Source organism: Pantoea sp. T14 (assembly GCF_036663535.1).
Classification (GTDB): Bacteria; Pseudomonadota; Gammaproteobacteria; order Enterobacterales; family Enterobacteriaceae; genus Pantoea; species Pantoea phytostimulans.
In genome coordinates this window covers 230,686-346,028 of the sequence record NZ_JAWUEB010000024.1, presented here as the reverse complement: position 1 = coordinate 346,028, position 115,343 = coordinate 230,686, and the positions used below count along the sequence as shown (strand labels likewise).

The window sequence follows — 115,343 nt, the reverse complement described above, 5'->3', positions numbered from 1 at the left end:
ACTGGAGTTTCGCGGACGGCGAAGCGCAATATCTGACCGGTAAACTGTAACCTCTTCCAGCGCCTCACTGACGGTGTTTTGTGATCGCCGTCAGTGCAAATCACATCAACTTTAAACCGCCGTTAAACCATTTCCTCTTCCACTCCACAATTCTGATCGGATGTGTTGCAGCCGTGTGACAGCCAAGATAGATTGTCGAAAAAACTATTATGAAAATGACCGATTGCGCAAGGCGCTGCGTACTCACCTGAAGAGAGGAATTGACGTTGTCCGAATTAGTGTCAGTCGTGTTGTTTCTGGCCGCTATTGCAATTTATTCCACTAAAGCCGGGCGAAATAAATTTTGGTTCATTGTTGTCCTGTTATTGCTTGTTCTGTTTGTGGTGCTCAACGCCACCCTTTATGCCAGCAACTATTTTACCGGCGACGGCATCAATGATGCGGTGCTCTATACGCTGACCAACAGCCTGACCGGCGCCGGTATCAGCAAATATGTCGTGCCCGCTATCGGGCTGATTATTGTGCTGTTTTCACTCTTTTGCCTGTTGTCGTGGCTGCTGCGTCGTCGTGCGCGTCCCCACAACTTCGGCTGGAGCCTATTGGCCTTTATCTGCGCTGTGGGTTCTGTGCAAACCACGCCCGCTTTTCGTCAGGTCGCTTCGCTGATCGCTTCCCATACCCAGCAAGCGAATTCAGATTTTGAAAACTTTTATAAAGTGCCTAAAAACCGTATCGACCATCCTAAACTCAATGTGGTCTATATCTACGGTGAAAGTTTGGAGCGCACCTATTTTGATGAGCAGGCTTTTCCGGGGCTGGCACCAGAACTCAGCCGTGAAAAAGAACAGAGCATCGACTTCAGCAATACCGAACAGCTGCCTGGCACCGATTACACCATCGCAGGCATGGTTTCATCGCAATGCGGCATTCCGCTGTTCGCGCCTTTCGACGGTAACGCGTCAGCTTCGCTTTCCAGCTTTTATCCGCAAAACGTTTGCCTGGGCGACATCCTGAAAAATTCCGGCTACGAAAACTGGTTTATTCAGGGCGCAGATCTACGCTTTGCCGGTAAAGATGTTTTCCTGACATCCCACGGTTTTAGCCCTGCCAATATGTATGGTTCGCAAGAACTTAAAAGCCGCGTTGCCGATCCCACTTATCGTAATAACTGGGGATATTACGATGACACGGTGATGGATGAAGTGTTTGAGAAATATGAAGAGCTATCACGTCAACAGAAACGCTTCGCGCTGTTTACGCTGACGGTAGACACACATCATCCCGACGGATTTATTTCGCGTAGCTGCCAACGCAAGAGCTACAGCTTTGACGGGAAACCCAACCAATCTTTCAGTGCCGTTGCCTGTTCACAAGAACATGTAGCGCGCCTGATTGAACGCATCAAAGCGTCACCCTGGTTCAAAAATACGGTGATTGTGGTGACATCTGATCATCTGGCGATGAACAACACCGCGCATCAATATTTGGTAAAACAACCGCGCCGTGACCTCTACATGATTATTCGCGGCGACCAACCGCAAGCTGAAGTGATCGAGACTAAACGCAGCACCATGGATAACGGCGCGACGCTGCTGGATATATTGGGCGGAGATAACGCTATCGGTTTGGGTCGCAGCAACCTTTCTTCTATCTCTCTTTCAACCCAGTTTGATGATTTGAAGAGCAAAGTACTGAGCTGGAAGCCCGATATCATTCAACTGTGGAATTTCCCTAAGAAAATGGACAGTTTCACCATTGATACAGCGAAAAACTCTTTCAGCTTTTCCGGTACCACCTTCAAATTACCGATTCTGTTTCGCGTAAACGATAAGCACGTTGAGCCGATGCCAGAAGGGGAATATTCAGCACCGCTGCGTTATCAGCTGGCCGATTTTGTCTCAACGGATAAATTTGTTTGGGTCGATCGCTGCTTTAAAATGGCGCGTTTATGGAAACCCGAACTGGCACTCTCCACCGATTATTGTCTGGCGATGGGGCAAATGGGCGGTCAACCCACCGTGACGCGGATTGATAAACCGCAGTGGAAGAGCAAAGTGCAATTTCCAGCAAGCACCACCAGCGATGCACAATATCAACGTAACCTCGCGCAGATTCGCGTGCTGGATAATGATATTCGCTATCAGGCCGATCGCTTTTTATTAACCGTACCGGGTGCACCTAACAGCGTAAAAAGCTTTAGCGGTATCTCGCGCCCGGAAAGCTGGGGACGCTGGTCGAATGCCAATCTCGCGCCGGAAGTGAAAATTGAGTATGTCGATCCACTGCCGCAGAAGTTTGATCTGGTGATCACCGCACGCGCCTTTGGCCCAAACGTACATCGTCCTATTCCCGTGCGTGTCGGCGATCAGCAGCAGCTGCTGACCTTAGGTGAAGAATTCTCCACCACCACGCTGCATTTTGATAATCCCAACGGCAGCCATAATTTGATTATTGTGCCACCGGAACCGCAATTGAGTAACATCGGCAATATCACCGGCCAGGATCCACGTAAGTTAGGCATCGGTATGGTGGATATCAAAATAGTGCCGCAGGGTTAACCTTAAACTTCCGCATTTTGGGCACAACGCAAAATTGATGTGCCGCAGCTGAATGTCGATGTCGCTGGGCTGAAAAACGGTAGACGTTGGGTAAAACGGTTACTGATGGTCATGGCCACCACCCTGGTGATGGCCATGACGTACATTTTTACCTGACGGCATGACGTTCCGTGAAGATGCTCATTAACGGCGCAGCGCCTCCAGCTTCTCGCGCTGCTCTCCTTGCGGCGTAAAGTTTTCGCTATGCAACCAGCGTTCAAAGCCGATTTTCACCTGCGGCCATTCGCCGTCAATGATTGAGAACCAGCAGGTGTCACGCGTGCGGCCTTTGTAAACAATCGCCTGACGGAATTCCCCTTCATAGCGGAATCCCAACCGCGCCGCCGCACGGCGTGAAGGGGCGTTGCAGCTGTCGCATTTCCATTCATAACGACGATAACCGAGCTGCTCAAAGGCATAGTGCATCAATAGGTAATGCGCTTCGGTCGCCATTCGCGTCTGCTTTAATAACGGTGAAAACGCGACATGGCCCACTTCAATTACGCCATGCTGAGGCTCGATGCGCATCAGCGCCAGGCTGCCGACTGCCCTTTCCGTTTGCAGGTCAATCACCGTGAAATGCAGCGGATCGCGGCTGCTTTCCATCTGCGCTGCACTCTCCAGCCAAGCCTGCTTATGGGTAAATGGGCCGACAAACATGTATGTCCAGTCGCGGCCATCTTCGGCCAGCGAATAGGCTTCAAACAGCGCATCGGCATGCTTTGCCACGCTAAACGGCTCAAGACGACATGATTGACCGATAAAAATTTCACGCTGCGGATAAGGCCGTTCCTGCCAGTCCAAAGACTGGCCAACGGGTTGACCATATTGATTCGTATGCTGTGACATGCTGCCTCCCGATTGAGATGATGAAAGCAGATTGCCACTTTGCTGGTCGCTTAAAAAGCGCCACAATGGTGGAAAATGATGGATCCACGGAGCGCCTGTTGTCGTCTTATATTTCCTCGTTGCTGTTTGCTCCCCTCACGGCTAAAGATGTCACGCTGCAGCAACAGCTTTATCAGCGGATTAAACAGGCTATTCTCAGTGGTCAGCTTCCTGCTGGCACCCGATTACCGGCCACACGCCAACTGGCCAACGAGCTGCAAGTTTCGCGTAATACGGTGATCAATGTCTGGACACATTTGCAGGCAGAAGGTTATGTGCTGAGCGATCGGCAAGGCAGCCGCGTTAGCCCCATGGTATCGCCTCACATACTCAACTCCGCTGACCTGCCCGCTTCTTTGCCGTTGGCCAATCGCCTGACATCGTTGCATTCCAGCCATCGCATCAACAGCGAAGAATACCCGCTGCGAGCGGGCGTGCCAGCGTTAAGCCATTTTCCATTTCCTGCATGGCGTCGAGCGTTAAACCGCGTGCTAAGCCAAACGCCGCACCGCCTGCTGGGTTATGGCGATCCGCTTGGAGAAAGCGCGCTGCGTGAGGCTTTAGCGCAGCATCTGAGTATGACGCGTGGCGTGCGCTGCACGGCGGAGCAGATTGTGATCACCGAAGGCGCGCAGCAGGCTTTATCGCTCTGCGTCACGCTACTGACTAATCCCGGTGAAACCGGCTGGGTTGAAGATCCGGGTTATCGCGGTGCCAAAGCCGCGATGCATGCTGGTGACCTTAATGTCATCCCGATTGCCGTTGATGCACAAGGTCTCGCGCCAGAGGAGCGTCACTGGCAAAACGTTCCGCCACGGCTGATTTACACATCGCCAACGCATCAATATCCGCTCGGTGTGGTGATGAGTGCGGCACGACGTTTGGCGCTGATTGCTGCTGCGCAACAGCATCAGGCATGGATTATCGAGGATGATTACGATGGCGATTATCACCATCGCGGCGAGCCGATTGCTGCCATGCAAGGCATGAGAGAGCGCGCCCCGGTAATTTATCTCGGCTCGTTCAGCAAAACATTGTTTCCTGCTTTGCGGCTCGGTTTTATGGTGCTACCCGCACATCTGCTTTCACGCATCCGGCCTGCGTTGCACGAATTACTGCGGGGCGGCAATCGGCTGGAACAGCAGGCGTTAGCGCGCTTTATAACATGTGGCGACTTCAGCCGTCATTTAAGCAAAATGCGCCGGTTGTATCGTCAACGTCAGGCCAAATTGCGCACCGAATTGCAACGCATACTGGGCGAAAACGTTGTGTTGTTGGGTGGCGACAGCGGCATGCATTTAGTCCTACAGCTTCAAGAAAATCAAGATGATGTGGCGCTGGCCGCTGCACTCTGGCAGGCAGGTTTTGCCCCGGCTGCGCTCTCGACGTTTTATCTTGCTGATCCCAAACAACAGGGATTGGTATTGGGCTACGGCAATACCAGCGACACGCAGATCGTTGCAGGTGCGCAGCAAGTGGGCCGTTTACTGCGCTGAGTACAGCCAACTGTACTGGCAACGCGGCACGTCTCACATTCTTGTACGCCATTGTTTGCCCAAAGCGGTCTGGCGCGATGAATTTGAAATAGCTCACATTTCTCCATTAACGAAAACACAACACTGCTCTCCAGATCCTTAGACTGGAGTCCAGTATGTTGGAAGTGACGCCTGTTCCGGCGCTTACGCGCGCCATCGCTATTCTCAACTTTATTGCGCAACACGGGCCATGCAGCGCTGCCGAGATCATTGAGGCATTGGCGCTGCCAAAAAGCAGCGCTTATCTGTTGTTTGCTGAACTCAAAAAACAGCGCTTGATCACGGTTGATCGTAACGATCATTACTGTTTGTGGACGCGGCTGGTGGAGTTTGCGGGTCATGCGCTTGAGCACATGGATATTCGCGATATTGCCCGTCCGCGCCTGACGCGTTTAATGCAGGAAACCAACCTGCTGTGCCATCTCGGCATCATTGATAGCGGTCACGCCTGTTACATCCTCAAACTTGAATCTGCCGCCACCATCAGCGTGCGTTCGCACGAAGGAAAAAGCCTGTCGCTGTATCGCTCCGGTATTGGCAAGTGCTTGCTGGCCTGGCAACCGGCCGAAGAGCAGGCGCGCATCATTGAATCGCTGCGCTTTGTTGCCGTTACGCCCACCTCCTTACGCAGCGCAGATGCCTTGTATACCGAACTGGCTCGCATTCGCCGTCAGGGTTGGAGCTTTGATAATGGTGAAGATTTTCCTGATGTGCGCTGCGTTGCTGCGCCGATTTTTGACGCCCGTCAGCAGTTGGTCGCCGCGATTTCGTTAGTCGGTACGCGTTTAGAGATTGACGACGACAAGCGCGATTACCTCGCGGGCCTGGCTATTGCCTGCGCTCGCGATATTTCTCGTTTGCTGGGCTGGCGCAGCCCAGCGGAAAAACACGCCTCATAACTCGGAGAACATTATGTCCCTACCTAAAATAAAAACGGTTCGCGCTTATTTTGTTGGCGGAGCAACGGCTGAGAAAGCTGCGGCTGGCGGCGATTATCACGATCAGGGTGCTAACCACTGGATTGACGATCATGTCGCCACGCCAATGAGCAAATACAAACAGTATGAGCAGTCACGCCAGTCGTTTGGCATCAATGTGCTCGGTACGTTAGTGGTGGAAGTGGAAGCGGAGAATGGTCAAACCGGTTTTGCGATCACCACTGGCGGTGAAATGGGCTGTTTCATTGTCGAAAATCACCTGAATCGCTTCATTGAAGGACGCTGCGTCAGCGACATTAAACTGATCCACGATCAGATGATGAACGCGACGATGTACTACGCCGGTTCCGGCGGTGTGGTGATGAATACGATTTCCTGCGTGGATTTAGCGCTGTGGGATCTGTTTGGCAACGTCACCAATCTGCCGGTTTATCAGTTGCTCGGCGGCGCGGTGCGTGATGAGTTGCAATTTTACGCGACCGGCGCACGTCCCGATCTGGCGCAAAAAATGGGGTTCATCGGCGGGAAAATGGCGGTGCAATGGGGACCGCACGACGGCGACGAAGGCATTCGCAAAGAGGTTGCACGCATCGCCCACTATCGCGAAAGCTGCGGTCCTGATTTCTGGCTAATGCTGGATTGCTGGATGAGTCAGGACGTCAATTTCGCCACCAAACTGGCGCACGCCTGCGCGCCCTACAACGTTAAATGGCTGGAAGAGTGTTTACCGCCGCAGCAGTTTGAAGGCTACGCGCAGCTTAAACGCCAGGCACCGCCAGGCATGCTGATTACCAGCGGTGAACATCACGGCACGCTGCAATCGTTCCGCACGCTAGCGGACACCGGCATCGATATTTTGCAGCCTGATGTTGGCTGGTGTGGTGGCTTGACCACGCTGGTTGAAGTCGCCGCGCTGGCTAAATCGCGTGGACAGCTGGTGGTGCCACACGGATCGTCAGTCTATTCGCATCATGCCGTCATCACGTTTACCAATAGCCCGTTCAGTGAATTCCTGATGACCAGCCCCGATTGCAGCACGCTGCGTCCGCAGTTCGATCCTCTGCTGATCAACGAACCCGTCCCTGAAAACGGTCGGTTGCATAAATCTGCGCTGGATAAACCCGGTTTCGGCGTTGAGCTGAACCGCGATGGCCTGAAGCGCCCTTACCATCATTAATAGCTTCGGCTGCGATCGGCGATCGCAGCCGGGTTCATGAGGATCATTCCGATGAATACACCGGTGCAAAGTGCGTTGAAAAGCGCAGTGAAGAAAAATCGCGCCCGCCTCATTCCGTTCATGTTGATGCTCTACGTGTTGGCGTTTCTCGATCGCGCCAATATCGGCTTTGCTAAAGAGGCGTACCAGCTGGATACCGGCCTGAGCAACGAAGCCTACGCTTTAGGGGCCGGTATTTTCTTTGTGATTTACGCGCTGCTTGGCGTGCCCGCTAATTTGCTGATGCGCCGCTTTGGCGCGCGCAGTTGGATTGGCGGCACCACCTTACTGTGGGGCTTTCTCTCTGCGTCGATGGCTTTTGCCGATACCGAAGCAAAATTTCTGCTGGTGCGTACCTTGCTTGGCGCAGCAGAAGCGGGCTTCTTTCCAGGCATGATCTATCTGACGTCACAGTGGTTTCCACAACAACAGCGCGCCAGCGTGATGGGATTATTTTACATGGGAGCGCCGCTGGCTTTAACGCTGGGGTCGCCGCTCTCCGGTGCGCTGCTTGAAATGCACGGTTTCCTCGGCCATCCCGGCTGGTTCTGGATGTTTATCATTGAAGGTTTGCTGGCGGTCGCGGCGGGTATTTTCACCTTCGGTTATCTCGACAACACGCCTGCCGAAGCACGCTTTCTAAGCACAGCCGAAAAACAAGCTTTGCAGCAGCAACTCATCACTGAAGAGCAGCAAAAACCCACGGCGCACCTGCGCGATGCGCTACGTAATGGCCGCGTTTGGCAGCTGGCCATCATCTACATGACCATCCAGATCGCAGTATATGGATTGATCTTCTTTCTGCCTTCTCAGGTCGCCGCCCTGCTTGGCACCAAAGTGGGCTTTACAGCTTCACTGGTTGCGGCAATTCCGTGGATCGCCGCATTGTTCGGTACCTGGCTGATTCCCCGTTATTCCGACCGCAGCGGCGAGCGGCGTCGCGTCGCGGCCTTTACCTTGCTGGCCGCGGCATTGGGCATTGGCATTTCAGGTCTGGTTTCGCCGCTGCTGGCGATGATTGCGCTTAGCGTAGCGGCGGTGGGTTTTATCGCCGTACAGCCGGTGTTCTGGACCATGCCAACCCAATTGTTATCGGGTACCGCACTGGCAGCAGGTATCGGCTTCGTCAACCTGTTTGGTGCCGTGGGCGGCTTCCTCGCCCCGCTGATTCGCGTAAATGCGGAAATAGCGTTCAGCAGCAGCAGCGCCGGATTGCTGGCGTTGGCGCTGATCGCGGCAATAGGTTCAATGCTTATTCTCAGCCTGAAGGTCGGACGCAGCGCGCCGCAACCTCAGCAGGCAAGTCATTAATACAGGAGGCAACATGCAGGATCCATTACACAATCCCTTTAAAGCCGGGCTGGCCAGGGGTGAAACGCAGATTGGTTTATGGCTCAGCAGCACGTCGTCTTATCTGGCTGAGATCGCTGCCACCAGCGGTTATGACTGGTTATTAGTGGATGGTGAGCACGCGCCCAATACCGTGCAGGACCTTTATCATCAGCTCCAGGCAATTGCGCCCTATCGCAGCCAACCGGTGATTCGCCCGGTGGAGTTTCAAACCGCGCTGATCAAACAGGTTTTAGATATTGGGGCGCGCACCTTGCTGGTACCAATGATCGACACCGCCGAGCAGGCGCGCGCGCTGGTCGCGGCTACGCGTTACCCGCCGCTGGGTACGCGCGGCGTAGGAGCCGGCGTTGCACGTGCGGCGCGCTGGGGCCGGGTGGAGAATTACATGGCGCGTGCCAATGATGAGCTCTGCCTGCTGATTCAGGCTGAGAGCAAAACGGCAATTGAGAATCTGGACGCTCTGCTCGAAGTAGAAGGCGTTGATGGCATCTTTATCGGTCCAGCGGATTTGTCGGCGTCACTGGGTCATCCCGATAATGCCGATCATCCCGAGGTGCAAATGCTCATTGAGCAAAGCATCAGGCGCATACGTCGTGCCGGTAAAGCCGCAGGCTTTCTGGCGGTGAATATTGCGATGGCGGAGCGGGCAATCAGCTGGGGTGCGAATTTTGTCGCCGTCGGCGTCGATACCATGCTCTACACCTCGGCGCTGGACAGTCGCTTAGCGCATTTCAAAAGCGGCACCCCGTCAGCGACTAAATCGAGTTATTAAGCTTTGGCGCGGCAATGGATTGCCGCACCATTAATTCTGCCTCAAAGCGTGGCATCGGTCCGGGCGATTCGCCGCGAATCTCAGCAATCAAGCGCCGTGCCGCTTCGCGTCCCATTTCATACACCGGTTGCGCCACCACCGTCAGCGGCGGTGTCACCACTTCGCTCCACGGGAAGTTATCGTACATCATGAAGGAAACATCCTGTGGGATACGCAGCCCGCGCCGCGTGATTTCTCGCAGCAGCCACATCGCTACCACGCTGTCAGACGCAATCAGTGCGCTGGGCGGCTGTGGTCGCTGCCATAATGCATCAACGATACGCGCAATCTGCTTTTCATCCTGCGCATTCACCTGCACCAATCCCGGATCAAACGGCAATTCCGCTTCAGCAAACGCCTGCATCATGCCGCCCACACGCTGCGCCACCGGTGTTAAACCGAAATCAGCCGATTCCTGATAGTCCCGATCCAGTTCCATACTGGTGACGTAGGCTATTTGCTGATGTCCAACGCTGATCAACTGCTGTGTTGCTTGTCGAGCAACACCGGTAAATTCGCAGCAAATCGCTTCAATATCTAAACCAATGACAGCACGATCAAACAATTTAAGTGCCCGGCCTTCTGCCAGAACCTGCATTAAATGGCTGTTCTTCTGCTGGTCCGAACAGCTAGGCGCAACAATAATGCCGTCCACCTGCTTTTCCAGCATCACGCGAACCGCTTCCTGCTCGGCCAGCGATTTTTCATCGCTGTTGCTCAACAGCAGATGGAAGCCCGCCAGACGCGCAACATCGGCCATGCCGCGCAGCGCCAGACCAAAATGCGGGTTTTCGATATCACCCACAATCACGCCAATGGTGTTGGAGCGCCCGGTATTCATGCTGCGCGCCAATTCATTGGGCCGATACCCTAACTGCGACGCCGCGCTGTTGACACGATCCTGAACCTCATCACTGACCGCGCCATAACCGCCAAGCGCCCGCGCTGCCTGCGCTTTTGAAACATTTGCTGCCCGTGCCACATCAGCCACGGTTGGTGCTTTTGAACGCGATTTCAGGTTGGTCATAATTATTTCGAATCACAAGTTGATGACAGGAAGATTGACGTTGAAAAAAGGCTGTGCTTAAACTCATTCTAACCCCTTGAGACCGGTCTCACAATGACAACGTCATCAAGGTGTCACTTATGTTGAGACCGGTCTCAAAAATAAATTTCCGGCTCAACTGTCTCTGATGTTTAACCTGCAAAACGGATGAGCTATGAAATCGCAAATGACTCTGAGCAAACTGCTCTGCACCTCCATCGCCCTGTGTTCGCTTTCGTTCAGCACGCTGGCGGCGTCAACCGCCAATCCTTACGGCTTGATTGAACCCGGCCATCTGCGTGTTGCCAGCGTGGGGGATTCCAAGCCTTACACCTTCACCGACGCCAGCGGTCAGTTCACCGGCTTCGACGTCGAATTCTTCAAAAACGTGGCCCATCGCATGGGGATCGATAACGTCGATTTTATTGGTCAGGACTTCTCGGCAATCATGCCAGCCGTGGCTAACGGGCAATATGATGCGGCGGTAGCGGCTATCGGCATTACGCCGGCACGGGAAAAAACCGTGGATTTCTCGACCGGATATCTTGCCGGTTATCTTACGGTGCTTACCCGCAGCGACAGCGGCGTAAAGAACGTGGAGACGTTAGCTAAACGCCGTCTGGGTGTGATTCAAGGCACTTTGCAGGAAAACTACGCGGCACAGCATTTCACCCAAAGCGATCTGGTGCGTTTTCCCGATAACAACGCCGCAATCTCTGCGCTGAACAACGGCACGCTTGATGCCGTATTCCTTGATTACGAAGCGGCCAAAAGCTATGCCGATCGCTTCAAACTGGTTTCTGCCGCCGACATTCCCTCGTTTGATGCGCCCGCTGGCGTCGCCATCGCCAAAGGTAAACCTGAATTCAAAGCCGCGCTGGATAAGGCCATCAAAGCCGCGATGCAGGATGGCACCTGGAAACAGCTTTACCAGAAATGGTTCCCTGGCTCGCCAATGCCAAAACAATATCTACCCGACGGCCAGTCTTAACGCAGACGCTTAGCGTTTTGCGCCAACCTCATCCGTACTGACTGGAGAATGGCGATGGATCTTTTCACAATTCTTTCTCGCACCTTTTTCGATTTTCCTTCGATGATGGAGGTGCTGCCGCAACTGCTGGCGACGGGCCTGGTGAACACGTTGATCATCTCGCTTGCCGCTACGCTGCTCGGCACGCTGTTTGGCTTGCTGCTGGCGCTGATGGGCATTTCGCCCTCACGCTGGCTGCGTATACCCGCTCGTCTTTACACCGATCTGTTTCGCGGCCTGCCCTCCATTCTGACCATTCTGCTGATTGGTCAAGGCCTGGCGCGTTTCAGCTATCAGCTGTTTGGCCCTACGCCCTACCCGCTTGGCATTTTTGCGCTCAGCCTGATTGCCAGCGCTTATATGGGTGAAATTTTCCGTTCCGGTATTCAAAGCGTTGAGCGCGGCCAAATGGAAGCCTGTCGTGCACTGGGCATGAGTTATGGACGCGCGATGCGACTGGTCGTGATCCCACAAGGGATTCGCCGCGTGCTGCCCGCTATCGTGAACCAGTTCATTGCCATCATTAAAGATTCGTCACTGGTTTATCTGCTGGGTTTGATGACCAACCAGCGCGAGCTGTTCCGCGTGGGCCAGGATGCAGCAGTACTCACCGGCAACCTTTCACCGCTGATGCTGGCTGGCCTGTTTTATCTGGTGATTACCGTGCCGCTTACCCACATGGTGAACTATGTCGATGTGCGCTATCGCACCGGCCGCCGCCGTCTTAGCGCACCGCAAAGTGGGTTAAAAGAGGTGGACGAAGTGCAAAAGCTGCCCAATAACACACTGGCGACCAATCCATTAATCAGCGATCGGGGGCAATGATGAGCCAAACACGTCTCGCCGAGCAGCCTGCTCAGGCCAACTGGCATGGCGCCAGCCTGGAATTGCGTGACCTCACACTGGCTTACGGGCCGATCGACGTCCTGCGCGGTGTCTCGCTGAAGATCGCGCCTGGCACCACCACCTGCATTATTGGACCATCCGGCTCGGGTAAATCGACGCTGCTGCGAGGAATCAACCGGCTGCATGAACCCAAGTCGGGCGATGTATTTCTGGCGGATCGATCGGTGCTGCGTGACAAGCCCGACGCGTTAAGGCTGCGCATCGGCATGGTTTTTCAGCACTTCAATCTGTTCCCGGATCACAGCGCGCTGGAAAACGTGGCGCTGGCACCGTGGAAAGTCAAAGGGCTGCCGAAAGCGCAGGCGTTTGCGATTGCCCGCCAGCGGCTGGAGGAAGTGGGATTAGGCCCGCGCGCCGATCAACACCCCCGCGATCTCTCTGGCGGACAACAGCAGCGTGTAGCGATTGCCCGTGCGTTAGCGATGGATCCTGAAGTCATGCTGTTTGATGAAGCGACCTCGGCGCTTGATCCCGAATTGGTGAAAGGCGTGCTGACATTGATGGCTGATTTATGTCGCCGCGGCATGACGATGGTGGTGGTCACACATGAGATGGGCTTTGCGCGCAAGGTTGCCGATCAGGTGGTGTTTATGGACGAAGGTGAGATTGTCGAAGCCGGTTCGCCCAGCGCTATTTTTGACGCGCCGCAATCGCCGCGTCTGCAACGTTTTCTTTCGGAAGTGCTGTAATCCTTCCCCACTTTTAAACGTAAGGAACTTAACAATGGCGGTAAAAAACGACATGCACGTCTTGGTGCTGGGTGGCGGTGTATTAGGGGTTTCTAGTGCGTTAGAACTGACAAAGCGCGGTGCGAAAGTCACCTTGTTAACAGAAGCCGCGTTGTGTTCTGGGGCTTCGGGACGTTCGCTGTCGTGGCTAAACTCCGCAGGTGAACGATCGAAGCCTTACCACGCCCTGCGTATGGCGGGTATTGATCGCTATCGTACGCTGTTTGCTGCCGATCCTACACGTGACTGGCTGCGTTTTGATGGCGGCCTTTGCTGGCCTGCCAACGATGTGGCGGGAACACAGGCGCGCCACGCTTACGAAAAAGCGCACGGCTACGATTCGCATTTGATTACGCCCGCTACCGTGGCACAGGTCGATAAAGGTGTCGATCCGCAAGCGATGGCAGAGGAAGCGATTTTTAATCCCGGCGAAGGTTGGGTCAGCTTGCCGCATTTGATCGCGCATCTGTCTGGGCAGTTTCGTGCGCTGGGCGGTGAAATTATTGAGCACGCCGGCAAAGCCAGTGTCATTGCCGAACAAGGTCGCGCGAAAGGAATCCGCTATGATAAAGGCGAAATAGCGGCGGATGCCGTGCTGGTTGCCTGCGGTCCCTGGACGCCAGATGTGGTCGCGCCGCTGGGTGTCACCCTTCCCAACGGATCGCCGGTTTCCATGTTGGTGATTACAGAGGCAAGCGATCAACCGCTAAAAACAGTGCTGAATACCCCGCGCGCGGCGGTGCGGCCCAATCCCGGCAAGCGTTACGCGCTGGATCATGACTGGTATGAAAACGACATCAAACTGCAAGCGGATGGCACTTATCAGATCGAAGAAAGCGTAGTGGCACAACTGGCGCAGGAAGCCAGCAAGCTGCTGCGCGCTGGCACACCACTGAAGGCGGAAAGCTGGAAGCTGGGATTAAAACCGATCCCAGGCGATGGCGATCCCGTGTTGGGTGAGCTGGAGAAAGTGCCGGGCTGTTTTGTGGCGTTTACCCATTCGGGCGCAACGTTGGCATTGATCGTTGGAGAACTGCTGGCGGATGAGATTGTTACCGGAGAGAAGCATCCTATGCTGGCCGCTTTCCGCGCCGAGCGCTTTGGCTAACAAAAGAGCCGGTCATCTCGACCGGCTCTTTTATTTATCCACGGAAGAAAATATCGCCTGATTTACCCATAACAATTTTACCGGTGTCATTGGTAATCAAAATGTAGTTGGCGTTGATGTAAGCCCAATGGGTATTTTCTTGTGGCGCAGGCAGATTACGTTTTTGCCATTCAGTGATAGTGTACGTTTTTTCGGTGTACTGCTGCGGCACGGTATCGCCCACTTTGTACTCTTTGTAATCGATAATGATGGTGGTGAGATCGTAGTTTGGCGTGCCGGTTGGCGCATTCGCATCAGGCTGCGCTGGCGTAGTCGGCGTAATGCCATCATTAGATTGTGAAGACGGTGCTTGTGGCTGTGGTGTTGTGGTATCTGGCTGCGCGGCATTAGCATCTGGCTGCGCGTTGGGATCGGCCTGCTGAATTTGCGGCGGCGGCGGCACGGTGTCAGTGCCTTCATTGGCGGCTTGAGCAGCGGTAACAAGGCTCAATGAGCCAAACAGTAATCCTACTGAAAGAAAAGCGATGTGAGTCCTGCGCATAATGATTTCCACGTTGAATTAGTATGAGTAACAGTAGACCAAGAGATAGACATTCTGTACAGCAACTCAGTTCCCTGCACTTTTCAGCTAAGTGTAAGGAAACGCGACGCTATTCTCCGGCTAGCGCTGATTAACTCGCGCTTTAGCGGCCAAATCCACCAGCAAGGCAATGCCCAGATAATTGCTCCAGTTAAACGCATTCTGTAATACCACAATGGCATTCCCGTTACGTTTATCGTAGCCAATAAAACTGGAATAACCGCCAATATAACCCACCTGATAAGTAATTTTTTGGCCGTCCAGCTCATCGGTTACCCAGGCGATATTTTGTGCCTGAGTACCATACTGATACCAAAGGTGATTTACCGCCTCGAAAGCCTGATTTAAGGCGGGATTATCCGTTGCCGCTAAATGCGCCTGCAAATAAGTAATCAGATCGCGTGCGTTGCTATAAAGGCTGGCCGCCGCCACCATGTTACCTTTGAAATGCCAATCCGGCGTCAGCGTACCGCGGGCAATAAATTTGGGCTGATCGCCTGCGTGGCCCAGCGCACGCCAGGGATAAGCAGCAAGTTGTTCTGGCTTGAAGCTGCTTTGGCTCATCTGTAGCGGGGTGAATATCAGGTTTGATGCCAGCGTCTGAATATCCTGGTGAAAACGGTGCTGCAGGATGTAGCCAAGCAGCGCATAACCGAGATTGGAGTAGTGCGGCACCTGCACTGCGGGTGCGGAGAAATCCGCCAGATATTCCAGCAATGCATCGCTATCAAGGCTGCCATAGAAGTTTTCACCGTTCCCCAGATAGCGCATAAACTGGCGCAGCATCGGCAAATCCATATCCTGACGCGGTAAGCCAGACGTGTGTGTTACCAGCTGCAACAGCGTAATTCGCTGTGCATCTGCGCTTAGCTTCACACTATCTGGCAACAACGCTTTTAGCGTGTCATTCCAATGTAGCTGGCCCTGATTGACCAATTGGATAATGACTTCTGCCGTCACGCCTTTACTTAGCGATCCCAGCGCAAACAGCGTATCAGGGGTGATCGGATAACGGTGCAGATCATCCGTAACGCCAAAAGAATAAAATTGCGCCGGCCCGCCGCGATGGATAATCGCAATGCTGATGCCAGAAACCTGTTTCTCCTGCATGTAATGACGCACGATGTCATCAACGTTTTCATGAAAGGTGTCATGCATGAGATAAACCCGATCACCTACCGGCGCAGAGGTTTGCGACAGCGTGCCGCAGGCAGAAAGCAGGAACGAGCAAAATATCACCGCGAAAAACCGCAGTAACAGGTCGCCCCACAGCGTATTCTGCGCAGTGAGATAGCGGGCAAAAAAGTGCGTCAAACTGTCCATCCTGGTGAAAGCAAAAATGCCCGTTTATCGTTTTTTGGTGAAGAGGTTAGGCGGTCAATAAAACATCGAATGCGGCGCAAGATACCATAAAGCGCAACAGCGCTGTAGCGCGGTTTTGGCGTTAGTTTGCCTGCTGCAGCAAGGCCAACGTTGGCTGCTGCACCCGCTGCAACAAAGTCATCGCCTGCTGTTCTGAACGAATATTGGTGTAACCAATGATCAGGCCATAGCGTTTCTGCGTCTGCATGTACCATGCCGACAAAGAAAACACCTGCAACTGCTGCGCCTGCCAGAGTTCTGCTAGCGCGACATCCTGCGTGCCGCGCCGCAAAAACGCGACAATGTGCATGCCACCATCACTCAGTTCATAGCTGAACGTCTCAGGAAACAGCCGGTTAAGCGCGTCCAGCATCAGGCGGCGGCGCTGCTGATAAAGCGTTCGCATCTTTTTAATGTGCTTGTAAAAGTGTCCCTCGCTGAGAAATTGCGCCAGGATCTTTTGCGGTAGCAGTGACAAGCCCGTTTCTGTGATTTCGCCCAACTCTTTAAAGCGAGAAACGGTCTCTTTTGGCATCACGATATAGCCGATCCGTAGCGCGGGCATCACCGTTTTACTGAAGGTGCCGATGTAGATCACCCGATCGTCATGATCGAGGCTTTTCAGCGCCGGGATCACCTTTTTGGTGTAGTGAAATTCGCCGTCGTAATCATCCTCAATGATCCATGATTGATTCTCTTGCGCCCATCCCAGCAACTGATGTTTACGTGGCAATGAGAGCGTGACTGCCAGCGGGCTATGATGCGTTGGCGTGGTAATCAGGAAACGCGCATCCGCATGATACCGCAGCAGATAATCAACGTTGATCCCCTGACGATCAACCGGCGCATAATGCAGGTTAGCCGCAATACGCTTCAATAATTTCTGACCAAAAAAATAGCCGGGATCTTCAAATATCACCTTATCGCTCGGCTGCGCCAGCACCTGCAGAATCAGCCGTAAATTGGCGCGATAACCGCTGGTGATAAACACCTGCTCTGGCTGACAATCGAGACCACGTGAGATGTTTAGATAACCGGCGATGGCTTCGCGCAGCGGTGCGTAACCGGTTACTGGCTGGTTCGTCATCTCTTCCGGGCGCAGGCTGCGCGCCACTTTGCCGGAAATCAGTAACCATTTTTTCAGCGGAAACTCATCCAGCGAGGGAATACCCAGCCGCATTTCCCCAGGATTATCACGCAATCCGGTTAACTGGTTTAGGCTGCTGTCTGCTAACGGCGCGGATTCTTCGGCTGGCGCTCGTCGCGAGATCACCAGATCGGGATTTACGCGCGTGCCTTTCGCGCCCTGGCTGACCAAATAACCTTCACCGATCAACACGGCGTAGGCCGCTTCAACGGTTTTTCTCGCCACCTTTAACTCTTCAGCCAGCACCCGAATGGCGGGCACTTTGTCGCCCGGCTTCAGCGCGCCCGCCATAATCTGTTGGCGATAGCGCGCGTAGATCTCTTTATAGCCCACGCCTATGTCCTACCTGTTTTCATCAGTTTTGACCCTTTTACCTCAGTCATATCTCGCTAAGATGCCTGCATTCGTTGCGCCATTACCAGCACAACCGTACATCTTGAAGAGGAAAAGTAATGAAACTGCTGCATATCAAAGTCAGTCCTGATCTCGCAGGTTCCGCCTCGCGTACCGCTTCATCTTATTTGGTAGACAAACTCAAGCTGCGCCATCCCGCCTTGGTTGAAACCGTGATTGATCTTTCCCGCGATCCGTTACCGCACCTTGATGCATTCACAATCGGCGCATTCTTTACCCCCGCTGACAGCCGGACCGCAGAACAGTGCGAGGCAATCGCAAAGTCGGATCATCTGGTTGATCAACTGCTGGAAACGGATCTGCTGGTGATCGCATCACCGATGTGGAACCTCGGGTTGCCATCGGTCCTTAAAGCCTGGTTTGACCATATCACCCGCGCTGGGCGCACCTTCGCCTTCACGGCCGAAGGCAGCAAGATTGGCTTGGTGAATAACAAACAGGTTTATTGCGTGGTTGCCAGCGGCAGCGTTTTTGCCCAAGGACCTTTCATACAGGACGATCAGTTCACGCCCTATATTCGCACCGCACTGGCTTATATCGGCATTGACGATGTGAAGTTTATTCGAGTCGACGGCACACACGATCCTGTGAGCCGTCAAACCGCCTTACCTCATGCATTGCAATGCATTGATCATCTGTTTAATTAACTGAGGGCACCATCATGACATCACGTGTAAATCACTTTAAAACGATTCCTGGCTTGGTTAAATCGCTTAGCGACGTCACCCTGGCTTCACATAAAAGCGCCATCGACAGCATGATGAAGCATCTGATTGATATCCGTGCTTCACAGTTAAATGGCTGCACCTTTTGTGTCGATATGCACATCAAACAAGCCAAACTGGACGGCGAACGCGAACTGCGTATTTATCATGTTGCCGTATGGCGTGAATCGCCGTTATTTAGTGCGAAAGAGAAAGCCGCCTTGGCATTAACTGAAGCGCTAACGCGTATTAATGCGCATGGGGTTTCGGATGAACTTTATCACGCCGTGAGCGAGCACTTTTCAGAGGTCGAAATCTCAGAATTAGCGATGGCTATTTCCGTCATCAACAGCTGGAACCGCCTGATGGTGCTTTCACAGATGGAGCCTGGCGCGCTGGATAAAGCCTATGGCCTGGATCGCGCTGATTTAAATTAATCGTTTTATACCCGGTATACTTTAAGCTTGGGTGCAGAGGCGACGCGCCTTGCTGCACCCTTAAGTATGGCGGGTATATACCTGACGTTGAGTGGATAGGCGTGTACACTGCTGCGGTTTTTTCTGATTAATGAAATGCCCGGGAGGCAACCGTATGAAAGAAGGCCCACTGTCCGAGAAAGAGCTGGAATGGCTTGAAGAGATGCTGGAAAAACACGGCAGTGAAGCGTCGATACTGGATGTCTCTGAATTGGACGGCCTGTTGACTGCCGTGCTTTCGGGCCCGACAACGGTTGAACCCAGCGAGTGGCTGGTCGCCATGTGGGGCGGCCAAAAGCATATTCCGAAATGGACCAACGAGCGCGAGATGACGCGCTTTATGGAACTCTGCTTTCAGCACATGAACGACATTGCCGATCGCCTTTCCGAGTTCCCGGAGCAGTTTGAACCGGTATTTGGCATCCGCGAGATGGAAGGTCTGGAATTCACCGTCGTGGAAGAGTGGTGCTTTGGCTACATGCGCGGCGTGGCGCTGACTGACTGGTCTGCCCTGCCACAGGAGCTGCAGCCAGCACTGGATGCCATCGCTCTGCATGGATCTGAAGAGAACCTTGAGAAAATTGATGCGCTGTCGCCAGACGAAATGGAAGCCAGCATTGATGCCATCCGCCCTGCTGCACTGGCGCTGCATGATCACTGGATTTCACAGCCAGAAGCGATTCCAATGGTGCAAAAGCCGATCGTGGCAGATAAGTTGCCAGGCAGGAATGATCCCTGCCCATGCGGCAGCGGGAAAAAGTTTAAGCAGTGTTGTTTGCACTGATTGGATTTGAGAAAGGCTGCCGATGGCAGCCTTTTTATTGGGTTACTCGTCTTATCCTTAAAGCCAATTAAATGCGTGAGCCGGCGGTTATTGTTGGCTTGTCATTATGGAATCGTAGTGGTCTCTTACTTCAGCGCTTCATGCTGATATTGATACTCCACCGGATAGCGTTGACCATCGATCTCTAAGTCCCGCCACGGTTTTTCTACGCTATTGAGCTTGCCCTGCTTTACTGCCTGTTCAAATACCGTATTACTGACCGCCGCTGCAATTACCCCTACTTCGCCCCAACGATCTTGATAATGCGCATACACCACAATCTGATGCTTTTCGCGATTAAAAAGCAGCACTTCAGGTTGCCCGTCGCCATTCAGATCCATCGCCCACACGGTGCAATCTGCCTTGCTAAGCAAGCAGGCGCTAACACGATAATTGTTATTATGGTGTTCCGTTTGCCACCAATCTTCGGGTGGCGAAGCGCTATCTGCCCGCTGCTTGATCCGCTCACGCAGCATTTTACTGCCTGCTTCGGATGCTGCTTTGCTGTGCATATTGCCTTGCCATGCGTACAGCAATCTCGGCTCGGTTAACCATTCTGGATGCTGCTGCAACAGTTTCAGCGCCTGCTGCCCACGTCGCCCGGCGCTGCTGAACATAGAGAGATCATCCTCATCAGCTTTCTGCACCCCTTGTTCGAGTCGCGAAAGCTGGTTATTGATGCTGATACGATAAGGATCGATAACCGGGCTGTGCAGCAACAGCCAGCACAGCGCCGACAGCGCTAACATTGTGGCGGTGAGTTGATCAACGCTGATGCTTTTTTGCCAGGCTTTGCGGCGCAATCCTGTGCAAGCGAAAGTCCAGAGCAGCGCCAACGCCACCATGACTGCTGCCGTTACGCGATCGATCGTCCAGCCATATTGCGCCACACGCAACCCTAAGGTGTAACAGGCTAATCCAGCAAAAACCGGCGCCAGCCATTGCGCCAGCACCACGATTTTGTGCAACCACAGCGGAGAATTTAACGTTTCGTCATCACCAGAACAGACCATTGCCGTCATGATCATCATCGCCACCGCCATGCTGGTAAGCAGCACGGTAGATGAGACTTGCTCAGGAATGATCGCCAGTCCAGTAAAAGGCAGCGACGCCAGGAACAGCAGCGAAACCAGCGCGTGCATCATCAGCATGGCGCGCATCAGCAGAGTGATTAAGCGGCGAAACATCTGGCTGATAATGATTTGCTGACGAGAGAGCACAATCCCGGCAGCGATCACCGCGCCTGTTGCAATTGGCGGGAAAAAGTCATTTTTAAAGAACAGCCATTCAAATATTTTAATGCCGATCAGATTAAACAAGCCGCTCCAGAACACCAGCAGCAGCCACAATACGCCGGTGGCTAATGCGGTGACCAGCAGCGCAAAGCTGTTGCCCCACAGCGCCGCAACGATTGCAGCCGCAGGACGCGGCCCTTTTTTAGTCGTCCAGACTTGCAGTAACGGCATCAGCAAATAAAGCCAGAGCACCGCCACCGAGATAATTCGAATATTGCCGATCGTCTCATTATTCCAGCGCAACCAGCCAGTCATCAAAGCCAAAAATGGCAACACGGCTAACGCTGCCAACCAACTCACCCGCGATCGTATTTGAATAGCCGTGCAGGCAACGACGCTGGAAAAACCAAGCGCGAATACTTTCAGATAGATTTGTGTGGAGTCAGAGAAGATGGTTGTTTCAGCGACGGCCCATAACAAGCCTGCCAGCACGCCAAGCAGAATAATCCCCCAGCGGGTTTGAGATGAGATTGCAGTGGTGCAGTTCATAACAGAGTCCTTTGTTGTGAAGAGCGAAGAAAGGAATCATAACTCTCTTGGAAATATCGTCGCTTGGCTTTTGTTAAAAAGGCGACATCCCTTTGAAAATGCCTCCTTCACTTTATTTGCCACCCTAAATAGCTCACCGCTTTATGCAGGCTTACCCAAGGTGAATTTTCGCAAACATTATGCAAAGCTGTTACGTGTTGCAGTAATTTGGAAGCCGACTCGCAAATCGGCTACGCCACAGGACACGAAACATGCATTTTTATCAGGCCGATCCTTCGCTGGAAAACTACTGGCGCGGCGTTATTCTGTTTGGCAACAACGTTGCTTCGTATAAGTTTGCCCTCGCCCACGCACTTTATGATCTGCACTCGCAGGAAAAAGAACGTATTACGATGGATGAACTGGCGCCCCCGTTTAGCCAGCATTTATGTCGCCATCTCGAACACGCGCCAAAACAAATAACCGTTAGAAGCAGCCAGTTTATTGATGCGTGCAGCCGATTTAATCGCGGTGAAATCAGTGAAGATGACCTGCTCAATGTGACGGTTAAGCGTGGATTTGCCAATGTGATTGATGCCTTTCATAACGTCAACCGTGCTGAAATCGATGTGCGATTCTTCGTCGATGAACGCAAAAGCCATAAAGGAATTCGCCTGACGGATGCATTTTTCAAACTGACTGAAACCCAACAATTCCAAAACCTGATTCATGAAACCGATGCTCGCTGGCGCTTAGTGGAACGTGCATGGGAAATGGGCGTGTCGAGCCATTTGCTGGCGGTAGAATATGACGATACTCAGCAGATATTGTTCACCCGTAAAAACGATCGCCGCGTCGATATCACCAGCTGCCGTAACAGCCTGAATGGCTATCAGAAAGGTCGCTGCTTTTATTGCTTCCGTCCGGTGAGTCTGGCTAGCGGTGACATCGATTTAACCGATGTCGATCATTTCATTCCTTGGTCAGCACGTGATTACGTGGCAAATATTAATGGTGTGTGGAATCTGGTATTGGCCTGCCAAAACTGTAATCGCGGCAAAGAGGGGAAATTTGCACATGTGCCCTCCCAGCTGTTGTTAGAACGATTACATAAGCGTAACGAGTACTTTATTAACAGCCATTTACCGCTGCGTGAAACGCTTATCAAGCAAACCGGTAAAAGCGACATTGCACGCCGCAGCTTTCTCAATACCGCCTGGCAATCTGCTCGCAATAATAAGCTGTTCCATATCTGGCATCCTCAAGCTTGTGGAGATGAACTTTTTTGACCACGCAAGATTTCTATCAGCGCAATGCGCAGCAATTTTTTGATGATACCGTTGCGGTTGAGATGTCTCCGGTTCGTGATCGCTTCACGGCATTGCTGCCTGCCGGGGCGCGAGTTCTGGATGCAGGTTGCGGATCAGGGCGCGACGCAAAAGCATTTTTTGAGTGCGGTTTTGAGGTTGAAGCTTTTGATGCCTCGGCTGAATTAGTGGCGCTAGCGAGTGCTTATAGCGGATTGGCGATCCGGCAGATGCGATTTCAGGATCTGCATGCTGAAGCACGTTACGATGGAATTTGGTGCTGTGCTTCCTTGTTGCATGTGCCTTTGACTGAGCTGCCATCGGTGATGAGAAAAGTAGCAACGGCCCTGAAACCAGGCGGCGTACTTTATGTGTCGTTTAAATATGGCATGGGCGAGCGGGAAAAGCAGGGACGTCAGTTTACGGATATGAATGAGGCTGGGCTAATCAAGTTAGCGCCTGAATTGCAGGTTATCGACGCGTGGACCAGTGAGGACCAGCGACCTGATCGCGTTGAGACGTGGTTGAATGGCTTGCTGAAATCTAAGCTTTGACGTGATTCGGAGGAGCAAAATTCCCGTAAAGACGTTTTGAACAAGCAGTTCAGCAAATGCCTAAGCTGAATTCCAGATACAAAAAAAACACTGATTTAAAAGAAAAAATAGTGTCACAAACTCACGCCCTCCCCCTTATATGCCCCCGCAAATTTTTTGTCAAAATCTTCATAGCTATCCACTTCCTGAGTTCTTTTTATGCACGTTTCAAAGAGACAATAGGCTGATGACGACGATTTTTTCTACTCGCAGAAGCCCATACACTCATTTTCATTTAAAGAAGGTTTTATGACATATCCTTCACACTGCTCACTTAAAACATTTTTGCATTAAAAACAAAAAGTTAATTAAATCCAATCGATATAGAGTGGAATTTAGTGTTCATCAGGGGTTTGCAATTTTTTGGCTTTCATAATCTGGTTCAACATTTCTGCCTTGAAAGTTGCCCCTCTATTACACTGAAGAGTAATTATTCATTTGAGAGGCCATCAGGGATGGATCAGAGTTCTGGCGGTCGACATCGTGCTTTTGATACGGCCATAGTATGGCAAGACCGTAATGATATGGTCAGGCAGGCGCTATTCGTAAGTATTCCCTGGTTCACGTTTGTGAACGTCAGCTTTGCTCTAATAATTTTTTTTCGCAATGTCCTCATCAGCGGTTTTGACCGTTCAATCAGCGACCAGGCAGAAATACTTCCTCTCATTAATGGCATTGCGGTTGGCATCATTGCTTTCTCCTTTTTACTGGCATTTTTTATCTATCGTCTTCCAGCCAGATTTACACCAGTAAGTATGGGTTTGTTGCTGATTCTCAGTTTGATGTGGAGCTACTGCAGCTATCATTTTATCGTCTGGTGGCACCTGCCATTTGCCTGGCCCCTCAGTGTGATCCTTATGCTCACCGCGCTGGCTGCGCTTTATTATCACCCACCTGCTCTTATGCTATTCCTGACCCCGTTATGGTTGACCGCTTTGCTGGCAAGTATGCAACTGAATCAGGGCATCAGCGTGCGATTCTTACTGGTCTGGCTCATCCTCACAACCATTCTCATTTATGGCCGCTATATCCTACAGCGCTGGTTTGATGAAGCCTGGCGTCGTTATCAGGAGAACCGGATGCTTATTGCAATGCTTGATGTTATGGCGCATCAGGATGCACTCACCGGGACAGCAAACCGGCGGTCAATGGAAAACTATCTGGATGACGCTATCCGCCAGGCTTTGCCGTTTGCACTGATCATGCTCGATGTGGACTATTTCAAACGCTACAACGACCATTACGGCCATCAGGCCGGGGATGATTGTCTGGCAAAGGTAGCCGGCGTTTTGAAATCGTCGGTTCGCACGCCGGCAGATCTGGTAGCACGCTACGGAGGGGAAGAGTTTGTGGTCGTGCTGCCAACTGCCTCTCTGGACGAAGCTGCTCTGGTTGCAGAGCGTATCCAGGCGAGTCTGCATGCAACAGCGCTACCGCATCTCGCATCAGAAGTCAGCAATAGAGTCACCGTCAGCATGGGCATTGCTCTTTCAGGCAGCAGTGAGAGTGCTGCCGGAATTATTAACCGAGCTGATAACGCGCTCTACCGGGCAAAGCAGCAGGGTCGTAACCAGTGGGCAAAGCAAAACCCTGCTTAATCCCTATCGCGAACGGTCAGAAGCATCCTGGTTCGCAGGAGGCGTAAACCATTTAGATTTTGTCACGATCACCGGCTGCTCAGGCTGACTGATGAAGTTAGGAGACATGATCTGCACGCCGAATTCGTTGAACACATCCTGTATATGGCCGTGGAGAATACTTCTTACCCCAGCCAGTGATTCTCCCGCCTGAAGCCGGACCTGGAGTTCATACGCCACATACCAGTCCTGCAGCGCCAGCTGGCGCACCAGCGGGGAAATGCTGCGATTAATCCCCGGTGTGCGACTGGCGGCAAGCTCCAGCATCGCTTCAACCTGCCGCCAGGGCGTGTCATAACCAATGGTGACGCTGGTCGTCATGTTAACGCCGTCGCCTTTCAACGTTGCGCTCAGGTTCACAATTCTGCCGCTGACGACAACCGCGTTGGGAACCGTAACCTCGTAGTTCTCGCGGGTCAGAATTTTAGTTGCCAGCATGCCCACCTCGCTGACGACACCCTCATGATCGGCAATCCTGATAACTTCGCCTTTTCGCAGTGCGCGAGAATAGGTCAGCACCAACCCGCTCATAGCATGGTTCATCACGCCTGCCGATCCCAGCGTCAGCATCAGCCCGAAGAAAACGCTTATCCCTTTGAAGGCGAGCGAGTTAGCCCCGGGTAAAAACGGATAAGCCGCCGACAAGGCGAATAACCAGATGACTACGCTGATCAGTTTACGGGTGACGCCAACGGTATCTGGATGCAGGCCCGACAGGTGTAACTGCCCGGTCTCGACTCGCCTGAGCACCAGTCTGAGCAATCGCGTCACCAGCGCCGTTATGAGGAAGATGACGACAACAATCAGCATGCCTGGCAGAGCGGAAAGTATGGCCATGCCCAGGCGTTGCAACAGCCCTAGCGCATAACCTCCCAGCTCCATGCCCCAAATTCGCGTCCAGGGAAACAGCCGCAACACCCAGCTGACCCAGATGTAAAATGACACGAGGAAAGCCGAGATAAGAACAATGGCATACAGCCTTACCTCAATGGGACCGAGAAAGGCGCGCAGTGCGCCAGGAATGATACTTTTCCGCTGAGCACGCCTTACGGCATATATCCGCTTCAGCCAGGCGTAGGAGCGCAGGGCAAACAGGATGAATGCGAGCAGTAACAGAGCACCCAAAAAGCTTTTACCCGCTGAGAGCAGCAGGTAACGCGATGAATACTGCTCAGACAATGATTGTCGAAGTGTGTCCAGACGGAGTCTGACGCGTTCCGCCGCCTGCGCAAGCGTCAGATCATCCCCTTCATCCAGGTCATTCTCAGCGAGCAACATAAAAGGTTTGCCGTTGATAGAAAAAAGCACGACTGGCTGTCGGTAGCGCGTCACATTGTGCATCTCTACCGACTGAGCGAGATCATTATCATTGAGCGAGCGCAATATCGTCACGATTCGCTGGATCCGCTCCTCTGGCGTGGTAAGACCAAATTTTGCCTGCAGCATCACTACTGGCTGATTAAGCAGATATAACGTACGCGCTTTTTCCTGCGCCGAGGGAGCCTGACGCGGCTCCGCGCCAAGCGCATCTTGTAACGTGAAGAACAACAGACAACCGCATATACACATCACCGCTTTAATCATTTTGCCTCCAGAAGCCGTACTTTGCCTGGCGGTAAATCCATCCGTAAGGCAGCCTTCAATGCGTATTATTGAAATTGCCAGGTATACGAAATCAGAAAGCGTGTATCGGGATCGTCCAGATAGGTGTTGTTGTCCATAACGAACGTCAGAAGGTTTACTGAACTGTGCTCATCAAACCGATAACCTGCACCAAGCCCGCCAAAATAACCCCGGTAATTCTCCCCCTTCTCATTTTTTGATCCATAAGAGCCTGCTGCAAAGCCGATCATCGTAATGTCAGGCGTTAGCGGTCGGAGGGTAAAGGCACCAAGATACCCACTGCTGCCGGAGGTGGTGATCGTGCTGAATCCATACTCAGAAGGAATACCATCGGCGAACTGAGGCGCTTTACAGTCAGCTGCATTTCCGGTGCTGCAACCGGTTATCTCACCGGTGTTGTAGGTGTATCCAGCCATTGGGAATATCTGGAAACCGGCAGGTGCGAAGCCGAAATAGCTGAGTGGGACAAAGGTTCCAATGGAATAGTTAGTCTGCGTTGCACCATTGGTATATTCGTTTTTGCCAAAATTAAAGTTAACGATGCCTACCGGAAACAGCCATGATCCGCCCACGCGCCACTCGCTGGCATCACTGTTAACACGTGCGTTCAGTTTTTTTGCCGGGTCCAGCGCGACCGAGCCTGAGAAAGAGAGATTGCTGTCGTCCATGTCATAGGTGTCCGACCACGAGACACCTACTTTGGTCGTCACCTTGGTCGGATCATCATCAAGCTTGTCGCGATTGTCGTTAACTTCTGCGCCAAGCGCCGCCTGGCTTGAAATTAACAGCCAGAAAGACCCACTCCATGCATTCCTTACATGACGCAACATAGTTACCCTCCGGCTAGCGTGCATTTATTCGCGTGACAGCATTTTAACCCTGGGCTCTGCTGGTTACTCCGGGCATTTGACCTGGCTCAGGAAGGTCTGATAACGCTTTTGATTATTTTCGGTCAGCGCTTTTACGGCTGACAGCACGGCAGAATTATCATGGGTGCTGTCCAGAAAGCGTCTCTGCAATTGTTCATCGGTTACCGTCGACGGTATCTGGCACTTGTGGCGCAGGTCATCGGTGATTTTTTGCTGCCTCAGCGCAAAGGCCAGGTTTTCATAGGCGGAGTTAGCCAGTGCTGGCGTTTGTGACAACAGCATCAATACGATCGGTATCAAGTATTTCATTCTTATCTCCCGGCCCGTTTCGGCCCTCTTAAACCCGAATAAATCATTTATTCACTGCTTTGATCCGCGGCGCATTGCGAAGGGTCAAACACTGTTTTCCACTCTTTCTTCATATCGACAATGACCCAACCCTTTTGGGACGCCAGTCTTAGCCCGCTGATAAGCGTTCCACTGGCGGGCGGATGCGCGTCGTAAGCATACTCACGCGCAGCATCGGTGTGATGAACCAGTAAACCAAAGGTTTTGTAGGTCGGATTGGCGGAGGCGTACTGGAGCATCGGCACATCGCCGTCGCTGTTACCGAACGCACCGACCGGACGCCGCCCCATAAAGAGATGGATGGCGACCGGCTTCATCGCTTCATCATCATAAAAGGCGCCGTTCATGGTTTTACGCAGCTGCGTACCGTTATCTGTCAGAGAGAACTCACTCAGCGAAAAGGAGCCGACAACCTGTTCGGGCGGGATGCCATACATTTTTTCGGCGAGTACGCGCATAAAATCGATGCCTCCTCCAGACACAATCCAGGTTTTGAAACCGTTATCCCGCAGATAATCCAGCAGCTGGCGCATCGGCTGATAGCCCAGCTGGTCATAACGGCAGCCGAAACGCGCATGTCGATGATTATCGACCCAGTTGCTAACGCGTTGGCTAAATTCTTCCGTCGTCATGCCGCTATGCGTGAGAGCCATCAACTGCATCAACCCCTTTTTGCCCGACTGCATCACCACTTTCATATCGTTGTTTATTACCGCCTGCACTAAGGCATCGTTATTCCATTCCGGGTGTTGTGGGGCGAGGCGTTTGATTTCATCAATCACGAACTGCAACTGAAACGTCAGCGGCGCTTCCGGCCACAATGTGCCGTCATTATCAAACACCACATAACGCTGACTGACAGGAATGAAGTCTTTGCTATTCGATGAGGTGGTTTCCTTCACCCACGTTTCAATAGCCTGTTTTGCATGACCGCTATTCCAGGCACTGAGCGGATCGTCTGCCGCAAACGCCGAACCAAGATGAGCCGTAATCAGCAATGCCAGCAGGGGTTTTAATTTCATCATTTTTTCCTTTTGGTCGGAATGAGGTCAGGTAGCGGGACAATCCGCCAGTATTCACGCGTGCGCTGAACCAGCCGTTGCAGGCTCTGGCTAAGGAGGCGTCGGAAAAAGAAGCCCAGCAGCAGCAGCGCCAGCACGATCGCCGATCCCATCAGCAACGACTTCCAGTTGGTCGGGGCGCGGGCTTTCAACGCCTGTTCACTGCCAGCCGGACGCGCAGCGGCAATGGTGTAATGCGCACCGGGTAATTCAGCCAGTTGCCACTGATGCTGGCGTGTATCCCACCAACGTAAACGCAACGGTGGGATCACCAGTTCGCCGGACTGAGAGGGCAGATAACGCAGCCGTTCTTCACGCTGTGCGCCGACGATCTCATCTCGCCCTTGCGTCAGGTTGCTGTTTACCGGCGGCAAGCGTTGCGCACTGGAACCGGGAATGGCATACAGCAGTTGCGGGATTTGCACGGCAATCACATCGGTCGCGCGCACTATTACAACGCGCTCAATGACATCACCGACATGTAACTGCTTATCCTCTGAGGCGCGGTAAAGCCGCCATTGCTGCGAGAGTTCAAGCTTGCTGGCTGGCAAGAAACGGTCTGGCTGACGCACATCGGCAGGCCAGCTGACCGACTTCTGCAGCACCGGCAGCGACACCGTTTTCGGCGGCTGATTCGCGGAACGTATCACTACGTCTGTAGCAGGAAAACGCAGCTCGCCCTGATCCCACGCCATCACCTGACGTTCCATGCGGATGCCGCTCCAGCTGATACCGCCGCGATTACGTGTTACCAGTTGGTTGGGCAGCGGCGTGTTAAGCAAGTTACCGTTTTCAATGACCATTTCCGGCCATTGCGGCGGCGGATTAAACCAGCTGTCCGTCCAGAAGGTCACAGCAATCGTTACTGGCTGGCCCGGCACCAGTTGATCAGGAGCAACCAGTTCACGCGTCATGGCCATTTCAGCCCGTACCGGCAGGCTTAGCAGCAACAGCAGACAAACGATAAGTCGCTTCATGGTGCCTCCGCCGGTGTGGAGCGGTAGAGATTTTCCAGCAAACCGCCGGGCGAAAGGGTGAGATTGCTGTACCACTGTTCAGCCGAGGGCGCAGCGCCCGCGATGGGCTTCATATCCAGCTGGTTCACGCCCTGATCGGGCTTGAGATCGTGTTTAATGGCGTCAGGATCTTCATCTTTCTGCTCATGCTGATCGGCCTGGCGGTCGCGTTCTTTTTGCCGCAGCTGCATGATGATATGCGCAATTTTCGCCCGGTTTTGCTGAGCCATTGCCCATTCGGGTCGTAAACTCAGCGCCTGATCGTAGCTGTTCAGCGCCTGCTGCCAGGATTTCTGTTGTGCGTAGCAGTTGCCTATCCACAACAGACTTTCAGGGGTGGCAGGAACCTGACGAAAAGCCCCCAGCGCCGAGACGTAATCCTGCGCGTAATAGAATGCAATCCCCCGCCGCAACGGATCCTGAAAGCGCTGGGCGGCTGCTGCATAGTTACCGTGATTAAAGGCAAATTGTCCCTGCACGTCGGGGCGTATCCAGGCGTCCAGAAGTGCCGCTGAACTGGCGGGAGACCAGATCAGTAAGGGCAACATCACGACAGCCAGGCAGAGCAGCTGCTGTCGCCAGAGCAGTAATAGCATCAGCATTGGGACGACCAACAGATAGCCGCTGTTTTTCCACTGCAAATCTTGCCGGCTGTTCTGCTGCGCCGTCACGCTTTGCTGAATATGTCCGCTGACCGCGCGTAGGTCATCATCTTCGGCAGAGACCAGCGTCACCGGAATGCCGCCATCACGGATTTGCTCAAAGCGCGCGACATTGAGACGCGTATCGATGCCCTGCGACGCCTGCGCTTCCGGCAGTCTGCCGCCGTTTGCCGTGCCTACTACCCAGATCTGAAGAGGCAGATTTTGCTGCCGCAGCCACTCAACGTCCTGCTGTCCTACGTTATCAGCGACCAGTATCAGCGCGCGTGGGGCTTCAGGCGTTGCGGGCAGATTTTTAAGCGCAAGGGCGACCGCCTGACGCAGCCCGGAACCCTCACCCTGTGGCACCAGTGTCGGCTGTTGAGCCGTCAGAAACAGGTTATAAAAATCAGCATCATTGGTCAGCGGCGTAGTAAGCCAGGCATCAGCGCTGTAAACCACTAAACCAAAGTGGCTACCGGGCATTTGCGTCATCAGTGCGGTGATTTTCTGCTGCATGCGCTGATGGCGGTCAGGCGGCACATCCTGCGCCAGCATGCTGAGATCCTGCTGCATGATCACCATCACGTTGTTTTCGGGCGTGAATGCGGCGGGCAAGTCTCGTTGCCAGCTCGGACCGGCTAAAGCCAATACACCCAGGCAAAAGAGCCACGGCAGCACCTGTCGCGCCCGTACACGCTGACCTTTAATCAACGCGGCCGCAAAAGGCTTTTCCATGACACGATGCCAGGCACTTCCTGCATGCTGAGCCAAAAAATAGAGCAGCGGACAGAGCAGCAAACCCAGTAATCGCCAGGGATAGAGGAAATGGAAATCACTCATGCACGTCGCCTCATCATTGTGCTGCTGATGGCAAACAGCAGTAACACGAGTAGCGCAAGGGCTAACGGCCAGACGAACAGCGGACGATGCCAGGATAAGCCCACTGTTTTAACCTGTTCCGGCGTTTGCGCATCAATTTGCTGCCAGACCTGCGCGAGTGCGTCGCGGTTGGTAGCGGCGCGCCAGGCGTTACCGCCGGTTATATGGGCAATGTTATCCAGCAGCGCCGTATCGACTTTATCCTCGCCGCTGCTGTTTACATCGCCAAAGGCGATGGTGTGCACCATAACGTGATGCGCGGCTGCGAGCTGCGCGGCGAGTGTGGGTTGCAGTTGAGAGGCGGTGTCATTGCCATCTGTCAGCAGAATCGCCATTTTTGACGCGTCGGCTTCGAGGCTGTGATCCAGCAGTTTCACCGCCACGCCCAGTGCATCCCCCACCGCAGTTTGCTGACCAATCATGCCCGGTGCCAGCTGGCTGATACGCGCTTGAAGCGCCTGTTTGTCCTCGCTGATCGGCGCAAATGGCCACGCCTGGCTGGCAAAAATCACCAGACCGATGCGATCATTTTTGCGCTGGCTGATAAAAGTGCGCACCGTTTGCTGCACCGCCTGTAAGCGCGTCTGACCATTCTGCCCGTCGTTTTTCTCCATTGAACCGGAAACATCCAGAATCAGCACGATGTTGCGCATGGGTTTTATCACCGTTTTCGGCGGCATCAGGTATTCAGGCCGGGCCAGCGCAGCAATCATTAAAATCCATACTGTCCAGAACAGCAGCCGATGACGCCAACTGGCTTGTGGTGCTGGCGCCGAGAGTTGCAGGGCTTCAGCCAGTTCAGGTAAAAAAGGCACCCTCACCTGTTCACTCGTCGGCTGCTTTGCAGGGATCAGATAATGAGTAATCAGCGGTAAAAACAGCAGCACGCCCACCCATGGCCAGACAAAGTCGATCCGTGATAAAAACTCAGACATGAGGCAGCGTCTCCAGCCAGTGGCGTAACTGCTGTGAGATACGCTGATTGATAGCGCTTTCGAGTTGATTATCTGGCTGACAGTAGCGACGACACATCAGCGCGCGCAGTTCTTCATCCAGCGGGGTCTGCGCCAGAAGTTGTTCCGGCGATTGCCACTGGCTGACCTGGGCGCGAGAGTGTTGCACCAGAAGCACCCGCTTAACCCATGTTATCCAGCCATCTACCTGCTGTTGAGCAAGGTGTTTTCGCGCTTCGCGCCGCCAGCGATTACGACGAAAGCGTGCGAGCCATATCAGCAGGGCAATGAACATCGCCAGTAACAGCATCACGCCGAGCACCGCCCAGCCTGCCGGTAACGGGAACCATGAGGCGGCTGCTGGCAGAGCAGGATGCGCCAGTTCCGGTGTGCTAAACCCTTTTGCCAGCATGCGCATCCTCCTGCTGTAGCTGCGGCAGAACTGCATTACCGGTCACGATAGTTTTCACCGTGATCCCCATTCGCTGTAACCGCCGTTGCTGCTGCGACAGACGCTCGGTTACGCTTTGCTGAATGCGATCGCTGAGGTGAGAAGTGAGATTGAGCGCGGTGCTTACGTCATGGTAATACGCCGCAAGTTGACCGTGCGGCGGCAGGCGGTGATGAAGATCATCAAGCGTGACATAGGCGGTAATTTCGCAGCGGCGACGCAGGTGAGCCAACACCGCATCGCAGCGTGTATCCAGATCGTGAAAATCACTGATGATCCCCAGCCAGCTACCGGAGGGCAGCAGGCGGACAATACGTTGCAACGCGTCTGACAGGGAGACGTTTTGTCGATGGTTTTGCGCATAATGCGCGGGAAGCTGAGCATTCATACGCTGAACGTCAGTAAGAATGGGCATCAGGTTGCGTTTCGGCGCACGGCAGGGATGCAGCGCCAGTTCATCATCACCCAATATCGCGCAGCCCAGTCGATCACCGTCATGCCAGCTTCGCCATGCCAGCAATCCGGCAATGTTTCCAGCGGCGACCGATTTCATCTGCAGGCGCGTACCGAAGTACATGTCCAGACGCTGATCCACAAGGATGAATACGGGTCGTTCGCGCTCCTCATTGTAGAGGCGGATCCACGGTGAGCGGAGGCGCGCTGTGGCCTTCCAGTCAATCAGCCTGACATCATCACCCGGCTGATAGCGACGTAAGCTATCGAAGTTCAGGCCACGTCCCTGCTGGCGGGACACGCGCTCACCGGTTAATGCGCCGGGTGGGATTTGCCCCGGAGGATTATCCAGTCGCTGTGCATCGCCTGCCAGCGCCATCAGGTCAGCCAGTTCAAGCGTCAACGGCTGCGGCATTACGCCACCACTGCGCTAAGAAGCATGGCAATCGCCTGATCGGGCGTGCAGTTGTCAGCGTTTGCCTGATAGCTCAGCAGCAGACGATGGCGCAGCACGGCCGGGGCGATGCGTTGAATATCTTCTGGCAACACCGCATCACGGCCATCCAACCACGCGCAGGCACGACCACAGCGATCCAGGGCAAGCGTGCCGCGCGGGCTGATGCCGAGGCTGATATAACCCGCAAAGACTTCGCTGACCTGATCGGGATGACGCGTCATTTCCACCAGATTGACGATGTACTGCTCTACGGTTGGCGCCACATAAACCGTGGCGATTTCACGCCAGCATTCGGCGATATCCTGTTGGCTTATCAGCAACGGGTCGGTTTCCGGTACAGGGTTTTCATGCTGAGCAGCCTGATATTTTGCCTGCTGCTCAGCGCGCACCAGCTGCATTACCCGCTGTTCATTCTCTTTTGACGGATAATCGACAATCACCTTCATCAGAAAACGGTCAAGCTGGGCTTCAGGTAAGGGCCAGGTACCTTCCTGATCAACCGGGTTTTGTGTCGCCAGCACCATGAATACCCCCGGCAGCGGCCAGGTTTTGCCTGCGACGGTCACGTGACGCTCTTCCATGGCCTCCAGCAGCGCCGACTGCACGCGAGCTGAGGCACGGTTGATCTCATCGGCGAGGATGATATTGCCGAACACCGGGCCGGGGCGGAAACGAAACTGATCTTCTTCCCGTGTGGCATTTTGCTGATAGATTTCGCTGCCGGTAATGTCTGAGGGCAGCAGGTCAGGCGTGAACTGAATACGACGGAATTCGCCTTCGATATGGCGAGCCAGCTCGCGCACCGCACGCGTTTTTGCCAAGCCCGGCAAGCCTTCCAGTAGCACATGACCGTCACACAATAAGGCCACGATCAGCATTCGCACCAGCTCCTGCTGTCCAATCACCTGCTTGTTCATACTGGCTTCCAGCGCCAGCAGCTTTTCACGATTATTCATTATGCAGGTTCCACCGTCTGAGGTTTCAGCAGTGTCGCAATGCCAACCAGAATCGGCTGCGCATAGTTAAAAAAGGCTTTGATACCGGGACAGAGATAATTCATTCCCAGCTCGCCTTCTTCGCTCCTGACGATGCGGTTTTTCGGGCATTCGCCATAACAGAGTTTCAGGTAAGGGCAGCGTTTGCAGGCAGCAGGTAGCGTATCCCGCTTACCTAAACCAAAGGCTTTTTGTCGCTCGGAAAAGGCCATGTGCGCCAGCTTGGTGCTTTGCACATTGCCTAATTTGTATTCGGGATAGACGTAGTGATCGCAGGAAAAAATGTCGCCATTTTTCTCAATCGCCAGACCTTTGCCGCAAAACTCTGAGGTGATGCAAATCTGCGCGGGCATACCCATGGTTTGCGCCACAGCGGTTTCAAACAGATTGACCTGCACCCGACCTAAATCGTTGTTCACCCACTCCTCGAACACAGCAATCAGAAAGCGCCCCCAGTCATCGGGATCCACTGACCAGTCGGTGACAATGGAGTCAAGGTCGCCGGGGCGCGCGCGACGTGAACCGATGACTGGAATGGTGTCGTCGTGCCAGAACTGCGGTGCGGTTTGCTTGAAATCGACCGGCTCAACGCAGGGATTAAACTGGATGTAAGTAGCACCCAGTTCGCGCGTCAGAAAGCGGTAGACCTCCAGCGGGAAGCGCGCATTGGTGCGGTTGACGGTGACTAAGGCGTTGAAGGGAACATGATGGCGCTTTAACGCGGCAACGCCCGCCATCACTTTTTCAAAAGTGGGTTTGCCGCTGCGCGTCACGCGGTAGCGATCGTGTAATTCAGCCGGCCCATCAATGGAAATGCCGACCAGGAAATTGTGCTGACGTAGAAAGCGCGCCCAGCTGTCATTAATCAGAATGCCGTTGGTCTGCAGATCGTTTTCAATGCGCTGACCCGGTTTTTGATATTTCTTTTGCAGCACCACGATTTTTTCGAAGTACTCCAGCCCCATTAACGTGGGTTCGCCGCCTTGCCACGAGAACACCACCTGTTCGCCATCCTGGCTGTCGATGTACTGCCGGATGAAGGTTTCCAGCACCTCATCGCTCATGCCGCTGTGTCTGTCCTGTTCCAGAAGCTGTTCTTTGTGCAGATAAAAACAGTAGTTGCAGTCGATGTTGCAACGCGATCCAGTAGGTTTCGCCATCACATGAAAACGACGCGTGTAAGCAGGCCCTTTCCCACTGAACTTTTCCGCCGTAGGAAGGGGTTTAACCGGCAGGGTTGTACTGTATTTCATGAACGCCTCCTGAAAACCGGGTGAAAAATTTCACCCGGTGGTGTGGTCAGAGCATCAGTTGGTAGCCGGACTGCCTTCCTCAATAAGTTTCGACACATCAGAAACGGTGAATGAGCCCGGTTTCTGACGTGGCGGGAACTCTTTAAAGCTCTGTAGCATTTCAGTGGCATATTTCTGCGCACCGCCCAGCAGGAACAGACGATCATAGAACCAGTGGTTGTAATCCATGCCATCGGTGCCTTTTTCCAGTGGATCGATTTTCAGGTCAAATATCAGCGGTACACGCAGTTTCACGAATGGGTATTTCCATACGTCCATACCTGAACGTTCCTGAATCATAAAGTGCGCTTTCCAGCGACCATAACGCATCGCCAACAGGTCGCCGTCATCACTCCAGTAGAAGAATTCTTTGCGCGGATCCTCCTGAGTTTTACCGGTGATGAAATCAAGTTGGTTATAACCATCCAGATGCACTTTGTAGGTCATGGCACTGGTTTTATAGCCTTTTAGTAACTGCTGTTTAATGTCCGGCACGCCCGCTGCAGCCACCAGCGTTGGGAACCAGTCATTACTGCCGATGATGTCGTTAATTAGCGTTCCGGGTTTAATATGTCCCGGCCATTTCACCATCGCAGGTACGCGGAAGCCGCCTTCCCAGCCTGTATTTTTCTCACCCCGGAACGGTGTGATACCGGCATCGGGCCAGGTGGCCGTCATCGGGCCGTTATCGGTGGTATAAACAACAATGGTGTTGTCTTCTATGCCGAGATCTTTGATTTTCTTCAGCACTTCACCGACGATTTTGTCGTGCTCCACCATACCGTCGGCATAGTCACCTAAACCGGTCACGCCTTTATCGGACGGTTTAATGTGCGTTTTGTTATGCATACGTGTGGTGTTGTACCAGGTGAAGAACGGCTTGTTGGCTTTGACCTGCCGCTCCATAAAGTCGTTGTTCGCCGCCAGCGTTTCCTCGTCGACGGTTTCCATACGCTTGGTATTCAGCGGACCGGTATCCTCAATTTTCCCGTCTGCGCTGGACTTAATGACGCCACGCGGGCCGAATTGCTTCTTATATTCAGGATCTTTCGGGTAATCCGGATTTTCTGGTTCTTCTTCCGCATTCAGGTGATACAGGTTGCCCATAAACTCGTCGAAGCCATGTGCGGTAGGCAGAAACTCATTGCGATCGCCGAGGTGGTTTTTACCGAACTGACCGGTGGCATAACCCAACTGCTTGAGAACGCTGGCAATGGTCGGGTCTTCCTTTTGCAGCCCTTGCGGCGCACCAGGCATGCCGACCTTACTCATCCCGGTGCGGAATGGCATCTGACCGGTAATGAACGAAGAACGGCCAGCCGTGGAACTCTGTTCCGCGTAATAAGAAGTGAACTTGGCACCTTCGGCCGCAATACTGTCGATATTGGGCGTTTGATAGCCCAGCATTCCCTGATTGTAGGTACTGACGTTCCAGTACCCGATGTCATCACCGAATATCACAACGATATTGGGCTTCTGATTATTTTGCTCCGGCGCAGTCGTGGTATTACTTGCCGGGGCTGCATAAGCGCTGGTCGCACAGCAGGCGACAGATAACATTGAGGCGAGCAGCGATTTGCAAAATGGCACTTTTGACATTTCTGTGCTCCAGATAAGTGGACTCTCGTAGGAAAGGCAAAGGGTTCGCCCGCCCGGTCAGATCGTTCGACATTAAGTTATGTGGTGTGCCTCCTTAGTGAGTCGGGTCAGAATGTCCGGCTGTAATTGATGCCAAAAAAGTAGAGAGCAGGATTGTCATAACGCCCTTTAATCAGCGGAGAGGAGACGTGTGAGGAGTCGATGTGCGCGTATTCGAAGGCGCCGCCGATGCTGCTGGCAGGATCAAGTTGATAACGCGCACCCACGCCCCAGCGCCAGGTATCGCCGGACGGCATCGTCAGAGAGGTATCCTGCTGGCTGCGGTAAAAGCTGCTGTCGAAGGCAACGCCGGTATTCAGTGTCCAGTCAGAAGTGAGTTTGAATTGTGTGCCCAGTGCGAGGTGCCAGGTATCACGTAGACGCCCGTTGTCGCCCACCTGATTGCCTGCCACGGTTATTTCACTGTTGCCGTAATCGCTCCAGTCCTGCCATCCCGCATCACCCATTACAGCCCAACGTTCATTCAGCTGATGGAAAAGGCTGAGCATGATCTGCTGCGGGGTATTGACGGTGGCCGCGATGGGTAATGTCCAGGAAGGGGAATTATTGAGCTGGTCAAGCCGGACAGTGTTGTTAACGTTGAAGTGATAATTTGTCCGGCTGGTATAGGTTAATCCGGCACGCGTCTGCGGGTTAAACTGCCACAGCGCACCCACTTTTCCGTTGAGCGCCCAGTCATGGTCGGACAGTTCATCGCCACGAGCGCGCTTTATTTTTAGCAGGCCATAGTTAATACCCACCCCTGCCCCCAGCGAAAATGCATCGTTGAGTTGCCAGGCCAACGCGGGCATCAGGGTAACCGCCAGGAGCGTGCTGTCCTTGATCAGGTTTTCCCCGGCCCAGTCGCCGAAATGCAGGCCGAGGCCGTAGTTGCCATAAAATCCTAATCCGGCACTCACGGTTGGGCTGATCCGTTGCGTGTAAAAAGCGCTGCCGCCGGGAAACCAGCCAATGACATTGCCGGGGCTGTTGCCGCTGAGTTGTGCATCATCGTCCAAGCGGTAAGGGGCATCGCCATACAGTGCCTGCGCACCAACCGTGAGCATTTTATCAGGCAACATTGTCATGCCCGCAGGATTGGTAAAGAGCGTTGAGGCATCCTGCGCACGCGCCGCCTGACCTGCACCGGCCAGACCTATATCATCAGTACCAATTTCATATAGATAAAGTCCACTTGCGCATGCTGATGAGGTATTAAATAAAATGGCCAAAGCTATTATTTTGCGCATGGGACTTTCTCTTAAACAGGGTTAAGAACAGGCGGTCACACTCGTCCAATAATTTTTCAAAAATTCCCAGATCACTAAAGTTAAGACGGATAGTGGTTAGTAGGGAATTTGAATTATCTCTGGCAGCAAAACAAAAAATCATCCAAGTAGAGAAAGGCCCGTGCAGTTTAAGAATTAAACATAACCCGAGGATAAGATTGTTTTATTTACATTTTGATATTTAACTTAGTCACAATTTGAATTTCAGCAACATCAATGTAAGGAATTAGTAAGGCACTTCACAATTCTTTGAATAAAATCAAACTTATGAGCTGACAAGATTCATGAGTACCAAACATCTCTTATTTTCTTGAATTTACAGCATTTATTAATAGGTAATAATTGTTTCATAAATAAAGAGTCGAAATAAAAAAAACTTAAAATCAATCAGTTATAACAAACCGAGTATTTGCTGTTTTTTTCGGAATTTCGCCATTAGGAACATTCTTACTGATGTTAAGAAAATTTGGAGCTGTAAGGGATTTGTAATAAAGAGACAGATCACCTTTAATCCACCATCCATGTATGGTGACATGCTCAGTTAGACTGAATGAATCTCCTACCCCGCAGTAAAAATGCCAGTTGAGTGATAATATTTATTTATTTGCTTTAAACGAAACCTCGGCTAATCATTTCATAGCATTTAAAGATGTCTTTCCTTTCAAATCATAAGGGTGAAATAATGAGAAAAATTTCGGTTAGCATGATAGCTCTGGCCTTAACAACTCTGATGTGCTCATCTGCTTTTGCTGCAAAAGAGATCACTAAAGAAGAGGCAAAACAGTATGAGAAAGTGGGTGAAGTCAGCACAACCAAAGAATACACTGCGCCATCAGATGCTATGAAAGATATTTCACAGAAAGCTGATGAGTTGGGTGGGAAGTATTTTGTCATTACTTCAGGTAACGAAGGTGACAAAATTCGCGGCACTGCGACCGTTTATAAATAGTATTTTGTGATGCCCTGGAATACAGGGCATTAATTCTATTGTGAAAAAGGTATATATGCATATCGCGTCATAGCGACACTGCCCAAACCAGCACCAACAATGACAGAATTGGCAGGCTCTTCACCTTTAATTCCACTGCTAATTGCAGCCCCACCCATAGTGATGGCTGCTGATGATCCAATACCTTTACTCATTGTCAGCGCGAAAGTAACTCCAGCCATAACTGCATCAACATAACTATATGGGTCTTTACCGCTGAGCTGGGCGCCGGTATTAACTCCCACACCTATTGCCGCGTTAAGAGCCATACCTTCTTTAATCGTATTACCCAGTACACTGCTGCCAAATAACAATGGAGCATCACCAATACTCGCATTGGATTTATGGTAGCCCATGTATTCATTATCGACTGGGCCTTACGCATTACTTCAGAATCAGGATTGCGTTTGGTGTAATCCTGGCCGGACAGCATCCCTTTAACCAGTTCCTGCGCAACTGCCGGACCATATTCCTTTTCCATTTCAGATGCATAAATTCGTAGATAACCAGTTAGTTCTGCACGCTCTGTGCTGCTCATCTGGGAAGGATCTTTATAAACTTAGAGACCAACGCATCACTACGTTTATCCGCATTTTCCAGCTTAAGTAGTTCATTGGCAGCGACAAGGGATTTATCGCCCTCTTTGATTTTTTTAACGGCGTTATCAAGTCTGACGGAGAATTTGCACCCAGGAAGTTATTCTCAGCCGCATTTTTCCCGGCCTGCGCGCCCGCAACGGCGTCTGCCGTGCTGTCTCCCGCCAGGCCGCCCGCAAGTCCCGCCGCCAGCGTGCCCAGCACGCTGACCGTTTGCTTTTGCGATTCCGTCAGCTCTTCCGGCCGCACGCCCGGATACAGCTGCTCCGCGATAAGCCGGGCAGCTAGTGCGCCGTTACCCTGCAGTTGTGCGTGCATTGCGCCCACCATCGCGTTTACCGCAACATTAAAGCTGCCTTTGCCGTCTGCAGACCATGCTGCCGATTGCTGCCCGTACCGAACTTATCCATCTCCGCTAGCCGGAGGCGTTGTTATCAATACTTATTTAGAGCTTGCGATAGTAAAAAAACCATAAAATAAAACCTATCAGCACCCCAGAAAGTCCAACTTTAAAATAGCTAAATATTTTTTTAGCAAAAAATGAAAGCACCCCTTCTCCGCCACCAATCCAGAAACCAAGTAAACTGAATGACATTGTAATAATGAACAAGGTAATAAAAAGGACTGAACATAAATAAATTAAAACTATGAAAGATCTATTTCTGCTATTCATTATTGCCCTTTCTTTTTGCTTTTGAGAGCTTCATTCATTGCCTCTGTAAACCCTCCAGAAGCGGCAGCATTCCCCGAATTACCTAAGATTGAAGGTAGAGAATCTTGTGGGGCTGGTTTGGTTATCGTCCAGACTCCAGTCGGTATCCATTCGTACTGTTTCGATAATGGATTAAATATTTTATCCGCCGGAACTTTAACTATGTTACCGGCAGCATAACCCGTTGCTGCACCTGCCTTACTCAGAAGTGCCCCTAAGAATGGATCGTCGCCCTTAAGTTCTGCTTGGTAATACCCCCCGACTGCATTCCATGTCACCGTTGGATTATAACCTTTACCAGCAGTAATCGCGCCTATAACTCCCGCACCGATCAGATCCGAAAGTTTCACCTCACCATGTACACCGTATTGAATAATGGCACTCCCCGTTGCAGATGCTCCCGCTGCAATTAACAGCTCTTTTCCATTAGTGACACTATTTGTAACGAGCGCTTTCCCTCCCATGACCAGCACGGGCCAAGAAGATGGACTGGTAACGACATCGAGTACCCGATCGCCTGTTGTGATATTGTCCTGCAGAAACTTCAGGTCTGTACCGTTGAAGTAATTTACCAACGCCGCTGCACTAGGATCTTTCAGTTTCTCATCCAGCCTAATCAGGGAAGGATGAGCGTCGTTGGCAACGTTGGTTGCCCCCTGGATCAGCTCTTCCCACGTAATGCAGGCAACGCCGCCGCCCGTACAAGCTTCAATGAGCTCTTGGCTGTTTTTATTGCTGATTTCGATATACTTTTCAACCACTGGCGTACAGTCTCCGCCCTTCGCCTTACACTCGGATAGCTCTTTATCCAGCTGACGTGCTTCACTTGAACTCAGATAGTTATTCTCGACCGCATTTTTCCCGGCCTGCGCGCCCGCTACGGCGTCTACCGTGCTGTCTCCCGCCAGGCCGCCCGCAAGTCCCGCCGCCAGCGTGCCCAGCACGCTGACCGTTTGCTTCTGCGATTCCGTCAGCTCTTCCGGCTGCACGCCCGGATACAGCTGGTCCGCGATAAGACGGGCGGCAAGCTCGCCGCCGCCTGCACCCTTCCGACTGGAACAACAGGTCAACGCGATCCGGCAGATGCCAATGACGAAGCAGAAGTTTGTTTCAGAGATGCTGGACAATGTGATTGGTAAAACGGAGTAGTTAACAGACGCGGAACTGAGGTGCTCGAACACCTCAGCCCCGCTAACCACAGGCAACTAAACAAGAGTTGATTTGGCTGAGCAACATCATAAGTCAGGGAAAGGTACGCCCACAACAACAAGGGCTTACACCGTGAGCTATATCCGGGATTCACGCACCTTTGAACGCGTTCCGGCCATTACGCTGAAGGGCGGCTGGCTGAAGGAGACGGGGTTTGATACCGGAACACAACTTAACGTCCGGGTGCTGCCGGGGTGCCTGATACTGTCCGCGCAGGAACCCCGGCCAGAGCCGGAGGAGCCGGAAGTTGTCACCACCCTGCGTCAGACCTGTAAAAAGCTCTCCGCCCGTAAACAACAGCAGATCGCCTAGTTTACTCAGGTGATCGCAGGGCCGCAGAAGCGAACGGCTAAGGTGTAACTGACGGGGAATAAAGTAAAATCCCAACGTGAAGGTTGGGGTTTTACATAATTAAAAAATAATATCTGTTACTATTACTTGTTCATTAACTCTATTAATCTTAAGGTTATTAACATCAGGCAGGTTATTTATCAACCTTTCAATGGTCCCTCTTGGGAAGATTTTTTCTTGAATTGTTTTTTCAAAGTCTGTTGAATAAAAAAATCGCTCATGCTCACCATTAAAACCTAACCAGAACACACATCCATAATCTGATAACTCACAGACATCCAGCCAAAGTACATTTTCCGGAGAACCGTCAGAAAAATCTAAATCAGCCAAAGTTATATTGCCAACATCACTAATTTCACCAGCTAACTGGTTGTTTAAACTGTCCTTTAGTGAGGATATAACTACATACAAATCCGTGACCGTTCCTTTCCCCGGAATTAAATTATCATCCACAATAAAATTGAAAAGACCACTTGGGGAACTCAGTTCAATTACACACTCTAACTGGATAGCGATTTCAAAAGCATTTCCAATAATCATTTTATTTTCCATCCTTCCTGTTTTCTCAGAGCGGCTCTGACATCATTTGGTAATTCAAGTTTGTTTTTTTGGTCTGCTGTACTACCTGACCAGTGAAAACCACCTGTATTATCAGGAGAAAATCTGTGTATATCTCCATTGCTGTCTATTGTGTATCGAGCTTTATGCTCTTTACCTTTTATTGTTAAAGGTACTGAATTTTCAAAAATTGAAAGTGAATTTTTCGGTTCAATTCCGGCGTTAGGTCTATTACCAATTCCACCCAAGGTATGCTTAGAATTTGATTGATAAATTATCCCATTATTGGCTTTCACTGGTTCAGGCACCGGGATCGCACTACCTTTACCAGGTTTACTAATTCCCCCAAAAGCACTTGCAGCAGCACCTGCAACAATTCCCGCCTGCACAGGATCTAAGCCATATTCCTTCTGAAGCGCTTCGGAGACTTTATTTGTTGCAACAACCCCTTCAGCCTGCATCTGATGCGCCCAGGTCGCTGTCAGATCGTAGACCATCTTGATCGGGATATCTTCTCCCAAAGCATGATCTATCGCCTGCTTCACTGCCAGACTGTCGGCCAGTACATCACCATATTTCTGTTGGCAGGTTGCCGGGCTGGTTGCGCAGTCGCTGATAAGCTGCTTCTGCTGAGTGGTGCTTAACTCTTCATATTTCTTAATAATCCCGCCGCAGTCACCGCCGCCAGCCTGACATGACTTCATTTCAGCCGACCAGGCATTTATCTGCTTACTGCTCAGATAATTATTCTCAACCGCATTCTTCCCGGCCTGCGCACCCGCAACGGCGTCTGCCGTGCTGTCTCCCGCCAGGCCGCCCGCAAGTCCCGCCGCCAGCGTGCCCAGCACGCTGACCGTTTGCTTCTGCGATTCCGTCAGGTCTTCCGGCCGCACGCCCGGATACAGCTGGTCCGCGATAAGCCGGGCGGCAAGCTCGCCGCCGCATGCACCCTCCCGACTGGAACAACAGGTCAACGCGATCCGGCAGATGCCAATGACGAAGCAGAAGTTTGTTACTGAGATGCTGGATAACGTAATTGGTAAAACGGAGTAGTTAACAGACGCGGAAATGAGGTGCTCGAACACCCCAGTCCGCTGACCACAAGCAACTAACAAGGAGTTGATTATGGCTGACACACATCATAAGCCAGAGATGCGCACACCCAAAACCCGTTGTTATACTGTGGGTTACATTCGCGACTGGCAGACCCACGAACCCGCACCGACCATCACGCTTAAAGGTTACTGGCTGGAAGATGCAGGGTTTACAACCGGTACACCACTGAAGATCCGCGTGATGCCCGGTTGCCTGGTGCTCACCGCTCAGGAACCGTTACCTGTATCGCCGCCAGAGCCGGAGATCATGCAGACGCTGAAGAAGGTCTGTAAGCTGTCGGGCCGCAAGCAACAGTAGATCCTTGATTTTATTGCGGTGATCACGGCTAAAAAGCCGCCAGCCGGGAAGTGGGGCTGACGGCTGACAGATAAAAAAATCCCGGCATGGTGGCCGGGATTCTTGTTATTTCTTAGGGTAATTATAGTGTTCGGGTACCAGCGTAAAGGTTCCTCGGGTGAGCTCCTGCTCCTGCGCCATTATCCGTGTGGTTACGTATCCCTGTTCCAGTATGGCGTTCTGGACTTTGTTGATCGCAAGCAGGATCCCCTGCGATCCTAAACAGTGTCCTCCTGCATTTTTCACGGCGTCGAGCGCCCACTGAAAACGGCTAGCTTCGTCCCCCTCCAGCACAAAGGCGTCTATTCTGAAACACGGGGATTCGTTGTTGGGATAATCGGGCAGTGTGGTTTCAGGCAGGGAAAGCCGGATATCGGTTTGCGGGGTATTCTGCTGCTGTAAAACCCGTTCCCGTTCCTGATGCCGGATTTGCTCCTGGGCGTCAATGGCGCTCGCACCAGAGGAGAAGGTCGGCGGCAGTATATTCGCTAACGGAGCGGCAGACAGTTGCACGGGCCCTGGCGACTCTGCTACGGCAGCGGAGGCTGAAGATACTCCATTCCCCAGAATAAAGAGCGCAGCATACCGCCACGCCTGCTTCCTGCATGCGTACATACTCTCATCCTTGATATTGCTTAAAGTAATTTGACGTAGCTAAAAATTATTTAGCGTTGAAAAATGATTTTCGCTCATCCTGCTTGTGAGTGTGAAAAATCAAGCAACATTAATAAGCATAATCATATTGCTCGCAAATGTAGCCCTAAGAAAGTGAGGCCATCTTCGCAGTATTAAAATGACTCCAAAAATTTAGCCATAAATGCAAATTTGTATTAAAACGCCTTCCCCACTTCTGGCGTCATCTATATCCAAATCTACAAATATAATCATGGCTGAGAATACTCTCCCATTTCATCCAGGCCGCATCTATGAGCCTGGTCTTGATTTTTCCGGTTTTCTCGATGTGCCTTTCATCTTTCCGCGCTAAATTAATGGGGGATTTTAATGATTATTCTGGGAGCCACCTCACTGTTTCAAGGTAATTAAATGCAATAAGAATTTTTGAACCTAAATTTTCATATTTATCATTGGATAAACGGCCCTTTAAACCTGTCTTAAAAAACGGTGATTCCAGCAGGATAAGCGGAACGGATTTATTGAGAGTTTTAACTGGCGCTTTCGCGATGAACGTCATGATAAGTATCGATGCAGCGACATGATTCACGCCAAGATAGTCACAGTGACTGGATCCAAACCTATAACGAATACGGGCCAAATTCAGCACTGATTTATCAAATGCCATGCGATTTTGCTGCAAAGTGTAAAAATGGTTTCTTTGCAAATAAGGAAAGTGAACATCATTAATTGAACCCTGTAAAATCGCTATAAGGATTCTGTATGCGATTACTAACAAACTTGCTTTACCGAAACGGGAATCAAAAGCCTTACCTTATTCCATTAATTTGGGTAGGTAAAATTGCCTTGAGTGCCTTGTTTAAATGGCTTTTTGAACGCTTCTTGAAATGACTTGAAGGGGCGAATGCCCCTTCTTTTATGGCTCAGGTACAACTGAAATCACTGAGAAACCAGCAACCCCAGTTACCCCAACGCCTGGGCTATTAAGCCGGGCTGTATCCTGCAACACTGCTTCATGCACTTCACTTTGCGAAGGCTCACCATCACTTTCTAAAAAGACTTCTTCAGAACGGGTTTCATTACCGTCTCTATGTTCATAAGTGATTTTGTATTTAGTGCTCATCTAACATCCTCCTTTTAGTAGGAGATGTAATTTTAGACGATAAGAGCCATAAATCCCCGTTGGTGCTACTAGCAACAAGCGGCGCGTGGCTGAAACGCTGGCAGAGCCTGCATATCGTGTGCAGGTACGATTGACCCCCATAAACCTGTTTACGTTAGCGTATGCCAACACATTGGACTTGAATGCGCGTGTTCAATCGTGTTTGGTATGAGGTTTTGAGACGCTGGCACGCTCTTCTCGCTTCAAAGGTAACTTCTTTACGAGGTTGAGCCTGCAAACTACTCGCCACTATGAGATACCAAAGCTAAGTAACAATCACAGTGGCATTTGTACGGGAAAGAATTTAGGCAATTTCTACATGCAAATGAGAAAGGAAGTTTATCCTGACTCATTTTTTCATAAGAAATGGAAGTGATTGGTGCGAAGGCAGGACACAAAATTCAATCACAAGCGCATGAAAAATATGATTTATTATATATGATAACCATGAAATGACCTCAAAACTGCCCCCCATCAATATTTATTGCCAAGGGTCATAATTTGAGCTAATTCAGCTAATATTCTGTTTTCTCCAGTTTTCTATAGCAATGTCAATTCTGCTGGATTGAGAATCTTCCTGCCAACGATTCCAGAAGTCTACTGTGCCGCTATTTGGCTTCTGTTTTGGTTCAGCAATTCGTATCCTGCTTGGTATCAAGCTTGCATCACCTACGACCAAAGCTTCTCCTGTGTCCAGCGTGGGCAAAAGCTCGCTTAGTCCGCCCAAATTATCTGGAAGTAATTTTTTAATAACTCCTTGGTCATCGGCGTTTGTGAGCCTCATCGAGATATAGTTGCTACATTGGCTGAGTATCGTTTTATTTACTTCTGATGGTCGCTGGCTTATTACAACTAAGCTGACACCATATTTCCTACCTTCTTTAGCTATCCTTTCAAATATTTCTATTGAAACATCATCCGCTCCTGTAGAGGATGTTTTATTAGGTATGTATAAATGCGCCTCATCACATAATAAAGCTATTGGGTGGCGCATATTATTTGGAGTCCATTGCTGAACTGAAAATGCCAACCTAGCAACCAATGAGACTATAAGAGGTAGAATATCTGATGGAACTTCTGAAAAATCTATTATCTTAACACCTCCACCTTCTTTTTCTTTGTTCCCCCCCAACACAACCTTAGATAATTTATTAAGCCAGTCAAAATTTTTTGTATCTTCCCCGCCCTGAAACATAAAGCCTAATCTTCTATCGCTAATTTTATTATCTAGGCGAGCTATCATTCGGCTAAACTTGGAATAGAACTCTCCTTGTTTCTCTCCTCGCGTACTAGGTACCATTTCGGTATTCAATGAATTTAAAGTCACCAGTAGCTTCTCAATACTAAAAGGAATAGGGCTATCAATCGTAAAATTATTCAAAATATCATTAAGCCCCTTCTCTTGGAGATATTCTTTCTTAGCAGAATTAACCTCTCTTGATATAACCATAGCTTGATTAGGAGCGTTTAAGTCACTACGGTCAATGAAAAAAGAAACAAGAGCTTCGTAAGTTAACAACCAGTACGGTAAAAATATTACACCTTCACTTAAACCTCTTCTACTCTCAGTGTCAGAAGGCCCTGCTATTTTATAGTGTTTTATACCTTCTCCATTTAAAGGTTTATATTCACCATGAAGATCAAATAAAATTGCGTTACAATTATCAAGCATTGAAACTTGTTCAATTATTTTAGCTGTAGTCCAATATTTTCCAGAGCCAGTACTCCCCCCAATAAAGGCGTGCCTTTGAAAAAATTTATTCCCATTTAGATATGCAATAGCCTTTTCGTCGAGAGTGTAATTACCCAGTATTAGTGAAGACCCATCACCTACTGCTTGAGAAATTACTCTCATGAAGTTTGTAAGGTAGTCTCCCTCTATAGGGAAACAGTTTGCATCAATTTCTGGCACACTTTCAACTGTGCGCCTAAATACATTTATTTGCATACCAACTCTATCGAGCAAAGAGCCAATAAGCGATACTTTACATAGATTTAGCTCAACTTTTTCATCAGCATCCAGCTCAGCATCTTCACTGATGATTTTTTTACGAGTAACTTGAGTGATTAAGCCAACCAAGTGCTGTCCTGGCTTACTACTTTGCAAAGCAATTAACCTATTAACCTGAAGTTTTCTGAGGCTTTCTGCATCTTTAATTTCAATTACAACAGTAACGGTATCTACTGATATAACTTTACCTAATGATTCATCATCTTTATAATTAAATATTGTCATGGTTAACCTACATAATTAATTTTAACAGACCATTCAAACTCCAATAATCCTCTTGAATGATAATTCTTTTCTCTTCCGTTGTAGTATAAATATAAGACTCCTTCTCATTCTCTCCAGATTCAATTGCAAGGAACTCTTTCAGATTTCCTTTAAAAAGGATTTTCTTGGCAGACTCGGTTAGTTTATGCGTTATTATAATTAACTTTGAATCCTCATTCACACACTTGTTTACTAATTTCTCCTGAATATGTTCATCATTAAAACCATATCCAATGCATAAATATGATGGGGACGATTTTAGTATGTTGTCGGATTCATGTATTACTGTTTTATATGGTTCTTTATGAGTACTTCTATATTTCGCAATGCCGGGGGTAACAATCAATGGTATATAATTATCTGGTATCTCACTAACATTACCAAATGAACATATTTCTTCACTTGGTGATAGAAACCAATCCAATGAACCATGAACTTTCCAGATATTAACCTGCCTCTGGCAGGTTAAATAATTTATATCTACAGGGAATTTTCTATAACCGTGAGCAAAACCTGTATAATGATGGACTCGGGCTTGCTCACATGCATATTCTGCGATCCTATCGTAGTTTGTAGTTATTATATTTATTCTATCTTTTGTACTTCTAAGCATATGCTTTAATAGCACACATAAGGGATATTCTTCTTTACTTGAAATTCCTTTTTTAAATATACCTAAATCTTGTGGGCATAAGTGGAACCACGTTTTATTTATTATTTCTGAAGTAACTAGATCGGGTAAGTCATGTTTATGAAGGGCGCTTTCAAGATCTGTTCCAGAAGACAGGTCATCACAAAAATTTTTCCATAAAGCTGAATGTTCTTCTTCTACAGATACCTCCTTTATTAAGCATTGTGCGAGCTTACCCATTCCTGACATACCAAATGCCGCAGAAGCGCCGCTGCCTAGAATTATTGTTGGAAATAAGCTATAAAATCTTTGCGCCAGTTTTGCTACGTCTTCAATATTTTCACACACCTTCACTTTCCTTAATTTTGATAATCTTTTAACAATAAAAAAATTTTCAATATGCATTAATGTTTTGAAATATTTTTATCACATTAGAAAAAATTAAGTAAGATGGACGCTTTTAGTTTTTGACAAAAAAACCCACTTAAGATAAACAACAAAATAACCATATAAATCATTAATTTATAGACAAAAAAGAACCCTACACTACTAAGTGGGTCTAAAAAATAATAAAAAACTTTTTATTTAACTTTAAGCGTTTTTTGAGCTGCCATTTAGTAGCACTTTACTCGAAGTGATCTTATCTTGATCGTAACTGGTGCGAATTCCCTGATTCTGAGTATTCAATCGAATACGCCCTAAGCGCGCATTGCTATCCCCGCCACGCCTGCCCGCTTTATGTATCACTTTTCATGCAACTGCATGAAGCGGGCCGCGCCGCGCCCGACATGGCCTGAGCGCGGGAAAGCGGTGCATGATTTTACATGCAGATCCATGCACGCACTGCTCTTTACAAAGCGGCTGGCCAGAAAAAGTGCTTCAGAGAGACAAAGGACAGGCACAAAAAAGCCGCTGATCGGGCAGCGGCAGTGGGGATTAATGAATCTGGCGGAATGCTGAGCCGTAACGGCCCAGCGTCTGACGTTCTCTTACCGGTTCCGGTGGTGCTTCCGGTACGTTTTCCGGCTGTGGCGGTGCGGTTATGACCTTTGTGATGCTCTCATTCGTCTTGAAGGTGCATGAACAGTCTAGGTTAGTGCACTGGTGATAACGCTCTTTCACCTGTTCGGACATATAGCGGCTCGATTTGGTATGTGCCGCGCTTTTGCAATAGGGACAGTGCATCATTTCTGGCTGCCCTCCTGAAGTTTTGCACGCTGCGCCCGGATTGATTCAGCAAGTTTCTGACGGCGCAGAGGACGTGTATAAAGCTCCATATCAACCCCCGTCAGGGCCGGGCGGTGCAGGCCGATATTCTCCAGCAGCGGTGCCTCTTTCAGCACGCTGTCCGGCAGGGCCGCAGCCGCCTGAGTAAGCGCTTCACCGACCAGATAAGCCACGTCCCTAATCCGGTCCCGGTCGTCACCGGCAAATGTCGGGGAAACTTCTTCACGACGGATACGCAGCTTAATGGCCCACAGCAGCGACGGACTTACGTTACGCAGGGCTGACTGTCAGTGCGCATCCGCAAACCCGGTAAACGCCTCGCGGTGCGATTCAACATACTCTTTACCGCTGCCGCAGCATTTCAGCATCGCCTCCTGCTTATCCAGCGCCAGCTCTTTGAGCAGCCCGCCGAACTCATCGGCCAGCTCCCGGCTGGCAATGCGCTGAGAATGTTCGGCGCGCAACTGGTCAGTGAGATTGCCTCGCAGGTTGCGGAAGCGCGTGCGCCAGTTGCTCTCGGCTTCATTCCCTGCCTCGATGGCCGCCTGCTGCTCTTTTTCACAGCGGGCGATATCGGCGCAAATGCCGTTATAGGCTTTCATCCTTTCGGTATGTTCAGCGCGGGCTTTTCTCGAAGCGTTCCAGTGATGCAGGCTTCTGTTCAGGGATGGTCATGGTTGCCTCTCATCGTCTGTAAAGGATGAGGCCATTCTGTCGTGTACCACAGGACAGCGCATTTCATTGCTTTCCGCCTGTCAATGAGCAAACAAGGGCACAGCCGGTAAGGGCCGGTCCCTTAAAAGATTATATTTCTTATATAACTGTTTACTGGTATTCACTGAGATAAAAAAGACAATAAATACAGTAATTAAGATAGTGAACACTTTAAGCTAAAGTCTTCACTGAGTATTCACGAGTGTTCATGCAGTCTCAGATAACAGCTTTTTTCTGGCGAGCAGTTTCAGCGTTTAATTCTATCGATCACAGCATTTTGATTGTCTGAAACTTGCAAATGGCAAATGTTTGCAAATCATTGCAATTAAATGGCAAACGATGATTAAAAAATGCTCTTACGTACTTATCTCAGCAAACCGGGCACTTGTTTACTTACCGAAAAATATTCTCAGAATAGGGGGTTACATGTGATCCACTGTTGCTATCTAAATAATCTGCCCACCATTGCACCATAAGGCGGCGCTCTTCAAGGTGCTCAGCTTTATGGATATACGCAGCTCGCACACCATTTCTTTCCTGATGGCTCATTTGCCTTTCAACCCCATCGCGTGACCAAAGCCCCGACTCAACTAAAGCGCTACACGACATGGCCCGGAAACCATGGCCGCATATTTCCGTTTTAGTGTCGTAACCCATTACTCGCAAAGCATTATTAATGGTGTTTTCGCTCATGGGCTTTGTCGGACGATGATCACCTGGAAAGATAAGGTCTCTATTGCCGCTCAATTCTTTGATTTCTTCTAATAGCGCCAGAGAGCTTGCTGCGAAAGCGGAACAAGATGGACGGTACGCATCTTAGAGCCTCGATGAGAGTGTTTGACCCCTTCAATAGCTTCACGCTGGGCAGGAATAGTCCAAAGTGCTTTTTTAAAATCAATTTCTCCCCACCGCGCAAATCGAAGTTCACTGGAGCGGATAAATACATACAGGCTGAGTTTCAGCGCCAATCTGGTAAGTAAGCGCCCCTACTGGCTTCAACACGCTGAAGAAATTCAGGCAGGCGTTCCAGTGATAAAGCTGGGCGATGAGTCGCTTTTCTGGTTGCGATTGCTCCAGCAAGGTCTTGAGCTGGATTTCTTTCAATCAAACCGCATTGAACGGCATAACGCATTATGCCCGTAACACGCTGCTGTAGACGCGAGGCCACATCCAACCGACCGCTTTGCTCTACTTCACGCAAGGGGTGCAATAGATCCCGTGTCGTTAAGTCGGCGATGTTCCGCTTTTCGATGGCTGGAAGTTTGTTGCGCTCCATATCTCGCCATACTCTCTCTGCATGGCCATCCGACCAGCGTTTGTTACTCGCATGCCAGTCGCGAGCTACCTTCTCAAAAGTGTTAAGCGCAGCCTGCTCTGGTTGTTTAATTTCTTCTTTTTTAGCATTGGGGCTAATGCCATCAGCAAGCAGAAGGCGGATTTCATCGCGTTTTTCGCGCGCTTTAGCCAGCGTGATCAGAGGATGTGCGCCGAGTGCAGCTCTGCTCTCTTTGCCTTCAAAGCGATATTTAAGATACCAGCGTTTAGATCCGCTTGGTTTGATAAGAAGATATAGCCCATGGCCATCCGTGAGCTTGTATTCTTCTTCACGAGGCTTTGCGGTACGTGCCGCAACGTCAGCTATAGGCATGATTTGGGGGTCAAAAGTTTATCGAAGCGAAGTGACCCCTATCTTGACCCCCAACTATGCTGGATGTCAACGGATGTACTCGGACGAATTTAGACCAAAAAAAAAGCCTTTCGGCTTTAATTTTAGGGACTTATGGGCTGTCCCGGACGTTCTCGTATCTCTCGATGGTGCCGAAGGCCGGACTCGAACCGGCACACCTTGCGGCGGTTGATTTTGAATCAACTGCGTCTACCGATTTCGCCACTTCGGCACTGAAGAGGATGCGGAAAACGTTGGGGATTATACCGTTACACGCTCAACGCGCAAGCCCCTTTAACAGAGATATGCGCTAAGCGGCGAAAAAATCAGCGGAAAGTGCTGTAAATCCACTAAATGCAACAAGGCCAGCCTTCCGGCTGACCTTGTCTGGTGTTGCAAAGCTTAAAACGTAAACCGCTCTAAACCTGCTATTGACGCGAAATCATCTCCGCGACATTTAACTGACTACTTAGTGCGAATGGTCGTAATTACGTTGTTTCAGTTTATCTTCGACCTTGTCTTTCGCTTCGCCAATTTTCTCACCTGCCCTTTCGGTTACGCTGGGCTTGGTATCACGCGTTTGCGCATTCAGTGGTGTATTGCCGGTCGTGTTCACACCATTGGGATTAGTAGCAGCCGCAGCGGGTGACACACCTGCACTGCTTGCCGTTTTTCCGCTATTCGGTGTTAGCGCACCTTCAACCGCTGCGGGTGTCTTCCTGTCGATGTCCACTTCCTGACGGCGTACGGTATCGTTCACTGTTTCAGTGCGATCGCTGCCATCTGTCCGCACCACCACTTCCTCTTTCACATTGGTGGTTTTGTTGATCACTGGCTGTTCGTGCGACTCGGCGACTTCTACCGTTTTTTCCGACCAGTCCACTTCACCGGTCAGCGCTGGCTCATTCACAGAGCGACGGAAAATATCAGCATGCTGCTCATGCAGCGAAATATCTTTTGCGACTTCATCGGTCACAGTATAACGGCGTACACGGGTTGAACCTTCGCTAACCAGACGTTTACCCACTTCCAGCTGCTCTTCAGCCAGACGTAGAATATCTTCTTCACTTTCATCGCCAGTGAGAGAAGTTCGCAGTGGTTCAACTTTGCTACGGCTGCGATCATTGGTTTCGCCCGCAAACTCACGGCCTGCAGTAGGATTTACTGCACGTTCGCCCGCATTTTGCTGTGTCGAGTCGCTAAGCGAACTCTTCATGCGTGAAGGAACATCAACCGAGTCATGGGAATGAAGGATGGTCATTGCTTTGGCCAGCTTCTCTTCCTCGGTGCGCAACGAAAGGACTACGCCGCCTTTATCCATCGCTTTACTGTAAATGTCCGCCTGATCTTCATCTACTGTATGACCAAACAGACGCTGCCAGATGCTTGGATGTCGAATAGCTTTCCCTTCTGACTGCAAACGTTCACCACTGATTAAACTGATATCTTGATCAGGAAAACCGGCTTTCAGGAGATTTCTTTTCGCGGCATCTGCCTGAATTGCAGAATCGAACAATGTTACGATTTTTTCGTGTGCCATGATTATTCCTCTCTTGTTAGCTATTTATTACCGATCGTCTTCTTTCTCTATGTTTACCTGCTGCTTGCGTCGAGTTACCACTTCCTGAAAAGGCACGGTCTCCTGAACCTTTCGAATGTGGATCTCTTCCTTAAGCACCAGTTTTCTTACTACAACAACTTCTTCCTCAACGACCGGAACGATAAGTACGCCGTTTTCTTCCCTGATTTCTGGCATGGACTCTACGTGTTGCGCTTTAGCCACATGCTCAACCTCAACTTTTTCCTTATTAAGCAACGTATTGATCACTTCGTCATGCTCAGTTGTGGAACGGGTTACACGGACACGACCATCCACAACCTTCTGCTTTGTCAGCTCTATCTGCTCTTCAGCGAGCTTCAGCGTGACGTCAGCTTCTTTATTGTGTTCCGGCTGTCCAGCCATATTCTCTCCCGCATATCTTCTCGATAATTAAATATTCACACAATCTCTATGAGTGAGATGAATATTCGCCGCAACTGCCTGACACAGTGATTAAGCCTAGATGATAAATTTGAGTTTGGAAGAAGAAATAATAATTTTTATTGATCACCATTAAATTAAACCCAAATGTTAAGGCCGTTAAAATCACTATAAAAGCGAAACATCATAAAATATAAAATCAACCTAACTCATTGATGATTAATGAAAATAAGCAACGCCGACTTTTTACACCCAAAGTTACCCAAACCCGCATCCTGCCTGGATTCTATCAACTAAACGCAGCGCGAAATTTACATTTCCCAGGACTAAGCGCACTTGTTTATATCTAAGTTTTAATAAATATTAATTAATATTTCAGGCCGGGCACTTAAATAATAAAAGGCACGTCCAAGCCACTTTTATAAAATACAAACCAATGCTTATATCGACACTGATTAAAACAACAGCAGATTCATGCAGAATATTCTCAAAAGGATAAGCACCCTGTATTTAATTGAACTTTTATCGTTCAGACTTCTCTGAATTGGCCAGAGCCAGTGAAGATAATTAAATGACTGAGGTTGAGATGAAAAAGTTACAAAATTTGGGATGGGGTTTAGCCGCGCTTTTCGTAGCAGGTAGCGCATCGGCAGCAAGCTGGCAGGATCAACTCAGCAGCGCAGCGTCGCAGTTGAATCAGCAGAACAACAGCACTTCCACCAGCAATACACAAAGCACGCAGAACAGTGGCTTATCGCTGTCATCACTCACCGGTTTACTCAACGGCGGTGACAAAGCAGTTAGCGCCAACAGCATGACCAACGCAGCAGGCGTGATGCAATATTGTGTTGAGCACAATGTGGTGAAAAACAATGTGCAGTCGGTGAAAGATCAGGTACTGAGCAAGCTGGGCCTGAATACCACAACCGCACAAGAGCAGAAAACCGATTACCAGCAAGGCGTGGCCGGTTTGCTGAATACCGGTAACGGTCAGCAGTTGAATCTGCAAACCTTGAGCAACTCAACCATGGGCGAGAAGCTGAAAACCAAAGCGTGTGATGTGGTATTGAAGCAAGGCAAAAACTTCATTTCTTAATCGCATGTTGATCGAATAAATTTAAGCGTATGAACAAGATGTCATGCGCTTATTCCCCCTTTCCCCGCCGTTTCTCCGCAAATTTAGCGCTACGTCTTTTACCCCTTTGAATCGTTTCTCATTTCTTTACGACAACACGTAAAAAATCACCACGGCGAGAACGCTAATTGTTCGCGTAACCTGTGCCGCAGCAAACTGCTGATCCCTGTCGTTTCCTAACGCATCATCCAGCGTTATAGTGAGTTTTTAGAATCACACAGGACTGCACGTATGAAAGGCTTCAACATTGCGATTTACTTCGATCCCGATCTCATAAAAGCCTGCGTACACGACCCGGATGGCAGCTATATCAACAAAAAATTCGAGTACGAAGACGGTGTAATTGAAGAGATATACCAATGGCTTGAACAATACGAACCGAGCAAAACGCATATCTGCCTGATTGAGAATGAAACTGCCGAGTTGCTCGCAGATGAGCTGGTCGATAGCGGCTACCATGTGCATCAGGTCACCATGCATCAGTTGCTGAACTGGTTTGCGGCTGAGCCGCCTTCTACGCCAGATGGCACACCGATGCGCGCCATGCTGCGCTACCTTGAGGAAGAACAGCCGCGCGAATATGAGTCGCGTACGCCACAAACCGAAGAGCTCATGGAGATGTTTGACGAGCTGGATGCGCTGGAGATGGCGGACGATACCGATGATGAAGACAGCTTGCCCGACGCCATTTTGCGCATTATGAAGAAGCAAAAAGTGAATGCCACTCACGCTGCTCAGCAGTTAATTCCCGACGTGAATGAGCGCATCCGTGAACATTTGATGCAATATCCTGAATTGATGACGCCTGAAATTTTACAAGACTTTTTCCCGGAACTGTTAGAAGCGCTGGAACGCCCGAAACACTAAAAATGTGCGTCAGCATCCCGCTGACGCTTCATTCATAGAGGGAAACGGCATGCTGGAACTCTTAAAAGCTATCGGATTAGGATTAGTGGTGATCCTACCGCTCGCCAACCCGCTCACTACCGTGGCGCTGTTCTTAGGATTAGCTGGCGACATGAGTTTCAGCGAGCGTAATCATCAGGCCTTTCAGGCTTCAGTTTACGTTTTTGCCATCATGATGGTGGCGTGGTACGCCGGTAACGCGGTGCTGCACACCTTTGGCATCTCGATTCCAGGCTTGCGTATTGCGGGTGGATTGATTGTCGCGTTTATCGGTTTTCGCATGCTGTTTCCGACTAAAGCGGCAGGACAATCGGTTGAAGCTGAACAAAAGCTGGATGAGCTAGAAAAGAAAGAAACGGTGAATATCGCTTTTGTGCCGTTAGCCATGCCGAGTACCGCCGGGCCTGGCACCATTGCGATGATCATCAGTTCAGCCTCTACAGTAAGAAGTGGCGAAGATTTCCCTGACTGGGTCATCACTGTGGCGCCAGTTATTATCTTTTTTTTGGTGAGTCTGATTCTCTGGATTTCGCTGCGCTGTTCAGGCGGCATTATGAAGCTGGTCGGCAAAAGTGGCATTGAAGCCATTTCGCGCTTGATGGGCTTTTTGCTGGTCTGTATGGGCGTGCAGTTTGTCATCAACGGCGTGCTGGAAGTGGTTCACGCGTTTCATTGAGATTCATCGGTCTTCAACTCACTCGAGCAGCCTTTTCACTCTCATCAACAACTCACTCGATCAGTCTCCTCCCCCATTTATGGGGGAGGATTAAGGTGGGGGGCATTGCGCAGAGGAATATCTTGCCCGCTGTCCCCCATCCTAACCTTCCCCCATAAATGAGGGAAGGGACCGATTGGAGAGTGATTAAGCTTCTCCCATATCTGTATGGGCGTGCAGTTTGTCATCAACGGCGTGCTGGAAGTGGTTCACGCGTTTCATTGAGATTCATCGGTTTTCAACTCACTCGAGCAGCCTTTTCACTCTCATCAACAACTCACTCGATCAGTCTCCCCCACGTGTGGGGAAGATAAAGGTGGGGGACATTGCGCAGAGGAATATCCTGCCCGCTGTCCCCCATCCTAACCTTCCCCCATTTATGGGGGAAGGGACCGATCGGAGAGTAATTAACCTTCCCCCATAAATGAAGGAAGGGACCGATCGGAGAGTGATTGACCTTCCCCATAACGGTATGGGCGTACAGTTTGTCATCAACGGCGTGCTGGAATTGGTTCACGCGTTTCATTGAGAGATTCGATCGGTCTTCAACTCACTCGAGCAGCCTTTTCACTCTCATCAACAACTCACTCGATCAGTCTCCTCCCCCATTTATGGGGGAGGATTAAGGTGGGGGGCATTGCGCAGAGGAATATCCTGCCCGCTGTCCCCCATCCTAACCTTCCCCCATAAATGGAGGAAGGGACCGATCGGAGCAGATTAGTGTTGAAGTGACTTACGTACTTCCGCTACCTGATCTTTGCTCACCGCTGGCGCCTGGTTGCTCCAACCCTGGCGAACGAAGGTGGCGAGCTGCGCCACTTCTTCATCACTCAGGCGACTCCCAAAGCCCGGCATCGCCAGCGTCGACGGTGCTTTCTCGGTTGACGGTTGCTGAGCACCCACCAGAATGGTGTGGATCAAACCGGTTGGATCTTTCGCATTCACGATGGTTGCCTGATCCAATTCTGGGAAGATCCCCGGCGCACCTTTACCGGTGACAAAATGACATGCGCCACAGTTGTCGAGATAAAGACGTTCGCCTTCGCTCAGGTTTTTCGCTGCCGTCAGTTTGGCTTCAGTCGCCTGCTGTGCCTGCACATTACTCGCCTGCAACGCTGGATTACCCCCAATGAACTTCAGGTAAGCCGCAATCGCTTTCAGATCGGCATCAGTCATGTGTGAGCTGCTGTGTTCAATAACAGACTTCATCTCACCGCCCACCGCAGCTTTGTCATTACGTCCAGTTTGCAGGTATTCAACAATCTCCTGCTCACTCCAACGCGGCATACCACGCAGCGAAGGCACATCCCAGTTATTCAGGCTGCCACCCGCCAGGAATTGATCATCCCCGCTGTCGAGCGATTTCTCGTTCATGCCTAAACCACGTGGCGTATGACAGCTGCCGCAATGGCCGAGACTTTCTACGATATAAGCACCGCGGTTGATCTCTTCAGATGCGCCGCCAATTGGCTGGAACGGTTTGTCCGTGGTGAACGCCCAGTTCCAGAAACGCATGCCCCAACGCTGGCTGAACGGGAAGCTCAGCTTTGTTTCAGAAGGCTGTTCAGCACTCGGCTTCACACCCTTCATGAAGTAAACGTACAGCGCGTGCATATCGGTGTCGCTGATCTTGGCGTAGTCCGGGTAAGGCATCGCCGGATAAAGGCGTGAGCCGTCCGGCAGAACGCCTTTACGTACCGCGTCAGAGAACTGCTGCTCGGTGTAATTACCGATACCGTGCTCTTTGTCTGGCGTGATGTTAGTGGAGAAGATGGTGCCAAGATTCGACTCAATCGCCAACCCCCCCGCGTAATCGGGCTTACCCGAAACCGAGTGGCACGCCATGCAATCGCCAAGACGAGATAAATACTCGCCCTGCTTGATCAGTTGAGCGTCATCTTCTGCGTGCGCCTGCACCGCAAATCCGCTGGCAAGCAGCAAGGCGTTGGCGAATAAGAATGATTTTAAATTCAGCTTGTTCATACGCTTACGCCTGTACCAGTGGGCCGGGATTTTTCAAATAGTGATCTTTGATTGCTTGTGCCGCCATCAAGGTAATCGCGCCGATGGTATCGGTCGGGTTAGCCTGGAAGTTCTGCGGGAAAGCGTTACCGCCCGGTACAAAGACGTTATGCACGTCCCAGCTCTGCAAGTACTTGTTCAGTGCTGAAGTTTTCGGGTTGTCGCCCATTACCGCGCCGCCCACGTTGTGGGTGGAAACGTATTTGGTCAGGTCAAAGTCAGCGCCCATTGGCAGGAAGCTCATGCTGGAACTGTCTGGATTCAGCTCTTTCGTGATGTTACCCACGATACCTTTCAGGTGTTGCTGCAACTTCAACTCGTTCTCTTTCCAGTTGAAGGTCATGCGCAGCAGCGGCAAGCCGTGATGATCGTTGTAGTTCGGATCCAAATCCAGATAGATGTCACGGTACGACTGGCACGTCGTGGTGATACTGATCTTCATGGAATGGCCGTACCACTCTTCCAGGCCTTGCTTGTAGCCCATGCCCCAGGTTGGCGTGCCTTTAGGCAGCGCGGTGCTGATTGGCGTACCGGTTGCTTGCGAACTGTGGATCTTCGCGCCGCCAAGGAAGCCAAGTGCAGGACCATCAAAGTTGCCTGGCGAGATATCATTAAACATCTGGCCGGTTGCGCCTGCGGTCGCATACGGGTTGAAGTTTTTGTCTTTGAAGAACAACGTCGCACCGCCGTTCGACAGGAACGCGTAGTTACGTCCTACCACACCCTCTTCAGTGATTGGGTTGTACGGCTTGCCGATACCGGACAGCAGCATCAAACGCACGTTATAAAGCTGGAAGCTGCTCAGTACCACGATTTTGGCAGGCTGGAAGCATTCGTTGCCCTGCGCATCAATGTAGATCACGCCTTTCGCGGTTTTCTTGTCATCGTTCAGCACCACTTTGATCACTTCGGCGTGCACTTCATAAGAGAAGTTTGGCATGCGCTTCAGTGAATCCATCACGGCAGTTTGCGGTGAGGCTTTGGAGTAGTTCAGGCACGGATATTTACTGCAATAACCGCAGTAGTTACACGGCGCAATCTGGTTGCCGTACGGGTTTTTCCACGCCCGTGATACGCAAGCAGACGGGTTCGGGAACGGGTGATAACCCAGTTTGGTCGCCGCTTCTTTGAACATCACGTTGTTAAGCGTGTCATCCAGCGCAGGCAGCGGATAAGGTTCTGAACGCGGTCCTTCAAACGGATCTCCGCCTTCAAGAATTTGGCCGCGCAGGTTGCCGGTGTTGCCAGACTGGCCGCAAATCAGCTCAAACTTGTAGTAATAAGGCTCGATCTCATCCCAGGTGAACGGGAAATCCATCACGCGCATATCTTCCTGCAGGATCCCTGGCTTGTACGCCTCATCCACGTAGGTTTTCAGTTTGATATCAGTTGGGGTTGGACGGATCAAAACGGCCGTCCAGTGCATACCTGCGCCACCCACACCGGTGCCCGGTGCAAACGCGCCCCATTTACGGGTCGGCAATGCGGTCTGGCTGGTGTTGTAGCGAACCGTTACCGCGACTTCTGCCGGGGTCGCAAACACTTTATTACGTACCGCGTATGCATATTCATCTGCCGGTTTTGGGTAAGCGAATTCGTCGTAATCGCGATCGCCACCGCGCTCCAGCGCGCGCACTTCAAGCCCAGCCAGCGCCAGCTCAATACTCATCAACGAGCCAGCCCAGCCGAGGCCGCAGACAATGACGTCGACTTCTTTTTTAGTAACCTGTGCCATGATAATCCTGTTTCAAATACCTGATGCGGGATGCACGCTTAGGCGCGCTCACCTTTAATACTCACTGGGCCTAGCGGATACGGAACGTTGTGCTGTTTCACCCATTCGGTGAAGCTGGCACGCGCGCCCGGGAAGCCGATAGCAATCCAGGCTTTCATGCCTTTGTTGCCGCCGTACATAGGGTCCGCGAGGTAACCGTGCTTGGTATCGGAAAGCAGCTGGCTAAAGAACTGCGACGCTTTCAGGTTCTCTTCACCCAATGCGGCAAAGTCGATACCGTTTTTGCTGATTTTTGTCAGCACGTCATCTTTCTCTTGCTCAGTAAGCGCATGGAAGGATTTTTGATAAGTGCTCTGCGTCCACTGTTCAACCAACTTAATGCTGGTCTTGTACAGCTGCTGTGGACGGAATGGGATCTGATACCCCATGGTGGCCGGCGCGTTGATATTGAACGGGCCTTGCATGTAGATTTCGCTGCCAAACTCTTCGCTGTGCAGTTGCTGATCGATAAAGATCGGCACGTTGGTTTCCAGTGCGCCAGGTGCTTTACCGTTGCCGCCAGCCGGAATCAAACGATCGGTCGCCGCAAGAATAAATTGCCACTCATCTGCACTAAAAAATATCGGTTTATAGTCAGCTAATTCCGGTGCTGCCAATTCCGCAGCTTGCGCTGCAGTTATTCCTTTAAATACCAGCTCACTTAATGGCAATGCCAATAATGAGCCCAGTAAAAATTTACGCCTGGTGGTGGGTTTTTGAAGAAGCATAGCCGCACGACTCTCATTTGCTCTCTACTAAACATTATTCAAGCTATCGCATGGCGGCACGCTCATTAATTCGCCAAAGACTTACTTAAGTAAGTGATGGGAGAACACGAGCGCAGCCTACACGCGTATAACTTAAACAAGGTGAAGTAGAAGTAATTATTATGTGAATAACGAAACATATCGGTTAATAACCTGGCAATCTTAGGGATATAGATATGTCTAAATGTAAAAATTGAATTTGAAATGTGTTTTAGTGAAAATTTATCATCGTGTTGCTGAGAGGTTGCAGGCAGGTAACAAAATTTGAGGGCGGAAATTTAGGCTAAAACCGCACAATCATCGGGTAATTGAAACAATATGCTGAATCATTAACCACTATTATTTCCGTAATGTCATCATCACGTAAAATAATCGATAAAAATAAATCATACTTCCATACAAGAGAATTATTCTCATTGGCAACATTATATTTACTTTTACCCGGTTGCAAACAGATATAGCCGTAATAAGCAGCAAATCAGAATAGGCCGGTTATTTTCCGGGCGGATAAAAAATACGCAACGCTATTTACCGGCGTCGTTCTGTTTCAAATTGTTCATCTGCCTGAAAGCCTGACGCAATATTTATGCAAAGCTCAGAACAAAGCGGCATTTTGACATTTCTCATTGCCGGATAGAGTAGGTTTATCAATTACTCAGGATAAACCTCATGCGTAAATCGCTACTCGCGTTGCTGGCCACCATGACGCTAGCTACCACCGCTCAGGCGGCAACACCCACAGACACCCTGGTCGTCGCCGTGCCGCTGGATGGCATTATCAGCTTTGATCCCGCCGAAAGTTTTGAGACCGTCAGCAACAGCAGCCTGCGTAACATTTATCAAACACTGCTGGAACCGAATCATCAGGATGCGCAGCAGTTATCGCCGCTCGCCGCCCTAAAATGGCAAGCCGGGAAAACGCCGCACAGCCTGATATTTGATCTTAATCCGCAGGCACGTTTTGCCAGCGGTAATCCGTTAACGGCACAGGATGTCGTGTTCTCGTTAACGCGTGCGGTGAAGCTAAACAAAGCACCCTCTTTTATCCTCGGCGAGTTTGGTTGGACGCCAGAGAACATCGACCAGCAATTTACCGTGATCAACGATCATCAGCTTGAACTGCGCTGGCCGGCGCAAATCGGCAACGATCTGGCGCTGCGGTTGTTAACGGCGCCCGTGGCGTCGATTGTTGACAGTAAGCTGGCGCTGCAACACGCCAGCAATAATGATTTCGGCAATGGCTGGCTCAAAGTGCATTCTGCGGGCAGTGGCGCTTATGCTATCAAGCAGTTTATTCCGCTGCAGGCGCTGCTGCTGGACGCCAATGCCAATGCGAGTCCAAAACCGCATCTGAAACGCGTGCTGCTAAAAGGCGTGGCCGATCCCGGTTCGCGGCGTCTTCTGATTCAACAGGGTGATGTTGATGTGGCTTACCAGCTCGGGCCAGATCAAATCGCCGCGTTAAAAACCGACGCGGGTGTACGTATTGATGCCTTCCCGTCTAGCCTGGTTTATTACCTCGGCTTTAACACCAAAAGCGCCCAGCAACCCGCCCTGGCGAACCCCGCGCTGTGGCAAGCCGCCCGCTGGTTAGTCGATTACGACAGCGTCGCCAATCAGCTGCTCAAGGGCCAATACCGTATTCATCAGAGCTTTTTGCCTGATGGCTTTGACGGTGCACTGAACAGCACGCCTTTCCATTACGATGTAGATAAAGCCAAAGCGATTCTGCAAAAAGGTGGCATCAAGCCCGGCAGCCATATTGCGTTAACCGTGGTAAATCAGCCGCCTTATATTGACGTCGCGCAGGCGCTACAAGCCAGCTTTGCCAAGGCGGACGTCAATCTGGATATTCAGCCGGTGGCAGAGTCAGAGTTATGGAGCAAAATGCGCGGTCGCGACTTTGAATCGATCTTTGTTTACTGGGGTGCGGACTATATCGACCCAAACACCAACGCAAGCGCCTTCGCCTATAACGTTCCCAACGGCGGCAAAACGCTGGCATGGCGCGTAGGTTGGGAGATTCCCGATCTCAGCGCAGAAACCCGCACGGCGGCAGGCGAAAGTGATGTCGCGAAGCGCCGCGCGCAATACGCTGATTTACAGACCCGCGTTCAGCAAGATTCACCTTATGTGGTGATGTTACAAGGTGCGACGCAGGTCGCGGTGCGTAACAACATCAGCCACGTGCGTCAGGGCATTGGCGTCTCGCTGCTCAACTTTGAGGAGGTCCAAAAGTAAGGTTTTACGTCCCGCCGAGTTCGCGCCTGGCGGGACGCGTCCGTTTTTCGGGTAAATCTTCTCCGCTCTGCCGCGCCCCGCTTGCTATTCTTCAGGCATATCCTATCGCCTGAGAGTGGAAAATGATGACTTCCCCGCTGCTGATTGCCCAAACGTCCGACGTCCAACTCCATCTTTTACCGCAGATGGCCAACCGCCACGGTTTAATTACCGGCGCAACCGGCACCGGTAAAACGGTCACGCTGCAAAAGCTGGCAGAATCTTTTTCCACTATCGGTGTGCCGGTCTTTATGGCTGATGTGAAAGGCGATTTAACCGGCGTCGCGGCGGAAGGCCAAAGCAGTGAAAAATTGCAGCAGCGACTGGCGAAAATCGACGTCAGCGGCTGGCAGCCGCAGCGTAATCCAGTGATGGTGTGGGATATTTTTGGCGAGAAAGGCCATCCAGTGCGCGCCACGGTTTCTGACCTTGGCCCATTAATGCTCGCACGCTTGCTGAATCTTAATGAAGTGCAAAGTGGTGTGTTGCAAATCATCTTCCGGATCGCCGACGATCAAGGCCTGGTGCTGCTGGATTTCAAAGATCTTCGCGCCATGACGCAATACATCGGCGATAACGCCAAATCTTTCCAGACGCAATATGGCAACATTAACAGCGCATCGGTGGGTGCCATTCAGCGCGGCCTGCTGGCGCTGGAAGAGCAAGGCGCGGAACACTTCTTCGGTGAGCCGATGCTGGAGATCGCCGACTGGATGCGTGTCGACAGCGACGGCAAAGGCTATATCAATATCCTTTCCGCCGAGAAGCTCTATCAAATGCCGAAACTCTACGCCACCAGCCTGCTGTGGATGTTGTCAGAGTTATATGAACATCTGCCGGAGGCGGGCGATCTCGATAAACCCAAACTGGTCTTTTTCTTCGATGAAGCGCATCTGCTTTTCAGTGATGCACCGCCGGTTCTGCTGGAAAAAATTCAGCAAGTGATTCGCCTGATTCGCTCTAAAGGCGTTGGCGTGTGGTTTGTCACACAAAATCCTGCTGACATTCCCGACAGCGTGCTGGGCCAGTTAGGTAATCGCGTCCAGCACGCCCTGCGCGCTTTCACCCCCAAAGATCAGAAAGCGGTAAAAATCGCAGCGGAAACGCTGCGCGCCAATCCAAACTTTAATACTGTCGAGGCGATACAAGCGCTCGGCACCGGCGAAGCGCTGATCTCATTTTTAGATGAGAAAGGCAGCCCATCGGTGGTTGAACGTGCAATGGTGATTGCCCCTGGCTCGCGCATGGGCCCGGTCAATGCTGATGAACGTAACGGCCTGATCAACCATTCGCCGCTGGCGGGCAAATATGACACCGAAGTCGATCGCGAATCGGCTTTTGAACGACTGCAACACGGTGTGCAAGCAGCCAGTGAAAGCGCTAATGCGCCGGAAGTCAAAGGCAACAGCGTGGCGGTGGATGGCGGCATTCTGGGCGGCCTGAAGGATATTCTGTTTGGTAGCACCGGCCCGCGCGGCGGAAAAAAAGATGGCGTAGTACAAACCATGGCGAAAAGCGCCACGCGTCAAATCACTCATCAAATCATTCGCGGCGTATTAGGGAGCCTGCTGGGCGGACGCCGACGTTAACGTTGCACCTCTGCTAAGATCATAATATGGATAAAGAATACGAACTGAAACGGACCAAGCGTCTGGCGTTACTGCTGCTGCTGCTGGCAGCTGCCACTTTTATTGTCACCCTTTTTCTGCCGCCCAACTTTTGGGTTAGCGGTGTAAAAGCGATAGCCGAAGCGGCGATGGTCGGGGCGCTGGCGGACTGGTTCGCCGTCGTTGCGCTGTTTCGTCGCGTGCCGGTGCCATTTATCTCACGCCACACGGCCATCATTCCGCGTAACAAAGATCGTATCGGCGATAATCTTGGTCGCTTCGTGCAGGAGAAGTTCCTCGACACAGACTCGCTGCTTAATCTGATCCGTCGCCACGATCCGTCACGCATGTTGGCGGACTGGCTCAATGCGCCCGGTAATGCCGATCGCGTTGGGCGTCACTTGCTGCAGGTGATGCGCGGCTTCCTTGATCTCACTGACGATACGCGAATTCAAAACTTTCTACGCCGAGCGGTGCATCGCGCCATTGATAAAGTCGATCTCAGCCAAACCAGCGCGCTGATGCTTGAGAGCCTGACCAAGAATAATCGCCATCAGGAACTGCTGGACGCCGCAGTGGAACAGCTGTTGCGATTGCTGCACAAGCCCAGCACCCGCGAGTTCATCGCGCTACAAATTGTGCGCTGGCTGAAGCGGGAACATCCGATAAAAGCCAAAATGTTGCCCACAGAATGGCTTGGCGAGCACAGCGCGGAGTTGGTCGCCAACGCGGTTGATACGCTGCTTGATGAGGTTGCGCTGGATCAGGGACATGAGCTGCGCCTGGGTTTTAATCGTGCCGTGGATCGCCTGATTGAGAAGCTGAAAAACGATCCTGAGATGGCCGAACGTGCCGAAGTGATTAAAAGCTGGCTGAAAGAAGATGCGTCGCTGAATCGCTATATCGGCGAATTGTGGAACGATCTGCGTTCGTGGCTGAAAGCCGATCTCAGCAGCGACGATTCTCGCGTTCAGGAAAGGGTACGCCTGGCGGCTTTATGGCTGGGTGAAACGCTGGCCGCTGATGAAGCGTTACGCCGCTCCATGAATCAACATCTTGAAGATGCCGCACGCAGCGTGGCGCCTGAGTTTTCCACCTTCCTGACTCACCACATCAGCGATACGGTGAAAAGTTGGGATGCGCGTGAGATGTCGCAACAGATTGAGCTGAACATTGGTAAAGACCTGCAGTTTATTCGTATTAACGGCACGCTGGTTGGCGGTACGATCGGTTTGATCTTGTATCTGCTTTCACAATTGCCCACCTTGTTTATGCTTTTTCCTCGCTAAATCCGCTTATGGGGCCGTTGTGCCCCGCTTTAAAGCAAAAAAAATGGCCGATAAATCGGCCATTTCTCTTCTGTTATCGCCCGGCTTAGCGCCGTTTAATCAACATGAACATACTGATCGCAAAGAAGGCGAAGCTTGGCAGAATCGCCCCCATGACGGGCGGTAATCCATAAACCAGGCTGAGTGGGCCAAAAATCTGATCCAATACATAGAACAGAAAGCCGAAGCTGATGCCGGTAACGACGCGTACGCCCATTGATACGCTACGTAGCGGACCAAAGATAAATGACAGCGCCATCAACATCATTACGGCTACCGAAAGCGGCTGGAAAATCTTGCTCCACATATTGAGCTGATATCGTCCAGATTCCTGGCCGCTCTGCTTCAAATACTTGCTGTAATTGTAGAGGCCGCTAATGGATAGCGCATCGGGATCCAGCGCCACCACACCGAGTTTGTCCGGCGTCAGGTTGGTTTTCCATTCGCCACCCAGGCTCTGTGAACCGGTAATTTGCTTGGGATCGTTTAAGTCAGATTCATCAACCTGCGACAGCATCCAACGTTTTTTATTCATATCCCAGGTCGCGCTGGCGGCGTAACGCACGCTAAGCAAACGACGCTGATCGTTGAAGTTGTAAATGCTCACACCATCAATTTCATTGTTGCCTTTGATGCGCTCAATATAGATGAAGCTATTGCCATCCTTCGCCCACAAGCCATTTTGCGTGGAAAGCAGCGCGCCGCCGTACAGCTGCTGCGCACGGTAATTACGTGCCATTTGCTCGCCTTGCGGCGCAACAAACTCACCAATTGCCATTGTCAGCAGCACCAGCGGAATAGCAGTTTTCATTACTGACAGCGCGACTTGCGTACGGGTAAAACCCGCCGCCTGCATGACCACCAGCTCGCTGCGCTGGGCTAAAGCACCCAAGCCCAGCAGCGCGCCCAGCAATGCCGCCATCGGGAAGAAGATCTCGATATCTTTTGGCACGCTGAGAATCGTGTAGTAACCCGCGTCCAGGGCGGTATAGGCGCCCTGCCCGGTTTTACGCAGCTGATCAACAAACTTGATGATGCCGGAGAGCGACACCAACATGAACAGCGTCAACATGATGGTGTTAAAGATGGTTTTACCGATATAACGGTCAAGAACGCGAAACATCAGACCGACCCTCCGCGAGTAAAGCGGGCGCGTACGCGACGCATCGGCACCGTATCCCACAAGTTAAGCAGCACCGCCAGCAGCAGATAACTCAGATTCACCACCCACATCCAGAGGGCTGGATCGAGGCGGCCTTTGGCACCACTCGATTTCAACGAACTCTGTAACAGGAAGAAAATCAGGTAAAGCAGCATGGCCGGTAACATTGACAGTACGCGACCCTGACGTGGGTTCACCACGCTAAGCGGCACCACCATCAACGCCATGATCAGGACCGAGAACACCAGCGTGATGCGCCAATGCAGCTCAGAGCGAAACTCTGGCGTGTCATTGTGGAACAAGCCGACAAAATCGGACTGCTCAGCATCGTTGGGATCGAGCGTGGCTTCTTTATAGCCGACAAACGCCTGATAATTATTGAAGTCGGTGATGCGGAAATCACGCAGCATTGCCGTGCCTTCAAAGCGCGTGCCTTTATCCAGCGTGACCACCTGCGAGCCGTCATTACGCTGTTCCATGTGGCCGCTGTCTGCCAGCACCACAGAGGGACGTGCGTTACCTTTCGGCCGCAGCTGCGCCAGAAACACGTTGCCGAACTGGTTGCCTTTCACGTTTTCAATGAACAACACCGCATTGCCATCGCTGGAGGTCTGGAATTGACCTGCCGCCAGCGCCGCTGCGCCAGGGTTAGCTTTGGCGTTTTGCGTCACTTCATCCTGATAACGTGATGACCACGGTCCCAGCCAGGCGACATTTATCGCCGCCACAATCGACGTGAACAGCATCAGCACCATTGCAGCCTTGACCAAAACAGCTTTGCTCAGGCCGCAGGCGTGCATGACGGTAATTTCACTTTCCGTATAGAGCCGCCCAAGGGTCATCAAAATCGCCAGAAACAGACTCAAGGGCAGAATAAGTTGTGCCATTTCAGGCACACCGAGGCCTAACAGTGTCAGAACAAGGTTTGTCGGGATTTCGCCATCCACCGCGGCTCCTAAAATCCTGACTAACTTCTGACAAAAGAAGATTAATAGCAGGATGAAGAGGATAGCCAGCTGGCTTTTGAGCGTTTCACGAACCAGATATCTAATGATGATCACGCTTAGTACGCCTGTGAAAACTTGTCTTTTTGCAGGAAAATCGCTAGTTTCAACGCTTATCAGCCATTTTTCTTCATCAATGGCCGTTATCGCAGCTAAAATTGTATGACAATCGCGTTTGGGTGGTGAAAAAACAACATCTTGTCACCCTGATTCATTATGACCTCCAGTGGCTAAATGTCATGCCGCCACGATGAATAAATGGGTCACGAGCGCGCTACATTCTAGCGACAGCGACGGCCGTTGTCTTTAAGATTCAGGAGAGTGCATGGAGTTCAGTGTAAAAAGCGGAAGCCCGGAAAAACAGCGCAGTGCTTGCATTGTCGTTGGCGTTTTCGAACCGCGCCGTCTGTCACCGATAGCCGAACAGCTGGATAAAATCAGCGATGGCTACATCAGCGCCCTGCTGCGTCGCGGCGAGCTGGAAGGAAAAGTGGGCCAGACGCTACTGCTCCATCATGTGCCGAACATCCTGTCCGAACGTATTTTGCTGATTGGTTGTGGCAAAGAACGTGAGCTGGACGAGCGTCAGTACAAGCAGGTTATCCAAAAAACCATCAATACGCTGAATGACACCGGCTCGATGGAAGCGGTCTGCTTCCTGACAGAACTGCATGTCAAAGGACGTAACACGTACTGGAAAGTTCGTCAGGCGGTGGAAACCTCCAAAGAGGCGCTGTACAACTTCGATCAGCTGAAAAGCAACAAAGCTGAACCGCGCCGTCCGCTACGTAAACTGGTGTTTAACGTGCCAACACGCCGTGAACTCACCAGCGGCGAACGTGCGATTCAGCATGGATTAGCCGTCTCTGCAGGCGTTAAAGCGGCTAAAGATCTTGGCAATATGCCGCCAAATATTTGTAACGCCGCGTATCTGGCGTCGCAGGCGCGTCAGTTAGCGGATGCCTTCAGCAAAAATGTTACCACCCGCGTGATTGGCGAGCAGCAGATGAAAGAGCTTGGCATGCACGCCTATTTGGCGGTAGGTGCCGGTTCGCAGAACGAATCATTGATGTCGGTGATTGAATACAAAGGTAATCCCGATCCCGAAGCGCGCCCTATCGTGCTGGTGGGCAAAGGGTTAACGTTCGACTCCGGCGGCATCTCGATCAAACCGGCCGACAGCATGGATGAGATGAAGTACGACATGTGCGGCGCAGCGTCAGTGTATGGTGTGATGCGCATGGTAGCGGAACTTAATCTGCCGCTGAACGTAGTGGGCGTGCTGGCGGGCTGTGAAAATATGCCGGATGGCCGTTCAATGCGCCCAGGCGACGTGCTGACCACTATGTCTGGCCAAACCGTCGAGGTGTTAAACACCGATGCAGAAGGCCGCCTGGTGCTGTGTGATGCGCTGACCTACGTTGAACGTTTCGAACCGGAAGTGGTGATTGATGTCGCGACGCTGACCGGGGCTTGCGTGGTTGCGCTAGGTCATCACGTCAGCGGTTTGCTGTCGAACCATAATCCGCTGGCGCATGAATTGATTGGTGCTTCTGAGCAATCCGGCGATCGCGCGTGGCGTTTGCCAATGGCGGATGAGTATCAAGAGCAGCTGGAGTCCAATTTTGCTGATATGGCGAATATCGGTGGACGTCCCGGTGGTGCGATCACCGCCGCTTGCTTCCTGGCTCGCTTTGCGCGCAAATATAACTGGGCGCACCTCGATATCGCGGGTACCGCCTGGCGTTCAGGCAAAGCCAAAGGCGCAACCGGACGTCCAGTGCCGATGCTGTCGCAGTTCCTGTTGAATCGCGCGGGACTGAACGGCGACGATTAACAGCTTCTTCTACATTGAAAGCAAGGGCGGAGATTCCGCCCTTTTTATCTTCTGACGAGCATGCCGATGAAAAACGCAACCTTCTACGTGATGGAAACCGATGCACCGAGCGACGGCCTGAACGCCATTGAAGCGCTGGTGTGCGATCTGGCTGAAACGCGCTGGCGGGCGGGCAAACGGGTGCTGATCGCCTGTGAAGATGAGCAGCAAGCCATTCGTCTCGACGAAGCGCTGTGGCAACGACCGGCAAACGCCTTCGTGCCGCATAATCTTGCCGGCGAAGGCCCGCGCTACGGCGCGCCGGTTGAGCTGGCCTGGCCGCAGCGTCGCGGCAGTTCGCCTCGCGATCTGCTCATAAGCCTGCTGCCACAGTTCGCAGATTTTGCCACTGCTTTCCATGAAGTGGTAGACTTCGTCCCTTACGAAGAATCTCTCAAACAGCTGGCGCGTGATCGCTACAAAGCGTATCGCAGCGTTGGTTTCCAATTGAATACGGCAACGCCGCCACAGCCGCAAACGACATAGCAGAACATGGAAAAGACATATAACCCGCAAGATATCGAGCAGCCGCTTTACGAGCATTGGGAAAAGCAGGGCTACTTTAAACCGAATGGCGATACCAGCCAGGAAAGCTTTTGCATCATGATCCCGCCGCCGAACGTCACCGGTAGCTTGCACATGGGTCACGCTTTCCAACAAACCATCATGGATACCATGATTCGCTACCAGCGCATGCAGGGTAAAAATACCTTGTGGCAAGCCGGTACTGACCACGCGGGCATCGCCACGCAGATGGTGGTTGAGCGCAAAATTGCCGCTGAAGAGGGCAAAACACGTCAGGATTACGGACGTGATGCGTTCATCGAAAAAATCTGGCAGTGGAAGGCAGAATCGGGCGGCACCATTACCCGTCAGATGCGCCGTCTGGGCAACTCAGTGGATTGGGAGCGTGAACGTTTCACCATGGATGATGGTTTGTCCAATGCGGTGAAAGAAGTGTTCGTACGTCTCTATAAAGAGAACCTGATTTACCGTGGCAAGCGCCTGGTTAACTGGGATCCGAAATTACGCACCGCTATTTCCGATCTGGAAGTGGAAAACCGCGAGAGCAAAGGCTCGATGTGGCACATCCGCTATCCGCTGGCTGATGGCGCGAAAACCGCAGATGGCAAAGATTATCTGGTGGTAGCCACCACACGTCCAGAAACCCTGTTGGGCGATACGGGCGTGGCGGTCAATCCAGAAGATCCGCGTTATAAAGATTTGATCGGCAAGTTTATTCTGCTGCCGCTGGTGAACCGCCTGATCCCAATCGTTGGCGACGAACACGCCGACATGGAAAAAGGCACCGGCTGCGTGAAAATCACGCCAGCGCATGACTTTAATGACTATGAAGTTGGTCGTCGCCACAAGCTGCCGATGATCAACATTCTGACTTTCGATGGCGATATCCGCGAGCGCGCGGAAGTGTTCGATACCAACGGCGAAGTCAGCGATGCCTGTGCCGATGATATCCCAGCAGAGTTCCAGAAAATGGAGCGTTTTGCTGCACGTAAAGCGATTGTCGCGGCTGTTGATGAACGTGGCCTGCTGGAAGAGATCAAACCCCACGATCTGACCGTTCCTTACGGCGACCGTGGCGGCGTGGTCATCGAACCAATGTTGACCGACCAATGGTACGTGCGTACTGCCCCGCTGGCGAAAGTCGCCGTAGAAGCGGTTGAAAATGGCGACATTGAGTTTGTGCCGAAGCAGTACGAAAACATGTACTTCTCCTGGATGCGCGATATTCAGGATTGGTGTATTTCACGTCAGTTGTGGTGGGGTCATCGCATTCCGGCATGGTACGACAACGACGGTAACGTCTATGTTGGCCGCACCGAAGACGAAGTGCGCAGCGAAAACAACCTGGCCGCCGATGTGGCGCTGCGTCAGGATGATGACGTGCTTGATACCTGGTTCTCCTCCGGCCTGTGGACATTCTCTACGCTGGGCTGGCCGGAAAACACCGAAGCGCTGCGTACCTTCCATCCGACCAGCGTGCTGGTCAGCGGCTTCGACATCATTTTCTTCTGGATTGCCCGCATGATCATGCTGACCATGCACTTCATCAAAGATGAAGACGGCAAGCCGCAGGTTCCGTTCAAAACCGTCTACATGACCGGTTTGATTCGTGACGAAGAAGGCCAGAAGATGTCGAAATCCAAGGGCAACGTGATTGACCCGCTGGATATGGTTGACGGCATTTCACTGGAGTCGCTGCTGGAAAAACGCACCGGCAACATGATGCAGCCGCAGCTGGCTGAGAAGATCCGTAAACGCACCGAGAAACAGTTCCCGAACGGCATTGAGCCGTCAGGTACCGATGCGCTGCGCTTCACCCTGGCAGCTCTGGCTTCAACCGGTCGAGACATTAACTGGGACATGAAGCGCCTGGAAGGCTACCGCAACTTCTGTAACAAGCTGTGGAACGCCAGCCGCTTTGTCTTGATGAACACTGAAGATCAAGATTGCGGCCAAAACGGCGGCGAAATGACGCTGTCGCTGGCGGATCGCTGGATCCTGACCGAGTTCAACAGCACGGTGAAAGCCTACCGTGAAGCGCTGGACAGCTACCGTTTCGACATCGCGGCTAACCTGCTTTACGATTTCACCTGGAACCAGTTCTGCGACTGGTATCTGGAGCTGACTAAGCCGGTGATGACTAGCGGTAGCGAATCTGAGCTTCGCGGCACGCGTCACACGCTGCTGCACGTTCTGGAAGCGTTACTGCGCCTGGCACATCCGATTATTCCGTTCATCACCGAAACCATCTGGCAGCGTGTGAAAGTGCTGAAAAACATCAGCGACGACACCATCATGTTGCAGCCTTTCCCGCACTACGACGCGGCGAAAGAAGATGCTGAAGCGAAAGCGGACATCGACTGGATGAAACAGGCAATTGTCGCGGTACGTAATATTCGTGCAGAAATGAACATTGCGCCAAGCAAACCGCTGGATGTGTTGCTGCGTAACGCCTCGCCTGCTGCGCTGCGTCGCGTTGAAGATAACCGCAACTTCCTGTCACGCCTGGCGCGTCTGGCAAGTTTGACCGTGCTACCTGCGGGCGAGAAAGGTCCCGTTTCCGTCACCAAGATCGTTGAAGGTGCTGAACTGCTGATCCCAATGGCCGATCTGGTTGATAAAACAGCCGAGCTTGAGCGTCTGGCGAAAGAGCTGGTTAAGCTGGATGTCGAAATCGATAAGATCCAGGCCAAACTGGCTAACGAAGGCTTTGTTTCACGCGCCCCGGAAGCGGTGGTAGTGAAAGAACGCGAGCGTGTGGCTGATCTGGAACAATCAAAAACAAAACTGATTGAACAGCAGGCCGTGATTGCGGCATTGTAAGCGTCTTAGTCTGACTGCTTAATTATCAAGCCGGGCTAAGCCCGGCTTTTTTTATTTATTTCGCAATAGATTCGGAAGAGATGATGACTACCACCGCAACGCGACGTGACCTTCAGGTGCGTCCAATCACTGCCGCCGACAATCCGCATATCGCGCAGGTTATTCGAGTTGTTTCTGCGGAGTTCGGCCTGACTGCCGACAAAGGCTATACCGTTTCCGATCCTGACCTTGATCGACTCTCTGAGGTTTACAGCGCCGAACACAGCGCTTATTGGATCGTCGAATATCAAGGCAAAGTGATGGGCGGCGGCGGCATCGCCGCGCTGGCCTGTAGCGCCCCAGATATCTGTGAGTTGCAAAAGATGTATTTCATGCCCGATGTGCGCGGCTTAGGTTTAGCGCGTGAACTGGCAATCTGTGCCATGGAACATGCGCGCCAGCGCGGTTTTCGTCGCTGCTATCTTGAAACCACCGCCAGCCTGACGCGGGCGATCAAACTCTATGAGTCGCTGGGTTTTGAATTAATTGATCGCGCCATGGGCTGCACCGGCCATGTCGATTGTGAAGTGCGGATGTTGAAAGTGCTGTAATCCTGTCCCTCATCCGCTTGCGGATGAGGGAAAAAAACCGTCAAAACGCGGGCAGACCGCTATGAAAACGCAGTTCGTTATCCGGCTCGCTAATTAACCGCCCTTCAGTTTCACCAATCATCTGCACCCTTGGCGCAATATCCTTGGGTGAAATCTGCGCGGCCAGCGTCAAATAATCTTGATAATGACGCGCTTCTGAACGCAACAGCGAAATATAAAAGGCCTCCAGTTCGCTATCCAGATAGGGCGCTAAACTGGCGAACCGTTCGCAGGAGCGCGCTTCAATATAGGCACCACAAATCAGCTTGTCGATCAGCGTATCCGGCTCGTGCGTGGTGACTTCGCGCAGCAGTGATTTGGCATAACGGCTTGAGGTGATTTTCTGATAAACCAACCCGCGCGACTGCATAATTTCCCAAACCTGATAAAAGTGATGCAGCTCTTCTTTAATCAGCAGCACCATCTTCTCAACCAAATCATCCGCCCACGGTAATTCATTGCGAACAATAATGCTTTTGGTCAGGTTTTTATGCGCGTTAATGAAATCGCTGTCGCCATCTTCGCGAAAGATAAAATCTTCATACGGCTTCAACCAGGCACGAATAGCCTCGCCGCTGGGTTTGTCGGCGACGTATTTACGGATCAACCACACCGCGGTTTGTGCCGCCTTGAGCTCGCAAACCAGATGATCGGTCAGTAACAGTGTAAGGTTTTCCGGCTTGCGCGCTTCGTCTATCCAGGCTTGCGGCGTGCGGCAATGAAGGAATTGATAGATGGGTTCGAGTAACGGTGCGTAGTTCATTAGATTAAAACGTGGGTTAAAAAAAGGAGGCGGAGCATGCTCCGCCCGCTAGAAATTAGTGACGAATACCGTCATCTTCTTCGTCATCGAGGATTTCGTCGTCTTCATCTTCCGCGTCTGGATCTTCGAAATAGGTGCCCCAACCGTCATAATCGACGTTGTATTTACCAATCAGATTCACCAGTTGCTCGACCTGTGCATCAATCAGCTCAGGCTTTAACGCCGCTTCGCTGATGATATCCACGCACATCACCGTGGTGCCATCTTCCAGCTCCAGCTCTTCCGGCTCGGTCACTTCATAGCCCAGCTTGAACGCATCTACAGCGGCTTTTTCAAGTGAGTCAAAGTTGTTGCATGAGAGATGATGCTCAATGGTATAGAGCGCGTCGGGATCGCTGCCATCCTCCAGCAGCTCTTCAATGATCAGGCGCGTCTCTTCACGCTGCTCTTCCAACAATGCTTCATATGCCATGGCGATGTCCTCTCTGAGTTTGGCAATAATCAAGTATTTTCCCACACTGCCCGGCGCGCCACTACACAAAACGAAAAGTTTATTCACGTCGGGGTTGAAAATGCATATTCATACGGTTAGATTGAATTTTAATTCATTTGTATTGGTTACATGGAGCGCTGCATGAGTCAGCTTTATCAACGCCATTTCCTGAGATTACTGGATTTTTCCCCTGCCGAAATCGATTATCTGCTTACCCTTTCAGCTGAATTAAAAAGCACAAAAAAAAGTGCGACTGAAAAGCAGTATCTGAAAGGCAAAAACATTGCGCTCATCTTCGAAAAAGACTCGACCCGTACCCGATGCTCTTTCGAAGTTGCCGCTTACGATCAAGGCGCTAACGTCACCTATCTCGGCCCAAGCGGTAGCCAGATTGGCCATAAAGAATCGATGAAAGATACCGCACGCGTTTTAGGCCGCATGTATGACGGCATACAATATCGCGGCTATGGCCAGGCGTTGGTTGAAACTCTGGCTGAATATGCCGGTGTGCCGGTGTGGAATGGCTTAACCACAGAGTTTCATCCTACGCAGTTACTCGCCGATCTACTGACCATGCAGGAACAGCTGCCGACTAAAAAACTCAGCGAAATGACGTTGGTCTACGTTGGTGATGCGCGTAACAACATGGGGAATACCATGCTGGAAGCCGCCGCGTTGGTAGGGTTAGATCTGCGTTTAGTGGCGCCAAAAGGCTGCTGGCCGGAAGAAGAGCTGGTGGCACATTGTCGCCAGGCGGCACAGCAAACCGGTGGCAAAATCACGCTGACCGAAAACATTGCTGAAGGCGTACAAGGTGCGGACTTTATCTATACCGACGTTTGGGTATCAATGGGCGAACCTAAAGCGGTGTGGGAAGAGCGTATCGCCTTGCTGCGGGGTTATCAGGTTAACAGCGAGATGCTGGCGCTGACCGGCAACCCAGCGGTGAAATTTTTGCATTGTCTGCCCGCCTTCCATGATGATCAAACCACCCTGGGACGCCAGATGGCGGAACAATATGGTTTGCACAAGGGTATGGAAGTCAGTGATGAGGTGTTCGAATCCGCGCACAGCGTGGTCTTTGATCAGGCGGAAAACCGTATGCATACCATTAAGGCGGTGATGGTGGCGACGCTCGGCCAGCGATAAATAAGCCGGAGCAAACGTTTTCGTTGTGTGCGATTTACCCTTGAAGCAAATTACTGAATGCGTATAATGCGCCACAATTTGCCGGAGGAAACATGCAACAGCGCAACGAAAAATTTGACGCCCAATCTCGCCTGAATGCAGGCGGCGCATCTGTTTCTTTCCGTCATCGACCCGATCTTAAAAAAGCCCCTTAATCAGGGGCTTTTTTTTGTCTGAAATCCGGCAGCGCAGAGGAGAGAGCTATGGCTAACCCGCTATATCGCAAGCACATTATTTCAATTAACGATCTCAGCCGCGACGAGCTGGAGTTGGTGCTGCATACCGCCGCGCAGCTCAAAGCCAACCCGCAGCCGGAGTTATTAAAACACAACGTGATCGCCAGCTGCTTTTTTGAGGCATCGACGCGAACCCGTTTGTCGTTCGAATCCGCCATGCATCGTTTAGGCGCCTCGGTTGTCGGCTTTTCTGACGGCAGCAATACGTCGCTAGGCAAAAAAGGTGAAACGCTGGCGGACACTATTTCAGTGATCAGCACCTACGTTGATGCGATTGTGATGCGTCATCCACAAGAAGGCGCAGCGCGTCTGGCAACGGAGTTTTCCGGCGGTATTCCTGTGCTTAACGCCGGTGATGGCGCGAATCAGCACCCGACACAAACCCTGCTGGATCTGTTTACCATTCGCGAAACGCAAAGTCGCCTCGACAACCTAAATGTCGCCATGGTCGGCGACCTGAAATATGGCCGCACCGTGCATTCACTGACGCAGGCGCTGGCCAAATTTGATGGCAACCGCTTCTTCTTCATTGCACCCGATGCGTTGGCGATGCCGGCTTACATCACTGACATGCTGGATGAGCAGAACATTAAATGGTCGCGTCACGACAGTTTTGAAGAGGTGATGCCAGAGCTGGATATTCTCTATATGACGCGCGTGCAGAAAGAGCGTCTTGATCCGTCCGAATATGCCAACGTGAAAGCCCAGTTCATTCTTCGTGCCGCCGATTTAGCCGATGCGCGTGACAATATGAAGGTGCTGCATCCGCTGCCGCGCATCGATGAAATTACTACCGATGTGGATAAAACGCCTTACGCCTGGTATTTCCAGCAGGCCGGCAATGGCATTTACGCGCGTCAGGCTCTGCTGGCGTTGGTACTTAACAGCGAACTCGCCCTGTAAGGAGCAAACAGCATGACTCACGACAATAAATTGCAGGTCGAAGCGATCAAACGCGGCACAGTAATCGACCACATTCCCGCTCAGGTTGGCTTTAAGCTGCTGTCGCTGTTTCGCCTGACCGAGACCGATCAGCGCATTACTATCGGCTTGAATTTGCCGTCAGGTGAAATGGGCCGCAAAGATTTGATCAAGATTGAAAACACTTTTCTCACTGATGACCAGATCAACCAGCTGGCAGTTTACGCGCCACATGCGACGGTCAACCGTATCGACGAATATGAAGTGGTCGCAAAGATTGCGCCCACCTTGCCGGACCGCATCGACCGTGTGCTGACTTGCCCGAACAGCAACTGCATTAGCCGCAGCGAGCCGGTGTTCTCCAGCTTTGCGGTGAAAAGTCGTGCCGATGATGTGCATTTGAAGTGCAAATATTGCGAGAAAGAGTTCGCTCGTCATGTGGTGTTGGGTCACTGGTAATCCGTTTTCTCCTCCCTATAATGGAACCGTCGGCGGCGCTGTGATGCCGCTATTGCACACAACCCAGGAGCAATAATGTCTCGCGAAATCAGTACGGAAAAAGCCCCGGCAGCAATCGGTCCTTATGTTCAGGGCGTTGATCTTGGCAGCATGATTATCACTTCGGGCCAGATTCCCGTTGATCCGGCAACCGGCACTGTTGCAGACGATGTCTCAGCCCAGGCGCGCCAGTCACTGGAAAATGTGAAGGCGATTGTTGAAGCGGCAGGTTTGAAAGTGGGCGATATCGTGAAAACCACCGTTTTCGTCAAAGACCTGAACGACTTTGCTACCGTGAACGCCACGTATGAAGCGTTTTTCACCGAGCATGACGCCAGTTTCCCAGCCCGTTCATGTGTTGAAGTGGCGCGTTTGCCGAAAGACGTGAAGATTGAGATTGAGGCGATCGCGGTTCGCCGTTGATTTTGTCCTCTGCGCACGTTGGTTAAGCGTGCGCTGTCTCCTACCTCCTCTGCGCGCTGTCCCCCATCCCGGCCTTCCCCCGCAAAGCGGGGGAAGGAGACGCTGCCACATGCAGCCTCATCACTAACATATAGCAGCGTCTTCCTCCCCCATTTATGGGGGAGGATTGAGGTGGGGGACAGCGCCAGCACAATCTAACCTTTACTCGGACGCCATACCCAAAGCACGGCAATTGCCAGCGCAAACAGCATACCGAAGCCAATCCCGGTTGCTACTGCCGGTGCGCCTGCTTTGATCGCCAGCGTGTAAAGTCCTAGCATCAACAGCATCGCGGTGTTTTCGCCAAGGTTCTGCACCGCAATGGCATTGCCCGATCCCACGCTTTGCTTGCCACGCGCCTGCAACAACGCATTCAAAGGAACGACAAAAAAGCCACCCAGCGCGCCAATGACCATCAGCAATAAATAGGCGTTCAGCAACGAATGCTGCATTGAGAAGATCACCACCATCACGCCAATCAGCACGCCTGCAGGCATACAGCGGCGGACCGTTTCCAGCGTCACCAGCTTCGCCGCAGCCGCCGCACCCAATACAATGCCAATCGCCACCATGGCATTCAGCGTAGTTGGCGTTTTGTTATCAGTGATGCCGAGCGCTACCGGTACCCACAACACCAGCAGAAAGCGCAACGTCACACCCGCGCCCCAAAACAGACTCGTTCCCAGTAAGGAGAAGCGGGTTTCTGCGTCACGCCACAGCACGCGGCACGCCGCGATAAAGCTGCGTAACATTGCCGCGAAATGCCAGCTTTGGCCGGGTCGTGCTGCCTGCAGCTTGGGAATAAACAGGTTCGCCACTACCGCAATGCCATACGTCAGCGCACAAACCGCCAGCGCCACCAGCAAATTCCAGTCAGCCAGAATGCCGCCTGCCACCGAACCCAGCAGAATCGCTGCGATGGTCGATCCTTCCATCAGGCCGTTGGCCTTCACCAGTTTTTCGCCTTGGGTAATTTCCCCCAAAATGCCGTATTTCGCTGGAGAATAAGCCGCTGCGCCAATACCCACCAGCGTATAGCCAATGAAAGGACTCAAGCCGAAGCAGATCACCAGCGCGCCCAGCAGCTTCAGGCTGTTGGCAAACATCATGACCCGACCTTTGGCAAAACTGTCTGCCATTTGCCCCACAAACGGTGCCAGCAGGATGTAAGTCGCGACAAACAGCATCTGCAAAATCGGCTGACTCCAGTCGGGATAAAACTGGTTTTTAAGCACCGCCAGCGTGACAAACAGCAGCGCGTTATCACCAAATGCGGAGAAAAACTGTGCGACGATCACCGCCAACATGCTGCGCGACATCAGCGGCGCATCGCGTTCAGGTCGCGCACTCATGCCTGCTCCTCTTCCGCCATTTTCTTCAGGGTGACGTAATCGGGCTTGCCGCTACCCAGCAGCGGCAGCTGTTTCACCACGCGAATATCACGCGGCAGCGCCAACTCCGGCGCACCCATCTCACGCGCGGCTTTTTGCAGGCGATCGCGTGCCAGTTCGTTATCGGTGGTAAACAGCACCAAGGCTTCACCACGATTTCCATCCGGGCGCAGCGAAGCCGCATGCTGCTTATCCGGTGAAGCTTTCAGCGCGATCTGCTCAACGATCTCCAGCGAAACCATTTCTCCTGCGATTTTAGCAAAGCGCTTGGCGCGACCCTGGATCTGGCAAAAACCGCCTTCATCAAAGCTGACGATATCGCCGGTATCGTACCAACCCGCTTCCATTTGCCCTTCGCCATTATCCGCCACCGGCAGTTCCAGCACGCCAGGGTTCTCAACGCGCAAATAGCCTTTCATGATATTCGGCCCACGCAGTTGCAATCGCCCGCCCTTCTCAATGCCCGGCACCGACATCAAACGCGAATCCATGCCCGGCAGAATGCGGCCTACGGTATGCGCCTTCGCCGCCATCGGCACGTTAATCGCCACCACTGGCGCGCATTCAGTCACGCCGTAACCTTCAAGGATGCGTATGCCATATTTTTCCATGTAGACCTGACGGGTGTTTTCCTGCAATTTTTCCGCCCCAGCCACCACATAGCGCAAGCGAGCAAAATCGTACGGGGCCGCGAAGCGCGCATAGTTGCCAAGGAAGGTTGACGTGCCAAACAACACGGTGCAGTTTCGGTCGTACACCAGTTCCGGCACGATGCGGTAATGCAGCGGGCTGGGATAAAGAAATACCTGCGCGCCGGTCATCAGCGGCGTAAACAGGCCAACCGTTAAGCCAAAGGCGTGAAACAGCGGCAGCGCCGACATGAAGCGGTCACGCGGGGTAAAATCTGCCACGGTGCGAATCTGCTCAACGTTGGCCAGCAGGCTTTTATGCGAATGCACCACACCTTTGGGATTGCCTTCCGATCCCGAGGTAAACAGCACCATCGCGGCGTCTTCAGGCTGCTGCTTAACCTGCGCCCGGCGCGGCATCAGCAGATGCGCAAGGATCCAGAGCTTGTCCTTGAGCGTTACCGTCTCTTTCAAGTCTTCCAGATAGATCCACTGCACGTCGCTCAAGCCTTGCGGCAGATGCCACAAGTCCCCTTTGTCGAGGAACTGGCGAGACGTAAACACCGTTTTCACCTGCGAAGCCGTTAGTGCAGCGCGCATGCCGTTGACGCCCGCAGTGTAGTTCAGCATCGCCGGAACGCGGCCACGCATGGAGGCACCGAGAATCGCCGCAGCCGTTACGGTGGCATTGGGCAGCAGCAGGCCAACAACCTCTTTTGGCTGGCTATAACGCTCAAGGATGCGTCCCACGCCCAGCGTTTTTTTCAGCAAACCGGTGTAGCTGTCGGGTGTGAAATTGACATCTTCAATGCAGCGTTTGAACGCGCCGTAGCGGATACGCGCATTGAGAAACGCGTCAAACAGCGTTTCACGCGGGCGTACCGCCATGCGGGCTTCCATCATGACATGATGCAGATGTTCGCCGGCTAAAATGCGGCGCTCGCGTGCCCGTTTTGCGTCGGGCATAGGAATACGTGTCCCAGGCAAAATGCTCAAGGTAATACGCGGGAAAAGGCGGCGTTTGAATACGCCCGCCAGGCGACCAAACGGCGAAAATTCTGCACCGTCGATACGCATCGGCACCACGCTCGCGCCCGATTTCGCCGCCACAAAACCGGCACCGCTGTAGATCTTCATCAGCGATCCGGTAACGGTAATGCGACCTTCCGGGAAGATCACTACCGGACGACCGCTGTTGACTACCTGAACCAGATGTTTGATCGACATCGGCTTGGTGGGATCCAGCGGCACGAAGTCGATAAACGGTTTGATCACCCGCATGAACCATTTTTCGCTGATCGTCGAATAGACAGCGAAAACCGGTTTGATGGGTAAGAACAGCGCCAACAGCATACCGTCCAGAAACGACATGTGGTTGGGCGTGATGAGCACCTTGTCTCTATGCAGTTCAGCGACATCACCACGCAGCTCGACACGCCATAACAGGCGGAAAACCAGACGTAAGATTTTGAATAACATGCCAGCTCCATAGCATCGTTAAAATTAGCCCCTCACGATGCAGGATCTGGAAGTATTCGACAACTACTTATTTGGCGCCTGCCAGCCACCGCCCAGCGCGGCAATCAACGCTACGCTGCTGACCCACTGAGTGCTTTGCAGGGACAGAAGATTTTGCTGTTCGCTCAAGCTACTGTTTTCAGTGGTGGCGACGTCGAGGTAGTCGATCATTCCGGCATCATATTGATTGCGCGTTACGCGGGCCGACTCTTGCGCGGCGGCGGTAGCACGCTGCTGGGAAGCCATTTCGCCCTGTAAGGTGTTCAGCTCCACCAGCTCATCTTCCACTTCCTGCAACGCTTCCAGCACGCTTTGACGGTAGCTGGCGACGCTGGCGTCATACGACGCTCGGGCCTGTTCGACCTGCGAAGAAGTGGCGCCAAAATCCAACAGCGTACCGCTGAGTTCAGGCCCCAGCGACCAGATGCGATTCGGTAGCGAGAAGAGATTATGCAGCGTAGAAGCGCTCACGCCGCCGCTGGCGCTTAAGGTTAAATCCGGGAAGTAACCGGCAATGGCCACGCCCACCGCCGCATTCGCTGCTGCCACGTTACGTTCGGCGTAGGCGATGTCAGGACGACGCTGTAATAGTTGCGTCGGCAAGGCGGCAGGAACGGTTGGCAGCGTGGCATCCAGCTTCGCCACCGGTAAGGAGAAATCAGCGGGCGCTTTGCCCACCAGCAACGCGATAGCGTGTTCCATCTGCGCGCGTTGCCATTGATAATCCTGCGCCGAGGCGCGGGCGCTCTCCAGCTGCATCTGCGCCTGCGCTAACGTGGCACGCGATTCGCTGCCGGTTTGGTATTTGTTTTCAATCACCGTGAGATAGCGCTGGTAGGCGTCGATGCTCTGCTGATACAGCGCAATTTTCTGATCCATGATGCGCAGCTGGAAGTAATCCTGCGCCAGTTCAGACTGTGCGCTCAGCGTGATGTTCGCCAGCTCTGCCGCGCTCGCCTGCGCACTGGCTTTGTTCTCCTCCAGCGTACGACGCAGCTTGCCCCAGAGATCCAGCTCCCAGCTGGCGCTTAGCTCAGCCTGATGGCTGCTGCTGGTGGTGCGTTGACTGCTGCCGGTGGTGGCATGACTGCCGCTGCGCGTCACGCTGCTGTCATAACCCAACGAGGGAAACAGCTCAGCGCGAGATTGCGACGCCAGCGCCTGCGCCTGACGATACTGCGCAGCGTAGTTGGCAACGTTCTGGTTATTGATGCTTACCTGACTCAGCAGGCTGCTCAGCGTGGCGTCGTGATAAACAGCCCACCATTCGCCTTTGTGCAGATCATCCTGCGGCGTCGCCTGCTGCCAGCCTTTGGCTTCTTTGTAATGTACCGGCACTGACATCTCAGGGCGATGATAATCGGGGCCAAGGGTACAGCCGCTCAGCAGCAGCGCCAGCATAATTGGGGTCAATACTTTCATGAATCAGGATTCCGCATGGCGCAAACGGCGCCATTGACGTTGAGTTGCGCGGCTCAAACGATCGAGCCAGAGGTAAATAACGGGCGTGGTGAACAGCGTCAGCAGCTGGCTCAGCGCCAGACCGCCCGCAATCGCGATGCCCAGCGGGCTGCGCAGATCGGCATCGCCGCCACTGCCCAGCGCCAAAGGCAAGGCACCGAAAAAGGCCGCCAGCGTGGTCATCATGATCGGACGAAAGCGCATCAGGCAGGCTTGAGTAATCGCCTGCTGCGGCGACATGCCCAACCTGCGTTCTGCGTCGATGGCAAAGTCGATCATCATGATGGCGTTCTTCTTCACGATACCAATCAGCAAAATAATGCCGATCAGGGCGATAACCGTGAGTTGCGTACCGGTGAGCAGCAGCAGCAGCAGCGCGCCCACGCCCGCCGAAGGCAACGTAGAAAGAATGGTCAGTGGATGGATATAACTTTCATACAGCACGCCCAACACGATATAGACCGCCGCCAGCGCCGCCAGGATCAACCACGGCATGGTGGCGGTGAGCTGCGCAAACGCCGCGGCGGTACCCGCAAAACCAGCCTGGATCGTCGAAGGCAAACCGAGTTTCGCCATCGCCTGTTTGATCAGCACCTGCGCCTGTTCCAGCGAAACGCCATCATTGAGGTTAAACGCCACGGTGCTGGTCGCTGATTGGCCCTGATGCGTCACTGACAGCGGCGCATTGCCACCCACAAACGTGGCGAAGGCCGACAGCGGAATGCGGTCGCCATTATCGTTAATGACATAAAGCTGTTTGAGAATTTCTGGGTCGCGCGTGTAGCTATCCTGCAAACTCATCACCACGTGATACTGGTTCAGCGTGTGATACAGCGTTGCGATTTGCCGCTGGCTAAAAGCATTATTCAGCAGCGTGTCGAGCATCTGAACGTCAACGCCAAGCCGGGTGGCGCGGTCGCGATCAATGTTCATCACCACTTCCTGACCGCCCGTTTGCGAGTCGGAATCGACGCTGTTGAACTGCGGAATTGCCGCCAGCGCCGCCTGTACTTTGGGCGTCCATTCGCGCAGCAGATCAAGATCGTCAGCCTGCAAACTGTACTGATACGTCGCGTTGGCGCTGCGTCCGCCGATATGCAGATCCTGCGCTGCCATCAGGAACATCTGTGCGCCAGCGATATGGCTGGTTTTCATGCTCAGGCGGTTCGCCACTTCGGTGGCCGTGGCATCGCGCTGATCAAAATCTTTGAGGCGCACAAAGAAGTTCGCGCTGTTACGCGAGCCGAACATCCCACTGCCCATCGATGACATCACGCTTTCCACCGCCGGATCGGACTGAATGATCTTGGTAAACGCCAACATCTTCGGCTTCATCGCCTGAAACGAGATGTTTTGATCGGCACGCAGCGCGCCCATTAGCAGGCCGGTGTCCTGATTCGGGAAAAAGCCTTTTTCCACCACCGAGAACAGAAACAGGTTGAGCAGCACCGTCAGCACCAAACTGAACATGGTGAGCTTTTGGTGGCGCATCACCCAATTCAAGCCGCGCGAATAGGCGTCCAGCAAGCGATTGAGCCGGTTTTCAATAAACTGATAGAGCGGATGCGGCCGTTTAGTGACCTTGGGCTTGGGTTTGAGCAGTCGCGAGCAGAGCATCGGCGTCAGGCTCAACGACACAAACATTGAGATCAGCAGCGACACGGTGAGCGTCACGGCAAATTCGCGGAACAGACGCCCGACGATGCTGCCCATCAGCAAGATGGGAATGAATACCGCAATCAGCGACATGGTCATAGACAGCACGGTGAAACTCACTTCCTGCGCACCGCGCAGCGAGGCCCGCAGCGGACTTAGCCCCTCTTCAATGTGGCGCGTGATGTTTTCCAGCACCACGATCGCATCATCCACCACGAAGCCGGTGGCGATAATCAGCGCCATCAGCGACAGGTTATCGAGGCTGTAGCCGAGCAGATACATCACAGCGCAGGTGCCAATCAGCGAAACCGGCAAGGCCAACGCGGGAATGATCACCGCCTGCAGATTACGCAGAAAGACAAACACCACCGCAATCACCAGCAGCACTGCTACCAGCAAGGTTTCTTCCGTGTCGTAAAGCGAGGCGCGCACCCCAGGCGAACGGTCCACCACCACTTTCAGCGCGGTATCCGCAGGGAGATTTTTTTCCAGCTCCGGCAGTTGCGCTTTGATCGCATCAATGGTGTCGAGCATATTAGCGCCCGCCTGGCGTTTGATACCCACCATCACCGAAGGCGACGCGTTAAGGAACCCCGCCTGATATTGATCTTCAACCGAGTCATAAACGGTTGCGACATCGTGCAGCCGCACCGCTTTTCCCTCTTTATAGCTAACGATCAAATCGCGATAGCTTTTGGCTTTATCCAGCTGCCCGTTGCTGTCCACCACCCAAGATTGCGTGCTGCCTTGTAACATCCCTTTTGGCAGATTAGTGGTGCTGTTGGCGACCGCGCTGCGCACGGTATCGAGTGAAATGCCATATTGCGTCAGCTTCAGCGGTTGCAGATCGATGCGCACTGCAGGCAAGGCGCTGCCCATCAGCGACACTTCGCCTACCCCTTTCACCTGCCCCATCGCCTGCTCAATTTTGCTTTCAGCAAGATCGTAGAGTTCGCCTGGCGTGCGGGTTGCAGACGTCAACGCCAGCATCACTATCGGCGCATCGGACGGATTGGCTTTACGGTAGGTTGGCAGCGATTCCATGGCGCTCGGCAGCAGACTACGCGAGGCGTTGATTGCCGCCTGAACGTCACGCGCCGCACCGTTGATGTCGCGATCAAGCTCAAACTGCAAAATGATATTGCTGGAACCCTGCGAGCTGCTTGAGGTCATTTCCGTTACGCCCGCGATTTGCCCCAGCGAGCGCTCCAGCGGGGTGGCCACCGTTGCCGCCATGGTTTCCGGGCTGGCACCCGCCAGGCTGGCGCTGACCATAATGGTCGGGAAATCAACCTGCGGCAGCGGCGCGACCGGCAACAAGCGATAGCCCAAGGCGCCCAGCAGCAGGATCGCCATGGTGAGCAGCAAGGTCGTAACCGGACGGAAGATAAACAGCCGGGTCAAATTCATTGCCCACTCCGCGTCTGCTGCTGACGGCGTTTCACCCACGCGTTGCCGCGCTGTGCAATCGCGTCAAACCACAAGTAAATCACCGGTGTAGAGAACAATGTCAGCGCCTGGCTGACGATCAAACCGCCAACAATCACCAGACCCAGCGGCTGACGCAGCTCTGCGCCCGAACCGGACGCCAGCATCAGCGGCAACGCACCCAGCAGCGCCGCCATGGTGGTCATCAGAATCGGGCGGAAACGCAATAAACAGGCTTGATGGATGGCGTCACGCGGGCTGAGGTGCTGCTTATTCTCCGCTTCTAGCGCAAAGTCGATCATCATAATGGCGTTCTTTTTCACGATGCCGATCAGCAGGATCACGCCAATCAACGCGATCAAGCTGAATTCGGTGCCCGCCAGCATCAGCGTCAACAAGGCGCCCACCGCAGCCGACGGCAGCGTGGAAAGGATGGTCACCGGATGAATAAAGCTTTCATACAGAATGCCGAGCACCACGTACATGGTGATCAGCGCCGCCAAAATCAGCCACAGCGTGTTACCCGTCGCGCTCTGGAACGCTGACGTTTCGCCCTGATAACGCAGCGTCACGCTCGATGGCAGTTGCAGCTGTTCACGCACCTCGGCAATCGCTTTCTGCCCATCTTCCAGTGAATAACCGGCATTCAGGTTGAAGGAGATCATCACTGCCGGGAATTGGTTCAAACGCATATGCATCAGCGAACCGGTGCGCTGGTGAAGGGTGGCAATCGACGTCAGTTTCACCATGCCGCTGCTGCTGGTGGTGGAACTGTCGCTACTGCTGGTGGTGGTTGACGTGGTGCTGCTACTGCTCGACGTGCTGCTGCTCGTGCTGCTGTCGCTCTCTTCGTCTGAACTGCTGGAAGGTTGCAGATAAACATCATCAAATGACGCCGGGCCTTGTTGATACCTCGGCGCGACTTCCAGCACCACGCGATACTGATTCGACTGAGTAAAAATAGTCGACACCAAACGCTGACCAAAAGCGTTGTAGAGCGCGGTATCCACATCCGAAGCAGTAATGCCGTAACGCGCCGCTTTATCGCGGTTCAGCTCGACATACGCCACGCGTCCCTGATCCTGAAGATTGCTTACCACGCCATTAAACTCTGGACGCTGTTGCAGTGCCGCCACCATTTTCGGCGACCACTGCACCAGATTTTCGCTGTCTGCATCGTCAAGCGTGAACTGATACTGGCTTGGCGTAACCTGGTCGTTGACTGTCAAATCCTGGGCCGATTGCATATAGAGCTGAATACCAGCCACCTGCGTCGCCGCCTGTTGTAGCTGTTTGATCACTGCATCGGCTTTGTCATTGCGCTCATCAAATGCCTTGAGGTTGATCTGTATACGCCCGCTGTTCAGACTGGTGTTATTGCCATCAATGCCAATCGTAGAGGACAGACTCTCTACCGCAGGATTCTGCAAAATCACTTTCGCCAGCGCCTGTTGACGCTTTGCCATCTCATTAAAAGAGACATCCTGCGACGCCACGGTCACGCCCTGAATCAGACCGGTATCCTGCGTCGGGAAGAAGCCTTTCGGTACCATGACATAGAGCAGCGCGGTCAGCGCGAAGGTGGCCAGCGCCACCAGCAGCGTCAGCTTTTGGTGATTTAACACGATGGTCAGCAAGCGATCATAGCCGCGAATCAGCTTATCGAATAATTCACCGCCCTTGCGTGAAAAGCGCGACTGCTTTTCGACTGGAATGTGGCGCAGCAGATAGGCGCACAGCATTGGCGTTAAGGTTAGCGACACCACCATTGAGACCAGAATCGATACCGCCAGCGTGATAGCAAACTCGCGGAACAAGCGTCCGACCACGTCGCCCATAAACAGCAGCGGAATCAGTACCGCAATCAGCGAAAAGGTTAGTGAAATGATGGTGAAACCAATCTGCTGCGAGCCTTTTAGCGCCGCTTCCATTGGCGGTTCGCCCTCTTCCAGCCGCCGCGAGATGTTTTCAACCACCACAATGGCATCATCAATAACGAAACCGGTAGCGATGGTCAGCGCCATCAACGAGAGGTTATTCAGGCTGAAGTCAGCGAGGTACATCACACCAAAGGTGCCAATCAACGACAGCGGCACCGCCACGCTGGGGATCAGTGTCGCTGCCACATTGCGCAGGAACAGGAAAGTGACCATCACCACCAGCGCAATCGAGAGCATGAGCTCAAACTGCACGTCACTGATCGAGGCGCGAATGGTTTGCGTGCGATCCGAAAGAACCGTCATTTTCACGCCATCTGGCAGCGCGGCCTGCAAAGTCGGCAGCTGTGCCTTAATTCCATCCACGACCTGAATCACGTTCGCACCCGGCTGGCGCTGCACGCTGATGACAATCGCCGGGCTGTTATTCGCCCACGCCGACTGGAAGCTGTTTTCCGGCCCTTGCTCAATATGCGCAATATCTTTCAGACGCAGCGCAGCACCGTTTTGATAAGTAATGATTAAATTGCCGTACTCGTCTGCGGTACGCAGCTGATCGTTGGCGTCGATAGTGACCGAATGGTATTTACCATCAAAGCCGCCTTTCGAACCGTTAACGTTGCTGTTGCTAATCAGGGTGTTGACGTCTTCCAGCGTCAAATTGTGCGCCGCCAGCGCTTTTGGATCCATCTGCACCCGAATCGCCGGTTGATGTCCGCCCGCCAGCGTCACCATGCCGACACCAGAAATTTGCGATAGCTTGAGCGCCACGCGCGTATTCACCAAGTCCTGCACCTGCGTCAGCGGCAAGTTCTCTGAGCTGGCAGCTAAGGTGATCACCGCGCTGTCCGCCGGATTGACCTTTTTGTAGGTTGGCGGGTTTGGCAGATCGCTGGGCAGCAGATTGTTCGCGGCATTTATCGCCGCCTGCACTTCCTGCTCCGCCACATCCAGCGACAGGTCGAGACTGAACTTCAGAGTGATGATCGATGATCCACCGGAACTGGTGGAGGTCATCTGACTCAAACCCGCCATTTGACCGAGTTGACGCTCCAGCGGCGAAGTCACCGATGAAGCCATCACGTCCGGGCTGGCGCCGGGATAGAGCGTGGTGACCTGAATGGTCGGATAATCGACCTGCGGCAGCGCCGAGGTGGAAAGAAACTTATAGGCAAAAATACCGGCGATCAGCACGCCCACCATCAGCAAGATGGTGGCGACCGGACGCTGGATAAACAAGCGTGACGGATTCATTTGGCCTCGGCGGTTGCGGTGGTTTGCGTTTCATCCGCCACCGACACTTTGCTGCCGTTGGTCAGGCGATCAATGCCTTCCGTTACCAGACGATCGCCCGGCTCTACGCCTTTTAAAATCGCTTGCCGATCGTCATCCAATGCCGGCCCGGCGGTCACCGCTTTGCGCGTCACGGTATTGTCTTTGTTGATCACAAAAACAAAGCTGCCGTCGCTGCTCATCTGCAACGCTTGTGTTGGGATCACCGTCGCGCCTTTCAATAGATTGGTCTGCAAACGCAGATTAACGAACTGATTAGCGAACAGCGCTTCGTCTTGGTTGGGGAAGGTGGCCTTTAGCTCAACCGTGCCGGTGGAGGTATCGATCTGGTTACTGATGAACTTCACCTCACCGTTGGCCAACGTGCTGGTATTGTCCTCATCAAACGCCGTAGCGGGCAGACTTTGATTGTTATGCAGCGCTTTGACCAGCGTGGGGATATTGCTCTGCGGCACGCTAAACGTGACGGCGGCGGGCTGCATCTGAGTCAGAGTGACTAAACCGGTGCTGCTGGAGCTTTGCACCATGTTGCCCGGATCAACCTGACGCAATCCAACACGGCCGCTAACCGGCGCAGTGATGCGAGCGTATTCGATACTGAGTTTAGCGCTGTCGATTTGCGCCTGATCGGTGGCAACCGCACCGCGATACTGCCCTACCGTGGCTATCTGCGTATCCAGATCCTGGCGGGAGAGAGAATCTTGCGCCGCCAGCTTGCGATAGCGCGCCAGCGTCAGTTCTGCGCTTTTCAGCAGTGCCTGGTTCTCATTTAACGCACCTTGATATTGATTCAACGTCGCCTGATAGCTACGCGGATCAATCTGCGCCAGCAGCTGTCCTGCTTCAACTTTCTGCCCTTCAGTGAAGTAAACCTTCTCCAGCTGTCCATCGACACGGCTGGTAACGGTAACGCTGGCGCTGGGGATGACGGTGCCAAGTGCATTGAGATAAACCGGTACATCTGCGGTGCTGGCCACGCCGCTGTGTACCAGCGTTGCGCCGCCGCCCATCATCATGCCAGGACCACCGCGACCTGCATGACCGCCTGGCGGCATACCGCCACTCGATCCTTTGCCAAACGGCAACAAACGCCAGGCAACAGCGGCAATAATCAATACCACGATTAAAAGAAGCAGCCATTTAAGCCAGCGGGAACGAGGGGAACGGGATGCGTTAGTAATCATCGAACTCTTCAGGTAAACAAGGAATAAGGAATTCCCCCTTAAAAACAGGGGATTATTTCGTGGTGCGTACTCTAAATACGTTGCGTTGCATGACGGTAGCACGCTGACGAATCCCGATAGGCGTAGTGAACGACAGGATTCGGGTAAGTGAGCATAGCCAACAAAGAGGCAACGTAACGTATAACGGGCACAATTATCACGGCACGCATTATCGGCTAAATTTGATGCGATTTTCCATCGCCAAACCGTAAGGTTTTCGTTAAGAAGAATCAGGGTTTCGCTCGGTTCAGCGCGATGACTCTGCTTTAGACCTGGTCTGGTTAAGCTGAGATAAACCTTGATTAACCGGCAAGGTGTGTCGAAAAGCGTTGCCGAACAGGGACGCTTAAAATCGCGACTAGCCGCCTCGCTAAATGCGTGACGAGACGGCTCGTCATTATGATTTCCAGCCGCCGCCCAATGCTTCGTACAGCGTAATTTTTTGATTAAGCTGCCCCAAATGTGCCGCAATCAGCGCCTGCTGTGCCGTATACAGCGAACGCTGTGCGACTAACACATTGAGATAGTTATCAACGCCTTGCTTATAACGCAAATCTGAATAGTCGTAATCGCGCTGGTTGGCCGCGACCTCTTTTTGCAGCGCCATGAGCTGGCTCTGCCAGGTATCCTGCCCAGCCAGCGCATCGTTAACATCTTTAAACGCAGTCTGAATCGCTTTCTCATAGTTGGCGATCTCGATACGTTTTTCGATTTTAGCGATATCCAGATTGGCCTGATTCACTCCGCCGTCGAAGATCGGCAGAGAGATCGAGGGTGCAAACGACCAGGCGCCTGTACCGCCTTCCAGCAGATGCCCCAGCGAGCTGCTGGTTGAGCCGCCCGATGCGGTTAGCGTGATATTCGGGAAGAAGGCCGCGCGCGCAGCGCCGATATTGGCATTAGCGGCTTTAAGAGTGTGCTCAGCAGCGATGATATCCGGGCGGCGCGTCAGCAGATCCGATGGCAATCCCGCTGGCGTCTGCGGAAATTGCCAGTTGCTGTCAAGTGTGGCGTTTTTCAGCAGCGTGGCGGGTAAATCAGTGCCAGCCAACAGCCGCAGCGCATCCACATCCTGTCGTACCTGACGCGTATAGCTCGCCACATCCGCTTCGGCGCTGCGCACGGTGCTTTCTGCTTGTGCCAAATCCTGATCGCTGCTGACGCCGCCGTTGTAGCTTATTTTGGTCAGATCATAGGATTTCTGCTGACTCTGCACAGTTTGTTCGGCGAGATGCAGAAGATCATTATCGGAACAGAGCGTTAGCCACGCCGATGCCACCTGTGAAATCAGCGAAATACGCGTTGCGCGTTCGGTGGCTTCAGTGGAGAGATAGGTCTCCTGGGCCTGATCGCGCAGGCTACGCAAGCGTCCCCAGAAATCCAGCTCCCATGAAGTCACGCCTAATCCGGCGTTTAACTCGTGATAAGTCACCGCGCCGGTCGATTGCGTATTGTAGAGGTTCGCGGGTTCATGGGCCGACGTCTGGCTGGCGGTGGCGTTAATCGACGGCAGCAGCGCAGCGCGATCGATCTGCACCGAGGCACGCGCCTGTTCAACATTCAATGCTGCGACGCGCAGGTCGCGGTTGTTTTGCAGCGACAGGTCGATCAGCTGGCGCATCGTGGCATCGTTGAAGAAGTTCTGCCACGGCAGATCGGCGACATTGCCGACCGGCGTATTTTGATCGTAATGCGTATCCACCGGCAGCGTTGGGCGCTGATAGTTGGGCTGTAACGTACAACCGGTTAAGCCAAGGGCGGCCACCAATGGCAGCAGCGTCCAGCGCGTTGCTTTAGTTATCATTGTGAACAACCTCAGGCTTTTTCTTACGGGAAAAGAGCTGCGAAACCACCACGTAAAACATCGGTACAAAGAAAATGGCGAGGAATGTCGCGGTAAGCATTCCACCCGCTACCGCCGTACCAATGGAGTGCTGGCTGCCCGCACCCGCCCCGTTTGAGATAGTGAGCGGCAGTACGCCAAGAATAAATGCCATCGACGTCATGATAATGGGTCGAATACGCAAGCGTGCTGCTTCTACCGCAGCGTCCACCAGCGTTCTGCCTTCACGTTCGTGCAGTTCTTTGGCGAACTCCACGATCAAAATGGCATTTTTCGCGGCCAGCCCAACGGTGGTGAGCAATCCGACCTGGAAGAACACATCGTTTTGCAAACCGCGCAGCAGCACCGCACTGATGGTGCCCAGCACGCCAAGCGGCACCACCAATAGCACTGAGAACGGAATCGACCAGCTCTCGTAAAGCGCGGCCAGGCACAGGAACACCACCAGCACGGAAATAGCATAGAGCTGCGCTGTTTGTGAGCCAGACGCCTGCTCTTCATAGGAGATGCCGTACCACTGCACGCGGAAGCCTTTTGGCATTTTCGCGCCAATCTCTTCCACCGCTTTCATCGCTTCACCGCTGCTGTAACCTGATGCTGGCGAGCCGAGAATCTCTTCTGCCGTCATGCCGTTAAAGCGTTCATAGTGCGGTGAACCGCTAACCCATTCGCCGCTGGCAAAGGCCGAGAACGGCACCATGGTTCCGCTACTGTTACGAAAGTACCATTTGTTGAGATCTTCCGGCGTCACGCGCGAATCGGCTTTACCCATCAGGTAAACCTCTTTGACGCGGCCGTTATACATGAACTGATCGATGTAGCTGGATCCCCAAGCGACCGACAGGGTGTTGTTGATATCAGCCATGCTCAAACCCAACGCGCTGGCGCGTTCATCATTGATCTCCAGCTGATATTGCGGTTCATCTTCCATGCCGTTGAGACGAACGGCGCTCAGGCGTGGATCGTTGTTAGCCAGCGCAAGAAACGTGTGCGTGGCATTCATCATTTCCTGATGCGTATGGCCCGCAGTATCTTGTAAATAGAAGTCAAAACCGGTGGCGTTCCCCAACTCCATGACCGCCGGTGGCACCATGGCAAAGATTTTCGCGTCTTTATAATTGGCGAAGTGCCCCATGATATTCGCCGCCAGCGTTTTCACGCTCTGGCTCGATTGGGTACGTTCACTCCAGTCTTTGAGACGAACAAACGCCATAGCACTGTTTTGCCCACGTCCGGCAAAGTTAAAACCGTTGGCCGCAAATACTGTAGTGACCACCGACGCTTGCTTGTCATGCAGATAGTCGTTGAGATCGTTAATGACTTTTTGGGTGCGCTGCGATGAGGCATTCACCGGCAGTGTGATCTGCACCATCATCAATCCCTGATCTTCATCCGGCAAAAAGGTGGTCGGTACGCGTGTGAACAGATAGCCGGTGACGCCAACAATCACCAGATACACCACCAGAAACAGGCCGCGACGCGAGATGACTTTGCTGACGCCGCGGGTGTAATGCAGCGTGCCGCTGTCGAACTTGCGGTTAAACCAACCGGCCAGCCCGGTGGTTTTGTGCTCGGCGGAAGAGGATTTAAGCAACGTCGCGCACAGCGCCGGTGTAAAGATCAGCGCCATCAGCACCGACAGCGCCATGGCTGACACAATGGTGATGGAGAACTGACGATAGATAACGCCGGTCGATCCCGAGAAGAACGCCATCGGCAGCAGCACCGCCGACAGCACCAAGGCAATACCAAATAGCGCGCCCTGAATCTGCTGCATCGACTTAATGGTGGCGGTTTTGGGATCGAGCTGCTCTTCGTGCATCACGCGCTCGACGTTTTCCACCACCACGATGGCGTCATCCACCAGCAACCCTATCGCCAATACCATGCCGAACATCGTCAGGGTGTTAATGCTGTAGCCAAAAGCAGAAAGAATGCCGAAGGTTCCCAGCAAGACCACCGGCACCACCAGTGTGGTGATAAAGGTTGCGCGCAGGTTTTGCAGGAAAATCAGCATGACGAAGAACACCAGCACCACCGCTTCGAGCAACGTTTTCACGACTTCTTCGATTGACGCGCTGACCACTGGCGAGGTGTCGTAGGGATATTGCACCTCGACGTTATCCGGCAGCGAATCTTTCAGCGCTTCTACCGTGGCGCGCACCGCTTTGGCGGTATCCAGCTCGTTGGCGCCTGTTGCCAGACGCAACGCAATACCGGCAGAAGGTTTGCCATCCATGGTTGAGTCGATGGTGTAGCTTTGTGGGCCTAATGCCACGTTACCCACATCTTTAAGGCGGATCTGCGAACCGTTACTGTTTACCTTCAGCAGCACGTTTTCAAATTGCTTCACGCTGGTGAAGCGTGATTTACCCAGAATGGTGGCATTCGTTTTAGCGTCAGGAATGGTCGGCAAGCCGCCGAGCGAACCGGAAGAGACCTGCACGTTCTGGTTATCAATAGCGGTGCTGACGTCGCTCGGCATCAGGCTGTACTTATAGAGTTTGGCCGGATCGAGCCAGATGCGCATCGCATACTCAGAACCCAATACCATGAAGTCGCCAACGCCTTTGGTGCGCGAGATGGGATCTTCCAGCTTCGATACCAACATGTCGGCGAGATCACCGTTACTCAGCTTGCCATCTTTCGACACCAGGCTTATCACCATCATGAAGTTTTTTTGGTATTTACGAATACGGATGCCTTGCTGTGTGACATCAGTGGGCAGCTGAGATTCCGCCAGAGAAACGCGATCCTGTACCTGAACCTGAGCGATATCAGGATCAATGCCCTGATTAAAGGTGGCGATGATTTGCGCACTGCCATCGCTGGCGCTGTTCGATTCCAGATAGCGCAATCCATCCAGGCCATTCAGCTGTTGCTCAATGACCTGCACCACGGTGTTTTGCGTGGTTTCGGCGCTGGCACCCGGATACGTCACCGAAATAGAGACGGCGGGAGGTGAGATGTTGGGATATTGATTAACCGGTAAATTCAGCGTGGCGATAGCGCCTACCAGCATCACAATAATCGCCACAACCCAGGCGAATATTGGACGCTGGATAAAGAACGTAGACATGACGTCTCCTTATTGGGCCGAGGGATCGGTCATTGTCAGGCTGACACTGTCAGCGCTGGGCGTGTCGTTGACGTTAGCCGCCACGGTTTTCACTTTGCTGCCGCTATGCACGCTTTGCAGGCCATTCACCACCACTTTTTCGCCGCTGTTCAGACCGCGGGTGATGAGCCACCTTGCCTGGATCATTTCACCGGTGGTTACGCTGCGCTGCTCAACGCTGTCGTCAGCTTTCACTACGTAGACATAGGGCTGACCTTTGCTGTCATGCATGATCGCTTCTTGCGGCACCATAATTCCCTGCTGCTGTACGCCCTGCGGGAAACTGGCGTGCACGTACATTCCCGGCAGCAGTTCATTGTGCGGATTAGGGAACACCGCTCGCAGCACCACGCTGCCGGTCGCCTCATCAACATTCACTTCCGAGAAGGCTAATTTGCCTTGCTGCTCGTAAGTGCTGCCATCTTCCAGCGTCAGTTTTACCGCGGCCGCGTTATCGCCCACTTTCTCTAGCTTGCCGTCGGCCAAGGCTTTGCGCAGGCGCAGGAGATCGGTGGAGGATTCGCTGACGTCAACATAGACAGGATTGAGCTGTTGAATAGTGGCGAGATAATCGGTTTGTCCGCTAGTGACCAAAGCACCTTCGGTGACCAGTGACCGGCTAATGTGGCCCGTAATCGGCGCTTTAACCAAGGTGTAATCCAGGTTGACCTTCGCGCTTTCGACATCGGCTTTCGCTTCACGCTCGGCCGCGACGGCATCATCATACGTTTGCTGGCTAATGGCATGTGCAGCCGCTAAAGGCTGATAGCGTTTTGCCACCCCCGCATCGTTTTGCCAGGTTGCATGGGCTTTGTCATAGGCTGCTTGATAAGTGGCCGGATCGATTTGATAAAGAGGCTGGCCCGCTTTTACCTCGCCCCCCTCCGTAAACAGCAGTTTTTGAATCACACCGCTCACCTGCGGACGGACTTCCGCAGTTTTCACTGCAGTCGTGCGGCCCGGCAATTGAGTCAGCAAGGTTACCGGCTCGCTTTTGAGTGTGACGATGCCAACTTCCGGCGTGGTTGCAGCAGCAGGCTGCGTCGCTCCCTGGTCACAAGCAGCCAGTAAAAACACCACGCTGGCTGAAATAACTTTCATGCGCATAGTTTTTCTCAACAAGAAGGTAAAAGTAACGAGAGTGACCACTCTCAAAGGCGTTCATTGTAGGGAGGTCAAAAGAAGTACGCTGTTAAGGAAGCGTAAAATATATTTTCGAATCGAAAATCCTAAACTTTCTGTGCGGACCTTTCGCACGTTATGTTCAGAAAGCGCTGTCTCCAGGCGTGTTGTCGCCAGGCTGTCAGCTTACTGCAGCAGATGTTTTTACGTTTGTTGGTAAGCGTAAAGGGCGGGTTAAGAGGTGTGAGCAGCTAATCACAGCATCAGGTCAGCCTCGTTGTCGCCGACCTCGTGAAATGTTTACAACTCGATGTAGCGGGTTAACCGCCACGCGATTAAGGCAAAAAAAAACCCACGCATCTGCGTGGGTCGGTGTAATAACAGGGTTATAACTGCCGGAGCAGCTTTGTTTTCACACCCATCAATACCTCTGGGACTTTTATCCTCGCACCGTTGCGCGCTGAGCGACAGGCGGAAAAAGCAAATGAATACGCGGAAATGAAACGAGGTGTGAAAAACTCACACACCTCACTTACACTTTGATTTTACTAAGATTTATCCGAAGGTTTACTGTAGATAGCATCCGGTGCGACGTTCATATGCTTCAGTACTGGCCCCATGATGTTGCCGAATACCGGCGCAGCCACCGAACCACCGAAGTGGTCGCCTGCGGTTGGATGGTTGATCATTACCACCAGCGCGACTTCAGGATGGCTGGCAGGCGCCAAGCCCGCGGTATAGTTCACATAGCCGCCATCGTATTTGCCGCTGGTGCCCATCTTCTCCGCCGTACCGGTTTTGGTCGCCAGACGATAACCCGGTACCGCCGCTTTTAGCCCGGTACCGCCCGGTAAAACATCGCTTTCTAACATGTGCACCACTTGCTTAACGGTTTCCGGGTTCGCGACTTGCTCGCCGAGCACCGGCGGCGTCACTTTGGTGATCGAGAGCGGACGATAGGTACCGTAAGAACCCAGCGTGGCGTATTCACGGGCGATTTGCAGTGGCGTGACGCGTAAGCCATAACCAAAGGAAAACGTGGCGCGTTCGATATCCGCCCAGCGCGTGCGGTGCAGCGGGAAGTAACCCACGCTTTCACCCGTCAGCCCTAATCCCGTGGGTTTGCCAAGACCAAAAGCGTGATACGTGTTCACCAGCGCTTCAGCTGGCATCGCCAGCGCGATATGCGAAACGCCAATGTCGCTGGATTTCTGCAAGATGCCGGTCATGGTCAAGCGCGGCCAATGGCCAACATCACGGATCAGGTGCCCATTCACACGATACGGCGTGGTGTCGATAACCGAATCAGGCCGCACTAAATGGCGCTCCAGCCCTTCCATCACCACCAGCGGTTTCACGGTAGAACCGGGTTCGTAACTGTCGTTGATCGCGGCGTTACGCATTTGCGCAGGCGTTGCGCCATCGTAATTGTTGGGGTTGAACGATGGATAAGAGGCCATTGCCAGGATCTCGCCGGTGTCGATCTTCACCAATACGGCGGCACCTGAATCGGCTTTATTCAGCAACACACCATCACGCAGCTTGCTGTACAGCGTGTATTGATCGAACTTATCAATGCTGAGCTGCACTGTTGGCGGCTGGGTTGGCGGCTGATAGTTGATCATTGAGATGATGTTACCCATCGCATCTTGCCGATAAACCTCTTTGCCAGGCACGCCCTGCAGAACTTTATCAAAGCCCTTTTCCAGCCCGTTCAGGCCGACATTATCGGCCCCGACAATACCAATCAACGGTGCCGAGGCTTCGCTCATCGGATAAAAGCGGCTGTCGTCATACACTTCGCTGACGCCTTTTAGTCGTAACTGTTTAATGTCTTTGGCGATACCCAGCTCGACTTTACGGCCCAAATAGAGGAAGCGACGTTTAGGGTTGGCAGTGATCTGCGCGGCAATCTGTTCAGGACGCATATTCAATGCGGCAGCAAGATAGGCCCACTTCTCGCTGGTAAAATCGGGGTTGCCCTCCAACACGCGCAGCGGATCGGCAATGATATCGCGCGACGGTACGCTGAGCGCCAGCGCTTCGCCGTTGCGATCCAGCAAGGTGCCGCGGCTGGTTGGCAGCGTAACGGTACGCAGCGAGCGTTGATCGGCTTCGTGCTCCAGCATCGGCTGATTCAGGAACTGCAAATCGGCTACGCGCGCCAATAGCACCACCATGCAGGCCAGCACGCCCAGGCAGATCAAACGAAATCGAAAAGGGTTGAAAGAGGCTTTAATCTGGTCTTTTCCCAGTAGTTTTTTAATCCGGGGCATGGCATTCCGCTGCGCTAAATAATGAAAAGAGGCTTAAGTCAGCAGTTATAAAGAAAGCGCTGCCGGGATAACAGGAAAACTGTGTTTCAGTTCGTAATCCTCGTTAAATTTCAGCTTGCAGATGCGTTGACGGCTCTGGTTCATTCGAATCACTGACTCCGGTAAGCGCATCGAGATTGATTCCTTTGCCGCCTTCCTGCAAGCCGAACGCTCTGGAGAATGTTAATCACTGAATTTTGGGCAAAAAAAACCTGCGCATCTGCGCAGGTTGGTGTAATCAAAAAAAATCTATTGATGTTCACCCATCAATACCTCTGGGACCCTGACTGTAGCAAGGTGGATTGATCGGCTGCTATCACTCAAACGCAACAGTTACCCGCAAAATGTAACCAGCCATGAGATCTCTACGCTATTTTGCAAACGGGATGTTTTTTGATTTCTACCAGGCAACTCATGGCATTAGGACCTTGGGTCAGCGACGAGGTCCCGATGTCCAGCGTCAGCACATTTGGGTTGCCCGCGCGATCCCACGGCTGCCATTTGCCGCCGAAGCCGGGATCAAACCAGGCACCGGTAGACACGATCACCACGCCCGGCGTTAATCCGTCGGTCACACGCACGCCTGCCAGCATCGTGCCGCGCGTATTGCTGACTTCGATCTCATCACCCTCCACGATGCCACGCACAGCGGCATCTTGCGGATGCATGTAGAGCGTTTCATGCCCGGCCGTTTTGTTGCCCTGCACGGTTTCCGTGGCATCCAGCTGACTGTGCAGACGATCAGAGGGTTGAATCGAGATCATGTGCAGCGGATAGTCACGGCTCAACGGCGAACCCAACCACTCCTGCGGCTCACGCCATTCAGGATGTCCGGCAACATCGTCCAGCTGATAATCGGCGATGGTCTGACTAAACAGCTCAATCTTGCCGCTGGCGGTTTGAATCGGATGGGCGACTGGATCGGCGCGGAAATTATCCATAAACACATAAGGCTTGCCGCCTTCTGGAATCTCAACAAAGCCGCGTTGCCAAAATGCGTCAAACTCGGGGAACTCGATGCCTTTATGCGCATGTGCCACCGCACATTGCTGATAAAGGTGCGCGATCCACTCCATCTCATTGCGTCCTTCGGTGAAGGTTTCGCGGTAGCCAAGACGCTCAGCAAGATCAGCAAAAATATCAAAATCATTGCGCGCCTGATGCTGCGGTTTAACCGCCTGATGCATCGCAAACACGAAGCGATCGCGAGATGACCCGCCAATGTCGTTGCGCTCCAGCGTAGTGGTGGCGGGTAATACGATATCCGCCATCTGTGCCGCCGGCGTCCAGACAATATCCTGCACCACTACCGTATCGGGCTTCTGCCACCCTTCCACCAGACGGTTGAGCTGCTGGTGATGATGGAATGGATTGCCGCCCGCCCAGTGCACCAGATGGATATCGGGATAGGTCAGCGTTTCGCCCTGGAATGGATAAGGCTGGCCAGGATTCAGCAGCATGTCGCTGATGCGAGCCACAGGAATCGACAGGCCGCCGGGGTTGGGTCCAGTACTCATTAATGGCGAAGGCCCTTCCTGACGCGGATTGCCGACGCTGTTCATCGAACCGTGCCCGAAGGAGAAGCCCGCACCCGGTAAGCCTGGCTGGCCCAGCATTGAAGAGAGCGCAATCATCATCCAATAGGGCTGCTCGCCACGGTGCGCGCGCTGTACCGAATAGGAACAGGTAATAAAGCTGCGTTTACCGATGAGCTGCTGTGCCAACTGCACAATGCGCTCTGCCGGAATCCCGGTGATACGGCTGGCCCAACCGGCGGTTTTGGCCACGCCGTCACTTTCGCCCAGCAGATAAGCACGCAGCTGCGGCCAGCCGGTGCAATGGCTGGCAAGAAAAGCCTCATCTACCGCGCCGCGCTGCTGAATTTCATAGCCCAGCGCCATCATTAATGCGGCATCGGTATTGGGGCGAATCGGGATCCAGTCGGCGTTAACAAAGGCGGGGCAATCGTCACGCATCGGACTGATGTTGATGATCGGCGTACCTTTGGCGACGAGTTGTTCCAGCGCCGGTTTCAACGTGTGCTGACCGGCACCGCCGGAAGCGACCTGCGCATTTTTCAGCGCCAAACCGCCAAAGGCGACAAAAATTTCCGCGTGTTCAACCACTTCTGGCCAATCGGTCACGCGACCGGTAAGCGGCATATACGTGCCAATCACATACGGCAGGAAAAACTGTGCTGCGCCCCAACTGTAATTCCCCTGCTGATCAACACCGCCGCCGCCCTTAAAGTAAAAGCGGCGAACCAGCGTGCGCGCATGGTTAACACGGCCCGCAGAAGACCAGCCATACGAACCGGTGAAAATGCCCGATGCGCCGTAGCGCTCGCGGATACGGCGGTTTTCGTCTGCCACTAAATCCAGCGCGGTATCCCAATCCACCGCGACAAAATCTTCCCGGCCACGCAATGTGCGATCGCTGTTTTCGCGCGATTTTAGCCACGAGCGACGCACCATCGGTTGGCGGATACGTTTATCGGAGTAGACCAGTTCAGGAATAGTATTCAGCATCGGTGACGGATCGGCATCGGCGAAAAACGGTTCGCAGCCAATCAGACGATCATTTTCTGTCACGGCGTTAAAGGCGCCCCAGTGCGCCAGATGTGGCACTCTTGTTTTCATCTTTGTTTTTCACAGCAGGTGTTGGGGAAAAACAGCATAACATGCAACGCGTCGCCCTTGTAAGCCGCTGCACAAGGGCTGATTTTGCGCTCTTTTGCGACGACGCTGGCATTCTGTTGGGTTGATGTGAGCCTGCTTTTCCGTAACACTGATGCCATGTGTAAACGTTTTCCCCGGAAGCAGGTAAACGCATGTCGACCATTAAGGATGTTGCCAGACTGGCGGGCGTTTCTGTCGCCACGGTTTCTCGCGTTATCAATAATTCCCCTAAAGCCAGTGAAAGCTCGCGTCAGGCTGTAGGCCAGGCAATGGAGCAACTGCAATATCATCCAAACGCCAATGCACGCGCTCTGGCGCAGCAATCCACTGAAACCTTGGGTTTAGTCGTGGGTGACGTTTCCGATCCCTTTTTCGGCGCAATGGTTAAAGCTGTTGATGAGGTGGCAGGACAAACCGGTAACTTTTTGCTGATTGGTAACGGTTACCACAATGAGCAAAAAGAGCGGCAGGCGATTGAGCAATTAATGCGTCATCGCTGTGCAGCGTTGGTGGTTCACGCCAAAAAAATTCCTGATGCCGAACTGGAAGTGTTAATGAAGCAAGTACCGGGGATGGTGCTGCTCAATCGGCTGCTCAAAGGCTTTGAAAAACGCTGCATCGCGCTCGATGACCGCTACGGTGCCTGGCTGGCGACGCGCCATCTGATTCAGTTGGGCCATCAAAATATTGCCTTCGTCTGCTCTACTCATACCATTTCCGACGCGGAAGATCGTTTGCAAGGCTATTACGACGCGCTGAAAGAGCACGGTTTGCCGTGTAACGACCGCCTGGTGACGTGGGGCGAACCGGATGAAGTCGGCGGCGAACAGGCAATGACTGAGCTGTTAGGACGCGGCAGAAATTTCACCGCCGTCGCCTGCTATAACGACTCGATGGCTGCCGGTGCACTGGCGGTGCTAAGCGACAACGGCGTACGTGTCCCGGAAGAGATGTCACTGATTGGTTTCGATGATGTGTTGGTGTCGCGCTATGTACGTCCGCGCCTTACCACGGTGCGCTACCCGATTGTCACCATGGCGCAGCAGGCCGCAGAACTGGCGTTAGCATTGGCTAACGACCAGCCGCTGCCTGAAGTGACGAATATGTTTAGTCCGACGCTGGTGCGGCGTCATTCTGTCAGCAGGCCCATTTAATCCCGCTGTCTACTCCGAACGACAGATGCGTTGGCTGCGCATGTTCGCCCCGGCCACTTACCTGCGTAAGCGCCCGGGGACTTACCCGCTTGCCGCCTCAAGCGACGCGCTCTTTTATTTAAAGGCGCGCAACAATTTCTCTAGCGGCCGCACCAGTGCAATCACCGTTTCATCCTGCAATTGCGCCGCTGCATCCAGTTTGGCATGCATGTCGGCCACGTCGTTGGCACCAAATGCCTGATTACGCGTATAGGCATTCACCAATTCAATTCCCATTTGGCTCAGCTCATTGACCTGTTTGGCGCTGTTTTCGAGCGGCTGTAACATATAACTGGCGCTTAGCAGCGGTTTTAACTGATCGTTGTTATCGTGCCAAATGTGCAACTGCGCACGAATCGCTGCCGCTGCGGATGAATTGGCCCGGTTGGCAATCAGCGCATCCACCTGTTTGTCCAGGGCGCGTACCGCAAGACTTTCTGCTGGCAGCACATCCGCCAGACGATTCAAGGGTTCGTGATAATCATAATGTCCCGCCTGAAATTTCAGATGCTGACGCGTGTAATATTGCGCCGGTTCCAGTGCTTGTGCGAACAGCCGTAGCGGTTGAATATCACTACGATTCGCCAATCGCATCATCTGCTGTTCAGCTTGTGCATGTTGCTGCGTGCCGACTGAGATCGTGGTCCAGCGATCCATAGCTTCAAGGCGTTGATACATATTGTCGGGTTGAGTGACGTCTTTTGCCGACCATAAACGTTCAGCAACCGCAAAAGCACGTGGCCATAATTTGGTATCAATGATGCTGCTGTTAACGTTCTCGGCCCAGAGTGCGGCTTCACCGCCCAACAGGTTTTGCTGCATCTGCTGCGGATTCGGCAGCGTTGGGGCGATACCTGCTGGCACTTTCGCCATCCGCTTCCCTTGTGTGGCATAACGCACATTGCCAACCAGCATGTAACCGCTAAGCGCATCTGGCGTGAGCGTCAGGGTCGGTTTAAGAGGCCCCATCCAGGTATCAACCTCGAAGCTCACCTGCTGCGATGAAAGCCAGGTAATGCTCTTCACCATGCGACGCGATTTACCAGCGAAATCGATAAAGCCACGCCAACCCTCTTTGCCCTCGATCAGCGTAAAACTGCCGTCGACGGCCTTGCCTTTGAGGCGTGGCAGAGTAAATGACCAGCTCTGCGCCTGTTCGCCGCTGTGGATCTCATCCTGTGCTTCCAGACCTTGCGGGAAGATTTCATTGCGATAGTGATAATCGGCAGGTTGTGGCTGATCGAGATAAAAACCGGTAGAGAGAATGCCGCGATAATTATCTTTGGCCACCGCGCCCAGCGCATCCTGACCTTGCCACGACTGAATTAAAATACTGCGTGGCAGGTCAGGATGATAAATCTCATCCCAACCCACCATTTGACGATGATGCGCTTCAAGAATCTTCTCGACCCGCAGATTGAAGTAAGCCTGTAACGCATGGGCATCTTTCAGGTTATTGTCGCGCATGAACTGCTGAATTTTGCTGGACGCATTCCATTGAGTGGGATCCACCTCATCACCACCAATATGCAGGTAGGGATCGGGGAAGATCGCCGCCATTTCGCCCACCAGCGTATCGATCACGTGATAAACCTGCTCATTGCTGGGATCGAGCAGCGGCTTAAATACGCCCCAGCCACGCTCCATTTTGTAAGGTCCCGGCGCGCTCATCAGTTCAGGCATTGCCACCGCGATAGCAGAAGCGTGTCCCGGTACATCCAGTTCCGGCACCACACGCACGCCGCGCTCGGTAGCATAGCGCACCACTTCGCGCATTTCTTCTTGGCTATAAAACAGGCCATCGCTGGCCTTCTGTTGCAGCTGCGGACAATGGCTGGATGCAAAGCGCCAGCCCTGATCGTCAGTCAAATGCCAGTGAAAAACGTTCATACGCGCAGCAGCAAGACCATCGATCTGCCGTTTGATGGTTTCAATCGGCATGAAATGACGCGCGCCGTCGATCAGCAAACCACGCCATGGAAAGCGCGGTTTGTCGTGAATGGTGACGTAAGGTATTGCCGTCTCTTTGTCCCCATTTTCAATCAGCTGTAACAACGTTTCCATACCGCGCATCGCGCCGAACCGGGTATTTGCACTGAGCAGCACACCGTCACCGTTGACCTGCAACTGGTAGCTCTCATCGCTGTCCGGTTTAGGGAGCGGGTCAACGGCACGCGCAATCACCACGCGAATGGTTGGATGTTCAACCGGCTGCGCCGCTGGCAGCAATGGCCAGCCCGTTTGCCGGGCAATGCGCGCCAGCCAACGCGACTCAGCGCCAGCCAGATGATCGCCAGAAATATTCAGCGTTAGCTGTGGCGTCAAACGTAATTTCTCTCCGCTGGCAGGCTGCTCAACCTGTTGCGGCCAAGGCATTAAAGACAAGTTTTCGGCAAAAGCGGAGAAGGACAAAGCGCAACAACAGGCAACAAAAGAACGGCGTAACGACATCGGCGGGCATCCTTGTAGAGTCAATGACGAGAAGAGAGCACAAAGGCTTCATTAAAGTTGTTTCGCGGCGTAAATCAAGTGAGTCGCAGAGAAGTGTGAACCTATCCCCGTTTTTAGGCTGCGGACGCCTTTTCAAAACTGGATATCGCTTCTTTGTTTTCGGTCAAATTGAGCAACATTATTTTAAGGAAATAACTACATGTAGTGCGTATGCTCCTTAAAAACATCTATATATGGATTCAGGAAGATGGCAACGGTGGTAATAAAACGCGACGGGTGTCGCATTGGGTATGATGCGCAGCGCATTCGTGATGCGGTTGCAGCCGCAGCATTAGCAGTAAAAGTTGATGATGCGGCCTGGTGTGCAGCGGTGGCAGATAACGTCAGCGCGCAGCTGGCAGAAAAGCATGAAGTCGATATTCGTGATATTCAGTATGCCGTTGAGGAAACCTTGATGTGTGGGCCTTATCCGCATCTGGCGCGTGCTTATATTGAGTATCGTCATGACCGCGATGTCGCACGTGAACAACGTGGCAAACTGCATCACGCTATTCGCGGTTTGGTCGATCAGACCAATGCGGCCTTGCTCAATGAAAACGCCAATAAAGACAGCAAAGTGATCCCGACGCAGCGCGATTTGCTGGCGGGGATCGTCGCTAAACATTATGCGCAACAGCAAATTCTGCCGCGTGATGTCGTGCTGGCGCACGAACGCGGTGAAATTCATTATCACGATCTCGATTATTCCCCTTTCTTCCCGATGTTTAACTGCATGCTGATCGATTTAACGGGCATGTTGAACAACGGTTTCAAAATGGGCAACGCGGAGATCGCACCGCCGAGATCCATTGCCACTGCAACCGCCGTGACCGCACAAATTATTGCGCAGGTCGCCAGTCATATTTACGGCGGCACCACTATCAACCGCATTGATGAAGTGCTCGCGCCGTTTGTGGCGCTGAGCCTGGCGAAACATCGCGCGGTGGCTGACGAATGGCAGATCGCGGAGCCAGAAGCCTATGCGCGGGCACGCACTGAAAAAGAGTGTTATGACGCTTTTCAGTCGTTGGAATATGAGGTCAACACGTTGCATACCGCCAACGGACAAACGCCGTTTGTGACATTTGGCTTTGGTCTCGGCACCGATTGGGCGTCGCGTTTGATTCAGCAATCCATTTTACGTAACCGACTGGCAGGATTAGGTAAAAATCATAAAACGGCGGTGTTCCCTAAGCTGGTGTTTGCGATTCGTGAAGGCGTTAACCGCCGCGCGGGCGACGTCAATTACGATATCAAGCAGCTGGCGCTTGAATGCGCCAGCAAACGCATGTACCCCGACATTTTGAATTACGATCAGGTGGTTCAGGTCACCGGCTCATTCAAAACGCCCATGGGCTGCCGCAGCTTTCTGGGCGTGTACGAAGAGAACGGCCAGCAGATTCACGAAGGACGCAATAACATTGGCGTAATCAGCCTGAACCTGCCACGCATTGCGCTGGAAGCCCAAGGGGATGATGCGCGTTTTTGGTCGCTGCTGGATACGCGACTGGCGCTGGCGAAACGCGCATTAATGACGCGTGTGGCACGGTTGGAGAAAACCAAAGCGCGCGTCGCGCCGATTCTCTATATGGAAGGCGCATGTGGCGTTCGGCTTAAAGCGGATGATGAGATTGGCCCGATTTTTCGCCATGGTCGCGCATCGCTTTCGCTGGGTTTTATCGGCCTGCATGAAACACTGAATGCACTGAGCGGCGGCGCTCAACATCCTTACGACAGTGCGGCGCTGCGTAACAAAGGCGTTGCCATTATTACGCATATGCGGGCAGCCACAGAAGCCTGGAAAGCCGAAACCGGCTATGGCTTCAGCCTCTACAGCACGCCAAGTGAAAATCTGTGCGACCGTTTTTGCCGCCTTGATGCGGCCGAATTTGGCGTGGTCGCAGGCGTCACCGATAAAGGCTATTACACCAACAGCTTCCACCTTGATGTGGAGAAAAAGGTTAATCCCTACGACAAAATCGACTTCGAAGCGCCCTATCCGGCGTTAGCGAGTGGCGGGTTCATCTGTTACGGCGAATATCCCAACATGCAACACAACCTGAAAGCGCTGGAGGATGTCTGGGATTACAGCTACGACCGCGTGCCTTATTACGGCACCAATACGCCTATCGATGAATGTTACGACTGCGGCTTCAGCGGCGAGTTTAGCTGTACCAGCCGCGGGTTTACTTGTCCGCAATGCGGTAATCACGATCCGGCGCGCGTTTCGGTTACGCGGCGCGTCTGCGGTTATCTCGGCAGCCCGGATGCCCGACCCTTTAACAGCGGCAAGCAGCAGGAAGTACAGCGCCGCGTCAAACATCTCGACAGCGGGCCGCTGGGATGATGCATGTTCATCGCTATTACGACGTCGATGTCGTGAATGGACCCGGCACTCGCTGCACGCTGTTTGTGGCAGGCTGCGAGCATCAGTGTCGCGGCTGTTACAACCAAAGCACCTGGCGGCTCGATTCTGGCGTGCCCTTTAGCCTGGAAATGGAGGAGCGTCTGTTGGCAGATTTAATGGATACGCGCATTCCGCGCCAGGGGTTGTCGCTAAGCGGTGGCGATCCGCTGCATCCGCATAACGTGCCGCACATTCGCCGTCTGGTTAAGCGAGTACGCAAAGAGTGCGCGGGGAAAGATATTTGGCTGTGGACCGGCTATCAAATTGACGAACTGAATGCGTCACAGCGCGAAGTGCTGGATTTTATCGATGTGTTAATTGATGGGCGTTTCATTGAGGCAGAGAAAGATGCCACGCTGCAATGGCGCGGCAGCCGCAATCAACAACTCTGGTATTTACGTTAAGTTGCGCGGAATGTCACCGGATTCAATGACGGTGACGCGCGCTTTTCCCGGTAAAAATGCCTGATCGTGCAGGCATTGCGCGACATCGCGTGCCTGCACCGAACGCCAGTTGCCAGGCAACATAGTGAACAGCGGGGCCATCAGACTTTCACCGCCACGTTTCTTCGACCGCTCACCCAGCAGCAGTGAAGGTCGCACCAGCGTAAGGTGCGGCCAGCCTTGATGACGCAGCGCGTTTTCCATCTCACCTTTTACCCGGTTATAGAAAAACGGCGAGCTACGATTAGCGCCGTGTGCGCTGACCACCAGCATCTGTTTTGCTCCGAGCCGTAAGCCGCTTAATCCGCTATCTACCACCAACGTGTAATCAACGTGTACAAACGCTTCTTTACTGCCCGCCTGCTTGCGCGTGGTACCCAGACAGCAAAATACCGTATCCAGCGAGGCTTCTAGCGGGCCCAAAACATCTGTGAGATCCGCTTCAACGGGATTCACCACTTTACGCATCGCGGGTAATGGCCGCCGCGTGGGCGCGATGATTTCGTCGATGCGTGAATCCTCAATCAACAGGCGTAGCAGATATGACCCCACCAACCCGGTTGCACCAGTCAGTAATACGCGATTCATCGCATCCCCTTATACATTATTCTACTTAATGACAAAAAGAGTGCTCATATCCCCGGCTTGGCTTGCATTTTCATCATTGCCGACCAGGCTTAATGGGTATGAATATCCTGAGTTATTCAGATTGCAGCAGTGCTGCTGCAGCGTGAAGCACGATGGGTAGAGAATAGCGTAAGTCGCGCTACACACTATTAAGGAGGAATAAATGAGCAAGAAAGTTGCGGTTTTGATCACCGATGAATTCGAAGACTCAGAATTTACCTCACCTGCAGATGCTTATAAGCAAGCAGGTTTTGACGTTGTAACCATTGAGATGCAGGCCGGGAAAACCGTTAAAGGCAAAAAAGGCGAAGCAGAAGTGACAATCGATCGCAGCATCGATGATGTCAGCCCTGCTGAATTTGATGCGCTGCTGCTACCAGGCGGACACTCCCCAGATTCACTGCGCGGCGATGATCGTTTTGTCACGTTCACGAAAGATTTTGTCGCCACCGGCAAGCCGATCTTTGCTATCTGTCACGGTCCGCAGTTGCTGATTAGCGCTAACGGCGTGCGTGGACGCAAAATGACCTCGGTCAAGGCTATCGCCATCGACCTGATTAATGCCGGGGCGGATTTCCATGACAAAGAAGTCGTTGTGGATAATGACAAGCTTGTCACCAGCCGTACGCCTGATGACTTACCGGCGTTTAACCGCGAGTCAGTGCGGATTCTGCAAGCGCTGTAAGCTTATTTCCCTTTCCCGCCAGGGAAAGGGAATTTTCAGTCCAGATTGGCTCGCTGCCAGATAATCTTCTTACCGAATCCCAAGGCATTATCAGTCATTTTCAATTCGTCTAAACGGATCTCCCAAAGCGGTGCGGAAACTTTGCGCGCAATAGGGAAGCGCTTCTGATAAGCCTGACGCGCTATCGATTCAGTCTCATCTTCACTGTTTAATAACGCGATTCGCCCGCGATACTGTACGCCTTTTATCAATAACACCGTTTTGGGTTGACCATTCACGGTGCCCGCCACTTGCGTATTTTTCATTAACAACAAGCCGTGGCGCGTATCTGTCTCCGTCATGATCCAAAAGGCCATGCGCGTTTCATCAAAAACATAAAAACAGTTGGCGCACCATAATTCACTGTCCGCAGCACAGCAGAGAGAAAGAACGTGTTGCTTTTTCAGGTAACGAACCAGATGAGGACGGTCGGACACAAGGCGCTCCATTCAATGCGCAATTCGCCAGATAGCCGCCACGCCACAAGCGCGCTACACTGCCCGGCAGGCATTATTGAGAGAAATGGGTTATGAATCAGAGCTGGCAGCTCTACATTGTGCGCACTGCCGCAGGCATCCTTTACACAGGAATTACCACTGACGTCATTCGTCGCGTTAATCAGCATCAAAATGGACGCGGTGCTCGCGCCCTGCGCGGCAAAGGTCCTCTTGATTTAGTGTTCCACTGCGAAGCTGGCGATCGTGCCCGAGCATCGCAACTGGAGTATCAGGTTAAGCAGCTGACGCGTCAGCAAAAACTGCTGTTAGTCGCCAGCCAACCTGCCAGCCTTGAGGACTGGTTTAGTCGAAGCGATTAAAGGGTTCGCCGAACTCGACTTGTCCTTCTGCGCCCTCAAAAGCGTCCTCCGCCAGACGGTAGATCTGGAAAGCTGCTTCTGCGCCCTGCCAGCGGCAATGTAGGCCGTGTCGCGCCGCCGGTTCAAAACCAAAGCGATTAAAAAATGCCGGATCGCCTAGCACCACGACCGCGCTGTAGCCGAACTCGTTGAGCGTATCCAGCCCTTCATAAATCAGCTGCTTGGCGATGCCCTGACCGCGCAAGCTTTCATCCACCGCCAACGGGGCTAAGGCTACCCAGCCACGATCTTCACCTTGCAACGTCACTGGACTGAAAGCCGCGTAACCTAAAACTTGACCTTCATCGTCCGTGGCCACTACGCCAAGCGTGAGTAAACCATCTTCGCGTAATGACTGTGTTAATTCCGCTTCGGCGGCGCTCTTGAAGCAGCGTTTCAGTAAACTGTCGATACCTGCTGCATCGACACCAATCTCGGTTCGAATCAACATGTGTCACCTGCGCGTGCCTGAGCGGCTTTTGAGTCCAGTGTCATACCAGCTTCCACAAAAGCAGCAAGCTGCTGCAATCCCGTGCGTAACGGCGTGGGCATGGCGTCAAGTTCAATTGCATCCATTACGTTCTTCACCTCCAGTCCCAATTCTGTATCGCCTTCAATAACCAGTCGGCGTTGAAAAAATAACATATCGGGATCTGCTTTACGTGCTGCCACCAGCAATAAATCGTTGGCATTGCCCCGAAACCAGACATCCGCTTCGGCATCCTGCAATACCGCCAGTTGGCCATTCTGAATCGTGGTGACCCATGTTAAATTCACATCACCAATTTCGATACCCAGAAAGCGCCCTTCCAGAAAGTTTAACTCACCTTCAGCCAAAGAATGACGAAATTGCCAGTTTAAGAGTTGTTGCAGTAACAACTTTTTAACGAAAAACGGGGTGAGTGATGCAGGTAACCCTAAGATTTTTGGTCCTTTTTTGACACAATGCGCATGCAGCTGGCTAAACACACTCTTTACTCCCTTAAAAAAATTTTACGTATAGTGCCACATCATGTTGCCCGTGCGTCCGCTCAGATCAATAAAACCCGACTAATAATGCCCAAAAAAACAGCAGCCACGTTGATGATTTAGGGTTTCACTGCCTTAAATCAACATTTTCTTCCGCACGTATGCCTAGACTCAATGCCCATTGCATATCGTGAGGATTGACCATGGAGCTGCTTTGCCCAGCAGGGAATCTGCCGGCAGTACGCACTGCGGTAGAAAATGGGGCTGACGCGGTCTACGTTGGCCTGAAAGATGACACCAATGCACGCCATTTTGCCGGGCTGAATTTCACCGATAAGAAGCTAGCGGAAGCGGCGCGCTATCTTCATCAGCATCGCCGTAAATTGCATGTGGCGATCAACACTTTCGCACATCCCGATGGCGCAGGACGTTGGCAGCGAGCCATTGATGTCGCGGCACAAAACGGCGCAGATGCGTTAATCCTTGCTGACATCGCGACGCTGGAATATGCCACTCAACATTATCCGCAGATTGAACGTCATCTGTCGGTGCAGGCTTCAGCAACCAACCTTGAAGCGATTCGTTTTTATCATCGCCATTTTAATTTGCATCGTGTGGTGCTACCGCGCGTGCTATCGATTCATCAGGTTAAACAACTGGCACGCAGCACGCCGGTGCCGCTGGAAGTCTTCGCCTTTGGCAGTTTATGCATTATGGCTGAAGGCCGTTGTTATCTTTCATCCTGGTTGACGGGTGAATCTCCCAACAGCGCAGGCGCCTGTTCGCCAGCAAAATTTGTCCGCTGGCAGCAAACTCCTGCAGGCATGGAATCCCGGCTGAATGAAGTGTTGATTGATCGCTATGCGCCTAATGAAAGCGCCGGTTATCCCACGCTGTGTAAAGGCCGCTACCAGGTTGATGAGCAGCTTTATCACGTGCTGGAAGAGCCGACCAGTCTGAACACGCTGGAACTGCTACCAGAACTGCTTAAGGCTGGCGTGGCATCGGTGAAGATTGAAGGACGCCAACGCAGCCCCGCGTATGTGGCTGACGTTGCCCGTGTCTGGCGACAGGCGATTGACCGCTGTATCGCACAACCCGAACAGTTTGTGGTGGCACCACAATGGATGAATTCGCTGGGTGCACTTTCTGAAGGTACGCAGACCACGTTAGGTGCGTACCACCGCGAGTGGCAATAAGGAGTCGTTATGAAATATGCCCTTGGGCCGGTGCTCTGGTATTGGCCCACCGATCAGCTGGAGGCGTTTTATCATCAAGCCGCGAGCAGCAGCGCAGAAATCATTTACCTGGGCGAAGCCGTCTGTAGCAAACGCCGGGCCACCTCTTTTTCGGGTTGGATGACGCTGGCGCGCGAGTTGGCAGCAAGTGGTAAACAGGTGGTTATCAGCACGCTGGCGCTGCTGCAATCCCCTTCTGAATTGAAAGAGTTGCAGCGTTATGTCGAAAATGGCGAATTTCTCATTGAAGCGAATGACTTCGGCACGGTGAATATGGCGGCGGAACGCAATCTTCCCTTTGTTGCCGGACCAACACTCAATATTTATAACGCCGACACGCTGCAACTGTTGGTGAAAGAGGGAATGACGCGCTGGTGCATGCCGGTTGAGATGTCGCGTGACTGGCTTTTACTGCTGCTTCAGCAGTGTGATGAGCGCGGTATTCGTCAGCAGTTTGAAGTTGAGATTCTTGGCTACGGCAATCTGCCGCTGGCGCTATCGGCGCGCTGCTTTACTGCACGTTCAGAAAATCGCGCCAAAGATGCCTGCGAAACCTGTTGTATCAATTATCCCAATGGCCGTCGCG

95 protein-coding genes, 1 tRNA gene and 6 pseudogenes (2 of these 102 only partly in view) are annotated in these 115,343 nt (G+C 52.4%); 43 read left to right on the top strand and 59 right to left on the bottom strand.

Annotation, left to right across the window (positions count from 1 at the left end):
- Positions 1–50 carry the 3' portion of a tautomerase family protein gene (locus SC127_RS12755; RefSeq protein ID WP_215847712.1) on the top strand. Its footprint begins 340 nt before the window's first position, so 50 of the gene's 390 nt are visible here — the last part of the coding sequence; its start codon lies off the left edge, out of view; its stop codon occupies positions 48–50.
- 216 nt (positions 51–266) lie between these two features.
- Positions 267–2,558 (top strand): phosphatidylglycerol--membrane-oligosaccharide glycerophosphotransferase, encoded by a 2,292-nt coding sequence (opgB, locus tag SC127_RS12750; RefSeq protein WP_215847713.1) that lies wholly within the window; start codon positions 267–269, stop codon positions 2,556–2,558.
- 183 nt (positions 2,559–2,741) lie between these two features.
- Here opgB and SC127_RS12745 read toward each other — a convergent pair whose 3' ends face one another.
- On the bottom strand, positions 2,742–3,446 hold the full coding sequence (locus SC127_RS12745) for a GNAT family N-acetyltransferase (protein WP_332626759.1): 705 nt from the start codon (positions 3,444–3,446) through the stop codon (positions 2,742–2,744).
- Between the two features lie 98 nt (positions 3,447–3,544).
- Between SC127_RS12745 and pdxR (SC127_RS12740) the strand changes: the two genes are divergently transcribed.
- From pdxR (SC127_RS12740) to yfaU, 5 genes are all read left to right on the top strand, one after another.
- Positions 3,545–4,981, top strand: coding sequence for a MocR-like pyridoxine biosynthesis transcription factor PdxR (pdxR, locus tag SC127_RS12740; protein ID WP_332626758.1), 1,437 nt, complete (start codon positions 3,545–3,547; stop codon positions 4,979–4,981).
- A gap of 155 nt (positions 4,982–5,136) precedes the next feature.
- The gene (locus SC127_RS12735) at positions 5,137–5,919 is read left to right on the top strand and encodes an IclR family transcriptional regulator (protein ID WP_243078656.1); all 783 of its coding nucleotides are present in this window, start codon (positions 5,137–5,139) and stop codon (positions 5,917–5,919) included.
- A gap of 13 nt (positions 5,920–5,932) precedes the next feature.
- Positions 5,933–7,135, top strand: a complete 1,203-nt coding sequence (gene rhmD, locus SC127_RS12730; protein WP_215847716.1) for an L-rhamnonate dehydratase — start codon at positions 5,933–5,935, stop codon at positions 7,133–7,135.
- A 51-nt stretch (positions 7,136–7,186) separates the two neighbouring features.
- Entirely contained in the window at positions 7,187–8,485 is a 1,299-nt protein-coding gene (locus SC127_RS12725; RefSeq protein WP_215847717.1) for an MFS transporter, read from the top strand.
- 13 nt (positions 8,486–8,498) lie between these two features.
- Entirely contained in the window at positions 8,499–9,299 is an 801-nt protein-coding gene (gene yfaU, locus SC127_RS12720; RefSeq protein ID WP_215847718.1) for a 2-keto-3-deoxy-L-rhamnonate aldolase, read from the top strand.
- Here the strand turns inward: yfaU and SC127_RS12715 are convergent.
- Positions 9,283–10,365, bottom strand: coding sequence for a LacI family DNA-binding transcriptional regulator (locus tag SC127_RS12715; protein WP_332626757.1), 1,083 nt, complete (start codon positions 10,363–10,365; stop codon positions 9,283–9,285). The two genes, yfaU and SC127_RS12715, sit on opposite strands and share 17 nt — an antisense overlap.
- A gap of 193 nt (positions 10,366–10,558) precedes the next feature.
- On the opposite strand from SC127_RS12715, the gene SC127_RS12710 reads away from it, so the two are divergent.
- From SC127_RS12710 to SC127_RS12695, 4 genes are read left to right on the top strand one after another with little or no spacing between them, the layout of a single operon-like run.
- The gene (locus tag SC127_RS12710; RefSeq protein WP_332626756.1) at positions 10,559–11,374 is read left to right on the top strand and encodes an ABC transporter substrate-binding protein; all 816 of its coding nucleotides are present in this window, start codon (positions 10,559–10,561) and stop codon (positions 11,372–11,374) included.
- Between the two features lie 54 nt (positions 11,375–11,428).
- Positions 11,429–12,238, top strand: coding sequence for an amino acid ABC transporter permease (locus SC127_RS12705; protein WP_215847720.1), 810 nt, complete (start codon positions 11,429–11,431; stop codon positions 12,236–12,238).
- Positions 12,235–13,008 carry an amino acid ABC transporter ATP-binding protein gene (locus SC127_RS12700; protein WP_332626753.1) on the top strand — a complete coding sequence of 258 codons (774 nt, stop codon included), beginning with the start codon at positions 12,235–12,237 and terminating at the stop codon, positions 13,006–13,008. Before SC127_RS12705 ends, SC127_RS12700 begins: the two co-directional genes overlap by 4 nt.
- Positions 13,009–13,042: 34 nt before the next feature.
- Complete coding sequence (locus SC127_RS12695) at positions 13,043–14,155, top strand: NAD(P)/FAD-dependent oxidoreductase (protein ID WP_215847721.1); 1,113 nt, start codon at positions 13,043–13,045, stop codon at positions 14,153–14,155.
- A 34-nt stretch (positions 14,156–14,189) separates the two neighbouring features.
- Here SC127_RS12695 and SC127_RS12690 read toward each other — a convergent pair whose 3' ends face one another.
- From SC127_RS12690 to pdxR (SC127_RS12680), 3 genes are all read right to left on the bottom strand, one after another.
- Positions 14,190–14,696, bottom strand: coding sequence for an RcnB family protein (locus SC127_RS12690; protein ID WP_332626750.1), 507 nt, complete (start codon positions 14,694–14,696; stop codon positions 14,190–14,192).
- Between the two features lie 120 nt (positions 14,697–14,816).
- Positions 14,817–16,007, bottom strand: a complete 1,191-nt coding sequence (locus SC127_RS12685; protein WP_442955752.1) for a serine hydrolase domain-containing protein — start codon at positions 16,005–16,007, stop codon at positions 14,817–14,819.
- A 172-nt stretch (positions 16,008–16,179) separates the two neighbouring features.
- Positions 16,180–17,583 (bottom strand): MocR-like pyridoxine biosynthesis transcription factor PdxR, encoded by a 1,404-nt coding sequence (gene pdxR, locus SC127_RS12680; RefSeq protein WP_442955751.1) that lies wholly within the window; start codon positions 17,581–17,583, stop codon positions 16,180–16,182.
- Positions 17,584–17,696: 113 nt separating this feature from the next.
- On the opposite strand from pdxR (SC127_RS12680), the gene SC127_RS12675 reads away from it, so the two are divergent.
- The 3 genes from SC127_RS12675 (at position 17,697) to SC127_RS12665 (ending at position 19,622) form a co-directional block, all read left to right on the top strand.
- Positions 17,697–18,305 (top strand): FMN-dependent NADH-azoreductase, encoded by a 609-nt coding sequence (locus SC127_RS12675; RefSeq protein ID WP_332626746.1) that lies wholly within the window; start codon positions 17,697–17,699, stop codon positions 18,303–18,305.
- Between the two features lie 14 nt (positions 18,306–18,319).
- Positions 18,320–18,799, top strand: coding sequence for a carboxymuconolactone decarboxylase family protein (locus SC127_RS12670; RefSeq protein ID WP_215847725.1), 480 nt, complete (start codon positions 18,320–18,322; stop codon positions 18,797–18,799).
- A gap of 154 nt (positions 18,800–18,953) precedes the next feature.
- Positions 18,954–19,622: a YecA/YgfB family protein gene (locus SC127_RS12665; protein WP_215847726.1), complete on the top strand. Its 669-nt coding sequence runs from the start codon at positions 18,954–18,956 to the stop codon at positions 19,620–19,622.
- 125 nt (positions 19,623–19,747) lie between these two features.
- Here the strand turns inward: SC127_RS12665 and SC127_RS12660 are convergent, their stop codons facing one another.
- Positions 19,748–21,445 (bottom strand): DUF4153 domain-containing protein, encoded by a 1,698-nt coding sequence (locus SC127_RS12660; RefSeq protein WP_332626743.1) that lies wholly within the window; start codon positions 21,443–21,445, stop codon positions 19,748–19,750.
- 251 nt (positions 21,446–21,696) lie between these two features.
- On the opposite strand from SC127_RS12660, the gene SC127_RS12655 reads away from it, so the two are divergent.
- The 3 genes from SC127_RS12655 (at position 21,697) to SC127_RS12645 (ending at position 24,922) form a co-directional block, all read left to right on the top strand.
- Positions 21,697–22,713 carry an HNH endonuclease gene (locus tag SC127_RS12655; RefSeq protein WP_332626741.1) on the top strand — a complete coding sequence of 339 codons (1,017 nt, stop codon included), beginning with the start codon at positions 21,697–21,699 and terminating at the stop codon, positions 22,711–22,713.
- A complete protein-coding gene (locus SC127_RS12650) occupies positions 22,710–23,285 on the top strand; it encodes a class I SAM-dependent methyltransferase (protein WP_332626739.1) in 576 nt (191 codons plus the stop codon). The genes SC127_RS12655 and SC127_RS12650 overlap by 4 nt, the downstream gene beginning before the upstream one ends.
- A 494-nt stretch (positions 23,286–23,779) precedes the next feature.
- Complete coding sequence (locus tag SC127_RS12645; protein WP_442955750.1) at positions 23,780–24,922, top strand: membrane-associated sensor domain-containing protein; 1,143 nt, start codon at positions 23,780–23,782, stop codon at positions 24,920–24,922.
- 3 nt (positions 24,923–24,925) lie between these two features.
- Here the strand turns inward: SC127_RS12645 and SC127_RS12640 are convergent, their stop codons facing one another.
- From SC127_RS12640 to SC127_RS12580, 13 genes are all read right to left on the bottom strand, one after another.
- Positions 24,926–26,545, bottom strand: a complete 1,620-nt coding sequence (locus tag SC127_RS12640) for a mechanosensitive ion channel family protein (RefSeq protein WP_442955749.1) — start codon at positions 26,543–26,545, stop codon at positions 24,926–24,928.
- A gap of 65 nt (positions 26,546–26,610) precedes the next feature.
- Entirely contained in the window at positions 26,611–27,414 is an 804-nt protein-coding gene (locus SC127_RS12635) for a hypothetical protein (protein WP_332626737.1), read from the bottom strand.
- 63 nt (positions 27,415–27,477) lie between these two features.
- A complete protein-coding gene (locus tag SC127_RS12630; RefSeq protein WP_243078668.1) occupies positions 27,478–27,762 on the bottom strand; it encodes a YicS family protein in 285 nt (94 codons plus the stop codon).
- A gap of 47 nt (positions 27,763–27,809) precedes the next feature.
- Positions 27,810–28,823, bottom strand: coding sequence for an HAD family hydrolase (locus tag SC127_RS12625; RefSeq protein ID WP_332626776.1), 1,014 nt, complete (start codon positions 28,821–28,823; stop codon positions 27,810–27,812).
- Entirely contained in the window at positions 28,823–29,839 is a 1,017-nt protein-coding gene (locus SC127_RS12620) for an oxygen tolerance domain protein (protein ID WP_332626734.1), read from the bottom strand. The genes SC127_RS12625 and SC127_RS12620 overlap by 1 nt, the downstream gene beginning before the upstream one ends.
- Positions 29,836–31,362, bottom strand: coding sequence for a vWA domain-containing protein (locus SC127_RS12615; protein ID WP_332626732.1), 1,527 nt, complete (start codon positions 31,360–31,362; stop codon positions 29,836–29,838). Before SC127_RS12615 ends, SC127_RS12620 begins: the two co-directional genes overlap by 4 nt.
- Positions 31,359–32,336: a VWA domain-containing protein gene (locus SC127_RS12610; RefSeq protein ID WP_243078672.1), complete on the bottom strand. Its 978-nt coding sequence runs from the start codon at positions 32,334–32,336 to the stop codon at positions 31,359–31,361. The genes SC127_RS12615 and SC127_RS12610 overlap by 4 nt, the downstream gene beginning before the upstream one ends.
- The gene (locus SC127_RS12605; RefSeq protein ID WP_243078673.1) at positions 32,329–32,766 is read right to left on the bottom strand and encodes a DUF4381 family protein; all 438 of its coding nucleotides are present in this window, start codon (positions 32,764–32,766) and stop codon (positions 32,329–32,331) included. The genes SC127_RS12610 and SC127_RS12605 overlap by 8 nt, the downstream gene beginning before the upstream one ends.
- Complete coding sequence (locus tag SC127_RS12600; protein ID WP_332626728.1) at positions 32,747–33,673, bottom strand: DUF58 domain-containing protein; 927 nt, start codon at positions 33,671–33,673, stop codon at positions 32,747–32,749. Before SC127_RS12600 ends, SC127_RS12605 begins: the two co-directional genes overlap by 20 nt.
- Entirely contained in the window at positions 33,673–34,671 is a 999-nt protein-coding gene (locus SC127_RS12595; RefSeq protein WP_215847736.1) for an AAA family ATPase, read from the bottom strand. The genes SC127_RS12600 and SC127_RS12595 overlap by 1 nt, the downstream gene beginning before the upstream one ends.
- Positions 34,671–35,963, bottom strand: a complete 1,293-nt coding sequence (locus tag SC127_RS12590) for an anaerobic sulfatase maturase (RefSeq protein ID WP_243078676.1) — start codon at positions 35,961–35,963, stop codon at positions 34,671–34,673. The genes SC127_RS12595 and SC127_RS12590 overlap by 1 nt, the downstream gene beginning before the upstream one ends.
- Before the next feature lie 54 nt (positions 35,964–36,017).
- Positions 36,018–37,601, bottom strand: a complete 1,584-nt coding sequence (locus SC127_RS12585; RefSeq protein WP_215847737.1) for an arylsulfatase — start codon at positions 37,599–37,601, stop codon at positions 36,018–36,020.
- Positions 37,602–37,708: 107 nt separating this feature from the next.
- Entirely contained in the window at positions 37,709–38,890 is a 1,182-nt protein-coding gene (locus SC127_RS12580) for an OmpP1/FadL family transporter (protein WP_243078677.1), read from the bottom strand.
- Positions 38,891–39,611: 721 nt separating this feature from the next.
- Here SC127_RS12580 and SC127_RS12575 point away from each other — a divergent pair.
- Complete coding sequence (locus SC127_RS12575) at positions 39,612–39,878, top strand: YdgH/BhsA/McbA-like domain containing protein (protein ID WP_215847739.1); 267 nt, start codon at positions 39,612–39,614, stop codon at positions 39,876–39,878.
- A 35-nt stretch (positions 39,879–39,913) separates the two neighbouring features.
- On the opposite strand, the gene SC127_RS22605 is transcribed toward SC127_RS12575, so the two are convergent.
- The 3 genes and pseudogenes from SC127_RS22605 to SC127_RS12565 all read right to left on the bottom strand — a co-directional run.
- Positions 39,914–40,273, bottom strand: a complete 360-nt coding sequence (locus tag SC127_RS22605) for a hypothetical protein (RefSeq protein WP_442955748.1) — start codon at positions 40,271–40,273, stop codon at positions 39,914–39,916.
- A gap of 327 nt (positions 40,274–40,600) precedes the next feature.
- A pseudogene (locus SC127_RS22600) lies at positions 40,601–40,858 on the bottom strand (VENN motif pre-toxin domain-containing protein); the annotation flags it as partial.
- A 327-nt stretch (positions 40,859–41,185) separates the two neighbouring features.
- Positions 41,186–42,271 (bottom strand): annotated as a pseudogene (locus tag SC127_RS12565) (VENN motif pre-toxin domain-containing protein); the annotation flags it as partial.
- Positions 42,272–42,275: 4 nt separating this feature from the next.
- Between SC127_RS12565 and SC127_RS12560 the strand changes: the two are divergent.
- Together SC127_RS12560 and SC127_RS12555 are read left to right on the top strand one after the other, a co-directional pair.
- Positions 42,276–42,374, top strand: a pseudogene (locus SC127_RS12560) (transcriptional regulator); the annotation flags it as partial.
- Positions 42,375–42,446: 72 nt separating this feature from the next.
- Positions 42,447–42,746: a SymE family type I addiction module toxin gene (locus SC127_RS12555; protein WP_332626719.1), complete on the top strand. Its 300-nt coding sequence runs from the start codon at positions 42,447–42,449 to the stop codon at positions 42,744–42,746.
- Between the two features lie 99 nt (positions 42,747–42,845).
- Here the strand turns inward: SC127_RS12555 and SC127_RS12550 are convergent, their stop codons facing one another.
- Complete coding sequence (locus SC127_RS12550; protein WP_332626717.1) at positions 42,846–43,325, bottom strand: Imm42 family immunity protein; 480 nt, start codon at positions 43,323–43,325, stop codon at positions 42,846–42,848.
- Positions 43,322–44,293, bottom strand: a pseudogene (locus tag SC127_RS12545) (VENN motif pre-toxin domain-containing protein); the annotation flags it as partial. The pseudogene SC127_RS12545 and the gene SC127_RS12550, both read right to left, overlap by 4 nt.
- Before the next feature lies 1 nt (position 44,294).
- Here SC127_RS12545 and SC127_RS12540 point away from each other — a divergent pair.
- Together SC127_RS12540 and SC127_RS12535 are read left to right on the top strand one after the other, a co-directional pair.
- Positions 44,295–44,396 (top strand): annotated as a pseudogene (locus tag SC127_RS12540) (transcriptional regulator); the annotation flags it as partial.
- Between the two features lie 72 nt (positions 44,397–44,468).
- A complete protein-coding gene (locus tag SC127_RS12535; protein ID WP_332626715.1) occupies positions 44,469–44,756 on the top strand; it encodes a SymE family type I addiction module toxin in 288 nt (95 codons plus the stop codon).
- Positions 44,757–44,861: 105 nt separating this feature from the next.
- Here SC127_RS12535 and SC127_RS12530 read toward each other — a convergent pair whose 3' ends face one another.
- The 12 genes and pseudogenes from SC127_RS12530 to SC127_RS12475 all read right to left on the bottom strand — a co-directional run bounded on the left by SC127_RS12530 (position 44,862) and on the right by SC127_RS12475 (position 55,066).
- Positions 44,862–45,308, bottom strand: coding sequence for a POTRA domain-containing protein (locus SC127_RS12530; RefSeq protein WP_442955747.1), 447 nt, complete (start codon positions 45,306–45,308; stop codon positions 44,862–44,864).
- 493 nt (positions 45,309–45,801) lie between these two features.
- Positions 45,802–46,095 (bottom strand): hypothetical protein, encoded by a 294-nt coding sequence (locus tag SC127_RS12525; RefSeq protein ID WP_332626713.1) that lies wholly within the window; start codon positions 46,093–46,095, stop codon positions 45,802–45,804.
- 249 nt (positions 46,096–46,344) lie between these two features.
- On the bottom strand, positions 46,345–46,551 hold the full coding sequence (locus tag SC127_RS12520) for a hypothetical protein (protein WP_332626710.1): 207 nt from the start codon (positions 46,549–46,551) through the stop codon (positions 46,345–46,347).
- 550 nt (positions 46,552–47,101) lie between these two features.
- Positions 47,102–48,826, bottom strand: coding sequence for an ATP-binding protein (locus SC127_RS12515; RefSeq protein ID WP_332626708.1), 1,725 nt, complete (start codon positions 48,824–48,826; stop codon positions 47,102–47,104).
- A gap of 7 nt (positions 48,827–48,833) precedes the next feature.
- Entirely contained in the window at positions 48,834–49,844 is a 1,011-nt protein-coding gene (locus SC127_RS12510; RefSeq protein WP_332626706.1) for an SIR2 family protein, read from the bottom strand.
- 588 nt (positions 49,845–50,432) lie between these two features.
- Positions 50,433–50,684: an ogr/Delta-like zinc finger family protein gene (locus tag SC127_RS12505; protein WP_332626704.1), complete on the bottom strand. Its 252-nt coding sequence runs from the start codon at positions 50,682–50,684 to the stop codon at positions 50,433–50,435.
- Positions 50,681–50,896 (bottom strand): hypothetical protein, encoded by a 216-nt coding sequence (locus SC127_RS12500; protein WP_332626702.1) that lies wholly within the window; start codon positions 50,894–50,896, stop codon positions 50,681–50,683. Before SC127_RS12500 ends, SC127_RS12505 begins: the two co-directional genes overlap by 4 nt.
- Before the next feature lie 114 nt (positions 50,897–51,010).
- Positions 51,011–51,325 carry a hypothetical protein gene (locus tag SC127_RS12495; RefSeq protein ID WP_332626700.1) on the bottom strand — a complete coding sequence of 105 codons (315 nt, stop codon included), beginning with the start codon at positions 51,323–51,325 and terminating at the stop codon, positions 51,011–51,013.
- Positions 51,326–51,830: 505 nt separating this feature from the next.
- Positions 51,831–53,085, bottom strand: a pseudogene (locus SC127_RS12490) (tyrosine-type recombinase/integrase).
- Between the two features lie 165 nt (positions 53,086–53,250).
- Positions 53,251–53,335: transfer RNA gene (locus SC127_RS12485), tRNA-Leu, on the bottom strand.
- A gap of 237 nt (positions 53,336–53,572) precedes the next feature.
- On the bottom strand, positions 53,573–54,643 hold the full coding sequence (locus SC127_RS12480) for a YsnF/AvaK domain-containing protein (protein WP_332626698.1): 1,071 nt from the start codon (positions 54,641–54,643) through the stop codon (positions 53,573–53,575).
- A gap of 27 nt (positions 54,644–54,670) precedes the next feature.
- Positions 54,671–55,066, bottom strand: coding sequence for a DUF2382 domain-containing protein (locus SC127_RS12475; protein WP_332626696.1), 396 nt, complete (start codon positions 55,064–55,066; stop codon positions 54,671–54,673).
- Positions 55,067–55,670: 604 nt separating this feature from the next.
- Here SC127_RS12475 and SC127_RS12470 point away from each other — a divergent pair.
- From SC127_RS12470 to SC127_RS12460, 3 genes are all read left to right on the top strand, one after another.
- Positions 55,671–56,180, top strand: a complete 510-nt coding sequence (locus tag SC127_RS12470) for a DUF2501 domain-containing protein (RefSeq protein ID WP_243078680.1) — start codon at positions 55,671–55,673, stop codon at positions 56,178–56,180.
- Positions 56,181–56,450: 270 nt separating this feature from the next.
- On the top strand, positions 56,451–57,086 hold the full coding sequence (locus tag SC127_RS12465) for a hypothetical protein (protein WP_243078681.1): 636 nt from the start codon (positions 56,451–56,453) through the stop codon (positions 57,084–57,086).
- Between the two features lie 49 nt (positions 57,087–57,135).
- On the top strand, positions 57,136–57,801 hold the full coding sequence (locus SC127_RS12460; protein WP_243078682.1) for a MarC family NAAT transporter: 666 nt from the start codon (positions 57,136–57,138) through the stop codon (positions 57,799–57,801).
- 756 nt (positions 57,802–58,557) lie between these two features.
- On the opposite strand, the gene SC127_RS12455 is transcribed toward SC127_RS12460, so the two are convergent.
- From SC127_RS12455 to SC127_RS12445, 3 genes are read right to left on the bottom strand one after another with little or no spacing between them, the layout of a single operon-like run.
- The gene (locus tag SC127_RS12455) at positions 58,558–59,823 is read right to left on the bottom strand and encodes a c-type cytochrome (RefSeq protein ID WP_243078683.1); all 1,266 of its coding nucleotides are present in this window, start codon (positions 59,821–59,823) and stop codon (positions 58,558–58,560) included.
- 4 nt (positions 59,824–59,827) lie between these two features.
- Positions 59,828–61,597: a GMC family oxidoreductase gene (locus tag SC127_RS12450; protein WP_215847761.1), complete on the bottom strand. Its 1,770-nt coding sequence runs from the start codon at positions 61,595–61,597 to the stop codon at positions 59,828–59,830.
- Between the two features lie 38 nt (positions 61,598–61,635).
- Complete coding sequence (locus SC127_RS12445) at positions 61,636–62,364, bottom strand: gluconate 2-dehydrogenase subunit 3 family protein (protein ID WP_332626691.1); 729 nt, start codon at positions 62,362–62,364, stop codon at positions 61,636–61,638.
- A gap of 708 nt (positions 62,365–63,072) precedes the next feature.
- Here SC127_RS12445 and SC127_RS12440 point away from each other — a divergent pair.
- The 3 genes from SC127_RS12440 (at position 63,073) to SC127_RS12430 (ending at position 67,579) form a co-directional block, all read left to right on the top strand.
- On the top strand, positions 63,073–64,644 hold the full coding sequence (locus tag SC127_RS12440) for an ABC transporter substrate-binding protein (protein ID WP_332626689.1): 1,572 nt from the start codon (positions 63,073–63,075) through the stop codon (positions 64,642–64,644).
- Between the two features lie 125 nt (positions 64,645–64,769).
- Positions 64,770–66,272, top strand: coding sequence for a helicase HerA-like C-terminal domain-containing protein (locus tag SC127_RS12435; RefSeq protein WP_332626774.1), 1,503 nt, complete (start codon positions 64,770–64,772; stop codon positions 66,270–66,272).
- A 26-nt stretch (positions 66,273–66,298) separates the two neighbouring features.
- On the top strand, positions 66,299–67,579 hold the full coding sequence (locus tag SC127_RS12430; RefSeq protein ID WP_332626687.1) for a DUF445 domain-containing protein: 1,281 nt from the start codon (positions 66,299–66,301) through the stop codon (positions 67,577–67,579).
- 85 nt (positions 67,580–67,664) lie between these two features.
- Here the strand turns inward: SC127_RS12430 and lptG are convergent, their stop codons facing one another.
- On the bottom strand, positions 67,665–68,741 hold the full coding sequence (lptG, locus tag SC127_RS12425; protein WP_243078687.1) for an LPS export ABC transporter permease LptG: 1,077 nt from the start codon (positions 68,739–68,741) through the stop codon (positions 67,665–67,667).
- Positions 68,741–69,841, bottom strand: a complete 1,101-nt coding sequence (gene lptF / locus SC127_RS12420; protein ID WP_243078688.1) for an LPS export ABC transporter permease LptF — start codon at positions 69,839–69,841, stop codon at positions 68,741–68,743. Before lptF ends, lptG begins: the two co-directional genes overlap by 1 nt.
- Positions 69,842–70,109: 268 nt before the next feature.
- Here lptF and pepA point away from each other — a divergent pair, with 268 nt between their 5' ends.
- The 4 genes from pepA to SC127_RS12400 all read left to right on the top strand — a co-directional run bounded on the left by pepA (position 70,110) and on the right by SC127_RS12400 (position 75,598).
- Positions 70,110–71,621, top strand: coding sequence for a leucyl aminopeptidase (pepA, locus tag SC127_RS12415; protein ID WP_243078689.1), 1,512 nt, complete (start codon positions 70,110–70,112; stop codon positions 71,619–71,621).
- Positions 71,622–71,687: 66 nt separating this feature from the next.
- Positions 71,688–72,146, top strand: a complete 459-nt coding sequence (locus SC127_RS12410; RefSeq protein ID WP_332626684.1) for a DNA polymerase III subunit chi — start codon at positions 71,688–71,690, stop codon at positions 72,144–72,146.
- Between the two features lie 6 nt (positions 72,147–72,152).
- Positions 72,153–75,008, top strand: coding sequence for a valine--tRNA ligase (locus SC127_RS12405; protein WP_332626682.1), 2,856 nt, complete (start codon positions 72,153–72,155; stop codon positions 75,006–75,008).
- An 83-nt stretch (positions 75,009–75,091) separates the two neighbouring features.
- Positions 75,092–75,598 (top strand): GNAT family N-acetyltransferase, encoded by a 507-nt coding sequence (locus SC127_RS12400; protein WP_215848346.1) that lies wholly within the window; start codon positions 75,092–75,094, stop codon positions 75,596–75,598.
- Positions 75,599–75,638: 40 nt separating this feature from the next.
- On the opposite strand, the gene miaE is transcribed toward SC127_RS12400, so the two are convergent.
- Both miaE and rraB read right to left on the bottom strand, forming a co-directional pair.
- On the bottom strand, positions 75,639–76,400 hold the full coding sequence (miaE, locus tag SC127_RS12395; RefSeq protein ID WP_243078691.1) for a tRNA isopentenyl-2-thiomethyl-A-37 hydroxylase MiaE: 762 nt from the start codon (positions 76,398–76,400) through the stop codon (positions 75,639–75,641).
- A gap of 55 nt (positions 76,401–76,455) precedes the next feature.
- A complete protein-coding gene (gene rraB / locus SC127_RS12390; protein WP_215847770.1) occupies positions 76,456–76,872 on the bottom strand; it encodes a ribonuclease E inhibitor RraB in 417 nt (138 codons plus the stop codon).
- 162 nt (positions 76,873–77,034) lie between these two features.
- On the opposite strand from rraB, the gene argF reads away from it, so the two are divergent.
- The 4 genes from argF to ridA all read left to right on the top strand — a co-directional run bounded on the left by argF (position 77,035) and on the right by ridA (position 80,159).
- Positions 77,035–78,042 (top strand): ornithine carbamoyltransferase, encoded by a 1,008-nt coding sequence (gene argF, locus SC127_RS12385; RefSeq protein WP_332626680.1) that lies wholly within the window; start codon positions 77,035–77,037, stop codon positions 78,040–78,042.
- A 242-nt stretch (positions 78,043–78,284) separates the two neighbouring features.
- Positions 78,285–79,220, top strand: coding sequence for an aspartate carbamoyltransferase (gene pyrB, locus SC127_RS12380; protein WP_215847771.1), 936 nt, complete (start codon positions 78,285–78,287; stop codon positions 79,218–79,220).
- A gap of 12 nt (positions 79,221–79,232) precedes the next feature.
- The gene (pyrI, locus tag SC127_RS12375) at positions 79,233–79,697 is read left to right on the top strand and encodes an aspartate carbamoyltransferase regulatory subunit (protein WP_215847772.1); all 465 of its coding nucleotides are present in this window, start codon (positions 79,233–79,235) and stop codon (positions 79,695–79,697) included.
- 75 nt (positions 79,698–79,772) lie between these two features.
- Positions 79,773–80,159: a 2-iminobutanoate/2-iminopropanoate deaminase gene (gene ridA, locus SC127_RS12370; protein ID WP_215847773.1), complete on the top strand. Its 387-nt coding sequence runs from the start codon at positions 79,773–79,775 to the stop codon at positions 80,157–80,159.
- Between the two features lie 194 nt (positions 80,160–80,353).
- Here the strand turns inward: ridA and lplT are convergent, their stop codons facing one another.
- The 11 genes from lplT to SC127_RS12315 form a co-directional block, all read right to left on the bottom strand.
- Positions 80,354–81,550, bottom strand: coding sequence for a lysophospholipid transporter LplT (gene lplT / locus SC127_RS12365; RefSeq protein ID WP_243078693.1), 1,197 nt, complete (start codon positions 81,548–81,550; stop codon positions 80,354–80,356).
- Positions 81,547–83,697 (bottom strand): bifunctional acyl-ACP--phospholipid O-acyltransferase/long-chain-fatty-acid--ACP ligase, encoded by a 2,151-nt coding sequence (gene aas, locus SC127_RS12360; RefSeq protein ID WP_243078694.1) that lies wholly within the window; start codon positions 83,695–83,697, stop codon positions 81,547–81,549. Before aas ends, lplT begins: the two co-directional genes overlap by 4 nt.
- Before the next feature lie 63 nt (positions 83,698–83,760).
- On the bottom strand, positions 83,761–85,158 hold the full coding sequence (locus SC127_RS12355; RefSeq protein WP_215847774.1) for an efflux transporter outer membrane subunit: 1,398 nt from the start codon (positions 85,156–85,158) through the stop codon (positions 83,761–83,763).
- A 3-nt stretch (positions 85,159–85,161) separates the two neighbouring features.
- Complete coding sequence (locus SC127_RS12350) at positions 85,162–88,263, bottom strand: efflux RND transporter permease subunit (protein ID WP_243078695.1); 3,102 nt, start codon at positions 88,261–88,263, stop codon at positions 85,162–85,164.
- Positions 88,260–91,472, bottom strand: a complete 3,213-nt coding sequence (locus SC127_RS12345; RefSeq protein ID WP_332626673.1) for an efflux RND transporter permease subunit — start codon at positions 91,470–91,472, stop codon at positions 88,260–88,262. The genes SC127_RS12350 and SC127_RS12345 overlap by 4 nt, the downstream gene beginning before the upstream one ends.
- On the bottom strand, positions 91,469–92,695 hold the full coding sequence (locus SC127_RS12340) for an MdtA/MuxA family multidrug efflux RND transporter periplasmic adaptor subunit (RefSeq protein WP_332626671.1): 1,227 nt from the start codon (positions 92,693–92,695) through the stop codon (positions 91,469–91,471). The genes SC127_RS12345 and SC127_RS12340 overlap by 4 nt, the downstream gene beginning before the upstream one ends.
- Before the next feature lie 436 nt (positions 92,696–93,131).
- Positions 93,132–94,538, bottom strand: coding sequence for an efflux transporter outer membrane subunit (locus SC127_RS12335; protein WP_215847776.1), 1,407 nt, complete (start codon positions 94,536–94,538; stop codon positions 93,132–93,134).
- The gene (locus SC127_RS12330) at positions 94,528–97,656 is read right to left on the bottom strand and encodes an efflux RND transporter permease subunit (protein ID WP_243078699.1); all 3,129 of its coding nucleotides are present in this window, start codon (positions 97,654–97,656) and stop codon (positions 94,528–94,530) included. Before SC127_RS12330 ends, SC127_RS12335 begins: the two co-directional genes overlap by 11 nt.
- Before the next feature lie 9 nt (positions 97,657–97,665).
- Positions 97,666–98,802 carry an efflux RND transporter periplasmic adaptor subunit gene (locus SC127_RS12325; RefSeq protein WP_243078700.1) on the bottom strand — a complete coding sequence of 379 codons (1,137 nt, stop codon included), beginning with the start codon at positions 98,800–98,802 and terminating at the stop codon, positions 97,666–97,668.
- Positions 98,803–99,365: 563 nt separating this feature from the next.
- Positions 99,366–101,093: a penicillin-binding transpeptidase domain-containing protein gene (locus tag SC127_RS12320; protein ID WP_215847777.1), complete on the bottom strand. Its 1,728-nt coding sequence runs from the start codon at positions 101,091–101,093 to the stop codon at positions 99,366–99,368.
- A gap of 404 nt (positions 101,094–101,497) precedes the next feature.
- A complete protein-coding gene (locus SC127_RS12315) occupies positions 101,498–103,771 on the bottom strand; it encodes a molybdopterin guanine dinucleotide-containing S/N-oxide reductase (RefSeq protein WP_215847778.1) in 2,274 nt (757 codons plus the stop codon).
- 191 nt (positions 103,772–103,962) lie between these two features.
- Between SC127_RS12315 and galR the strand changes: the two genes are divergently transcribed.
- Positions 103,963–104,964: an HTH-type transcriptional regulator GalR gene (galR, locus tag SC127_RS12310; RefSeq protein WP_243078701.1), complete on the top strand. Its 1,002-nt coding sequence runs from the start codon at positions 103,963–103,965 to the stop codon at positions 104,962–104,964.
- 114 nt (positions 104,965–105,078) lie between these two features.
- Here the strand turns inward: galR and SC127_RS12305 are convergent, their stop codons facing one another.
- Positions 105,079–107,454, bottom strand: a complete 2,376-nt coding sequence (locus tag SC127_RS12305) for a beta-N-acetylhexosaminidase (RefSeq protein WP_332626667.1) — start codon at positions 107,452–107,454, stop codon at positions 105,079–105,081.
- Between the two features lie 247 nt (positions 107,455–107,701).
- Here SC127_RS12305 and nrdD point away from each other — a divergent pair, with 247 nt between their 5' ends.
- On the top strand, positions 107,702–109,840 hold the full coding sequence (nrdD, locus tag SC127_RS12300) for an anaerobic ribonucleoside-triphosphate reductase (RefSeq protein WP_243078703.1): 2,139 nt from the start codon (positions 107,702–107,704) through the stop codon (positions 109,838–109,840).
- The gene (nrdG, locus tag SC127_RS12295) at positions 109,840–110,304 is read left to right on the top strand and encodes an anaerobic ribonucleoside-triphosphate reductase-activating protein (protein WP_243078822.1); all 465 of its coding nucleotides are present in this window, start codon (positions 109,840–109,842) and stop codon (positions 110,302–110,304) included. The genes nrdD and nrdG overlap by 1 nt, the downstream gene beginning before the upstream one ends.
- Here the strand turns inward: nrdG and SC127_RS12290 are convergent.
- Positions 110,296–110,931, bottom strand: coding sequence for an NAD-dependent epimerase/dehydratase family protein (locus SC127_RS12290; protein ID WP_215847782.1), 636 nt, complete (start codon positions 110,929–110,931; stop codon positions 110,296–110,298). The two genes, nrdG and SC127_RS12290, sit on opposite strands and share 9 nt — an antisense overlap.
- A 202-nt stretch (positions 110,932–111,133) precedes the next feature.
- On the opposite strand from SC127_RS12290, the gene SC127_RS12285 reads away from it, so the two are divergent.
- Positions 111,134–111,655 carry a type 1 glutamine amidotransferase domain-containing protein gene (locus SC127_RS12285; RefSeq protein ID WP_215847783.1) on the top strand — a complete coding sequence of 174 codons (522 nt, stop codon included), beginning with the start codon at positions 111,134–111,136 and terminating at the stop codon, positions 111,653–111,655.
- A 35-nt stretch (positions 111,656–111,690) separates the two neighbouring features.
- Here SC127_RS12285 and SC127_RS12280 read toward each other — a convergent pair whose 3' ends face one another.
- Complete coding sequence (locus SC127_RS12280) at positions 111,691–112,131, bottom strand: YhbP family protein (protein ID WP_332626664.1); 441 nt, start codon at positions 112,129–112,131, stop codon at positions 111,691–111,693.
- 92 nt (positions 112,132–112,223) lie between these two features.
- Here SC127_RS12280 and SC127_RS12275 point away from each other — a divergent pair, with 92 nt between their 5' ends.
- Positions 112,224–112,511, top strand: coding sequence for a GIY-YIG nuclease family protein (locus SC127_RS12275; protein WP_243078706.1), 288 nt, complete (start codon positions 112,224–112,226; stop codon positions 112,509–112,511).
- On the opposite strand, the gene SC127_RS12270 is transcribed toward SC127_RS12275, so the two are convergent.
- A complete protein-coding gene (locus SC127_RS12270) occupies positions 112,495–113,001 on the bottom strand; it encodes a GNAT family N-acetyltransferase (RefSeq protein ID WP_243078707.1) in 507 nt (168 codons plus the stop codon). The genes SC127_RS12275 and SC127_RS12270 overlap by 17 nt on opposite strands.
- Positions 112,995–113,519, bottom strand: a complete 525-nt coding sequence (ubiT, locus tag SC127_RS12265) for a ubiquinone anaerobic biosynthesis accessory factor UbiT (protein ID WP_332626661.1) — start codon at positions 113,517–113,519, stop codon at positions 112,995–112,997. The genes SC127_RS12270 and ubiT overlap by 7 nt, the downstream gene beginning before the upstream one ends.
- A gap of 203 nt (positions 113,520–113,722) precedes the next feature.
- Here ubiT and ubiU point away from each other — a divergent pair, with 203 nt between their 5' ends.
- Together ubiU and SC127_RS12255 are read left to right on the top strand one after the other, a co-directional pair.
- Positions 113,723–114,718 (top strand): ubiquinone anaerobic biosynthesis protein UbiU, encoded by a 996-nt coding sequence (gene ubiU, locus SC127_RS12260; protein WP_332626659.1) that lies wholly within the window; start codon positions 113,723–113,725, stop codon positions 114,716–114,718.
- Between the two features lie 9 nt (positions 114,719–114,727).
- A protein-coding gene (locus SC127_RS12255; RefSeq protein ID WP_243078709.1) for a U32 family peptidase crosses the window boundary here: on the top strand, positions 114,728–115,343 show its 5' portion. The gene runs 269 nt beyond the window's last position; the window shows 616 of its 885 coding nt (coding positions 1–616); the start codon lies at positions 114,728–114,730; the stop codon falls past the right edge of the window.

Bases quoted from the DNA above. Each gene is read 5' to 3' on its own strand.
- SC127_RS12690 (WP_332626750.1), bottom strand. From the start codon at position 14,696: ATGCGCAGGACTCACATCGCTTTTCTTTCAGTAGGATTACTGTTTGGC.
- SC127_RS12735 (WP_243078656.1), top strand. From the start codon at position 5,137: ATGTTGGAAGTGACGCCTGTTCCGGCGCTTACGCGCGCCATCGCTATT.
- lplT (WP_243078693.1), bottom strand. From the start codon at position 81,550: ATGAGTGCGCGACCTGAACGCGATGCGCCGCTGATGTCGCGCAGCATG.
- SC127_RS12400 (WP_215848346.1), top strand. From the start codon at position 75,092: ATGACTACCACCGCAACGCGACGTGACCTTCAGGTGCGTCCAATCACT.
- SC127_RS12305 (WP_332626667.1), bottom strand. From the start codon at position 107,454: ATGTCGTTACGCCGTTCTTTTGTTGCCTGTTGTTGCGCTTTGTCCTTC.
- SC127_RS12275 (WP_243078706.1), top strand. From the start codon at position 112,224: ATGAATCAGAGCTGGCAGCTCTACATTGTGCGCACTGCCGCAGGCATC.
- SC127_RS12595 (WP_215847736.1), bottom strand. From the start codon at position 34,671: ATGAATAATCGTGAAAAGCTGCTGGCGCTGGAAGCCAGTATGAACAAG.
- SC127_RS12715 (WP_332626757.1), bottom strand. From the start codon at position 10,365: ATGACCAACCTGAAATCGCGTTCAAAAGCACCAACCGTGGCTGATGTG.
- SC127_RS12445 (WP_332626691.1), bottom strand. From the start codon at position 62,364: ATGCTTCTTCAAAAACCCACCACCAGGCGTAAATTTTTACTGGGCTCA.
- SC127_RS12520 (WP_332626710.1), bottom strand. From the start codon at position 46,551: ATGAGCACTAAATACAAAATCACTTATGAACATAGAGACGGTAATGAA.
- SC127_RS12440 (WP_332626689.1), top strand. From the start codon at position 63,073: ATGCGTAAATCGCTACTCGCGTTGCTGGCCACCATGACGCTAGCTACC.
- ridA (WP_215847773.1), top strand. From the start codon at position 79,773: ATGTCTCGCGAAATCAGTACGGAAAAAGCCCCGGCAGCAATCGGTCCT.
- SC127_RS12285 (WP_215847783.1), top strand. From the start codon at position 111,134: ATGAGCAAGAAAGTTGCGGTTTTGATCACCGATGAATTCGAAGACTCA.
- SC127_RS12710 (WP_332626756.1), top strand. From the start codon at position 10,559: ATGAAATCGCAAATGACTCTGAGCAAACTGCTCTGCACCTCCATCGCC.
- lptG (WP_243078687.1), bottom strand. From the start codon at position 68,741: ATGTTTCGCGTTCTTGACCGTTATATCGGTAAAACCATCTTTAACACC.
- SC127_RS12745 (WP_332626759.1), bottom strand. From the start codon at position 3,446: ATGTCACAGCATACGAATCAATATGGTCAACCCGTTGGCCAGTCTTTG.
- SC127_RS12525 (WP_332626713.1), bottom strand. From the start codon at position 46,095: ATGGCATTTGATAAATCAGTGCTGAATTTGGCCCGTATTCGTTATAGG.
- SC127_RS12435 (WP_332626774.1), top strand. From the start codon at position 64,770: ATGACTTCCCCGCTGCTGATTGCCCAAACGTCCGACGTCCAACTCCAT.
- SC127_RS12325 (WP_243078700.1), bottom strand. From the start codon at position 98,802: ATGCGCATGAAAGTTATTTCAGCCAGCGTGGTGTTTTTACTGGCTGCT.
- SC127_RS12610 (WP_243078672.1), bottom strand. From the start codon at position 32,336: ATGTCTGAGTTTTTATCACGGATCGACTTTGTCTGGCCATGGGTGGGC.
- nrdD (WP_243078703.1), top strand. From the start codon at position 107,702: ATGGCAACGGTGGTAATAAAACGCGACGGGTGTCGCATTGGGTATGAT.
- SC127_RS12335 (WP_215847776.1), bottom strand. From the start codon at position 94,538: ATGATAACTAAAGCAACGCGCTGGACGCTGCTGCCATTGGTGGCCGCC.
- SC127_RS12450 (WP_215847761.1), bottom strand. From the start codon at position 61,597: ATGGCACAGGTTACTAAAAAAGAAGTCGACGTCATTGTCTGCGGCCTC.
- SC127_RS12665 (WP_215847726.1), top strand. From the start codon at position 18,954: ATGAAAGAAGGCCCACTGTCCGAGAAAGAGCTGGAATGGCTTGAAGAG.
- argF (WP_332626680.1), top strand. From the start codon at position 77,035: ATGAGTCAGCTTTATCAACGCCATTTCCTGAGATTACTGGATTTTTCC.
- SC127_RS12405 (WP_332626682.1), top strand. From the start codon at position 72,153: ATGGAAAAGACATATAACCCGCAAGATATCGAGCAGCCGCTTTACGAG.
- SC127_RS12330 (WP_243078699.1), bottom strand. From the start codon at position 97,656: ATGTCTACGTTCTTTATCCAGCGTCCAATATTCGCCTGGGTTGTGGCG.
- SC127_RS12645 (WP_442955750.1), top strand. From the start codon at position 23,780: ATGGATCAGAGTTCTGGCGGTCGACATCGTGCTTTTGATACGGCCATA.
- SC127_RS12670 (WP_215847725.1), top strand. From the start codon at position 18,320: ATGACATCACGTGTAAATCACTTTAAAACGATTCCTGGCTTGGTTAAA.
- SC127_RS12700 (WP_332626753.1), top strand. From the start codon at position 12,235: ATGATGAGCCAAACACGTCTCGCCGAGCAGCCTGCTCAGGCCAACTGG.
- pepA (WP_243078689.1), top strand. From the start codon at position 70,110: ATGGAGTTCAGTGTAAAAAGCGGAAGCCCGGAAAAACAGCGCAGTGCT.
- SC127_RS12430 (WP_332626687.1), top strand. From the start codon at position 66,299: ATGGATAAAGAATACGAACTGAAACGGACCAAGCGTCTGGCGTTACTG.
- SC127_RS12625 (WP_332626776.1), bottom strand. From the start codon at position 28,823: ATGAAATTAAAACCCCTGCTGGCATTGCTGATTACGGCTCATCTTGGT.
- SC127_RS12590 (WP_243078676.1), bottom strand. From the start codon at position 35,963: ATGAAATACAGTACAACCCTGCCGGTTAAACCCCTTCCTACGGCGGAA.
- SC127_RS12675 (WP_332626746.1), top strand. From the start codon at position 17,697: ATGAAACTGCTGCATATCAAAGTCAGTCCTGATCTCGCAGGTTCCGCC.
- SC127_RS12580 (WP_243078677.1), bottom strand. From the start codon at position 38,890: ATGCGCAAAATAATAGCTTTGGCCATTTTATTTAATACCTCATCAGCA.
- rhmD (WP_215847716.1), top strand. From the start codon at position 5,933: ATGTCCCTACCTAAAATAAAAACGGTTCGCGCTTATTTTGTTGGCGGA.
- SC127_RS12340 (WP_332626671.1), bottom strand. From the start codon at position 92,695: ATGATTACTAACGCATCCCGTTCCCCTCGTTCCCGCTGGCTTAAATGG.
- galR (WP_243078701.1), top strand. From the start codon at position 103,963: ATGTCGACCATTAAGGATGTTGCCAGACTGGCGGGCGTTTCTGTCGCC.
- SC127_RS12350 (WP_243078695.1), bottom strand. From the start codon at position 88,263: ATGAATTTGACCCGGCTGTTTATCTTCCGTCCGGTTACGACCTTGCTG.
- SC127_RS12345 (WP_332626673.1), bottom strand. From the start codon at position 91,472: ATGAATCCGTCACGCTTGTTTATCCAGCGTCCGGTCGCCACCATCTTG.
- SC127_RS12575 (WP_215847739.1), top strand. From the start codon at position 39,612: ATGAGAAAAATTTCGGTTAGCATGATAGCTCTGGCCTTAACAACTCTG.
- SC127_RS12550 (WP_332626717.1), bottom strand. From the start codon at position 43,325: ATGATTATTGGAAATGCTTTTGAAATCGCTATCCAGTTAGAGTGTGTA.
- SC127_RS12505 (WP_332626704.1), bottom strand. From the start codon at position 50,684: ATGATGCACTGTCCCTATTGCAAAAGCGCGGCACATACCAAATCGAGC.
- SC127_RS12660 (WP_332626743.1), bottom strand. From the start codon at position 21,445: ATGAACTGCACCACTGCAATCTCATCTCAAACCCGCTGGGGGATTATT.
- SC127_RS12460 (WP_243078682.1), top strand. From the start codon at position 57,136: ATGCTGGAACTCTTAAAAGCTATCGGATTAGGATTAGTGGTGATCCTA.
- SC127_RS12315 (WP_215847778.1), bottom strand. From the start codon at position 103,771: ATGAAAACAAGAGTGCCACATCTGGCGCACTGGGGCGCCTTTAACGCC.
- SC127_RS12410 (WP_332626684.1), top strand. From the start codon at position 71,688: ATGAAAAACGCAACCTTCTACGTGATGGAAACCGATGCACCGAGCGAC.
- SC127_RS12495 (WP_332626700.1), bottom strand. From the start codon at position 51,325: ATGAAAGCCTATAACGGCATTTGCGCCGATATCGCCCGCTGTGAAAAA.
- SC127_RS12600 (WP_332626728.1), bottom strand. From the start codon at position 33,673: ATGCCGCAGCCGTTGACGCTTGAACTGGCTGACCTGATGGCGCTGGCA.
- SC127_RS12620 (WP_332626734.1), bottom strand. From the start codon at position 29,839: ATGAAGCGACTTATCGTTTGTCTGCTGTTGCTGCTAAGCCTGCCGGTA.
- SC127_RS12470 (WP_243078680.1), top strand. From the start codon at position 55,671: ATGAAAAAGTTACAAAATTTGGGATGGGGTTTAGCCGCGCTTTTCGTA.
- ubiU (WP_332626659.1), top strand. From the start codon at position 113,723: ATGGAGCTGCTTTGCCCAGCAGGGAATCTGCCGGCAGTACGCACTGCG.
- nrdG (WP_243078822.1), top strand. From the start codon at position 109,840: ATGCATGTTCATCGCTATTACGACGTCGATGTCGTGAATGGACCCGGC.
- SC127_RS12615 (WP_332626732.1), bottom strand. From the start codon at position 31,362: ATGAGTGATTTCCATTTCCTCTATCCCTGGCGATTACTGGGTTTGCTG.
- rraB (WP_215847770.1), bottom strand. From the start codon at position 76,872: ATGGCATATGAAGCATTGTTGGAAGAGCAGCGTGAAGAGACGCGCCTG.
- SC127_RS12320 (WP_215847777.1), bottom strand. From the start codon at position 101,093: ATGCCCCGGATTAAAAAACTACTGGGAAAAGACCAGATTAAAGCCTCT.
- SC127_RS12695 (WP_215847721.1), top strand. From the start codon at position 13,043: ATGGCGGTAAAAAACGACATGCACGTCTTGGTGCTGGGTGGCGGTGTA.
- miaE (WP_243078691.1), bottom strand. From the start codon at position 76,400: ATGAACTACGCACCGTTACTCGAACCCATCTATCAATTCCTTCATTGC.
- SC127_RS12630 (WP_243078668.1), bottom strand. From the start codon at position 27,762: ATGAAATACTTGATACCGATCGTATTGATGCTGTTGTCACAAACGCCA.
- SC127_RS12465 (WP_243078681.1), top strand. From the start codon at position 56,451: ATGAAAGGCTTCAACATTGCGATTTACTTCGATCCCGATCTCATAAAA.
- SC127_RS12480 (WP_332626698.1), bottom strand. From the start codon at position 54,643: ATGGCACACGAAAAAATCGTAACATTGTTCGATTCTGCAATTCAGGCA.
- SC127_RS12605 (WP_243078673.1), bottom strand. From the start codon at position 32,766: ATGCTGGCAAAAGGGTTTAGCACACCGGAACTGGCGCATCCTGCTCTG.
- SC127_RS12635 (WP_332626737.1), bottom strand. From the start codon at position 27,414: ATGTTGCGTCATGTAAGGAATGCATGGAGTGGGTCTTTCTGGCTGTTA.
- SC127_RS12355 (WP_215847774.1), bottom strand. From the start codon at position 85,158: ATGAAAGTATTGACCCCAATTATGCTGGCGCTGCTGCTGAGCGGCTGT.
- SC127_RS12270 (WP_243078707.1), bottom strand. From the start codon at position 113,001: ATGTTGATTCGAACCGAGATTGGTGTCGATGCAGCAGGTATCGACAGT.
- SC127_RS12725 (WP_215847717.1), top strand. From the start codon at position 7,187: ATGAATACACCGGTGCAAAGTGCGTTGAAAAGCGCAGTGAAGAAAAAT.
- SC127_RS12455 (WP_243078683.1), bottom strand. From the start codon at position 59,823: ATGAACAAGCTGAATTTAAAATCATTCTTATTCGCCAACGCCTTGCTG.
- pyrB (WP_215847771.1), top strand. From the start codon at position 78,285: ATGGCTAACCCGCTATATCGCAAGCACATTATTTCAATTAACGATCTC.
- aas (WP_243078694.1), bottom strand. From the start codon at position 83,697: ATGTTATTCAAAATCTTACGTCTGGTTTTCCGCCTGTTATGGCGTGTC.
- SC127_RS12640 (WP_442955749.1), bottom strand. From the start codon at position 26,545: ATGATTAAAGCGGTGATGTGTATATGCGGTTGTCTGTTGTTCTTCACG.
- SC127_RS12535 (WP_332626715.1), top strand. From the start codon at position 44,469: ATGGCTGACACACATCATAAGCCAGAGATGCGCACACCCAAAACCCGT.
- yfaU (WP_215847718.1), top strand. From the start codon at position 8,499: ATGCAGGATCCATTACACAATCCCTTTAAAGCCGGGCTGGCCAGGGGT.
- SC127_RS12585 (WP_215847737.1), bottom strand. From the start codon at position 37,601: ATGTCAAAAGTGCCATTTTGCAAATCGCTGCTCGCCTCAATGTTATCT.
- SC127_RS22605 (WP_442955748.1), bottom strand. From the start codon at position 40,273: ATGGGCTACCATAAATCCAATGCGAGTATTGGTGATGCTCCATTGTTA.
- SC127_RS12705 (WP_215847720.1), top strand. From the start codon at position 11,429: ATGGATCTTTTCACAATTCTTTCTCGCACCTTTTTCGATTTTCCTTCG.
- SC127_RS12515 (WP_332626708.1), bottom strand. From the start codon at position 48,826: ATGACAATATTTAATTATAAAGATGATGAATCATTAGGTAAAGTTATA.
- SC127_RS12290 (WP_215847782.1), bottom strand. From the start codon at position 110,931: ATGAATCGCGTATTACTGACTGGTGCAACCGGGTTGGTGGGGTCATAT.
- SC127_RS12655 (WP_332626741.1), top strand. From the start codon at position 21,697: ATGCATTTTTATCAGGCCGATCCTTCGCTGGAAAACTACTGGCGCGGC.
- SC127_RS12475 (WP_332626696.1), bottom strand. From the start codon at position 55,066: ATGGCTGGACAGCCGGAACACAATAAAGAAGCTGACGTCACGCTGAAG.
- pyrI (WP_215847772.1), top strand. From the start codon at position 79,233: ATGACTCACGACAATAAATTGCAGGTCGAAGCGATCAAACGCGGCACA.